The sequence below is a fragment of the Caballeronia sp. NCF2 genome (genome assembly GCF_023631205.1).
In the GTDB taxonomy this organism is placed as follows: Bacteria; Pseudomonadota; Gammaproteobacteria; order Burkholderiales; family Burkholderiaceae; genus Caballeronia; species Caballeronia zhejiangensis.
In genome coordinates this window covers 1-113617 of sequence record NZ_JALQDN010000065.1, presented here as the reverse complement: position 1 = coordinate 113617, position 113617 = coordinate 1, and the positions used below count along the sequence as shown (strand labels likewise).

At 62.9% G+C, this 113617-nt stretch carries 112 protein-coding genes and 4 pseudogenes (1 of these 116 cut by a window edge); 57 read left to right on the top strand and 59 right to left on the bottom strand.

The annotated features are described in order from the left end of the window. Both NCS02_RS26320 and epsC read left to right on the top strand, forming a co-directional pair. On the top strand, positions 1-130 hold the 3' portion of the coding sequence (locus NCS02_RS26320) for a hypothetical protein (protein ID WP_250520056.1). Its footprint begins 173 nt before the window's first position; 130 of the gene's 303 nt are visible here — the last part of the coding sequence; its start codon lies off the left edge, out of view; it ends in the stop codon at positions 128-130. A 75-nt stretch (positions 131-205) separates the two neighbouring features. After that, entirely contained in the window at positions 206-1141 is a 936-nt protein-coding gene (gene epsC / locus NCS02_RS26315) for a serine O-acetyltransferase EpsC (protein ID WP_250523352.1), read from the top strand. 83 nt (positions 1142-1224) lie between these two features. Here the strand turns inward: epsC and NCS02_RS26310 are convergent, their stop codons facing one another. Both NCS02_RS26310 and NCS02_RS26305 read right to left on the bottom strand, forming a co-directional pair. Further along, positions 1225-2427 carry an acyl-CoA dehydrogenase family protein gene (locus tag NCS02_RS26310; protein ID WP_250479204.1) on the bottom strand — a complete coding sequence of 401 codons (1203 nt, stop codon included), beginning with the start codon at positions 2425-2427 and terminating at the stop codon, positions 1225-1227. A 34-nt stretch (positions 2428-2461) separates the two neighbouring features. Then, positions 2462-3037 (bottom strand): peroxidase-related enzyme, encoded by a 576-nt coding sequence (locus NCS02_RS26305; RefSeq protein WP_250520055.1) that lies wholly within the window; start codon positions 3035-3037, stop codon positions 2462-2464. Positions 3038-3246: 209 nt separating this feature from the next. Here NCS02_RS26305 and NCS02_RS26300 point away from each other — a divergent pair, with 209 nt between their 5' ends. Next, complete coding sequence (locus tag NCS02_RS26300) at positions 3247-3888, top strand: peroxidase-related enzyme (RefSeq protein ID WP_175981605.1); 642 nt, start codon at positions 3247-3249, stop codon at positions 3886-3888. A gap of 69 nt (positions 3889-3957) precedes the next feature. On the opposite strand, the gene NCS02_RS26295 is transcribed toward NCS02_RS26300, so the two are convergent. After that, entirely contained in the window at positions 3958-4785 is an 828-nt protein-coding gene (locus tag NCS02_RS26295) for a MetQ/NlpA family lipoprotein (protein WP_008346747.1), read from the bottom strand. A 183-nt stretch (positions 4786-4968) separates the two neighbouring features. Between NCS02_RS26295 and NCS02_RS26290 the strand changes: the two genes are divergently transcribed. Beyond that, positions 4969-6300, top strand: coding sequence for an LLM class flavin-dependent oxidoreductase (locus NCS02_RS26290; RefSeq protein ID WP_250437293.1), 1332 nt, complete (start codon positions 4969-4971; stop codon positions 6298-6300). A gap of 97 nt (positions 6301-6397) precedes the next feature. On the opposite strand, the gene NCS02_RS26285 is transcribed toward NCS02_RS26290, so the two are convergent. Then, positions 6398-7036: an NADPH-dependent FMN reductase gene (locus NCS02_RS26285; RefSeq protein ID WP_033535800.1), complete on the bottom strand. Its 639-nt coding sequence runs from the start codon at positions 7034-7036 to the stop codon at positions 6398-6400. Positions 7037-7284: 248 nt separating this feature from the next. Between NCS02_RS26285 and NCS02_RS26280 the strand changes: the two genes are divergently transcribed. The 8 genes from NCS02_RS26280 to NCS02_RS26245 all read left to right on the top strand — a co-directional run bounded on the left by NCS02_RS26280 (position 7285) and on the right by NCS02_RS26245 (position 16166). Next, positions 7285-7872: a nitroreductase family protein gene (locus tag NCS02_RS26280; RefSeq protein ID WP_008346743.1), complete on the top strand. Its 588-nt coding sequence runs from the start codon at positions 7285-7287 to the stop codon at positions 7870-7872. A 136-nt stretch (positions 7873-8008) separates the two neighbouring features. Further along, positions 8009-8800, top strand: coding sequence for an EAL domain-containing protein (locus NCS02_RS26275; protein ID WP_250479202.1), 792 nt, complete (start codon positions 8009-8011; stop codon positions 8798-8800). A gap of 115 nt (positions 8801-8915) precedes the next feature. Continuing rightward, positions 8916-10415, top strand: a complete 1500-nt coding sequence (locus NCS02_RS26270; RefSeq protein WP_250520054.1) for an ATPase domain-containing protein — start codon at positions 8916-8918, stop codon at positions 10413-10415. Further along, the gene (locus NCS02_RS26265; protein ID WP_250507764.1) at positions 10412-12082 is read left to right on the top strand and encodes an ATP-binding protein; all 1671 of its coding nucleotides are present in this window, start codon (positions 10412-10414) and stop codon (positions 12080-12082) included. The genes NCS02_RS26270 and NCS02_RS26265 overlap by 4 nt, the downstream gene beginning before the upstream one ends. Before the next feature lie 170 nt (positions 12083-12252). Beyond that, positions 12253-13692 carry an ATPase domain-containing protein gene (locus NCS02_RS26260; RefSeq protein ID WP_008346736.1) on the top strand — a complete coding sequence of 480 codons (1440 nt, stop codon included), beginning with the start codon at positions 12253-12255 and terminating at the stop codon, positions 13690-13692. A gap of 13 nt (positions 13693-13705) precedes the next feature. Continuing rightward, positions 13706-14092 carry a response regulator gene (locus NCS02_RS26255; protein WP_250456952.1) on the top strand — a complete coding sequence of 129 codons (387 nt, stop codon included), beginning with the start codon at positions 13706-13708 and terminating at the stop codon, positions 14090-14092. An 81-nt stretch (positions 14093-14173) separates the two neighbouring features. Next, entirely contained in the window at positions 14174-14554 is a 381-nt protein-coding gene (locus NCS02_RS26250) for a response regulator (protein WP_008346733.1), read from the top strand. A 37-nt stretch (positions 14555-14591) separates the two neighbouring features. Beyond that, entirely contained in the window at positions 14592-16166 is a 1575-nt protein-coding gene (locus tag NCS02_RS26245; protein WP_250441470.1) for a sensor histidine kinase, read from the top strand. A gap of 23 nt (positions 16167-16189) precedes the next feature. Here NCS02_RS26245 and NCS02_RS26240 read toward each other — a convergent pair whose 3' ends face one another. From NCS02_RS26240 to NCS02_RS26220, 5 genes are all read right to left on the bottom strand, one after another. After that, a complete protein-coding gene (locus NCS02_RS26240) occupies positions 16190-17332 on the bottom strand; it encodes an amidase (RefSeq protein ID WP_250479199.1) in 1143 nt (380 codons plus the stop codon). Then, positions 17329-17844: a nuclear transport factor 2 family protein gene (locus tag NCS02_RS26235; protein WP_250520053.1), complete on the bottom strand. Its 516-nt coding sequence runs from the start codon at positions 17842-17844 to the stop codon at positions 17329-17331. The genes NCS02_RS26240 and NCS02_RS26235 overlap by 4 nt, the downstream gene beginning before the upstream one ends. A 14-nt stretch (positions 17845-17858) precedes the next feature. Beyond that, positions 17859-18233 (bottom strand): tautomerase family protein, encoded by a 375-nt coding sequence (locus NCS02_RS26230; RefSeq protein ID WP_250479197.1) that lies wholly within the window; start codon positions 18231-18233, stop codon positions 17859-17861. A gap of 79 nt (positions 18234-18312) precedes the next feature. Continuing rightward, positions 18313-18813, bottom strand: coding sequence for an aromatic-ring-hydroxylating dioxygenase subunit beta (locus NCS02_RS26225; RefSeq protein WP_008346726.1), 501 nt, complete (start codon positions 18811-18813; stop codon positions 18313-18315). After that, positions 18810-20093: an aromatic ring-hydroxylating oxygenase subunit alpha gene (locus NCS02_RS26220; protein ID WP_250479196.1), complete on the bottom strand. Its 1284-nt coding sequence runs from the start codon at positions 20091-20093 to the stop codon at positions 18810-18812. Before NCS02_RS26220 ends, NCS02_RS26225 begins: the two co-directional genes overlap by 4 nt. Positions 20094-20261: 168 nt before the next feature. Here NCS02_RS26220 and NCS02_RS26215 point away from each other — a divergent pair, with 168 nt between their 5' ends. After that, a complete protein-coding gene (locus tag NCS02_RS26215) occupies positions 20262-21182 on the top strand; it encodes a LysR family transcriptional regulator (RefSeq protein ID WP_008346723.1) in 921 nt (306 codons plus the stop codon). Between the two features lie 6 nt (positions 21183-21188). Here the strand turns inward: NCS02_RS26215 and NCS02_RS26210 are convergent, their stop codons facing one another. From NCS02_RS26210 to NCS02_RS26180, 7 genes are all read right to left on the bottom strand, one after another. Continuing rightward, positions 21189-22157 carry a PDR/VanB family oxidoreductase gene (locus NCS02_RS26210; RefSeq protein WP_250479195.1) on the bottom strand — a complete coding sequence of 323 codons (969 nt, stop codon included), beginning with the start codon at positions 22155-22157 and terminating at the stop codon, positions 21189-21191. Between the two features lie 94 nt (positions 22158-22251). Then, on the bottom strand, positions 22252-23562 hold the full coding sequence (locus NCS02_RS26205; protein WP_250479194.1) for an MFS transporter: 1311 nt from the start codon (positions 23560-23562) through the stop codon (positions 22252-22254). 129 nt (positions 23563-23691) lie between these two features. Next, complete coding sequence (locus NCS02_RS26200) at positions 23692-24612, bottom strand: LysR family transcriptional regulator (protein ID WP_033535823.1); 921 nt, start codon at positions 24610-24612, stop codon at positions 23692-23694. A gap of 44 nt (positions 24613-24656) precedes the next feature. Next, complete coding sequence (locus NCS02_RS26195; RefSeq protein ID WP_175981623.1) at positions 24657-25331, bottom strand: ethyl tert-butyl ether degradation protein EthD; 675 nt, start codon at positions 25329-25331, stop codon at positions 24657-24659. A gap of 2 nt (positions 25332-25333) precedes the next feature. Then, the gene (locus NCS02_RS26190; protein ID WP_008346713.1) at positions 25334-25852 is read right to left on the bottom strand and encodes a flavin reductase; all 519 of its coding nucleotides are present in this window, start codon (positions 25850-25852) and stop codon (positions 25334-25336) included. Positions 25853-25880: 28 nt separating this feature from the next. After that, positions 25881-27071, bottom strand: coding sequence for an acyl-CoA dehydrogenase family protein (locus NCS02_RS26185; protein ID WP_008346712.1), 1191 nt, complete (start codon positions 27069-27071; stop codon positions 25881-25883). Between the two features lie 32 nt (positions 27072-27103). Beyond that, positions 27104-28456, bottom strand: coding sequence for an MFS transporter (locus NCS02_RS26180; RefSeq protein ID WP_250520092.1), 1353 nt, complete (start codon positions 28454-28456; stop codon positions 27104-27106). Between the two features lie 343 nt (positions 28457-28799). On the opposite strand from NCS02_RS26180, the gene NCS02_RS26175 reads away from it, so the two are divergent. Together NCS02_RS26175 and catA are read left to right on the top strand one after the other, a co-directional pair. Then, positions 28800-30002, top strand: a complete 1203-nt coding sequence (locus tag NCS02_RS26175; RefSeq protein ID WP_008346709.1) for a porin — start codon at positions 28800-28802, stop codon at positions 30000-30002. A gap of 181 nt (positions 30003-30183) precedes the next feature. Further along, positions 30184-31119 carry a catechol 1,2-dioxygenase gene (catA, locus tag NCS02_RS26170; RefSeq protein ID WP_175981631.1) on the top strand — a complete coding sequence of 312 codons (936 nt, stop codon included), beginning with the start codon at positions 30184-30186 and terminating at the stop codon, positions 31117-31119. A gap of 85 nt (positions 31120-31204) precedes the next feature. Here the strand turns inward: catA and NCS02_RS26165 are convergent, their stop codons facing one another. Next, positions 31205-33403: a hybrid sensor histidine kinase/response regulator gene (locus NCS02_RS26165; RefSeq protein WP_250456945.1), complete on the bottom strand. Its 2199-nt coding sequence runs from the start codon at positions 33401-33403 to the stop codon at positions 31205-31207. A 585-nt stretch (positions 33404-33988) separates the two neighbouring features. On the opposite strand from NCS02_RS26165, the gene NCS02_RS26160 reads away from it, so the two are divergent. Then, the gene (locus tag NCS02_RS26160) at positions 33989-34408 is read left to right on the top strand and encodes a hypothetical protein (protein WP_250437280.1); all 420 of its coding nucleotides are present in this window, start codon (positions 33989-33991) and stop codon (positions 34406-34408) included. Here the strand turns inward: NCS02_RS26160 and NCS02_RS26155 are convergent. From NCS02_RS26155 to NCS02_RS26140, 4 genes are all read right to left on the bottom strand, one after another. Further along, the gene (locus tag NCS02_RS26155; protein ID WP_008346702.1) at positions 34397-34594 is read right to left on the bottom strand and encodes a hypothetical protein; all 198 of its coding nucleotides are present in this window, start codon (positions 34592-34594) and stop codon (positions 34397-34399) included. The two genes, NCS02_RS26160 and NCS02_RS26155, sit on opposite strands and share 12 nt — an antisense overlap. Next, positions 34591-34809 (bottom strand): hypothetical protein, encoded by a 219-nt coding sequence (locus tag NCS02_RS26150; RefSeq protein ID WP_250456943.1) that lies wholly within the window; start codon positions 34807-34809, stop codon positions 34591-34593. Before NCS02_RS26150 ends, NCS02_RS26155 begins: the two co-directional genes overlap by 4 nt. 87 nt (positions 34810-34896) lie before the next feature. Beyond that, a complete protein-coding gene (locus NCS02_RS26145) occupies positions 34897-35406 on the bottom strand; it encodes a hypothetical protein (RefSeq protein WP_008346698.1) in 510 nt (169 codons plus the stop codon). Positions 35407-35467: 61 nt separating this feature from the next. After that, a complete protein-coding gene (locus NCS02_RS26140) occupies positions 35468-35974 on the bottom strand; it encodes a ferritin-like domain-containing protein (protein ID WP_008346696.1) in 507 nt (168 codons plus the stop codon). Between the two features lie 373 nt (positions 35975-36347). Here NCS02_RS26140 and NCS02_RS26135 point away from each other — a divergent pair, with 373 nt between their 5' ends. The 3 genes from NCS02_RS26135 (at position 36348) to NCS02_RS26125 (ending at position 38659) form a co-directional block, all read left to right on the top strand. After that, positions 36348-36719 (top strand): CidA/LrgA family protein, encoded by a 372-nt coding sequence (locus NCS02_RS26135; protein ID WP_250479190.1) that lies wholly within the window; start codon positions 36348-36350, stop codon positions 36717-36719. Then, positions 36716-37450, top strand: a complete 735-nt coding sequence (locus NCS02_RS26130) for an LrgB family protein (RefSeq protein ID WP_008346692.1) — start codon at positions 36716-36718, stop codon at positions 37448-37450. Before NCS02_RS26135 ends, NCS02_RS26130 begins: the two co-directional genes overlap by 4 nt. Positions 37451-37552: 102 nt before the next feature. Beyond that, positions 37553-38659: an NADH:flavin oxidoreductase/NADH oxidase gene (locus NCS02_RS26125; protein WP_250479189.1), complete on the top strand. Its 1107-nt coding sequence runs from the start codon at positions 37553-37555 to the stop codon at positions 38657-38659. A gap of 51 nt (positions 38660-38710) precedes the next feature. Here NCS02_RS26125 and NCS02_RS26120 read toward each other — a convergent pair whose 3' ends face one another. The 4 genes from NCS02_RS26120 to NCS02_RS26105 all read right to left on the bottom strand — a co-directional run bounded on the left by NCS02_RS26120 (position 38711) and on the right by NCS02_RS26105 (position 43130). After that, positions 38711-40528 carry an HAD-IIB family hydrolase gene (locus NCS02_RS26120; RefSeq protein ID WP_250479188.1) on the bottom strand — a complete coding sequence of 606 codons (1818 nt, stop codon included), beginning with the start codon at positions 40526-40528 and terminating at the stop codon, positions 38711-38713. After that, positions 40529-41584, bottom strand: coding sequence for a glycosyltransferase family 4 protein (locus NCS02_RS26115; protein WP_250456940.1), 1056 nt, complete (start codon positions 41582-41584; stop codon positions 40529-40531). It lies immediately after the preceding gene. Positions 41585-41624: 40 nt separating this feature from the next. After that, positions 41625-42704, bottom strand: a complete 1080-nt coding sequence (locus NCS02_RS26110; RefSeq protein WP_250520052.1) for a glycosyltransferase family 4 protein — start codon at positions 42702-42704, stop codon at positions 41625-41627. A gap of 138 nt (positions 42705-42842) precedes the next feature. Further along, positions 42843-43130, bottom strand: a complete 288-nt coding sequence (locus NCS02_RS26105; protein ID WP_175981646.1) for a DUF6566 family protein — start codon at positions 43128-43130, stop codon at positions 42843-42845. A 145-nt stretch (positions 43131-43275) separates the two neighbouring features. On the opposite strand from NCS02_RS26105, the gene NCS02_RS26100 reads away from it, so the two are divergent. The 11 genes from NCS02_RS26100 (at position 43276) to NCS02_RS26050 (ending at position 54451) form a co-directional block, all read left to right on the top strand. Next, positions 43276-44118, top strand: a complete 843-nt coding sequence (locus NCS02_RS26100) for a formate/nitrite transporter family protein (protein ID WP_008346682.1) — start codon at positions 43276-43278, stop codon at positions 44116-44118. A gap of 205 nt (positions 44119-44323) precedes the next feature. After that, the gene (atzF, locus tag NCS02_RS26095; RefSeq protein ID WP_250479185.1) at positions 44324-46156 is read left to right on the top strand and encodes an allophanate hydrolase; all 1833 of its coding nucleotides are present in this window, start codon (positions 44324-44326) and stop codon (positions 46154-46156) included. After that, a complete protein-coding gene (locus NCS02_RS26090) occupies positions 46153-47250 on the top strand; it encodes a BMP family ABC transporter substrate-binding protein (RefSeq protein WP_008346678.1) in 1098 nt (365 codons plus the stop codon). The genes atzF and NCS02_RS26090 overlap by 4 nt, the downstream gene beginning before the upstream one ends. Positions 47251-47272: 22 nt before the next feature. After that, positions 47273-48388 carry an ABC transporter permease gene (locus NCS02_RS26085; protein ID WP_250520051.1) on the top strand — a complete coding sequence of 372 codons (1116 nt, stop codon included), beginning with the start codon at positions 47273-47275 and terminating at the stop codon, positions 48386-48388. Continuing rightward, complete coding sequence (locus NCS02_RS26080; RefSeq protein WP_008346674.1) at positions 48381-49307, top strand: ABC transporter permease; 927 nt, start codon at positions 48381-48383, stop codon at positions 49305-49307. The genes NCS02_RS26085 and NCS02_RS26080 overlap by 8 nt, the downstream gene beginning before the upstream one ends. A 25-nt stretch (positions 49308-49332) precedes the next feature. Next, positions 49333-50025 (top strand): biuret amidohydrolase, encoded by a 693-nt coding sequence (biuH, locus tag NCS02_RS26075; protein ID WP_008346673.1) that lies wholly within the window; start codon positions 49333-49335, stop codon positions 50023-50025. A gap of 2 nt (positions 50026-50027) precedes the next feature. Beyond that, the gene (locus tag NCS02_RS26070; protein ID WP_250479183.1) at positions 50028-51623 is read left to right on the top strand and encodes an ABC transporter ATP-binding protein; all 1596 of its coding nucleotides are present in this window, start codon (positions 50028-50030) and stop codon (positions 51621-51623) included. Between the two features lie 14 nt (positions 51624-51637). Further along, positions 51638-52636: a formamidase gene (locus tag NCS02_RS26065; RefSeq protein ID WP_250479182.1), complete on the top strand. Its 999-nt coding sequence runs from the start codon at positions 51638-51640 to the stop codon at positions 52634-52636. A 4-nt stretch (positions 52637-52640) separates the two neighbouring features. Next, complete coding sequence (locus NCS02_RS26060; protein WP_033535797.1) at positions 52641-53300, top strand: cysteine hydrolase family protein; 660 nt, start codon at positions 52641-52643, stop codon at positions 53298-53300. Further along, positions 53300-53698 (top strand): oxalurate catabolism protein HpxZ, encoded by a 399-nt coding sequence (gene hpxZ, locus NCS02_RS26055; protein WP_250441454.1) that lies wholly within the window; start codon positions 53300-53302, stop codon positions 53696-53698. The genes NCS02_RS26060 and hpxZ overlap by 1 nt, the downstream gene beginning before the upstream one ends. Before the next feature lie 57 nt (positions 53699-53755). Beyond that, positions 53756-54451 (top strand): GntR family transcriptional regulator, encoded by a 696-nt coding sequence (locus NCS02_RS26050; RefSeq protein WP_008346667.1) that lies wholly within the window; start codon positions 53756-53758, stop codon positions 54449-54451. Positions 54452-54524: 73 nt separating this feature from the next. On the opposite strand, the gene NCS02_RS26045 is transcribed toward NCS02_RS26050, so the two are convergent. From NCS02_RS26045 to NCS02_RS26030, 4 genes are all read right to left on the bottom strand, one after another. Next, complete coding sequence (locus tag NCS02_RS26045; RefSeq protein ID WP_008346666.1) at positions 54525-55379, bottom strand: YsnF/AvaK domain-containing protein; 855 nt, start codon at positions 55377-55379, stop codon at positions 54525-54527. A gap of 89 nt (positions 55380-55468) precedes the next feature. Then, positions 55469-55930, bottom strand: a complete 462-nt coding sequence (locus NCS02_RS26040; protein WP_250437262.1) for a YsnF/AvaK domain-containing protein — start codon at positions 55928-55930, stop codon at positions 55469-55471. 44 nt (positions 55931-55974) lie between these two features. Beyond that, positions 55975-56703, bottom strand: coding sequence for a YrzE family protein (locus NCS02_RS26035; RefSeq protein ID WP_250523351.1), 729 nt, complete (start codon positions 56701-56703; stop codon positions 55975-55977). Between the two features lie 261 nt (positions 56704-56964). Next, complete coding sequence (locus NCS02_RS26030) at positions 56965-57687, bottom strand: sulfite exporter TauE/SafE family protein (protein ID WP_250479181.1); 723 nt, start codon at positions 57685-57687, stop codon at positions 56965-56967. 221 nt (positions 57688-57908) lie between these two features. Between NCS02_RS26030 and NCS02_RS26025 the strand changes: the two genes are divergently transcribed. After that, positions 57909-59576: a Na/Pi cotransporter family protein gene (locus tag NCS02_RS26025; RefSeq protein ID WP_008346662.1), complete on the top strand. Its 1668-nt coding sequence runs from the start codon at positions 57909-57911 to the stop codon at positions 59574-59576. 6 nt (positions 59577-59582) lie between these two features. Here the strand turns inward: NCS02_RS26025 and NCS02_RS26020 are convergent, their stop codons facing one another. Beyond that, positions 59583-60362: a DeoR/GlpR family DNA-binding transcription regulator gene (locus tag NCS02_RS26020; protein WP_008346661.1), complete on the bottom strand. Its 780-nt coding sequence runs from the start codon at positions 60360-60362 to the stop codon at positions 59583-59585. Positions 60363-60544: 182 nt separating this feature from the next. Here NCS02_RS26020 and NCS02_RS26015 point away from each other — a divergent pair, with 182 nt between their 5' ends. Genes NCS02_RS26015 through NCS02_RS26000 form a run of 4 tightly spaced genes read left to right on the top strand, consistent with a single transcriptional unit; the run spans position 60545 to position 64532 of the window. Then, complete coding sequence (locus tag NCS02_RS26015; RefSeq protein WP_175981664.1) at positions 60545-61663, top strand: ABC transporter substrate-binding protein; 1119 nt, start codon at positions 60545-60547, stop codon at positions 61661-61663. A 16-nt stretch (positions 61664-61679) separates the two neighbouring features. Continuing rightward, positions 61680-62618: an ABC transporter permease gene (locus NCS02_RS26010; protein WP_175981666.1), complete on the top strand. Its 939-nt coding sequence runs from the start codon at positions 61680-61682 to the stop codon at positions 62616-62618. A 32-nt stretch (positions 62619-62650) separates the two neighbouring features. After that, entirely contained in the window at positions 62651-63442 is a 792-nt protein-coding gene (locus tag NCS02_RS26005) for an ABC transporter permease (RefSeq protein ID WP_008346658.1), read from the top strand. A gap of 19 nt (positions 63443-63461) precedes the next feature. After that, entirely contained in the window at positions 63462-64532 is a 1071-nt protein-coding gene (locus tag NCS02_RS26000) for an ABC transporter ATP-binding protein (protein WP_008346656.1), read from the top strand. Positions 64533-64634: 102 nt separating this feature from the next. On the opposite strand, the gene NCS02_RS25995 is transcribed toward NCS02_RS26000, so the two are convergent. The 7 genes from NCS02_RS25995 to NCS02_RS25965 all read right to left on the bottom strand — a co-directional run bounded on the left by NCS02_RS25995 (position 64635) and on the right by NCS02_RS25965 (position 71101). Next, positions 64635-65855: a glycoside hydrolase family 88 protein gene (locus NCS02_RS25995; protein ID WP_250456928.1), complete on the bottom strand. Its 1221-nt coding sequence runs from the start codon at positions 65853-65855 to the stop codon at positions 64635-64637. A 118-nt stretch (positions 65856-65973) separates the two neighbouring features. Further along, positions 65974-66870 carry a helix-turn-helix domain-containing protein gene (locus NCS02_RS25990; RefSeq protein WP_175981668.1) on the bottom strand — a complete coding sequence of 299 codons (897 nt, stop codon included), beginning with the start codon at positions 66868-66870 and terminating at the stop codon, positions 65974-65976. Positions 66871-67004: 134 nt separating this feature from the next. Further along, positions 67005-67478, bottom strand: a complete 474-nt coding sequence (locus NCS02_RS25985) for a MaoC family dehydratase (protein WP_175981670.1) — start codon at positions 67476-67478, stop codon at positions 67005-67007. Beyond that, positions 67475-68668 carry a CaiB/BaiF CoA transferase family protein gene (locus NCS02_RS25980; RefSeq protein WP_250479179.1) on the bottom strand — a complete coding sequence of 398 codons (1194 nt, stop codon included), beginning with the start codon at positions 68666-68668 and terminating at the stop codon, positions 67475-67477. The genes NCS02_RS25985 and NCS02_RS25980 overlap by 4 nt, the downstream gene beginning before the upstream one ends. Positions 68669-68698: 30 nt before the next feature. Continuing rightward, complete coding sequence (locus tag NCS02_RS25975; RefSeq protein ID WP_175981674.1) at positions 68699-69862, bottom strand: acyl-CoA dehydrogenase family protein; 1164 nt, start codon at positions 69860-69862, stop codon at positions 68699-68701. Further along, complete coding sequence (locus tag NCS02_RS25970) at positions 69859-70671, bottom strand: enoyl-CoA hydratase/isomerase family protein (protein WP_250520050.1); 813 nt, start codon at positions 70669-70671, stop codon at positions 69859-69861. The genes NCS02_RS25975 and NCS02_RS25970 overlap by 4 nt, the downstream gene beginning before the upstream one ends. A gap of 4 nt (positions 70672-70675) precedes the next feature. After that, complete coding sequence (locus NCS02_RS25965) at positions 70676-71101, bottom strand: MaoC family dehydratase (protein WP_033535795.1); 426 nt, start codon at positions 71099-71101, stop codon at positions 70676-70678. A gap of 327 nt (positions 71102-71428) precedes the next feature. Between NCS02_RS25965 and NCS02_RS25960 the strand changes: the two genes are divergently transcribed. From NCS02_RS25960 to NCS02_RS25940, 5 genes and pseudogenes are all read left to right on the top strand, one after another. After that, complete coding sequence (locus tag NCS02_RS25960; protein ID WP_008346643.1) at positions 71429-72463, top strand: TRAP transporter substrate-binding protein; 1035 nt, start codon at positions 71429-71431, stop codon at positions 72461-72463. Positions 72464-72516: 53 nt separating this feature from the next. After that, positions 72517-73050 carry a TRAP transporter small permease gene (locus NCS02_RS25955; protein WP_008346641.1) on the top strand — a complete coding sequence of 178 codons (534 nt, stop codon included), beginning with the start codon at positions 72517-72519 and terminating at the stop codon, positions 73048-73050. A 10-nt stretch (positions 73051-73060) separates the two neighbouring features. Next, a complete protein-coding gene (locus NCS02_RS25950) occupies positions 73061-74332 on the top strand; it encodes a TRAP transporter large permease (RefSeq protein WP_008346639.1) in 1272 nt (423 codons plus the stop codon). A gap of 221 nt (positions 74333-74553) precedes the next feature. Next, positions 74554-75534 carry a glycosyltransferase family 2 protein gene (locus NCS02_RS25945; RefSeq protein ID WP_008346637.1) on the top strand — a complete coding sequence of 327 codons (981 nt, stop codon included), beginning with the start codon at positions 74554-74556 and terminating at the stop codon, positions 75532-75534. 248 nt (positions 75535-75782) lie between these two features. Beyond that, positions 75783-76025, top strand: a pseudogene (locus NCS02_RS25940) (helix-turn-helix domain-containing protein); the annotation flags it as partial. Between the two features lie 128 nt (positions 76026-76153). Here NCS02_RS25940 and gspG read toward each other — a convergent pair. From gspG to NCS02_RS25925, 3 genes and pseudogenes are all read right to left on the bottom strand, one after another. Next, positions 76154-76545 (bottom strand): annotated as a pseudogene (gene gspG, locus NCS02_RS25935) (type II secretion system major pseudopilin GspG). Positions 76546-76979: 434 nt separating this feature from the next. Then, on the bottom strand, positions 76980-77459 hold the full coding sequence (locus tag NCS02_RS25930) for a CreA family protein (RefSeq protein WP_250479178.1): 480 nt from the start codon (positions 77457-77459) through the stop codon (positions 76980-76982). 346 nt (positions 77460-77805) lie between these two features. Continuing rightward, positions 77806-78448: pseudogene (locus NCS02_RS25925) on the bottom strand (SNARE-associated domain-containing protein). A 231-nt stretch (positions 78449-78679) separates the two neighbouring features. Between NCS02_RS25925 and NCS02_RS25920 the strand changes: the two are divergent. After that, on the top strand, positions 78680-80971 hold the full coding sequence (locus NCS02_RS25920; RefSeq protein ID WP_250523350.1) for a heavy metal translocating P-type ATPase: 2292 nt from the start codon (positions 78680-78682) through the stop codon (positions 80969-80971). Between the two features lie 293 nt (positions 80972-81264). On the opposite strand, the gene NCS02_RS25915 is transcribed toward NCS02_RS25920, so the two are convergent. The 12 genes from NCS02_RS25915 to NCS02_RS25860 form a co-directional block, all read right to left on the bottom strand. Further along, on the bottom strand, positions 81265-82614 hold the full coding sequence (locus NCS02_RS25915; RefSeq protein ID WP_250523349.1) for an ATP-binding protein: 1350 nt from the start codon (positions 82612-82614) through the stop codon (positions 81265-81267). Next, the gene (locus NCS02_RS25910) at positions 82611-83285 is read right to left on the bottom strand and encodes a winged helix-turn-helix domain-containing protein (protein ID WP_244808395.1); all 675 of its coding nucleotides are present in this window, start codon (positions 83283-83285) and stop codon (positions 82611-82613) included. Before NCS02_RS25910 ends, NCS02_RS25915 begins: the two co-directional genes overlap by 4 nt. 30 nt (positions 83286-83315) lie before the next feature. Next, positions 83316-84035 (bottom strand): cytochrome b/b6 domain-containing protein, encoded by a 720-nt coding sequence (locus NCS02_RS25905; RefSeq protein ID WP_244808396.1) that lies wholly within the window; start codon positions 84033-84035, stop codon positions 83316-83318. Then, a complete protein-coding gene (locus NCS02_RS25900; RefSeq protein ID WP_250523348.1) occupies positions 84007-84495 on the bottom strand; it encodes a diheme cytochrome c in 489 nt (162 codons plus the stop codon). Before NCS02_RS25900 ends, NCS02_RS25905 begins: the two co-directional genes overlap by 29 nt. Before the next feature lie 47 nt (positions 84496-84542). After that, on the bottom strand, positions 84543-84962 hold the full coding sequence (locus NCS02_RS25895; protein ID WP_244808398.1) for a DUF1924 domain-containing protein: 420 nt from the start codon (positions 84960-84962) through the stop codon (positions 84543-84545). A gap of 696 nt (positions 84963-85658) precedes the next feature. After that, positions 85659-86600 carry a CopD family protein gene (locus tag NCS02_RS25890; RefSeq protein ID WP_244808399.1) on the bottom strand — a complete coding sequence of 314 codons (942 nt, stop codon included), beginning with the start codon at positions 86598-86600 and terminating at the stop codon, positions 85659-85661. Continuing rightward, positions 86600-86974 (bottom strand): copper homeostasis periplasmic binding protein CopC, encoded by a 375-nt coding sequence (gene copC / locus NCS02_RS25885; protein ID WP_244808400.1) that lies wholly within the window; start codon positions 86972-86974, stop codon positions 86600-86602. Before copC ends, NCS02_RS25890 begins: the two co-directional genes overlap by 1 nt. A gap of 64 nt (positions 86975-87038) precedes the next feature. Then, a complete protein-coding gene (locus NCS02_RS25880; RefSeq protein WP_244808401.1) occupies positions 87039-87386 on the bottom strand; it encodes a copper-binding protein in 348 nt (115 codons plus the stop codon). 64 nt (positions 87387-87450) lie between these two features. Beyond that, positions 87451-88746, bottom strand: a complete 1296-nt coding sequence (locus NCS02_RS25875; RefSeq protein ID WP_250523360.1) for a multicopper oxidase family protein — start codon at positions 88744-88746, stop codon at positions 87451-87453. Positions 88747-88781: 35 nt separating this feature from the next. Further along, entirely contained in the window at positions 88782-90266 is a 1485-nt protein-coding gene (locus NCS02_RS25870) for a TolC family protein (RefSeq protein ID WP_250523347.1), read from the bottom strand. Next, positions 90263-90556, bottom strand: coding sequence for a hypothetical protein (locus NCS02_RS25865; RefSeq protein ID WP_244808403.1), 294 nt, complete (start codon positions 90554-90556; stop codon positions 90263-90265). The genes NCS02_RS25870 and NCS02_RS25865 overlap by 4 nt, the downstream gene beginning before the upstream one ends. Before the next feature lie 87 nt (positions 90557-90643). After that, positions 90644-91039 (bottom strand): hypothetical protein, encoded by a 396-nt coding sequence (locus NCS02_RS25860; protein ID WP_250523346.1) that lies wholly within the window; start codon positions 91037-91039, stop codon positions 90644-90646. Positions 91040-91186: 147 nt separating this feature from the next. Between NCS02_RS25860 and NCS02_RS25855 the strand changes: the two genes are divergently transcribed. The 3 genes from NCS02_RS25855 to copM all read left to right on the top strand — a co-directional run bounded on the left by NCS02_RS25855 (position 91187) and on the right by copM (position 93380). Further along, positions 91187-91432: a heavy-metal-associated domain-containing protein gene (locus NCS02_RS25855; RefSeq protein WP_244808405.1), complete on the top strand. Its 246-nt coding sequence runs from the start codon at positions 91187-91189 to the stop codon at positions 91430-91432. Between the two features lie 306 nt (positions 91433-91738). Beyond that, a complete protein-coding gene (locus NCS02_RS25850; protein ID WP_250523345.1) occupies positions 91739-92959 on the top strand; it encodes a permease in 1221 nt (406 codons plus the stop codon). Positions 92960-92981: 22 nt separating this feature from the next. After that, positions 92982-93380: a CopM family metallochaperone gene (gene copM, locus NCS02_RS25845; RefSeq protein ID WP_250523359.1), complete on the top strand. Its 399-nt coding sequence runs from the start codon at positions 92982-92984 to the stop codon at positions 93378-93380. 98 nt (positions 93381-93478) lie between these two features. Here the strand turns inward: copM and NCS02_RS25840 are convergent, their stop codons facing one another. The 4 genes from NCS02_RS25840 to NCS02_RS25825 are packed head-to-tail and all read right to left on the bottom strand — an operon-like array spanning position 93479 to position 97115. Beyond that, a complete protein-coding gene (locus NCS02_RS25840; protein WP_250523344.1) occupies positions 93479-95731 on the bottom strand; it encodes a copper-transporting P-type ATPase in 2253 nt (750 codons plus the stop codon). A 20-nt stretch (positions 95732-95751) separates the two neighbouring features. After that, positions 95752-96408, bottom strand: a complete 657-nt coding sequence (locus NCS02_RS25835) for a methyltransferase family protein (protein ID WP_244808408.1) — start codon at positions 96406-96408, stop codon at positions 95752-95754. Next, complete coding sequence (locus NCS02_RS25830) at positions 96392-96658, bottom strand: DUF2933 domain-containing protein (RefSeq protein WP_502800902.1); 267 nt, start codon at positions 96656-96658, stop codon at positions 96392-96394. Before NCS02_RS25830 ends, NCS02_RS25835 begins: the two co-directional genes overlap by 17 nt. A gap of 25 nt (positions 96659-96683) precedes the next feature. Then, positions 96684-97115 carry a hypothetical protein gene (locus tag NCS02_RS25825; protein WP_250523342.1) on the bottom strand — a complete coding sequence of 144 codons (432 nt, stop codon included), beginning with the start codon at positions 97113-97115 and terminating at the stop codon, positions 96684-96686. A 307-nt stretch (positions 97116-97422) separates the two neighbouring features. On the opposite strand from NCS02_RS25825, the pseudogene NCS02_RS25820 reads away from it, so the two are divergent. Together NCS02_RS25820 and NCS02_RS25815 are read left to right on the top strand one after the other, a co-directional pair. Continuing rightward, positions 97423-98085: pseudogene (locus tag NCS02_RS25820) on the top strand (LemA family protein). Then, positions 98082-98393 carry a TPM domain-containing protein gene (locus NCS02_RS25815; RefSeq protein ID WP_502800901.1) on the top strand — a complete coding sequence of 104 codons (312 nt, stop codon included), beginning with the start codon at positions 98082-98084 and terminating at the stop codon, positions 98391-98393. Before NCS02_RS25820 ends, NCS02_RS25815 begins: the two are co-directional and overlap by 4 nt. On the opposite strand, the gene NCS02_RS25810 is transcribed toward NCS02_RS25815, so the two are convergent. The 3 genes from NCS02_RS25810 to NCS02_RS25800 all read right to left on the bottom strand — a co-directional run bounded on the left by NCS02_RS25810 (position 98380) and on the right by NCS02_RS25800 (position 100855). Then, a complete protein-coding gene (locus tag NCS02_RS25810; protein ID WP_244808411.1) occupies positions 98380-99111 on the bottom strand; it encodes an IS6 family transposase in 732 nt (243 codons plus the stop codon). The genes NCS02_RS25815 and NCS02_RS25810 overlap by 14 nt on opposite strands. Positions 99112-99494: 383 nt before the next feature. Then, a complete protein-coding gene (locus NCS02_RS25805) occupies positions 99495-100325 on the bottom strand; it encodes an anti-sigma factor family protein (RefSeq protein WP_244808412.1) in 831 nt (276 codons plus the stop codon). Then, positions 100322-100855: an RNA polymerase sigma factor gene (locus tag NCS02_RS25800; protein ID WP_061159553.1), complete on the bottom strand. Its 534-nt coding sequence runs from the start codon at positions 100853-100855 to the stop codon at positions 100322-100324. Before NCS02_RS25800 ends, NCS02_RS25805 begins: the two co-directional genes overlap by 4 nt. A 167-nt stretch (positions 100856-101022) precedes the next feature. Here NCS02_RS25800 and NCS02_RS25795 point away from each other — a divergent pair, with 167 nt between their 5' ends. The 11 genes from NCS02_RS25795 to NCS02_RS25745 form a co-directional block, all read left to right on the top strand. Then, on the top strand, positions 101023-101256 hold the full coding sequence (locus tag NCS02_RS25795; protein WP_244808413.1) for a hypothetical protein: 234 nt from the start codon (positions 101023-101025) through the stop codon (positions 101254-101256). 152 nt (positions 101257-101408) lie between these two features. Next, on the top strand, positions 101409-101894 hold the full coding sequence (locus NCS02_RS25790) for an Hcp family type VI secretion system effector (protein WP_061159551.1): 486 nt from the start codon (positions 101409-101411) through the stop codon (positions 101892-101894). Positions 101895-101938: 44 nt separating this feature from the next. Further along, entirely contained in the window at positions 101939-102994 is a 1056-nt protein-coding gene (tssA, locus tag NCS02_RS25785; protein WP_250523341.1) for a type VI secretion system protein TssA, read from the top strand. 33 nt (positions 102995-103027) lie between these two features. Then, on the top strand, positions 103028-103555 hold the full coding sequence (gene tssB, locus NCS02_RS25780) for a type VI secretion system contractile sheath small subunit (protein WP_244808415.1): 528 nt from the start codon (positions 103028-103030) through the stop codon (positions 103553-103555). A 4-nt stretch (positions 103556-103559) separates the two neighbouring features. Further along, the gene (tssC, locus tag NCS02_RS25775; protein ID WP_250523340.1) at positions 103560-105062 is read left to right on the top strand and encodes a type VI secretion system contractile sheath large subunit; all 1503 of its coding nucleotides are present in this window, start codon (positions 103560-103562) and stop codon (positions 105060-105062) included. 32 nt (positions 105063-105094) lie between these two features. Beyond that, a complete protein-coding gene (gene tssE / locus NCS02_RS25770) occupies positions 105095-105616 on the top strand; it encodes a type VI secretion system baseplate subunit TssE (RefSeq protein WP_244808417.1) in 522 nt (173 codons plus the stop codon). Then, positions 105613-107508: a type VI secretion system baseplate subunit TssF gene (gene tssF, locus NCS02_RS25765; RefSeq protein WP_244808418.1), complete on the top strand. Its 1896-nt coding sequence runs from the start codon at positions 105613-105615 to the stop codon at positions 107506-107508. The genes tssE and tssF overlap by 4 nt, the downstream gene beginning before the upstream one ends. Then, positions 107493-108527, top strand: a complete 1035-nt coding sequence (tssG, locus tag NCS02_RS25760; protein WP_244808419.1) for a type VI secretion system baseplate subunit TssG — start codon at positions 107493-107495, stop codon at positions 108525-108527. Before tssF ends, tssG begins: the two co-directional genes overlap by 16 nt. Beyond that, positions 108520-111126 (top strand): type VI secretion system ATPase TssH, encoded by a 2607-nt coding sequence (tssH, locus tag NCS02_RS25755; RefSeq protein WP_250523339.1) that lies wholly within the window; start codon positions 108520-108522, stop codon positions 111124-111126. The genes tssG and tssH overlap by 8 nt, the downstream gene beginning before the upstream one ends. A 10-nt stretch (positions 111127-111136) precedes the next feature. After that, on the top strand, positions 111137-111526 hold the full coding sequence (locus tag NCS02_RS25750) for a DUF4280 domain-containing protein (RefSeq protein ID WP_250523338.1): 390 nt from the start codon (positions 111137-111139) through the stop codon (positions 111524-111526). Positions 111527-111541: 15 nt separating this feature from the next. Next, on the top strand, positions 111542-113617 hold a 2076-nt coding region (locus NCS02_RS25745), incomplete at its 3' end, for a type VI secretion system Vgr family protein (protein ID WP_250523337.1).

Genomic DNA, 113617 nt, shown 5'->3' with positions numbered 1-113617 from the left:
CATCGCGTTATTCGCGCAGGCGGGCTACTTCAACATGGGCCATGCGGTCGACATGTTTCAGCCGCCGGTCGAACCGCCGCTGTTTCGCTGCGATGCAGGCGGCGCGTCGACCGCTCGCTCCCATCGATGAGCGCGCGCGACGAATTTACCGCTCGCGCATCGCGCGCCCACGCGAGCTGACCCATTACATAGAAAGGACTGCACTGTGGCTGTATTCGACATCGACGACATCGTCCAATCGCTTCAGACAGTCCGCCAGCAGTGGCGCGAAGCCCAGAAGCGCTCGCTCGAACCGGGCGGGCGCGAGCTTCCCGCACGCGAGGCGCTTGGCGACATCATCGGCGCACTGAAAGGCGCGCTCTTTCCGATGCCGCTCGGACCGCCCGACCTGCGACAGGAAAGCGAAAACTTCTACGTCGGCCACGCGCTCGACTTCGCGCTGCAAGGGCTGCTCGTGCAGGCGAAGCTCGAACTGCAATACAAGGCGCGTCATCTGCCGCGCGACGATCACGCCGTCGAAACGCGCGCGAGCGATGCGATACGCGCGTTCGCGAAAACCCTGCCGCGCATTCGCAGTCTGCTCGACAGCGACATCCTCGCGGCCTATCAGGGCGACCCGGCGGCGGGCAGCGTCGATGAAGTGCTGCTCTGCTATCCCGGCATTCTCGTGATGATTCACCATCGCGTCGCGCACGAGCTCTACCGGCTCGGGTTGCCGCTGCTCGCGCGCATCGTCGCCGAACTCGCGCATGGGGAAACAGGCATCGACATTCATCCGGGCGCGCGCATCGGCTCGGGCTTTTTCATCGATCACGGCACGGGCGTGGTGATCGGCGAGACGGCGGTCATCGGCAATCGCGTGCGCGTCTATCAGGCGGTGACGCTCGGAGCGAAACGCTTTCCGCGCGACGCGGAAGGTCATCTGGAGAAGGGCCTCGCGCGTCATCCGATCGTCGAGGACGATGTGGTCATCTATGCGGGCGCGACGATCCTCGGACGCGTGACGCTCGGACGCGGCGCGGTGATCGGCGGCAACGTATGGCTCACGCACGACGTCGCGCCCGGTGCTTCGGTGACGCAGGCGCTTTCGCAAAGCGGTGAGGAAGGCGCGCGTGCGTCTGCAGTGGAGGTTGCGCGGTAAGCACTGTGATTCGCGAAGCGCAAGCCTGAATGCAGAAGTTCAAGCGCGCAACGCATGGAAGAGTCAACCATGCGCCGCGACGCTCACGCCTGACCGAGCACCCCGAGCCAAGCCTGACCGATGACTTCATGCGCCGCATCCGCGTTCGGCGGATGAAACGCGCCCGCGCGCACATCGCGATACAGCCGTTCCAGCTCGCTATGACGCGACAGCGAAGCCGCGCCTGCGATCTTCAGCGCGAGGTTCACCACGCGCAACGCGCCATCGACGGCATGCTGTTTCGCCGCAAGCAAGTGCGCGATCCACGGTTCGCTTTCGCCATAACCCGTCCACCAGCGCTCGGCCGCGCGCTCGACGAGCGCCTCGATGCTCGCAAGCTCGATGGCCGCCTGCGCGACCGCCTGCTGCGTCAGCGGCTTGTACGCATAAGTCTTGCCGCCGATGGCCGGCGATGCACGCTGCTTCGCCGATTCCACCGCGATGTCGAACGCGCGCTTCGCGATGCCGTAATAGACCGCGCCGAGACCGGGCAGCACCGCGCCGAGAATGCCATCGACGAAAGGATCGTCGGGAATGCCCGCGGGCAGCACGCGGATCACCTTGTCGCGCGGCGCGATGGCGCCTTCGAGCCAGGTATCGTCGCTGCGCGTCGCGCGCAGGCCGAGCGCATCCCAGGTCTGCACCGTGCGATGTCCCGCCGCGTCACGCCGGATGAACGCATGCACGATCTTCGGCGCTTGCGGATCGGAGTCGTCGATGCCATGCACGCCGAGCCAGTCCCATGCGGGCGCGAGCGAGGTGAAGATCTTGCGGCCGTCGAAGCGATAGCCGCCGTCCGGCAACGGCGTCGCCTTCACCGACGACCACGCGAGACCGAGATCGTTGCCCGGCTCGCCATGGCCTGCCGCGAACACCTTGCCCGCGCCCGCTTCTTCGAGAATCCATTGCGCGGACTTGTCGCCGCGCCGATACAGATGCAGCGCCGCGCCGACCCAGTACAGATGCATGTTCAGCGCAAGCGCCGTCGATGGCGCGCGGGCCGCGAGCCGCACCTGCTCGCGCAGCAGTTGCGGCAGCGTGAGGCCGAGTCCGCCGATTTCGATCGGCACCGTGGCGCGCAGGAAACCGGCTTCGTGAAGATCGCGCAGGTCGTCGGAGAAGAAGCGATTCTCGCGGTCATAACCGGCGGCGCGCTGGCCGATCGCATCGAGCAGCGCGTCGGACAGCAGATGCGAGGCATCAACCGGCGCGGGCGACGCGATGACGGGTTCGAGTACGGCGCTCATCGAAACTCTCCTGTGTGCGGATGCGGGATCGGCATTACGCGAGCGCCGAGAAATACTTCTCGTCGGGCACGACGCCGGCCGCGATGAAGATGCGGTTCGTATGGTTGAACCACGACGCGGTTTCGATCGCTTCGATGATATCGGCGTCGTCGAGGCCGAGCGCGCGCAGGCGGTCGAAGTCCTTACGGGTAATCGCGCGCGGCGATGTCGTGATGGTCTCGGCGATTTCGGCGAGCGCCAGTTGCCGCGCGGACAGATCCGCGAGGTGATAGTCGAGCGCAATGCGCCGGGCCTGCACGCGGTCGCCGAGCGCCTCGCCGAGCGCATGCGCGTGATGGATTGCGCACAGCCCGCAGCCGTTCGTGCGCGACACGATCACCGCGATCAGCTCGCGCTCGTCGAGCGGCAGTCGTCCGCCCGTCGCGCTGAAAAGTTTCTCGAAGTACTGCGTGAAGCGGCGCGCGGTATCGGCATTCAGGGACAGCGCCCGAATCCAGTTGTCGCCGCCGTGCTGCTCGACCAGTTGCCGGAGATCGTCGCTCAGCGCATCGTGCGTCGGAACATCGAGCCGTCCGATGACGTGCGTCTCAGTGCTCAGAACTTCTGCCATGTCACATGCCTCGCCTGGAAGGAGTGAAGAGAAGCTGCGGCTCATTATGCGCAGCGATCTTTCGTGCGATCCAATATCGATTTGCGATTTGCAATTCGGCGAGCGCGATGTGTCCAAACACCGATTAGCTTATGAAAAATCAGTCACACCGCTCGTCGGCGAGTGCGTTAATTTGGATGCCCGAACATAGCGCCAGGAGACTCCATACGATGTCCACTCTTGCACCTTCAGATCCGTTCGCCGATCAGCTGAATTCGGATGCCGATGCAATACGCGAACCGGTTTCCCGTTTCGGCTTGCCCGACGAGGCCCGCTTGCCGCCGCACGTCGCGGCGATCCACGCGAAGTTTCGCCGTCAGTATGGCTTCGTGCCCAACTGGCTTGCGGCGCTTTCCGTCAACCCCGATACCGCGTACCGGCTCGTCACGTTCTACGAGCATCTATTCGATCCGCACCGCAGCCATCTCACGGCAGCCGAGCGCGAGTTGATCGCGGTGGTCACGTCGGCCGTGAACGAATGCAGCTATTGCGTTTTCAATCACACGCAGGCGCTGGCGGCCGTCTCGGGCGATACCGTGCGTGCGCAGCGCATCGCGCAGGGCTTTCGCCATGTGCGGCTGTCCGTGAAGGAGGCGGCGCTCGCGGAGATCGCGGAGCGCCTCACGCGCGAGCCGGGCAGCATTCGCGATGAGCATCTGCAATGGCTGCGCTCGATCGGCTTCACGCAGCAGGCGGTGACCGAAGTGCTGGAGATATCGGCGTTCTTCAACTATGCGAACCGGCTGACCATCGCGTTGAATGTGGTGCCGGACGAACAGTTCTTTGCGGGCCGCGATCCGGCGACACTATGAAGCCGGGGCCTGTTTCCTTCCGAAAACAGGCCCCGCGTCCCGATGATCGGCGATGCTTCGCCGTCGCGTTCAATGCTGCGGCGCGTCTTCCCACGCCGGCAACGTCGCCCCGTGATACACGGAAAGAATCGACGACGCGACATTCGCCTGCTGATAGCTCTCGACCAGTGCCTTGACCCACGGCGCCTGCGCATCTTTCGCGTTCACCGCGATGAAGTTGCGATACGGATTGTTCGTCACCTTTTCCTGCGCGATGCGCTCCTGCGGAATCTGGATGCCCGCCTTGATCGCCCAATCGGTATTGACGACGGCGGCGTCGACATCGCCGATCGCGCGGCCGACGATACCCGCGTCCAGTTCCTTGATCTGCACATGCTTCGGGTTGCTCGCAATGTCACGAGCGGTCGGCAGCAGGCCGACGTTCTCGCGCAGCTTGATGACGCCGTTCGCCTGCAGGAGCAGCAGGGCGCGGCCTTCGTTGCTCGGGTCGTTCGGCACGCCGATCGACGCGTTCTGCGGCAGCGCGTCCACCGACTTCACCTTGCGCGAGTAGAGGCCGATCGGCTGCACATAGGTGAAGCCGACCGGCACGATGTCGTAATGGCGCGCCTGGATCTGCGCATCGAGATAAGGCTTGTGCTGGAACGAGTTGGCGTCGAGATCGTGCTGCGCGAGCGCCTCGTTGGGCTGCGTATAGTCGGAGAAGGTCGTGACCTTGACCGTGATGCCGCGCTTCGCGGCGTTGGCCGCGACGGTGCGCCAGACATCCTCGTCCTCGCCGGACATGATGCCGACCCGCACGGTCTGGTTCGCCGCGAACGACGGCTGCGCGCTCACGACGGCGCACGCGAGCAGGACCGGGAACAGGACAGTCTTGAATGAATGCTTGATCTTCACGAATGGACAGGCAGGCTGGTTGAAAGAAGCCGATGCTAGAGGCGCGGCGCGTGCGCGGCAAATAATATCGGGCGCTATGGATATGTCCCGTCGCATGATTTGCAAATGGTCAGCGCGATCGAGCGTGTTTGCGCGAGTTGGAGTAAGTTGACGCGGTTCGCCACTCCTTCATTCATCGACGCGATGCCACAGTCCCGACAACTCCATCTCGGCGCATTCATGCGTCCGGTGAGCCTGCACACCGGCGCGTGGCGCTATCCCGGCGCGTATCCCGATGCGAACTTCAACTTTCGACATCTGAAGCGGTTCGTTCAGACGCTGGAGAAAGCATGCTTCGATGCGTTCTTCATGGCCGATCATCTTGCCGTGCTGAACATGCCGGTCAACGCGCTCAAGCGCAGCCACACGGCGACATCGTTCGAGCCGTTCACGCTGCTGTCCGCGCTCGCTTCGGTGACCGAGCGCATCGGCCTGATCGCTACTGCATCGACGACGTTCGACGAGCCGTATCACATCGCGCGGCGGTTCGCATCGCTCGATCATCTGAGCGAAGGGCGCGCGGGCTGGAATCTCGTCACCACGTCGAACCCGGATGCCGCGCTGAATTTCGGCCGCGACGAACACATGGAGCACGACGAGCGCTATCGGCGCGCGCACGAGTTCTACGATGTCGTTACCGGTCTCTGGGATAGCTGGGCCGACGACGCCTTCGTGCAGGACACGCAACGCGGCCTCTTCTTCGATCCCGCGAAGCTGCACGTGCTCGATCACAAGGGCGAATATCTGTCGGTGCGCGGGCCGCTGAACATCGCGCGGCCGGTGCAGGGCTGGCCGGTCGTGGTGCAGGCGGGATCGTCCGAAGCGGGCAGGCAGCTCGCCGCCGAAACCGCCGATGCCGTCTTCACCGCGCAGCCGAATCTCGCCGCGGGCAAGCGCTTTTATGCCGATGTCAAAGGCCGGATGGAGCGCGCAGGCCGCGCGCGCGAGCATCTGAAGATACTGCCGGGCGCGTTCGTCGTAGTGGGCGACTCGCGTGACGAAGCGCAGGAAAAGCGCGCATTGCTCGACACTTTCGTGCATGACGACAGCGGTTTCGCGTCGCTGTCGATCGCGCTCGGCCACGATGTCTCGTCGTTCGATCCGGACGGCCCGTTGCCCGAGATTCCCGAAACCAACGCGAGCAGAAGTGCGCGCGAACGCGTCATCGACATGGCGCGCGCGGAGGGGCTCACCGTGCGGCAACTGGCGCAGCGTGTCGGCGGCTATTCCGGCTTGCAGATGGTCGGCACCGCGACGGATATCGCCGACGAAATGGAACAGTGGCTCGTCGAGGAAGGCAGCGACGGCTTCAACGTGATGTTCCCGTATCTGCCCGCGGGCCTGGATGATTTCGTCGCCAAGGTGGTGCCGGAGTTGCAGCGGCGCGGCATTTTCCGTCGCGCTTACGAGGGTTCGACACTGCGTGAGCATCTCGGCTTGCCGAGGCCGGCCAACCGTTTCTTCGCGCGCGGCTGATGCGCGCGGCATCGCGCGGAACGTGCGTCGGGATACCAAGCATCGTCCATCGTCGAAGCGCACGGATCGACCGTATGCTTTCGACGTCTTGCCTGCCTCAGCGCTGTGCGAGCGCGACTTCGCGAGTCACTGCATGCCACGCATCCGGCCGGTGCGAAGCGAACGCGAGTGCGAAGTTCGACGCCTGCTGTCCGACGGTAAACAACTGCTCGACGACCTTCGGATCGGAACAATGGTCGGCGCTTTCGAAGCGCGTTTCCAGCGTGTTGACGGCGGCGCCGAAGGGCGTCGGCCAGCCGCGCAGCGCATGCACGATCGAGCGCAGCGAGGTCAGCACCGTGCCCGCCGCCTGCCAGCCATAAGCGGTGACGATGCTGCCGACCGCGCGGCCGTCGAGATAAGGGCGCTCGTCGTTGCGCAGTTCTTCGAGTGTGTCGAGCGCGTTCTTCACGAGCCCGGAGATACCGCCGTGATAACCGGGCGTCGCGATGACGAGCGCATCGGCGTCGCGCACGGCTTCGATCAGTTCGCGCTGGGCGTCGGTGAGATCGCGCGTTTCGGGCGCGTAGTGGGGCAGGCTGTGCAGAAATGCGCCGCCGAACAGGCGCACGCGAGCGCCGGATTCTTCCGCGCCTTTGAGCGCGAAGCCCAGCGCGCGTTCGGTGGACGATGCAGGGCGCGTAGTGCCGCCGATGCCGACCACGAGCGGCCGGCGAATGGGTTCGATACGGGACAAGATAGCAACTCCGGATAAGGCGGAACAGCGCTCAGCGACTATTCAGCGGGCGGCTAAGACTGACCATGATAGTCGCCCGGATCGCCAAGCGGAAAGCACGAATCGAGCTAAGGATATGCGTGTACATGCCCGCGGCGCGGGAAGGCGGCTTATCGTCGGCGCCGATTTAATCAGCACGGGAAGTCATATCGCGTTCGCGCCGCACGGCTTATGCTGGAAGCCCTTTTTTATTTCGATCGCCAGAATCCATGACGCACCGACCCGCACCGACCGATATCGACATTCATCCTTTGCTCGCCGGACGATGGAGTCCGCGCGCCTATGGCGAACAGCCCGTCGCGCACGCCGATGTGCTTGCGCTGCTCGAAGCGGCGCGCTGGGCGCCATCGGCGTATAACGTGCAGCCCTGGCGCTTTCTCGTGTTCGAGAAGACCCGGAACGCTGCCGCATTCGAGGACGCCTTCGCCACGCTGGTTCCGTTCAACCAGACGTGGAACCGGAACGCGCAAGTGCTGATCGCGGTGCTCGCGGATACGCTCAACGCCAAGGGCGAGGTCAATCCGAACGCGAGCTACGATACCGGCGCCGCGGCGCTGGCGCTGCTGCTCGAGGCGCATGCGCGCGGCCTCGCCGCCCATTCGATGAGCGGCTTCGACGCGAAGGCCTTGCGGGACGCGTTCGGCATCGCGGAGCGCTACACGCCGCTCGCCGTGATCTCGGTTGCGCATCATGGCGATGTAGGCGTGCTGTCCGACGCGTTGGCCGAACGGGAGCAAGCGCCGCGCAAGCGGCTGCCGGTGGTCGACATCGCGCAGTTCGGCGGGTGGAAGAACTGAGTAAAGCGGGAGCGCGCCGCGACATGGCGCGCGACTGTGCAGCGCACGGTTTCTCGTCCGGGGTGTAAAGCCCATGTCGATTCGTGTCGATAAAGACTAGTCAAAACGTGCGCCGCGTGCGCGATCCGAAAAATTCATGAAAGATAAGCCAGCCATCCAGCTCGCGCACGGCGATGCGTCGCACAAGTGCACGGGTTGCCGCGTCCCCGATAGCGACGTCATCGATCTGGCCTTCGCGTTCCAGCCTATCGTCGATACGCGCAATGGCGTCGCGTATGCCCATGAGGCGCTGGTGCGCGGCCCGAACGGCGAATCGGCGGGATCGGTGCTCGCGCGGGTCGACGAAGCCAATCGCTACCATTTCGATCAACGCTGCCGCACCGTGGCGATCGAACAGGCCGCGTCGCTCGACATGAGCGGATTCCTGTCGATCAATTTCATGCCGAACGCGGTTTATCAGCCTGAAGCGTGTATCCGCAGCACGTTCGAGGCGGCCGAGAAATTCAAGTTCGCGACCGATCGCATCATCTTCGAGACCGTAGAGGGCGAGAGCGTCATCAGCCGCTCGCATCTGGTCGAGATATTTCGTGCGTACAGACGCTTCGGCTTTCAGACCGCCATCGACGATTTCGGCGCCGGCTACTCCGGGCTCACGCTGCTCGCCGAATTCCAGCCAGATTTCATCAAACTCGACATGGAACTGGTGCGCGGAATCGACACGGATTCGGTGCGGCAGAGCATCGTGCGGGGCGTGTTGTCCATGTGCGGCGATCTCGGCATCCGCGTGATCGCCGAAGGCATCGAAACCCGTGGCGAGCGGGACTTCTTCTTCGCGCAGGGCGTCACGCTGATGCAGGGATATTTCTTCGCGAAGCCCGCGTATCGCTCTCTGCCCGCGCCGACCGAAGACTGGACAGTCCAGTCCTGAGCGCGCGAAATTGCCGTTTCAGCCGTGCTTTTCGCAAAGCAAGCTGACTTGGCGACCAAACTCTTCAAGGCCGAAAAATTGCTAGGAGGTAAAAAACACCACTCAAAGGTCGGTTATGCCAGAGATCGTTCCACTGCCGCTCACGAAGACAGGAATCCCCGAACTCGATGTCGTTCTGCGCGGCGGGCTGCCGACGCATCGGCTGCATCTCGTCGAAGGGGCGCCCGGCACTGGAAAAACCACGATCGGCATGCGCTTCCTCATTGCGGGCGTCGAGAAAGCTGCGAAGTGCCTGTATGTCACCTTTTCGGAGTCGGAGCAGGAGCTTCGAAGCGCCGCAGCCACGCATGGCTGGGACATGTCCGGTATCGATATCTTCGAACTGATACCGGACGAGGCCAACGCATCGCGTCAGCAAACGGTGCTCTTTCCGTCGGAGGTCGAGTTCGACAGGACCATCGAACGGATCATCCGCCGCGTGGAGGAGACAGGCGCCGAGAGGGTCGTCATCGACAGCGTGTCGGAGTTGCACATGCTCGCGCAAAACAAGCTCGCCTACCGGCGGCAGATGCTCGAACTCAAGCGCTTCATGCAGGGAAGGGAGGTCACCGCCATCCTTCTCGACGACCTTCTGAGCGGAGAGGACGGAGAACTTCATAGTTTTGTCCATGGCGTTATCACGCTCCAACTGATCGAGCGCGACTACGGCGCCGCGCGCAGGCGGCTGCGGGTCGCAAAAATGCGCGGCATGAACTTCCAGAGCGGATGGCATGACTACATGCTCGTGCCGGGAGAAGTGCTCGTGTTTCCTAGCCTGATCGCCGACGAACATGCGAGTCTTCCCGGCGGAGCGCCGCTCGAAAGCGGCTTCGCGGACCTCGATCGCATTCTCGGCCACGGACTCGATCGCGGGACGACCACGATGATGATCGGTCCATCGGGTGCGGGAAAATCGTCGATCGCCTTGAGCTATGCGCTGTCGAGCGCGAACAACGGCGAGTTTGCGTCCTACTTCTCGTTCGATGAGACCTACGAGACATTCCTGCGACGCGGCCACAGCCTGGGCCTGAGCGCGGACGAGGCCATGGCGAGCGAGCGATTCTCGTGGCGGCGGATGAACCCGTCGCGTCTCTCGCCGGGCGAATTCGTGTGGGCCGTGCGCCGCGATGTCGAAGACCGCAACGCTCGCGTGGTCGTCATCGATAGCATCAATTCGTATCTGAGCACGATGCCGGAAGAGCGTTCGCTCGTGCTGCATCTGCATGAGTTGCTCACCTATCTGAATCGGCGCGGCGTCGTGACGATCATCGTGCTCGCTCAACAGGGCGTGGTCGGCGATGTCCAGAACCCGATCGACCTCAGTTTCCTCAGCGACACCGTGTTGCTTCTGCGCTTTTTCGAAGCCGCGGGCCGTTTGCGGCGCGCACTTTCGGTCATCAAACAGCGAACGGGCCTGCACGACAACGCGATCCACGAATATCAGCTTTCGTCGATTGGCGTGGAAGTCGGGCCACCGCTCGAAACCTTGCGCGGCATTTTCACCGGCGTTCCGACCTACGAAGGCGCCCGCGAAGACTTGATCGGCGAGGGCGACCAACCGGCTGACGCGTCATGATGCGTGACGAAGCGCCGACGACGGTGCAGGTGCTCGCGCCGGTCGGACAGGATGCGCGGATCATCGTCGAGACGCTGCGCGCCGGCGGCATCGATGCGCTCGAAATCGGCACATTGGCCGATATCTGCAAACAGCTTCGGCAAAACGACGGCATGAGCATCGCGGGGCTGCTGTTGACCGAAGAGTCGCTTTCCGAGCTGGCGCCGTCGGGCGATTTTGCCGACTGCCTCGAAAAACAGCCGCCGTGGTCGGACATTCCTATCTGCATTCTGACGGTGCCGGGCGATCGTCCGAGCACGGTGCAACGCTGGCGTCTCTTCGAAGCGCTCGGCAATGTCACGTTGCTCGCACGCCCGTTGACCGCGGAAGTGCTTCAAAGCGTGGCGCGCGGTCTGATTCGCGCGCGCGCACGGCAGCTTCAGACGAAACGGCATCTCGACGAGCTCAAGGACGCCGCGCAGCTTCTGGAACGGCGGGTCGCCGAGCGCACCGAAGAGCTGATGACGGCCGAAGAAACGCTTCGGCAAGCACAAAAGATGGAGGCGATCGGTCAGCTCACGGGCGGCATCGCGCACGACTTCAACAACCTGCTGCAGGTCATCAACACCAACATGGAGTTGACCAAGCTGCGCATGCGCCAGGGCCGTTTCGCCGACATCGAACGCTTCGTCCAAAGCGCGCACGATGCGACGCAGCGAGCCGGCGCGCTGACGCATCGGCTGCTTGCCTTCGCACGCAGACAAACGCTCGACCCCAAGGCGATCTCGCCGAACCGCCTGATCGACGGCATGCTCGATCTGATAAGGCGCACCTTGGGACCGTCCGTCGAAGTGAATGCGCGGCTCGAAGAAACCCTGCACACGACGTTGAGCGACCCGGTGCAACTGGAGAACGCCGTGCTCAACCTGTGCATCAACGCACGCGACGCCATGCCCGCGGGCGGCACGCTGACGATCCGCACGAACAACGTCTCCTTCAAGGGACGCCTTGCGCGCCTGCACGGTTTGAGCGATGGCGATTACGTCGTGATCGCTGTCGCCGACACGGGATACGGCATGGCAGCGGAAATCATCGACAAGGCGTTCGATCCGTTCTTCACCACGAAGCCCTTGGGGCAGGGCACGGGCCTGGGCTTGTCCATGGTGTACGGATTTTCGCGTCAGTCGGGGGGCAAAGTGTCGATCGAGTCGCAGGTCGGCAAGGGCACGACGGTGAGCATCTATCTGCCGCGACTGACGGATTCGAGACCGGAAGCCGAAGATTTGCCGGCGACGATCGTCCTGCCTGCTGTCGGAAAGCAGCGCACGGTGCTTGTCGTCGATGACGAAGCCGATATTCGCCTGGGCTGCACCGAAGTGCTGAAGGATGCGGGTTTCAATGTCATCGAAGCCAGCGACGGTCCGTCCGGGCTCGACATCCTCAATTCGAACGCGGAGATCGACATCCTGGTTAGCGACATCGGCATGCCGGGCATGAACGGGAAGGAGATGGTGGACCGGGCGCGATTCAGGCGGCCTGCCTTGCCGGTCCTTTTCATGACGGGATATGCGGAGAAATCGGTGTTCGGCAACGGCAGGGTCGAAGAGGGCGCGCACCTGCTGACGAAGCCGTTTGCGATCGAAGAACTCGTGCTGAAAATCAACGACATGATCGACGCAGAAGACTGACGCGCTCGACGTCGAGCCTGCGAGACGGGAACGCCGGAGCGTCGTCTTGCCCTGTCATTTCGAGTACACTGCCGACCTGAAGTGGCGGGATCGGAACCGACAGGTACGGAACGGCGGCGGCAAATGGGTAGCGATGCCCGGCTTGCCACCCAACATAATGGATCGACGCAATGGACAAACTCGCGCGGCTACGCAGCGAAGTTCCGGGACTTGACGATATCTGCGACGGCGGACTGATAGCGGGCTCGTCTTATATCGTGCAGGGACGGCCGGGAGCGGGAAAAACCATCCTCGCCAATCAGATTGCCTTTGCGCAAGCCCGTCAGGGACACAAGGTTCTCTACATCACGCTGCTCGCGGAATCGCACGACCGGCTGTTCCAGTCGCTATCGGCGCTGAGTTTCTACGATGCAAGCCGCCTCGGCAAGGATCTGACTTACCTCAGTCTTTTTCGCACGCTTCGCGAGAAGGGACTCGATGCGCTGGTCGCATTGCTGCGCTCCGAGCTCGCGCGCACGCAGGCCAGCATTCTCGTGCTCGACGGATTGCTCAATGCCCGCGAAAGCAGCGAAACCAATCTGGACATCAAGACCTTCGTCGCGGAATTGCAAGGTCATGCTGCGTTCACCGGTTGCACGGTTCTCTTCCTGACCAGTGCCCGGATCGACGAATCCAGTCCCGAACACACGATGGTCGATGGCGTGCTGCACCTCGAGGAGAACCTGTTCGGGTCGCGCACCGTACGGCACATTCGCGTTGCGAAATCGCGCGGCAGCCGTGCGCTGAGCGGCTTGCATCTCTATGAAATTTCGGAGCGCGGCATCGCCGTATTCCCTCGCCTCGAAGCCGCTCTCGCTCGACCGTCCACGCAAGAGACCGTCGGGTTGACGAAGGTCGCCACGGGTACGGGCGGGCTCGACGAACGGCTCGGCGGCGGTTTGCCTGCCGCCTCGATGTCCGTCGTGGTGGGGCCAGCCGGCAGCGGCAAGACGACCTTCGGAATCGGCTATCTCAACTGCGCGACCGTCGAGCGGCCTGCCGTGCATTTCGGTTTCTATGAAACGCCGGAGCGGCTGTACGCGAAAGCGAAGGCACTGGGTCTCGATCTGCAAACGCTCGTCGAAAAGAAGGCGCTGTGCATGTTGTGGCGCCCGCTCACCGAAAATCTTCTCGACAAGCTCGCCTACGAGCTGCTCGACGCGGTTCGCACGACGCGCGCAGAACGTCTGTTCATCGACGGCCTCGCCGGTTTCGAACGCGCGACCGTCGATCCGCATCGCATGGTCGAATTCTTCGCCGCGTTGAGCAACGAACTGCGCGCGATCGGCGTGACGACGGTGTGCACCTGGGAAACGAAGGAACTGTCGGGGCCGTGGCGCACCAATCCATCGCCGGAAATCCTGTCGCAGATCGACAATGTGATCGAGATGCGCCATCAGGCGGCGGGTGGTCCTTTGCGACGCAGCATCACGGTGCTCAAGGTGCGCGACAGCCTCTTCGATACATCGACCGCGGAAGTGCAGATTTCCGGACTCGGCGATGGGCTGCACGTCACGGGAACGATGTCCACGGCGCGAGGCGCAATGGGCGACGACGCGAGCGGACGATAGCCAGGCTGCGCGCATGGCTAATCTTGTCGTCGTGGACGATGAACCTCTCGTTACCGATTTCCTGAAGTTCCTGCTGCAGGACTTGGGGCACGTCGTGCATGCTGCTTCGAACGGCGCGGACGGGTTGCAGACGATTCAGCGCATCAGACCGTCGCTCGTGGTGACGGATTTCATGATGCCCGTCGGTTCAGGCGTGGACCTTGCGCGAGCGCTCAGCGGCGACGATGACTTCCGGCGGATTCCGATCGTCCTGTGCAGCGCCGCCCCGCACGCGATCGATCCGGCCGATCGGGCGTTGTTCGCGGCAATACTGCAAAAGCCTTATCCGCCGTATCGTCTGATCGAACTGGTGACATTGCATGTTGAAAGAGGCGGCGCCGGATTGCGCGGCCAGCCGTAGTGACGAACAAGCAGGATACTGAGGATTTGACTCAGTCCCGCGCCGGGATTCCAACCGTTTTTGTATGGCTGTGAGCGGTCCATGACGCGTGTCCTTCTCGTTGATGACGAACCTGATCTGCTCGAAGCGTGGAGCTTCGCGCTCGAATATTCCGGCTACGAGGTGGAGCGCGCGCGCGATGGACGAGAGGCCATTGCCGCGATGCAACGCTCGGTGCCCGACCTGCTCATCACAGACCTGATGATGCCCGGCATGGACGGAGAGGCATTGTGCCGGGCCGTTCGCGAGCGGCCGGAATGGGCGGCGATTCCCATCGTGCTGCATACGTCCGCCCATGTGGCTCGGCCAAGCGGCATCGTTCTCTGGAACGCCTTGCTCAGAAAACCGGCCTCGATGGACCAGTTCCTGAAGACCGTTGCCGAACTCACGCAGGGATTTGGACAAGGAGAGGATCGATCGTGACGAAGCGTCCTCTGGCAACATCACCACGGCTCTTCCGATGACCGACTCGACTTCCCGTTCGGCGGAAGCGAGCGCTGTCGGCACGGCCGACCGGGCGATCTTCGACCGCTTGATCGAGCCGTATCTCATGCTCGATCAGGGCCTGAGAGTCGTGTTCGCGAACCGGGCATGGCTTGCGATGTTCGGCGAGACCGAAACGGCTTTGGGGCAATGCGAACATCTGATCCGCGCGCTCGTGGCGAATCTGCACCCGGGTCAGCGACGCCTCTCGCCCGCTTTCAGCCTGGACACGCCGGATCGCGCCGCCACGCACGAACAGCCGTCGCGGTACTGGCAGATTCACGTCTCGCATCTTCCCGCGACCGCCGATGAACCGCCGCTCATCCTGCTGCGCTTCGATGACGTCACGATGCACACGCTGGCGACGCGCACGGAACGGCGAGAGAAAGCGCGACTGCGCTCGCACGCGCGGCTCCGGCAGATTCTTGCGAGAGAAGCCGAGCAGCGCCTGCACGATCATCGCGTTCGGTTCGAACGGGCGTTGGCTTTCGCTGGCGTGGGCGCGTGGGAGCTCGACGTCGGAACGGGCGCGGTGCATTGCAGCGAACAATGCGTCGAAGATCTCGGCTTGCCGGACATCGCCGGGCTGGATCGGCAAAAGCTGTTCATCGAGCAGCCCGATCCGGTTGCGGAGCACTGGCAGGCGCTGCAAGCCAAACGAAGCTTCGAGTGCGAACGATGCATCGATGGAGCGCGTGGCCGGCGCTGGGTCCTGATTCGCGGCACAGGGCAGTTCGCGGACGACGGCACCATGCAGTCGGTGATGGGCTTCACGCTCGACATCACGTCGCGCAAGGAACGTGAGCTCGAGCTGTCCGCGACGGCCGGCGAGGAACGTTCGGGGCGCGAGCGCAGCGAAGCGCTCGCCAAGACAATGGATCATTTCATCGCGGCCGTCAGTCACGAGTTGCGCTCGCCTTTGAACGCGATCGTCTCGTGGGCGGAACTGCTGCAGGTCGTCGCCGATCCTTCACACGTCGCGCGGGCGGGCGAAGCGATCCGCCGCAACGGCCGCCAGCTGTCGCATATGGTCGACGATCTGCTCGATAGCGGCGCGGTCGTTACCGGCAAGCTCTCGGTTCATCTGCAGCCGGTGGATATCGGTGCGCTCGCGCTCAACGTCGTCGAAGACATCCGCAAGACCGCGGAGCACAAGGGCCTGCGATTGCAGACGCCGCACGTCGAGCCGTGCATCGTCATGGCGGATGAAAGCCGCCTCGAGCAAGTCGTCTGGAATCTGCTCACGAACGCGGTGAAATTCACGGACGCGGGCAGCGTGTCCATTTCCGTGAGCACATCGGACGGCCAGGCGGTGCTGACCGTTCAGGACACGGGGCGCGGCATTGCACCCGATGCGCTGCCGGACGTCTTCGACCGCTTTCAGCAGATCGCGCCGCAGTCGAGCGGACGCGTCGGCGGCCTGGGGCTCGGACTGTGGCTCGTCAAGAACATCCTGAGCCTGCACGGCGGAACGGTCGATGTTGCGAGCGCCGGACGCGGGCAGGGCGCGACTTTCACCGTGCGTCTGCCGCTCGACTCGAACTTGCGTTGAGAGGCGCACGGCTCGTCGGCTCGTTACGCATGCGGAGCGAGCATCGCTTCGATGTATGCGGCCACCGCGCACACCGTCTCGTCATCGCCTTTGCGGCCGACAATCTGCAATCCCGCCTTGAGCGACGCCCCTTCAACCGGAACCGGTAACGTAAGCGCCGGATGTCCGCTCAGGTTGAAAGGCCGGATAAGCGACGACATTGCGATCACCGGAGTGCCCGCGCGCGCGGCCTCGATCGTGATCGGCAGCGATGGCATGGTCGGAAGAATGAGGACGTCGGCGTCCGCCAGCACGCGATCGACCTCGTCCGTGAAGTCGCGACGTATGCGCTCGGCTGCATCGAGCTCGGATACCGGCGTGTTCGCGGCGGCGCTCAACCGCGCCAGGATATCCGGGCCAAGCTTTCCGCTGCCGACGAGATGACCGAACGCGCGCCACGTCTCGGCGTTGATGACGGCGAGACCGGCCGTGAACGCATCCTGAATGGATTCGAGCTGCACGGCGCGCGACGCGAGTCCGCTGCGCGCGACCGCGCTCGCCACCGCGTCGCGGATCCGACCTTCGGCTTGCACATCGGGCAACGCGACGCGTATCGCTGTCACGTCGCGGCGCGCACGGCCGCCCTGAAATGACGGATCGATTGCGAGCATTACGTCGATGACCGTGTTCATCTCCCGTGCAAACGGGCCGACACAGTCGAGCGACGTCTGGCGCGGCGCGACACCTTCACGCGACACGCGCCCGAAAGTCGGCTTCAGGCCGATCACGCCGCAGCATGCCGCGGGGCAACGCACGGAGCCGCCGGTATCGGTGCCGAGGGCGGCATCGACGAGCCCGAGCCCCACCGCCGATGCCGAGCCGCTCGACGATCCGCCGGGAATGCGCGCCGGATCTTGGGGATTGACGGGCGTGCCGCTGAAGTCGTTGAGGCCTGTCATGCCGAACGCCAGTTCGTGCATGTTCGCCTTGCCTGTAATGCGCCAGCCCGCATCGAGCAGCCGCTGCACGACTTGCGCGTGGCGCGGTGCGGGCGGCGCATCGGCGAGTGCGCGGCTGGCCGCGGTCGTCGGATAGCCGGCTATGTCGATACTGTCCTTGATCGCGATGGTCGGTGCATCCGCGGCGGCATGCGTCGCGAGATCGAATTGCTGCAAAAAGGCGCTCATGCACGGACTCCTTGCGCGGGGTTGAGTTGCCAGGGCGCGTCGAAAAGGCGTTCGGTGCGGAAGTGGCGAATCAGCCAAACGTCTTCATCGTGAGGCGACGGAGTGAAATCCACATCGAGCCGCGCCGAGATGAGCTCGGCGTTTGCATCGACATATCCGGATGCCTGCAACATGATCCAGCGGCCCTTCGCCGTATCGCCTTGTACTTCGATATGCTCGCTCGTCAGGAAGTGAACGTTGGTCGCGAAGTGCGGCGTGGGCGGCAGGTAGCGTTGCAGCATCGCGACGATAGCGTTCGGCCCCGCCAAGCGGCCGAACTTGTCCGCATACTGTGGACCGATGCCTTCCCACACGGCGTAATCGCTGAAGAGTGCCGTCAGCGATTCCCCTTCGAGCGCGCGTGCCGGCACATCGCAGAGCGCCATGTATCGGGCGATGGTCTTGCGCACCGCGTTCTGCGCTTCGAGCACGCGCAAGCGCTCCTGCAGGCTCTCGATGATTTTGTCCGTCATGGCTTCACGTATTCTTATCGGCCCAAGGCGCGAGCGGTCTTTCCGCCCAGGCCGAAATCGGTATTCGGGATGTCTTTGATCATCACGCGCGTGGACTGCAAGGGCACATTCAGCACGGAAGCGCCGGTCTCCGACAGATGCGCGATCAGCGCTTCTTTCTGCGTCTGCGTGCGGCCAGCAATCAGGATCGCGATGATGACGGGCAATCCCGCCGCGCTGACTTTGCCGCCGAGGCCGCTGTCGGATGCGGGCAACTCCGACAGCAGAATGCGCACGGATTCGGCCGGCGCACCGATCGCGTCGACGGTCGCTTGCGTGAGCCCTTGAATGAGCGATGCCTTGCGTTCGTCGGCGTGACCTTGAGGCAAATAGACTTCGAGTGTTGGCATGAACGTAGCGAATTGGATAGCGCGCGCATCGCTGAAGGCAATGACGGACGACCGACATCGACACGACGCGCGCATGACTTCAAAGCAGAAAGCCGATGGCGCTCAGCGCCTCGGTCGAGTCGATCAGGCGGATCACCTTCTCCGACAGACGCGGCTCGCCGCTCGACATATCGATCTTGTGCGTCAGGTCGGCAGCAAAGATCGTGGACAGACCGCGCTTGTAGGCAATCACGATCTGCGAGGACTTGACCTCGACGAGGTCCGCGCTGTCGCCAGAGAGCGTGAAGCGCGACACCGTGCGTACCGTGCGCGCCGCATCGGAGGCCGACGCCGAAAAGCCGGACGTCATACGCTGCACGCGCAACTCGCGCATGTGATGGTCATCGTATGCGTAGTTGAGCGTGGACGCGTAGTCGGTCGTCCGCGGATCGATCGGCACGACGTAATGGCCTTTCGGGTCCCACATATCCAGCCAGGCGCGATAGTCCCGGCGGTCGAGCAGTTCCGCTTCCCGCCAGATGAATGCGATCGCGCGCGCCAAGGTCTGGTCCGTGAAGAGTGCGTTGCGTTCGTCCATCATGCTTGCTCCATCATCGCGCGCCATTGTCTGTAGGCTTCGCGCATGCCGGTTTCGTCGGTCGAATGCGCGGTCTTCTCACCGTTCGGTGCGGTCGTTTCGCGGTTGAGGCCGCGGTTCACGAGGATAGGTACGTCAGGGCCGGCGTATGAGCCGCGCTGCACGCGCTCCCACGCTTCGGCGTCGTCAGGGCTGCCGAAGCCCAACGGGCCCTGGAAGTGCTCGTGCATGCGCAAGCGCGCGCGATTGGCTTCCTCGGGGCCGCCGTCCATTCCCAGCGCGACATGGCGGATTTCCGTTTCCACCGCGGAAATCGGGCGCAGCACGCGGAAGAACGCCATCGAAAGCGCGAGGTTCGGAAACAGATTGAGGTTGAAGCCGACGCCCATCAGCGAACGCACGATGCGGCGCACTTCTTCGGGCGTGTGTTTCTCTGCGAGTTGCGCGGCGAGTTCATTGAAACGTTCGGGCAGCGGCGCGCCGTCGTCCTGATCGAGATCGACGAATTCCGGCATCAGCACGGCAAGGCTGTGACCATTGTCGAGCGATCGGCAGAACGCCTTGTCGCTCGTCATGAAGCTCGTGATGACGGCGGCCGTTTCATCGTCGATGGACTTCATCCATGACTTATGGACGACGGGAAAGTGATACAGGTCCGTCGTGTTCTCGAGCTGGATCTTCCAGTTGCCCTTGAACCTGAACTTGTGCTCGCCATTCGCCTTGATGGGGTAGCCCGCGCCCTGCTTCATGAAAAGATCGATCCACGGTTTGGCGCCGCCGAGGAAGTCCTCGAGCGGTTCGATCGATTCATCGAAGCTCGCGAAAATCAGCCCTTGATAAACGCCCACGCGCAGCTTCTTGAGCGGCAGATCGCCTTTCTCGCACACGCCTTCATAACCATCGCCGTAGGGCAGGGCGCGCAGCGTGCCGTCGAGCGCATAGGACCAGCTGTGATACGGGCATGTGAAACCCTTGGCGTTGCCCTTGTGCTCTTCGCAGACGGTCGCGCCCCGATGACGGCAACGGTTCTGCAACACGTTCACGGTTCCGGTCTTGTCGCGCACGACGATGACCGGCTGACGGCCGATGGTCGTCGTCACGAAGTCGCCGGGCTTCGGCAACTCGCTGTCATGCGCAACCCACACCCACGTCTTGTAGAAGATGCGTTCGAGTTCGGCCTCGAACAACTCCGGATCGTAGTAAAGCGAAGGCGCAATGCGATCGGACTCCGCGCGCCTGGCGAGCGCGCTGGTGTCGATGGTCTGATAGGTCGGCGTACTCATCGTATTCCTCGGAGAAGTTGAGTGGCTGATCGAACGACTGACGCGAGCTTGGCTGGGCGCTCGGCAAATCCTCTCGTTGACATCAGTCTCGCTTTTCGAGGATCATGCGTCAAATCGATTAAAAACAGGTCGTTCAATCAGTGCGGCCTATATCTCGGACGGCCCGTCATGACATCCATCGACCATATCGATCTGAATCTGCTGCGCGTTTTCCAGGCTATCGTGGAAGAGCGCAGCCTGACGCGCGCAGGCGAGCGTCTCGCGCTCTCTCAACCGGCGGTCAGCTATTCGCTCGGGCGATTACGCACCTTGTTCGACGACGCGCTATTCATCCGCACGCGCACGGGCATGCAGCCCACGCCCGTCGCGCTGGAATTGGCCGAGATCGTCGGGCGCGCGCTCGACACCGTGCGGCAGGCGTTGCGTTACGCCGAGCGTTTCGATCCGGCGACGAGCACGCGTACCTTTCGCCTGTCGCTCTCGGATGCGGGGGAGATGGCGTATCTGCCGGCGATCTGCGCCGCGTTGCACGATGCCGCGCCGCGCGCGAAGCTGGTGGTCGAGCCGTTGCCGGTCGAAGAAATCGAAGAAGCGTTGCGCGCGAGCCGGCTGGATTTCGCGATCGGCAACTTGCCGTCGCTATTGCCGCGCACGCGCCATTGCGTGCTCTTCGAGGAATCGTATGTATGCATGACCCGCAAGCGCGACGATCTGCCCGAAGGCACGAAGCTGAAACTCGCGCAGTTCCTTGCCGCGTCGCACGTTCAGGTTCGCTCGCTCGAACACAGCCATGACGCGCTCGACGATGCGCTGCGCGGACGAGGCGTCGGACGCAATATCGCGCTGGCGTTGCCGCATTTCGTGGCGGTGCCCGGCGTGCTGGCTGCAACGGATCTGTTCGCCACGCTGCCGGAAAAGCTCGCGCATATCCTCAACAGAGGCGAGGCGTTCAACATTTACGCGCTGCCTGTACCGTTGCCGAGAGTGGCCGTGACGATGCACTGGCACGAACACTTTCACGACGACGAAGGCAACGCGTGGATGCGCGCCCTGATGACCGACACCCTCGCGAGCTTCAAGACGATGTGATTTCGCTCAGAGATCGAGCACCAGCACGGGCGAACGGGAACGCGACACGCAGCAGCAAATCACGCTGTTGCTCGCGCGTTCCGCTTTGCTCAAACAGTGATCGCGATGCTCGGGCTCGCCGCTCACGACATCCACCATGCACGTACCGCAAACGCCTTCGCCGCACGAGGTATCGACTTCTATGCCGATGGAGGCGAGCGCATCGACGATCGACGTGCTCTTGTCCACGCGAACCGTTTGTCCGCTGCTTGCGAGTTGCACCTCGAAGCTGTCCAACGAGGCTTCGGCCGTGGCAATCGGCTCGGCTTTGAAGCGCTCCAGATGGATCGCATCCGCGGGCAGGCGAGCTTGCGCCGTCTCGACCACGGCATCCATGAAGGCGCTCGGCCCGCATGTGTAGACATGTGCGTTCGGACCGGCATCGCGGATACATTCGTCGAGCTTGTCGCGCTGCTCGTGCCGCTCGACGCCGAAATGCAGCTTCACGTACGCGTTGAACGGGGCACGCGTCAGCAAGGTCATGAATGCCGCATGCGCCTCGCTGCGCGCGAAGTAATGCAGCGTGAAGCGCGCATTGCTCGCGACGAGCCGATAAGCCATCGACAGCAAGGGCGTGATGCCGATGCCCGCGCCGATCAGAATGTGCTCGCTTGCGGCCGCGTGAAGCTGGAACAGATTGCGCGGCGCGCCGACGGAAAGCTCGGAGCCCACGGTCACTTCCTCGTGAAGCGAGCGTGAACCGCCGCGCGATTGCGCTTCCTTCTTGACCGCGAAGATCTGCGTCCGGAGACATGCCGGATCGCCGCAGAGCGAGTATTGACGCGTGACACCCGAGGGGCCGGTCACATCGATATGCGCGCCGGGCTCATAGGGTTCGAAGGGCGCGCCGTCGATTCGCGAGACGCTGAACGAGCGCACGCCGTGCGCTTCCTCGCGCAACGCGTCGACTCGGACTTTCACGGTTTGAGCTTGCATGATCGCCTTCCTTTCGATGTGTTTCCCACAACCATGCATCGATCTTAGAGCCGCACGCCGAATAAGAAAAATAGGCTAAAAATCGTGTATCGCATCAATGTGACTGATGACGCGTTTCGTGCGTGAAGCGCAGCGTGACGACCGTCACGAGACTGAGCGCGATGAGAAACACCGCGACGGGCCAGGACGCGTGATAGTGCGAAAGCAACGCGGTCGCGAGGAGCGGCGACAGACCGCCAGCGAAAATCGAAGCCACTTCATGCCCGAGCGCAACGCCCGAGTAGCGCACTTCCGTGCTGAACAATTCGCCGACGAGCGCAGGCAAGGTGCCGATCATCGCGCCGTGACAGACGGCCGTGCCAAGCACCAGCGCAAGCCAGATGAGCGGTGTCGAATGCGTGTCCAGCAGCCAGAAGAACGGGAAGGCCATCGCCGCGAGCGATGCGGCGCCGATCATATACACGGGCTTGCGTCCGATGCGATCGGAGAGCTTGCCCCACAGCAGCATCGCGATCATTTCGACGACCATCGCGAGCATGACGCCGGTGAGCATCGTCGAATTCGGAATGCCGATGAACTTGCCGTACACCAGCGAAAACGCGAGAAAGATGTACGCGCCGCCGTTCTCCGCGACGCGCAGGCCGATCGCCATCAGTATTTCCTTCGGATGACGCTTGATCGCTTCGAGCACCGGCATATGCGACGTCTTGCCCGCTTCTTCCGCGTTCTCGAAGTCGCGACTCTCAGGCAGGCTATGACGAATGTAGACGCCGAGCGCGAAGATCACGATGCTCGCGAGAAACGGCAGGCGCCATCCCCACGAGATGAACTGATCGTGCGGCAAGGCCTGCACCGCGAGAAACGCCGCCGAGGAAAGAACGAAACCGCCGCCGACGCCGAGCTGACTCCACGCCGCGTAATAGCCGCGCCTTTCAGGCGGCGCGTTCTCGCTGATCATCAGCACGCCGCCGCCCCATTCGCCGCCGGACGCGATGCCTTGCAGCAGGCGAAGTGCGACGAGCGCAACAGGCGCCCACAGACCGACGTGATCGTAAGTCGGCAACAGGCCGATGCCGAACGTCGCGAAGCCCATGATGAGCAATGTCCAGACGAGCGACGCGCGCCGTCCATAACGGTCGCCTATATGGCCGAACACGATACCGCCGAGCGGCCGTGCGACGAAGCCCATCGCGAATGCCGCGAACGCGCCGAGCGTGCCGATCAGCGGGTCCGCATTGGCCGGAAAAAACAAACTGCCGAACACGAGTGCGGCCGCCGTTCCGTACACGAAGAAGTCGTACCACTCCATCGCGTTGCCCGCGACGGACGCAATGACGATACGTCTGAGCGTGCGATCCGGCATTGCCGCGCTGGTTTCGGCGGTCGAGGTATGAACTGTTGCCATGTCTGCTCGCATTGAATGAGAAGGGCTGCAGCCTCCTTGAGGCTTCGCATGACAAACAGTGTCGTGGCGACACTCACCCCGGTCAAATTCGCCGAAAAGAACGCGTGATATCAGCCCAGCAAATGAGCGTCACGCGTCGGGCTGGCGAAACATCGAATGGATCGTATTGCGCAGCCACGCTACGCCCGGATCGCTCGTGAATTGCGTGTGCGAGTGCACCTGAATCTCGATGGGCGGCAGCGCAAAAGGCAATGGCAGAATGCGAAAGGCCTTACTACGATTGAAGCGCAGCGCGATGCTCTTGGGGAAGAGCACGGCAAGGTCCGTGTTCATCACGATTTCGGGCGCCACGACGAAATGCGGCAGCCGGACCGCGACATCGCGCTTGAAATTCAGCTCGTCGAGCCATTGCTCGACCATGCGATGGCCCGTCGCGTTGGTGCTCGCGTAGACGTAGCGCAAGGCGGTCAGGTCGTCGCGTGTCGGCCGCGACTTGCGTAACGGATGATTGGCGCGCACGACGCATACATGCTCGTCGACGAATAGCGTCTCGCTCACGCATCCCGCGTCGAGACCCGGCACATAGCCGAGCGCAAGATCGATTTCTCCGGCGCGCATGGCGCTGCTTACGGATTCCACCGGAACATTGACCGCTTCGATTCGAATGCCGCGCGCCTCGCGGTCGAGCAGCGCGACGAGCGGCGGCAGAAAAAAGAATTCCGACATGTCCGACATCGAAATGCGAAACACGCGCCGGGCGGTCGCGGGATCGAAGCTGGCGAGTTGCTGGACCGCCTCGTTGATGATCGACAACGCCTGCGCGAGCGGCGGATACAGCCGATGCGCGGCATCGGTCGGCACCATGCCGGCGGGCGTGCGCACGAAAAGCGGATCACCGAAGATCGTGCGCAAGCGCCGTAGCGCATGACTGACCGCGGGCTGCGTCAGTTCGAGACGTTCGCCGGCGGCGGTCAGGCTGCGCAAATCCCAGATGGCGAGGAACACGCGCAGCAGATTGAGATCGGCGATACCGGAGTTGAGCTTCGTCATACACGGTTGACTCACGAACGAGCGCTGGTCGCGCCATGCGGCCATCAATGTGTGGCGAGATTACCGTATGTGCTGTGCATTGCAAAATGCGGCGTGGCTCCGCGATAGGGCGGCAAGGTATGGAAATCGCGCCGCATCGATTCGCGCACCGGCGAGGCGAGTGCGTCGGCGAGCGCGGACGCATCGTCGAAGACGACCTTGTTGCGCTGCATCGCATTCGCGCGCGTGCAAGGCAGGCCGATGGTGCAATCGATGCGCGTGTAGATCTCCAGCTCGCGCAATCGCGGCAAGGTGGACATCAACGGCGCGTGATGCCGCAGGTAATGCGCGAGCCATGTGTCGAAGTCCTCGGCCGGCCCTTCGTACGCGACGAGATAGGTGCAGCGCTGAATGCGCGCTTGGGTGGATGGCGCGTGCGAGGCCAGCGCGCGCACGGCCATGACTTGCTGCATGAAGCGCCCGGCGATCAAAGGTTCTCGAAGCGCGCGATGGATCGGGCCATCGAGTCTCGCGGCAGCTTCGAGCGCGGCGAGTTCATCGAAATACAGTTGAAGCACGCACGATGGCGCATCGGCCGCGGGCGGAATGCGCGGATCGACGTGTTGCGCCATCGGCTCGTGCACGACCAGACTGCGTAAGCCGTCGATGCGCTGCAATGGCGCAATATCGACCAGCGGGCGCTGCCCGCCCGCATCGATCAGAAACAGGCAGATTTGCATACTTACGCCGCCTCGCAGGAAGCAGCCGCGCGCGCGAGCCGATGAAACTGCCGGCCGAAGTACACAAGCCCATCGCCGTCTTCGCGCGAGCCGATGTGTTCTACCTGTACGAAAAGCACTGAATGCGAACCGACCTGCTTGCTGTCGACGATACGGCCTTCGAGACTCGCGATTGCATCGTCGAGCACGGGAAGTTGCAATGCGCCAGGCCGCGAACCGCAGCGCGCAAAGCGTTCGTCCATCGAGCCTCCGTCCATGCCCGCGAACGCGCGCGCCAGTTCCTGCGCGTGCGCGCCCAGCACGTTGATGCACGCCCGGCCGTTAGCGAGCAACACATCGTGAACGTAACTCGACTGATTGATGCAGACGAGCATCGTGGGTGGCGTATCGGTCACGGAGCACACGGCGCTTGCCGTGATACCGCAGCGTCCGTGCGGGCCGTCGGTGGTAATGACGTTGACGGCGGCGCCGAGCGAGGCCATCGCGTTGCGAAACTGTGTGCGCGCTTGATCGTGTGTCATGGCAGATGTCCTTTCAGGATTCGCGGGTTCAGGGATACGGCGTAACGGGCGGAATGCCGACGAAGATCGCGCCCGATGCGTCGTAATTGCCTTCGCCGAGAAAGGCGTGTTGCGTGACGACGATCGAATCGCGTACCAGACGCTGCATCCGGTTCTCGCGATAGATCGCGCCGATGCCCGCCATCTTGTACGCCTGCATCACGATATCGGCGCAGGTGTGGGCCGCGTGCGTCGCCGACAGACGCAGCAAGTTTGCTTCGGCAGGCAACACCGGGTCGCCCGCGAGCACCGTGCGCCACGATGCTTCCGCGCACTCGAAGAAGAACGCCCGCGCGCTGCGCAGTTGTGCTTCCGCCTGCGCGAGCCCGGAACGATAGTAGGCGCGATCGGCGAGACGCGGCGCACCGGTCGTGGTTTTCGTCACGCCGGACATCCCCGCCAGCAGGTCGAGCGCCGCGCGCGCCAGGCCGATGTTCACTGCCGCATGCACCTGCGCCTGATACGCGACGGCGGGATACCGGTACAGCGGTTCATCGATCAGCGGCGTGCCGCCGCGCACGAAGGTCCATTGTTCCTCGACGTATTTGTCCTTCAGGCGCAGATCATGGCTGCCCGTGCCCTGCATGCCGACCACGTTCCAGTTATCGACGATCTCCACTTCGCTCGCCGGGAAAACCGCAGTAAAAGGCTTGCCGGCGTTCTTGTCGTCGGTGCCGGCCGGCGCCCCGCCGATTCCCACGCCGATCCAGTCCGCGCCCTTGCAGCCGCTCGCAAAGCGCCACTGTCCCGACACGAGGAATCCGCCGGGCGCGCGCTCGGCCTTTTGCAGCGGATACAAGCCGCCCGCGAAGACCTGATCGGGACCGGCCGCATAGATTCGCGCCTGGGTCTCCACAGGCAGTGAAGCCAGGTACGTGTTCGCGGAGCCGAACGCCGCGACCCAGGCGGCCGATCCGTCCGCGATCGCGATACGTTCGAGCATCTCGAGGAAGCGCGCGGGCGGCAGCGCATCGCCGCCGAAACGTTTGGGCGTGCTCGCGCGGAAAATCCCCGCGCGCTTCATCTTGCCGACCATATCGCGCGGCACGTGGGACAGGGCGTCGAACTCGTCGCGGCGGCGCTCGACTTCCTCGATCAGCGTATCGAGGTGCAGCGGTCCGGCGTACTCGGGATAGTCGTTTTGCGAATCGATGATGGCTTCGCTTCGAAGGGCTTGCATAGGTGATACCTCTCGGTCGATGTGTGTCGATGTCATTCGGGCTGACGGAGTGCAGCGGCGCGCATCGCTTTGGGATACGTCTCGCGTGCGAGCAGCGTGGCGACAACGGTGATCAGGCCCAGTACGCCCAGATAAATGGCGACCGGCACGGCGCTGTGATAGTGGGCGAGCAACGCGGTGGCGATCATCGGCGAGAGGCCGCCGCCGAGTACGGAAGAGACTTCCCGGCCAATGCCGAGTCCCGAGAAACGCAGGTGCACCGGCAACATCTCGCTGATGAACGCGGGCTGCGCGCCTTCGAGAATGCCGAGCGTGATGCTGTTCGCGAGGACGAGCGCCGCAACCACCTTCCAGTACTCGCCCGAGCCGAGCAGCGCGAAGTACGGCCACGCGACCAGTACGATGGCGATTGCGCCGGCGAGATACACCGGCTTGCGTCCGACCTTGTCGGTCACCCAGCCGAAGAAGAGCGAAACGGGGATCATCAGCAGCATTGAAATGCACAGGCCGCTCAGAACCCAACTCGACTTGATGCCCAGAAACTGCCCGTAGGCGATCGAAAATGCGAAGAAGAGGTAGGACGCCGCGCCCTCGCCGAAGCGCAGGCCGAACACGGTCAGCACTTCGCGCGGACATTGGCGCAGCACTTCGATGACAGGCATCCGGCTTTCGTGGCGCGTCGCCTTGACTTCGGCGAATGCGGCACTTTCTCCGACGGAGCGGCGCATCCACAAGCCGAGAAGAACGAGTGCGGCGCTCGCGAGAAACGGAAGGCGCCATCCCCAACTCTGGAAGTCGCCCGCCGGCAAGTTCTGCACCAGCAGGAACGCACCGGTGGACAGGACGAAGCCGAGTGCCGCGCCACACGGGCTCCACGCCGCGAGCGCGCCGCGCTTCGATTGCGGCGCGTTCTCGTGGATCAGCAGGATACTGCCGCTCCATTCGCCGCCGGCGGCCAGTCCCTGAAGAATGCGCAACAGAACGAGCATCGCGGGCGCCGCAATGCCGACCTGCTGATAGGTCGGCAAAACGCCCATCAGGACCGTGGCCGTGCCCATCGTGAGAAGGGTCAGCATCATCACGACCTTGCGGCCGTAACGGTCGCCGATATGTCCGCATAGCACGCCGCCGATGGGTCGCGCGATGAAGCCGACCGTGAAGCCGCCGAATGCGGCGATGGTGCCCGTGAGCGGATCGGTGCCGACCGGAAAGAACAGCTTGCCGAAGACGAGCGCGGCGGCGGTGCCGTACAGAAAGAAGTCATACCACTCGAGGATCTGGCCGAGCACTGCCGTCGTGACTGCACGGCGCACGTTGCTTGGGCGACGAGCCGATCGGGTTTGAGCGAGCGCGCTCAGGTCGGAATTCAGAGCTTCAGGGTTCATGGTTGGGGAAGACATGAGGTGATGGTTCCCGCTTCCCTGATGCTCAAGAAGCGGTGCGAGTCGTATCGATGCGATGCGATGGGCCCACGATATGAGCCTCGATAATCGCGGTCAAATTCGAGACAAAAATGCGCGACATGAATCTGGTGCATGTGCCGTTGCATGTCGTACGGAATAGCCCTTGCCTCGCATGACATATCGATCGCGCTTATCGCCGGTCATGCTTTTGGCTTATTTGCCGCGTGAAACGAGCGGCCGCAGACTGCGTGGCGCATCGCATTCATCACCGCAATGAGCCTTCATTGCGTCAATCAACAGAACGACTCGCATGGAACACGCACGTATGAAACTCGCCTTGGGAACTTCTCTGGCGCTGCTTGCAGTTGCAGGCACGGCGCACGCACAAAGCGCGGTGACGCTGTACGGCATCGTCGACGATGGCTTCAACTGGACATCGAACGCCGGCGGCCACAATCTCTACAACCTGTCGAGCGGCGTCATGCAGGCCAGCCGCTGGGGATTGAGGGGCAGGGAAGAGCTTGGCGGCGGGCTTGCTGCGCTGTTCGTACTCGAGAACGGCTTCGACCTGAATAACGGCTCGCTTGCGCAGAAGAACCGCGGCAGCACGCAAGGTCTGATGTTCGGCCGGCAGGCGTACGTGGGCTTGTCGAGTGCTTACGGCACCGTGTTGCTCGGGCGGCAATACGATTCGGTCGTGGATTATGTGGGCCCGTTCGAGTCCGGTACCCAGTGGGCGGGATATATCGGCGCGCATCCAGGCGATCTGGATAACCTCAACAACGCGTATCGCGTGAACAACGCGATCAAGTTCGTCAGTAAGGCTTACTACGGCGTTACCTTCGGCGGCGTCTACAGTCTGGGCGGCGTCGCGGGTGCGGTCTCGCGCAACCAATTGTGGTCGCTCGGTGCGGGCTATGCGAACGGCCCGCTGACGTTGGGCGTCGGTTACCTGAACGCGCGCAATCCGAACGTCGGCTTCTTCGGCGACAACGGCGCAAGCACGCCGCCCGCTGCGAGCGCGAACTTCATCTCTTCGCCCGTCTATAGCGGCTATGCATCGGCTCGTACCTATCAGGTGGTCGCGGCGGGCGCTGCTTATGCATTCGGCGCGGCCACGGTAGGTGCAACGTATTCCAACGTGCAGTTCAAGAACCTCGGCGATACCGCGAACTCCGGTCCCAATCCGCGCGGCTATTCCGGCAATGCGAACTTCAATAACGTCGAAGTCAACTTCAGGTATCAGCTCACGCCGGCGCTCCTGCTCGGCGCGGCATTCGACTACACGAAGGGCGGCGACGTCGATTCGGCCACCGGCAACAATCCCGGCGCCAAGTATTACCAAGGCGCGCTCGGCGCCGATTACTTCCTGTCTAAGCGCACCGATGTCTATCTGATCGGCGTGTACCAGAAGGCATCCGGCATCGATTCCACCGGCACAGCGGCGGTTGCGGCGATCAACAACCTCACGCCGTCGACGAGCGATCGTCAAAGCACGGTCCGCGTGGGCATCCGCCACAAGTTTTGAAGCCAGCCGACATTCGCGCCGGGATGTCATCCATTTCACGGATGGCATCAACCACATTTGATCTATTTGACGGATATGCGGGTGCGGCCTAATTTGTCGTCGAGACGAAGCGTGAGTCCGCGCGTCGTACCGCGGAACGGAAGACCTGTGTCGTACCCCCCATACCTATGGAGACAACATCGTGAGCGTCAAAGTATTCGATACGAAGGAAGTTCAGGGCCTGCTTTCGGCCGCCGCCAATCTCGGCAGCGATAACGGCAATGCACGTGCGAAGCAGATCACGCATCGGCTGCTAAGCGACCTGTTCAAGGCCATCGACGACCTCGATATGACGCCCGATGAAATCTGGGCAGGCGTGAACTACTTCAACCGGCTCGGTCGCGACGGGGAAGCGGCCTTGCTCGCGGCGGGTCTCGGTCTCGAGAAGTTTCTCGACATTCGCATGGATGCGCAGGACCGTCACGCGGACATTCACGGCGGCACACCGCGTACCATCGAAGGTCCGCTGTATGTGGCGGGCGCACCGTTGCGCGATGGTGTGGCGAAGATCGACCTCAATCCGGACGATGACGCCGGGCCGCTTGTCATTCGCGGCACCGTAACCGGTCCCGACGGCAAGCCTGTCGCGGATGCCGTCGTGGAGTGCTGGCATGCAAACTCGAAAGGCTTCTACTCGCATTTCGATCCGACCGGCGCACAGAGTGACTTCAACTTGCGTGGCGCGGTGAGAACAGGACAAGACGGCAAGTACGAGTTCCGCACGCTCATGCCCGTAGGCTATGGATGCCCGCCTCACGGTTCGACGCAAGAATTGCTGAACGCGCTTGCACGGCATGGCAATCGTCCTGCACACGTTCATTTCTTCGTGACGAGCGATAACTTCCGCAAGCTGACCACGCAGATCAACATCGAGGGCGATCCGCTCATTTGGGATGACTTCGCGTATGCCACGCGCGAGGAATTGATTCCTCATGTCGTCGAAAAGAAGGGCGGCTTTGCGCTCGGTCTAAAGGCGGACGCTTACAAGGAAATTCAGTTCGATATCGCGCTGACTCGCCTCGTCGAAGGCAAGGACAATCAGCTTGTCAGTCGTCAGCGCACGGCGGTGACGGCTTAAGTCGGCGAAGCGGATGACTCCGCTTCCATTTGCTGCGGCAGCGACGATGTTCATCGCGTTGGCGGCGATGGGCGAGAGTGACGAATCACCTGATCGCGGGTGCTACGCTCTGCAGCAAAGCCTGAAGGTCGTCGATGTTGAAGGGCTTGGAAAGAATCGTTACACCGGCGTTTTTTGCTCGTTCGAACTCATCGGCATAGCCGGTCATCAGCGCAATAGCCTGCTTCGGCCATTTCCGCCGCACTTTTTCCGCAACATCGATTCCGTTGTTGAGCCCAGGCATTTGAATGTCGGAGAGAATGAGATCGAACTTCGCGCCGTCCTCCAGCAGACCTAGCGCTGCATCTCCGGTGAGTTCGTGTCGGGATTGCCAGCCGAACACCTCCAGTACGGCCGAAAGTCCCGCGGCCACTTCCTCGTTGTCTTCGACCAGCAAAATGGAACCCTTGGTCGCCTCCGTCACCGTGACGGGTGGTGAGGGAGACACGGTCGTCGCTTTGGCTTTGGCTTCGGCCTGCCCGGAGCCACGGGGAAGAATGAGCGACACGGTCGTTCCTTTACCTTCCTCGCTCTCGATGCGTGCTGTTCCGCGCGCCTGCTCGCACATTGCGATGACCTGCGCAAGGCCGAGCCCCGTGCCAGCGTTCGCGGCTTTGGTCGTAAAAAGCGGCTCGAATGCGCGTTGCATCACTGATGCCGGCATGCCGACGCCGGTATCGGAACAAGCGATGACAACATAGTCACCGGGCTTCAGGCTTCCTTTCGAAGTATCGAGCGTGATGTTCCTGGTGCGAATGGTAAAGTCGCCGCCGCCGGGCATTGCATCCCTGGCATTCACCGCAAGGTTTATCAGCGCCGATTGAAGTTCGGTTTGGTCAACGTAGATTGGCCAGATTTCGTCAGAAGACCTGATGTGAAAGCGGATGCGCTCATTGAGCGACATCTGAATCAGAGAGGCTTCCCGTTCGAGCCAATCTTTGACATCCACGAACTCCTCACGCAGCGGCTGCTTGCGAGCGACGCTGAGTAGCCGCCTTGCCAGGACCTCCGCCGAAGCGGAAGCCCGTTCCACTGCGATGACTTCTTTCTCCAGTCCGTTGAAGTGCTTGCGACGGGCCAGTTCCATGTTCGCCTTGACCACCATGAGGAGATTGTTGAAGTCATGCGCGACGTTTGCCACGAGATTGCCGAGTGCGCCCATACGCTTCATCTGACGGCTTGTTGCTTCCGCGGAAACGCGCATCCCGAACTCGGCTTTCCATCTGTCCCACGCCGTTCGTTCACGTTTCAGACGGCTCAAACTGAACACGACCAGAAACCAGATGCCTACGCATGGAACCAGCGTCGCGATGGCGATAAGACCGTCGTGTCGCAACCATCTGTATGTAACCGTCGAGACAGGGATTCCGGAGGTCACGTAAAGCGGGTATGAGCCGACCTCTCGATACACCAGGAGCTTCTCGACGCCGTCGAGCGTCGAGAAACCCCTGAGACGTCCGCTTTGCCGATTAGCCTGAATAGCTTCCAGCAAGGGTTGACTGCTTGTCGGTGCGCGTCGCGCTTTTGGCTCGGGAAATCGAACGAGCGTAGTACCGTCGCTTCGGAAAAGCCCGACCGTCAAAGCCCGGTCATGTGCGGTCAGCCGGTCGTAGAACGACGAGAAATAATCGCGTCGAAGGGATATGGCCAAGACACCGAGATACTGGCCACTCGAGTCGTATCGAGGGAACGTCACATCGAAAACGTCCCGAGCCGGGTCGGATATTTGTTCGGGCCGCAGCATGCCAACTGCCGCAGAAGCGGCATGGCGTGCAGACCAGATATCCGAGCGGTCTCCAATCGATTGAAGGCCGACCGGATAGGTGCTGCTGCTGGCAAGCAAATTTCCTTTCCGGCCAAAGACAGCAATCGAGAAAACCGATGGCACCCGCTCGGCGGTTTGCCTCAGAAAGCGATGAACAGATTGCTGTCGCGCGCGAAGTGGGACATCCCCGTCGTCACCGAGAAAGGCCATTATTCGAAGCGATACCTCCTGATTCACGTCGAGGACTTTTACGGCCTGCTCCTCGGCAACTCGCGAGAGTCTGTCGATTCCTTCAGTCGAATCCGCGATTCTGGTTTGAAAACCGAAATAACCGTACGTGGCGAGAAAAAGCAATGGTGTGATGATTGATGCTGCAAGCACGGCGAGCAGCATGCGCCGGGTCACGCCAAAGTCGCGTGGCGGAACGGGGATATCGAGCGCAGTGCTGTCCGGGACAGATGTTTCCTGATGGGCAATCATGGGACTTCGGGGCGGGGCGCGAAGGCGAAGTCTATTCAGATGTTCGTACGACGTCAAACTTACCGTTGGCGCGGCGGTCGTCGACGTGTTTAAGGGCCGGATAGATACGGCGTCATGGAATCTTTTTTTGCTCGCACGATTTTCTTGAAGCCGTGCGTCTGTGTTTGGCGAGCGTTCGTATTGACTGATACGTCGCTAGATTTGTGGCCGACGCCGTAAAACTTACTTGAATCTGAACAAGATTGGAGAACTCCCATGCTTCACCAACTCGATGTCCGTAGAACCCTTGCGTTGTCGGTTTCCATCGCGACGTTGTTAGCTGCAAGCTCGGCAGTTGCAGGTGGAAATGGCAACGGTGGAAATGGCAGCGGCGGATCTCACGGTGCCGCCACGTCGGGCATGACGTATCACAGTGAGCCGGTATCGAGCCCTTGGAATCGAGTTCCGGGGGACATGCCGAGAGAGGTAAATTCGACGGATGCCAAAGCGCGCTCGACGTCGGCGGGTACGCCCGATATGTCGATGGCACCGGGAGAATAGGGTATCGGGTAATCGACTGGAAGCGGGCGGCGACGTTCTCGCGATGTGAATGTTTCGGATGCCGATTCAATTGCGCAGCAATCGACGACTTACCCGCACCGCATCCGACCGACGGCGAAGCCGGTCAACCCCGGCGCGGGCGAAGCCGATCTGGCAATGCGCGGCGCGACGCCGCCTCGCCAGTCGTACCTGTTCGCTTACTGGCTCGCACCCGCGGGTGCGTCGCTGGCGGCGGTCGCCGGGAAGCTGGCGGCAGCCGGCGCGGATGACCCTGCGCTGTCGCTTGCCGCGGTGCCTCCGCCGCTCGTATTGCGGTTGCAGCCCGACGTCAAGCAGACGGACGCCGTCACTGCGGCGATCAACATGGCCCTGATCGTGATGGTTCGGTTCATGGCGTGCTCCTCATGGACTTATCGAGTCAAATGGCGCTGCGTTCGACCGGCAGCGCCGATGTCAGTCGGGTGACTTCAGGCGGTCGCCTTCGCTTTGCGTGCCCGGCGGTGTTCCCGGCTTGGTAGCGGGACCGGCGTCCGGCGCGCGATCCTCGTTGGGGCCGCGCGGCGCCGGCTCCTTCGGGTTCGCCGGGATGTTCTCGGTGTGTCCCGGCACCGGCTGCCCTTCGATATGCTGCGGCGTCTGTTCGTCGGTCATGATTGCCTCGTCGATGCCTGATGGTTGTCCGGCTTGGGATCGGGTTCCGCCGTGGTATCGGTGCCGCTCTTGCCATTGCTGCGGTTGGTGATCTCGCCGGTTTCGTCGAGGACGTCGTCGAGATCGTCGTCGGCATCCTCGTCGGGAGCCGACAACCATTGAAGCAGCGGCAGACGCGCTGTGTACTGCGATGCAGGCATGAAGAAGTGGGTCATCGTGATCGCTCGATTGGCTGAAGGTAGTGAGATCGAGCAAGCGTTATTCCATCAGCGTGACGAGCGCATGCATTGCCGACTCCGCACTCAGGCGCCGTTGCCATCGCTTCGCGCTGCGCCGCGCATCTCGTCCGCCGGACGCGGAAAGCCCGTGCGGTCAAGATAAAGCTGGGCGTAATGCTCCGAGCGTTCGCTGCGCTGCCGCGCCCGGTCATCGGACAGCGAAGTCACCGCGCGCGCATCGAGCGCGGTGACGCCCGCGACGTTGAGCAAGGCGCCGAGCGCACGCGTGTGCGCGCCTTGCCGGCGTTCGCGTGGCGCCGTCGCCACGGTCATCAGATCGAGCGCGTCGCCGCCGATGCGCGCCATCAGATACGGAGACGGATCGCGCGACGAAAGTATGCCGATGCCGCAGGCAATCTCTCTCAGCCCATACAGCCTGACGAGGCCAGGGCTGACGCGCAGGCCGGACATGCGTGCGACGGTACGGGGCGCAAGCAGTTGGGCGGTTCCCAATGCGAGACTGAAGAATGCGAGTCCACGGGCAAGCGAGTGGCCCTTCGCTTGCTGGTTGTCGGTCGCGGGATACTGGCTCATGGTGTGTTCCGGCTAGGTATGACGACTGGATGAACGAACATGTCGAAGCCTTCTGCAAGGCTTATTTCTTCGCTTCCTGACCGGATGCCGAGCGGTCGAGATATTCGGTCGAGATGGAAGGGATGTGTTCGAGCAGCCATTGCGCCATTGCCTGCTCCTGAGGCAGGATCCGTTCGCACGCGGCCCGGGTTTCGGCATCGCCGCAGCGCGTCGCTGCCGCAATCAGCGAGGTGTAGGACGCGATCTCCATGTTCTCGAACACATAGCTCATGATGGCGCCTTTCACGACTTCGTCGGTCATCGTCATGCCGCCCGCCGCTTGCGCGAAGGCCATCATCTTGGCGGCAAGATCCTTGACCGTCGATGTGCTGCCGCCGAGCCGCTCGATGCACGCGGCGACGATCTTCTGCTGGTCCAGCGTTTCTTCCAGATGCTGATCGATACGCGCCTTCAGTTGCGGATAGTGCTCGAGGCGCCCGGACTGCGCGCGCAGCATTTGCTCGGCTTGCTGTTCCATCGCGTGCGCGTCGCGAAGCCAGTCGAGCAGGTGTTCGGTCGGTTGAGCCATGGTGTCTCCCGGATCGATGTGAACGGATGAGCGAAGCAATCGCGCTTCGCGCTGCCCGATGACTCGCAATCGTCATGCCGCGCATGTTCGTGGCATGACGACGAATAGTTAGGATGCCCTTCGTACTGTTGCGACATGAAAATAAAGCGCGATACTTCAAGCGCGCCTTGAATGGCGCGTTATCTTCCGTGGCTTCAGCCCGCCGTTTTCAGGCGGGCCTTTTTTTTGCACAAAGTCGCACCGAGCGGGGCAGATGGATCGACCAGCCCGTGCCCGATGTGCGGGCGAGTCACGCGCTTCCCGAGCATCTCGGGTACGCTTCGTCCGCTGCCGAAAGAAGGCATGAACATCGCACGCACCAGGAGTTTTTCCCATGCTCGCCGCAATTGCTACATTGCTCGTTTTCCAGTGTCTCGGAGAAGGGCTTTCCTATCTCTTCAGCCTGCCGGTGCCCGGCCCGGTCATCGGCATGCTTCTGCTCGCCGGATACTGCGCATTGCGTCCGGCCGCCGCGGCCACGCTCGAACCCACGGCGCTCGAACTGCTCCGGCACCTGTCTCTGCTGTTCGTGCCGGCGGGCGTCGGCATCATGGTTTCGGCGCATGCGCTGCGCGGCGACGTGCTTGCCGTCGTGTTCTCCGTTGCAGTCAGTACCACACTCGCGGTCGCCGTCACCGCGCTCGTCATGCGTGCGATGCTGCGCGGCCGCCGCCGCGTCGCCCATGAACACGGAGACCGCACATGATCCCGGTGCCGCACTTCGGAGCGATCTGGGTCTATCTGGCGGCCACGCCGCTGCTCGGCCTTACCATCACGCTGCTCGCGTACCTCATCGCGCAGCGCATCTACGCGGCGTGCCGCTTCAATCCGCTCGCCAATCCGGTGCTGATTTCGGTGGCCATCGTCGTCGTGGTGCTCAAGACGAGCGGCACGGCCTACGAAACGTATTTCGACGGCGCGCAGTTCGTGCATTTTCTGCTCGGGCCGGCCACGGTCGCGCTGGCGTTGCCGCTTTATCGGCAGTGGGCGAATCTGAAGCGGCTCGCGTGGCCGATTCTCGTGAGTCTCGCCGCCGGCTCGCTGACCGCGATCGTATCCGCCGTGTCCGTGGCGGCCTTGCTCGGGGCGTCGCGTCAGTCGATTGCATCGCTCGCGCCGAAGTCCGCGACGACGCCCATCGCGATGGCCGTGGCGAAGGAGATCGGCGGCGTGCCTTCGCTGACGGCGGTGCTCGTCATCACGACGGGCGTGTTCGGCGCCGTCACCGCGCGGGGTATCCTCAATGTGCTGCGCGTTTCCGACGTCGAGGCGCGCGGCTTCGCGCTCGGCGTGGCGTCGCATGGCATCGGCACGGCGCGCGCCTTTCAGGTCAGCGAAGAGATGGGCGCGTTCGCCGGCCTCGGCATGGGGCTGAACGGCGTGTTTACCGCGTTCGTCGTGCCCGTTCTGCTGCCTGTGTTGTCGAAGCTGCTGTGATGTCCGCGCGCCCGGCTTGAATGTCGCACGGAATAGCCATTGCTGGCGACGACGGCATGGGTCGCGCCCCTCGCGACGTAACAACCGCCAAGGAACCTGTCCATGTCACAGCCTGCACTGTTCCAACCTGCGCGCTTGCGCAATCTGGCCCTCGCCAATCGCATCGTGATCGCGCCGATGTGCCAGTACTCCGCCGAAGACGGCTGCATGAACGACTGGCATCTGATTCACCTCGGTCAGCTCGCGCTGTCCGGCGCGGCCTTGCTCACCATCGAAGCAACGGCCGTGCTGCCGGAGGGACGCATCACATATGCGGATGTCGGTCTCTGGAACGACGAAACCGAAGCGGCGCTGAAGCGCACGCTCGACGGCATCCGGCGATGGTCGGACATGCCGGTCGCGATCCAGTTGAGTCACGCGGGACGCAAGGCATCGACCGATGTGCCGTGGGAAGGCGGCGCCCAAATTTCAGCCGATCACGCGCATGGCTGGCAGACCGAAGCGCCTTCGAGCGTCGCCTATGAGGACGGCGAAGCGCCGCCGGTCGCGCTCGATGCGGCCGGACTCGCGCGCATCCGCGATGCGTTCACGGCGGCCGCCACGCGCGCGGCGCGTCTCGGCATCGATCTCATTCAGATCCACGCGGCGCATGGCTACTTGCTGCATCAGTTCTTGTCGCCGTTGTCGAACCGGCGCGACGATGAATACGGCGGTTCGCTCGAGAATCGCATGCGTTTTCCGCTCGAAGTGTTCGACGCCGTGCGCGCCGCATTTCCCGCCGAGCGGCCGGTGACGATCCGCGTGTCCGGCACCGATTGGGTCGACGGCGGCTGGGACATCGAGCAGACCGTCGCATTCGCCAAAGCGCTCGAAGCGCGCGGCTGCGATGCCGTTCACGTATCGAGCGGCGGGCTTCATCCGGCGCAGAAGATTCCGGTCGGGCCGAGCTATCAGGTGCCGCTCGCGCGCGCCGTGAAGCAGGCGGTCGGGATGCCGGTCATCGCGGTCGGGCTGATCACGGGCATCGAACAGGCGGAGGCCATCGTCGGAACCGGCGATGCCGACATGATCGCGCTCGCGCGCACGGCCCTGTACGACCCGCGCTGGCCTTGGCACGCCGCGGCGGAGCTGGGCGCACAGGTGCGCGCGCCGAAGCAGTATCTGCGCTCGCAGCCGCATCAGTACCGGCATCTCTTCGAAGAAGACTGATCGTGCGATGCGGTCGCGCGCTCGAAGGGAGCGACGCTTGCAAGCCGGTTCTCATGGCGGCGTTCGTTCGCCGCCCTTCGCGCCAGGCGCGAGCACGTTCGGCAACACCGGATTCTCGGGCTGCGTATAGCGCACCTGCACGAGACGGGTGATCGCAGCGAGGCTCTCCTCGGCGGAATCCCGATGTTCGCGCTCGACGGCGGCGGTTTCGTCGGCGAGTTCGGCGTCGCCGATTACATCGCGGAACCACGTCGAATAGTCGCCGCGCCGCAGATGAAAGAGCCATGTGTCTTCATCGACGCCATCGGCCAGTTCGAGGAAAAGCGTGAGGTTGTGCGCGCGCAGCTTGAGCCGATTCTCCGGCCCGCGAAAGTAGAAACTGCGCTCGGGGATAAGCATGCCCGCCGCATATTTGCGCACATGACGGCGACGCTGCGTTTTGGCCGGCTCCACGCGAACGATGCGCGGATCGCCCCAGGCGTCGCCGCTGAGCGGCTCGCGCCGCCAGACGAGCGCCTGACCGACTTCGGGCGCGCCCGATAGCCGGCGCGGCATCGCGATGCCCGCGGCGCGCGCGAACTCCTCGAGCGCTTCCCAGGCGCCGGGACCTGCGCCGATGAACACGTTGACGCGTTCGAGCACGCGCTGCGAGATCGCGTTCGGATGCACCGTCGCGAAGATGGCCGGGCCGAGTTGCTCCGGCAGGGTTTCGTCGGCGGCGTTCGCGGCGTTCGGGAAAAGCTGATGCGCCTCGTCGAACAATATCCAGTGCGGCCGCCCGTTGAGCGCGCGCGTCGATTGCACCTCGGCGAGCAGTTCGGCGCAGTACGAAGGCCGCTCGGCGAACGCAACGTGCATCAGATTCGCGACGACAGGCTGGCGCGGCTGGCGCAGCAACTTCATGATGTCGTCGCCTTTGGGCGCATGCTCCGCATTGCCGATGGCGAGCGTCTTTTCGAGGTTGTCGAAATCGCCTTCCGGATCGAGCGCGCAGAACTGATATCCCGCCGCGCACAGACGCTCCATGAGTCCGGTCAACAAGGTCGACTTGCCGCCGCCCGACTGCCCGGCGAGCAGCGCGACGGTGCCTTGCTGTTCGAGCGTTTCGGCGGTGTCTTCATCGTCACCATCGCCGCCATCGCCGCTTACGGTGCGATGCCCGATCAGCAGGTTGTGCCGCGCGTCGCATCGGCTCAGGTGTGCGAGGTCGTCGGCCAGAATCTTATCGATGAGTTCCGCGACGCCCGCCCCGGCGACGCCTTCGAGACAGATATCCGCGTGCGCCTTCAGCACATCGAGCGCGTTGCCGACCGCGGCGCCGAACTCGCACGCGTCCAGCAGCGGATGATCGTTCTGCGCATCGCCGACGCCCACGGCATTGCGCGGCGAGAGCGCCATCGCATCGAGGGCGGCATCGAGCCCCGTCGCCTTGCTGATGCCGGGCGCGAGAATCATCACCGCGTCGCCGTTGAACACGACGTGCAGATCGAGGCCGAGTTCGCGGATCGCTTCGTGCGCCTGTTCGTCGTACGGGCGCGATGTGGCGACGAGCGTCTCGCTCACGCTCAGGTGCTTTACGCCGCGTTGCCGCATCGCTTCGACGAACGCGGCGGGCGGCGGCGGCGCGAGAAGCGTGCGTTCGCGCGTCGCCGGGTGATAGAGCACGCCGCCGTTCTCCGCGACCACATACGAAAACCGGTCGATGCCGTCGCACAGACTCAGCAGATCGTCGAGTTCGCGGCCGGTCACGAGCACCATATGGCGGCCGGATTCGCGCAGCCGGTCGACGGCGCGCCACGTCGCTTCATCGACGCGGCCATGCTGCGCCAGCGTGCCGTCGTAATCGCTTGCAAGCACCATGCAGCGCATTCAAACCTCCGTCAATGTGAGCCGCGCGGTGCGCTCGCGCACGAGCCGCTCGTAGACCTCGACATAAGCACGCGCCATGCGCTCCGCCGTGAAAAACTGCTCGAAGCGCGCGCGGCATGCGCGCCGGTCGATCTCCGGCAATCGCGCGACGGCTTCGACCGCCTCGTCCTCGTCACGCACGATGAACCCGCTCACGCCATGCTCGATGATCTCCGGCACCGAACCGCGCCCGAACGCGATGACCGGCGTGCCGCACGCGAGCGCTTCGATCATCGCGATGCCGAAGGGCTCCGGCCAGGCGATCGGAAAGAGCATCGCGCGGGCATGGCCGAGCAGTCCGCGCTTGCCGTGATCGTCGAGTTCGCCGACGAATTCGACGTGCGGCGCCTCGATGAGCGGTTCGACATCGCGAATGAAGTAGGGGCGATCCGCTTCGTCGATCTTCGCCGCGATCCTGAGCGGCACGTTCGCCCGCCGCGCGATGCGGATGGCCGCGTCCGGTCCCTTCGATGGCGCGATACGTCCGACGAACGCGAGATGCTGTTCCGCCCGCGCCTGAAACGGCAGCAACGCCGCGGGCATGCCGTGATGCACGGTCGCGGTCCAGCCGGCCCACGGCATCGGCTCGCGCTGCGCATCGGAGATGGACACGAGCGGCACATCGGCGAAACGCCGGTAAAGCGCGTCGAGGCCGGGCACGTCGAGCCGCCAGTGAAGCGTCGTAACGTGCGCGGCATCGAGCCGGCGCGCGTACGGAAAGCTCATATAGTCCGTATGAAAATGCACGATGTCGAAATCGCCGGACGCGCGCACGACGTCCTCGAGCATCGCGAAGTGGAAGGCTTGCGGATCGGCGGTGTCTTCGAGCAGTCTCACGGCGCAGTCCGAACTCGCGACGAGCTTCGCGCGTGTGCGCGAGTCGGCGCTTGCAAAGAGCGTGACGTCGTGTCCCATCTTCACGAGTTCTTCCGTGAGCCAGGACACGACGCGCTCTATGCCGCCGTAACGTCGCGGCGGCACGCTCTCATAAAGAGTGGAAACCTGGGCGATGCGCATGGCCAATTACGCGAGTGAATGCAACCGGGAACGGCAATCGTCATGCCTGCATCGGGTCGCCGGGTGCCCATTCCTCGCCGCCTCGCGCTGGATCCGCGAGCAGCGTGCGATAAATCGCGAGGTAATCGCGCGTCATGCGCTCGGCGCTGAAGCGCCGCTCGAAGCTGCGCCGGCAATCGTTGCGACGAATGGTGCCGAGTTTCCGCACTGCACGCACGGCCTGTTCGACATCGTCGACGATGAAACCCGTCACGCCATGCTCGACGATCTCCGGCACCGCACCGCGCCGGAAAGCGATCGCGGGCGTGCCGGAAGCCATCGCCTCGATGAGCACGAGGCCGAAGGGCTCCTCCCAGCCGATCGGAAACATCAACGCACGCGCGTGGGAGAAGAGTTCGAGGCGCGTCTCGCCGCCCACTTCGCCGAGATATTCGACGAACGATTGCGAGGCCTCCAGCATCGGATATATCTCTTCCCTGAACCACGCGCGTTCGCCGGGATGCACGGCCGCGGCGATCTTGAGCGGCAGCCCCGCGCGCCGCGCGATCTCGACGGCGCGCTCGATTCCCTTCTCGGGCATCATGCGGCCCACGAAAAGCAGATAGTCGCCGCCGTTCGGAGAGAAGCGCATGGCATCGAGCGGCAGGCCATGATGCACGGTGCCGATCCAGTTGGCGTGCGGTGTGTCCTTGCGCTGGCTGTCCGAGATGGAAACGAGCGGCGCATCGGGATAAGCCTCGTAGAGCGGACCGTGATCGGGCACGAGCAGGCGGCCGTGCACGGTCGTAAGCGACGGACACGACATATACCGCTGCAATGGCAGATGAAACGGCTCGCCGTGGAAGTGGACGAGGTCGAACTGCGCGGAGCGGCGCACGACGGCGTCGAGCTGACGCAGATGATGGCTCGTCGTATCCCACACGCGTTCGTCACGCCAGAGTCCCACCGGATGTGTCGCGCGAAGGCGCGCCTGGGTCTTCGAGTCGCCCGCAGCGAACAATGTGACGTCGTGACCCCACGCGACGAGTTGTTCCGTCAGCGCCGAAACGACGCGTTCGGTCGCGCCATAGGCTTTGGGGGGAACGCTTTCATAGAGCGGTGCAACTTGTGCGATCTTCATTTTGCGGTCCTTGCGGGCCGTTCGCTGCAAGCCCGATTGCTTGCGGATGACGGATAAGCTCGCCGAGCAATCGAAGGGCCACACGCGCGACGATCGCGGGTCGCGCTCGAAGCAGGCACGTCGCCGCCGCGATTCAGATCATTTGTCCTGGACGCCGGGCTTCGCCGGATGGCCGATTGCGCCGCCGGTGTGCTGATTGTCGTGGCCGGCGAGATATCGATCGATCAGCCGGCGCGCCTGTTCGACGCCGCCGCGCAGCGCTTCCGCGCTCGTCAGCCAGTTGGGTTCGACCGTCTCGACTTGAGGCAGAGCCACCGGCCGTCCGTTGCGGGTGACGCGCAGCTCGGGTGTCCAGTCGCCGGTTGGCGTTTGTTTCGTCGATACCTCGACGTCGTAGCCGCCAAGGGAAAAGGTCTCGGTTTTCATCGTCGGTCTTGTAGCGGTTGGATCGGTTGTTTCGGGTGAACGAGGTCGCAGCAGCAGGCCCTATGCCCGACAGGCATCGAATCTGCTGTAAGCACGCATCGCATCGTGCACGACGCACGCAGCAGCGGCCTCAGGAGAAGAGTCAATGTCCGAATCGCAAGCAGGCGCCGAGTCGCCCCACCTCGACCACGATCAGCGCGAGCAAGCCGCGGATCATTCGACGCCGCATGCGCTCGTCATCCACGAAATCGTGCGCGAAGAGGGCGAAACCGCGATGGAGCGCACGGCCTCGGCGCTCATATGGTCCGGGCTCGCGGCGGGTCTTTCGATGGGTTTCTCCTTTCTCGTTCAGGCGATCTTGCAAAGCGAGCTGCCTGCATCCAAATCGCAGCATCTGATTGCAAGCCTGGGATATACGATCGGCTTCGTGTTCGTCATCCTCGGGCGTCAGCAGCTTTTCACCGAGAGCACGCTGACAGCGGTGCTGCCCGTGCTCACGCGGCGTGACTTGCGCACAGTGGGTAAAACGCTGCGCCTATGGTCGATCGTGTTGTTGTCCAATCTCGTCGGAACGGCCGTATTCGCCGCGCTTCTGCAGTTCAAGGACGTGTTCGATCCCGACGTCAACGCGGCGCTCGCGGAGGTCGCGCGTGCGCCTTTCAGCGCCGGCTTCGGCGTCACACTGGTACGCGCCGTCTTCGCCGGCTGGCTGATCGCGCTGATGGTCTGGCTCTTGCCGAGCGCGCGGTCCGCGCGCCTGCTCACCATCCTGCTCGTGACTTACACCGTCGGCGTGAGCAAGCTGACGCACGTCATCGCCAGTTCGGCCGAGGCCGCGTATGCCGTGATGACGCACGCCGCGAGCATCGGCGATTACTTCGGCGTGTTCCTGCTGCCGACGCTTCTCGGGAACATGATCGGCGGGATATCGATGGTCGCGATCGTCAACCATGCGGCCATCGCGCCGGAAATCGGCGACACGCAGTAGCGCGGACTCTGTCGGCCCGGAGCCGTGGACCGCTGCACCGTCAGCGGGATTTATCGCACACGGCTGGGTCATTGCTGAACCGGCGTGGATCACGCCCGGTCGCCGCAAGTCGCGACGCTGATGCCAAATCGTTGATTTAACGGCGGAATCTGTCACTGGCACGGACAGTGCATTGTGCGTTCAACTTGTATTCAAGATTGAACTCATGAACGCGACCGCATCTGCCGACGATCACGCACCGCTCACCGTTCGCGCACTTCTCGATGCGTACGCGCGCGGCGATACCGACCCGCAGCGAATCGCCGTAGCGACGCTTGCTCGCATCGAAGCGAGTGATCGCCCGGAAGCATGGACGCTCGTCGTTCCGGCAGCGGATCTGCAAACGACGGCAGCGTCGCTTGCACGCGAGCTCGCCGAAGCCGGACCCGCGATCTTCGAGCGCAAGCCTTTATTCGGCGTGCCGTTCGCAGTGAAGGACAACATCGACATTGCGGGCTTGCCGACGACCGCCGCATGTCCGGCGTTCGCCTATACGCCCGGCGAAACGGCGTTCGCCGTGCAGCGCTTAATCGATGCGGGCGCGATGCTCATCGGCAAGACGAATCTCGATCAGTTCGCGACCGGGCTCGTCGGCACGCGCTCGCCGCATGGCGCCGTGCGACACGTTAGTCATCCGGAATATGTGTCGGGCGGATCGAGTTCCGGTTCGGCGGTGACGGTGGCGCAGGGCATCGTCGCGTTTTCGCTCGGCACCGATACCGCCGGTTCGGGCCGCGTGCCGGCGGGTTTCAACGGCATCGTCGGATTGAAGCCGTCGCTGGGGCTCGTCAGCAAGCGCGGGGTCGTGCCCGCGTGCAAGAGTCTCGATACGCTATCGATCTTCGCGCACGACGTCGCCGATGCCTGGATCGTGCTGCAGCAGATGGCCACTTTCGATGCGCTCGACGGTTATTCGCGCCGTGTCGCAGCGCTCGGCTTGCTGCCGGATGCGCCGCGCGTCGCAATTCCCGACACGCTGGAATTCTTCGGCGACACGCACGCGGCCGACGCCTTCGCGGCGACGCTGGATCGTCTGCAACTCGAACCCGCGACGTTTCCCTTCGCGCCGATGCAACGCGCGGCCGCGTTGCTGTACGACGGTCCGTGGGTCGCGGAACGCCGCGCGGCGCTGGGCGATTTCTTCGTCACGAACCGCGATGACATCGATCCGACCGTAGCGAAAGTGATCGGCAAGGCCGACGCATTCTCCGCCGCCGACGCATTCAACGCGCAATACGAACTCACGCTGCTGAAGCGTGAGGCGGAAGCGTTGTTCGAAACGTTCGACATCCTGATCGTTCCCACGACGCCGACGCATCCGACCATCGCGCAAGTGCAGGCGAACCCGGTCGAAGTGAACAGCCGTCTCGGCGTCTATACGAACTTCGTCAATCTGCTCGACCTGTGCGCGCTCGCCGTGCCGGGACCGCCGCGCGCCGACGGCTTGCCCGCGGGCATCACGCTCATCGGGCCAGCGGGCGCGGATCGGAGACTCGCGGCATTGGGCGCGAAGATTCAGGCACTTTCCGATGCCAGCATCGATCCGCTGCCGATCCAGGAGCCAAGCATCGAGCTCGCCGTAGTCGGCGCACATCTGCGCGGCATGCCGCTCGAATGGCAGATGAAGCAGGCGGGCGCGCGGTTCATCGAAGAAACGATGACGTCGCCGCACTACACGCTCTACGCATTAGCCGATACGCAGCCGCCGAAGCCCGGACTCGTGCGCACCGAGAACGAGGGTGCCGCGATCGCCATCGAGATATGGGAGATGCCTATGCGGACCTTCGGCGCATTCGTCGCGGCGATTCCCGCGCCGCTCGGTATCGGCACGGTCACGACCGCCGATGGCCGCATCGTCAAAGGCTTCATCTGCGAACCGGCCGCCGTCGCGCCGGACAGCGGCGCACGCGACATCACTTCCTTCGGCGGCTGGCGCGCGTATCGGCACAGCCTCGTCTCTTCATCCAGCGATCAACTCAAACAGGAAGCTACATCATGACCAATCGCCGCCAGTTCATCCAAGGCGCGGGCGCGCTCGCGCTCGGCAGCGCGCTGCCCTTCGATCTCGCCTTCGGCGCAAGCAATCTCACCGTCGGCGTGATCTATGTCGGCGCGAAGGGCGATTACGGCTATAACCAGGCGCAGGCTCAGGCCGCCGCGATCATCAAGAAGATGCCGGGCGTGAAGGTGGTCGAGGAAGAGAACGTGCCCGAGACCGTGGCCGTGCAAAAGACGATGGAAGCGATGATCGAACAGGACGGCGCGACGCTCATCTTCGCGACTTCGTTCGGCTATTTCGATCCGCACGTGCTGAAGATGGCCGCGAAGTATCCGAAGGTCCGCTTCGCGCATTGCGGCGGTTTGTGGAAGCAGGGCAATCCGCCGAATATCGCGAGCTACTTCGGCTATATCGATGAATGTCAGTACCTCAACGGCGTCGTCGCGGGACACGTGAGCAAGAGCAAGAAGCTCGGTTTCGTCGCCGCCAAGCCGATTCCACAAGTGCTGCGCAATATCAATGCATTCACGCTCGGCGCGCAATCGGTGGATCCGTCTATCACCACGCACGTCATCTTCACCGGCGACTGGTCGATGCCGGTCAAGGAAGCCGAAGCGGCCAACAGTCTCGTCGATCAGGGATGCGATGTGCTGACCTGTCACGTCGACGGTCCGAAGGTCGTCATCGAAACGGCGGAGAAGCGCGGCGCGATGAGTTGCGGCTATCACGCGAGTCAGGCCGCGCTTGCGCCGAAGGGTTATCTGACGGGCGCGGAATGGGACTGGGCGACGCCTTTCAAGGAACTCGTCACGGATGCGCAGACCAGCAAGCCGCAGCCCAACATTCTGCGCGGCGGCCTGAAGGAAGGCTTCGTGAAGATGTCGCCCTACGGCGCGAAAGTCACGGCCGATGCGAAGTCCAATGCCGACGCCATCAAGACGAAGATGGCCGCGGGCGATTACGTGATCTTCAAAGGCCCGATGAAGGACAACAAGGGCGGCAGTGCCATCGCATCGGGCACGGCTTACGCGCAGACGGATATCAAGCTGGAAAGCATGAACTATCTCGTCGCGGGCGTCGTCGGGCAGATCTGATTCATTCCTTCGCGGAGCCGGCATGCGTTCCTATCCTCTGTTACCGCGCGTGGCGCTGGGCGCGTTGCCCGCTTTGCCGACGTTGTGCGCGCTCATCGGCACGCTGGTGCTGTTCTCGCTATTCCTGCTCGTGCAGGGCCAGCCCGCCGACGATGCGCTCGTGCTGATCGCGCAAGGCGCATTCGGCTCGTCGTTCGCGTGGCAGAGCACGTTGCTGCGCGCCGCGCCGCTGATGTTCACCGCGTTGTGCGTCGCGCTGCCTGCGCAGGTCGGGCTGATCGTGATCGGTGGCGAAGGCGCGCTCGCGCTCGGCGGACTCGCATCGGCGGTCGTGGCGACGGTCGTGCCTGCCGCGATGCCGTGGTTCGTCGTCGCTCCGTTGATGGCGCTCGCCGGCATGATCGCGGGCGGGGTGTGGATCGGCGCGGTCGGCGCAATGCGGCAACTGCGCGGCGTCAACGAGACGATCAGCAGTCTGTTGATGTCGTATATCGCGATTGCATTGTTCAAGCATCTCGTCGAGGGACCGTTGCGCGATCCCGCGAGTCTCAACAAGCCTTCGACGCCGCCCGTTCCCGATGCCTTCTCGATCGGTTCGTTGCCGGGTCTCGATGTGCATTGGGGCTTGTTCTGGGGGGCGCTCGCGTGCGTCGCGGCATGGGTCTTCGTGCGCCACAGCACCAAAGGCTTCGCGATGCGCATCGCGGGCGGCAACAACCATGCGGCGAAGCTCGTCGGGCTGCCGGTGAACAAGCTCGCGATCGCGGCCTGCGCGATGGGCGGCGCGGCGGCCGGTCTCGCGGGCATGTTCGAAGTCGCGGCGGTGCAGGGCAGCGCGAACGCATCGCTGCTGGCGGGTTACGGCTATGCGGGGATTCTCGTGGCGTTCGCGGCGCGTCAGAACCCGTTGGCGATCATTCTGTGCGCGGTGCTCGTCGGCGGTATCGAAGCGAGCGGTTCGCTTCTGCAACGCCGCCTGGGTCTGCCCGATGCCACCACGCTCGTCCTGCAAGGTCTGCTCTTTGCCAACCTGCTCGCGTGGGAAGCGATGGGCGGTCGTCTCGCGGCCTGGCGCATCAGGCTGCAGGCAATGACCGTCGCGCGCTCGTCGGTTCGACTGGAGGGCACTCATGTTTGATGCACATTCACCCGTCGCGGTGCTGCTGCTGTCGTTGTTCGCGGGCGCCATCCGCGTGAGCACGCCTTATTTGTTCGTGAGCATCGGCGAATGTCTGACGGAGAAGGGCGGGCGCGTCAATCTCGGCCTCGAAGGCATTCTCGTATCCGGTGCGATGACCGGTTATGCGGCCGCGTATCTGTCCGGCTCGCCGTGGCTCGGCGTGCTCGCGGCCGGCTGCGCGGGGTTGCTGCTCGGCTGCCTGCACGGTCTCGTGTGCTCGTTGCCGCGCGTGTCGGACATCGCGTTCGGCATCGCGCTGATGCTGGTCGGCACCGGCCTCGCGTTCTATCTCGGCAAGCCGTTCATCGAGCCGCAAGCGCCGATGTTGTCATCGATCGATCTCGGTGCTTGGGCTTCGTCGCCGCAGTTGCATAACGCGTTGCATGTCAATCCGCTCTTCATCATCGGCGTCGCGCTGGCGTTCGCGTTGCAATGGGGCTTGCGACATACGCGTTGGGGCATGGCTTTGCGTCTCGTCGGCGAGAACGCGGAAAGCGCCCGCGCGATGGGTTATCCGATCACGCGCGTTCGCATTCTCGCGACGACGGTCGGCGGCTTCTTCGCGGGCGTAGGCGGCGCGTATCTGTCGCTGGTGTATCCGGGAAGCTGGAACGAAGGCTTGTCGAGCGGACAAGGCCTGATGGCCGTCGCGCTCGTCATCTTCGCGCGCTGGCAGCCGTTGCGATGCCTGTGGGCCGCGCTGATCTTCGGCGCAGCGGGCGCGCTCGGACCCGCGTTGCAGGCCATCGGCGTGACGAGCGGTTACTACCTTTTCAATGCGGCGCCTTACGTCCTCACCCTCGTCATCATGATCGTCAATTGCCGTCCCGACCGCACGCTCGCGGGTGCGCCCGGCGAACTGAGTCTCACGCGTTGAACCCTATTTTCATGGAGTCGAACACATGAGCCGCTTCATCGAAGCACGTCCCTATCCGTGGCCCTACGACGGCAATCTGCGGCCGGAGAACACCGCGCTCGTCATCATCGACATGCAGACGGACTTTTGCGGCATCGGCGGCTATGTCGACAAGATGGGCTATGACCTGTCGATGACGCGCGCGCCCATCGAACCGATCAGGAACGTGCTCACGCTGATGCGCGAGCAAGGCTTCACGATCATTCATACGCGCGAAGGGCACCGGCCCGATCTGTCGGATTTGCCCGCCAACAAGCGATGGAGAAGCCGTCGCGCGGGCACGAACGGCATCGGCATCGGCGATGAAGGACCCTGCGGCAAGATACTCGTGCGCGGCGAACCGGGCTGGGAAATCATCGATGAACTGAAGCCGATCGAAGGCGAGATCGTCATCGACAAGCCAGGCAAAGGCTCGTTCTGCGCAACGGACCTCGAAATGGTATTGCGCACGCGCGGCATCGTGAATCTGGTGCTCACGGGCATCACGACCGATGTCTGCGTTCACACGACGATGCGCGAAGCGAACGATCGCGGCTTCGAATGCACCATTCTCGCGGATTGTTGCGGCGCGACCGATCAGGGCAATCACGACGCCGCGCTCAACATGGTGCTGATGCAGGGCGGCGTATTCGGCACGGTGTCGGATTCGAAGGCTTTGCTCGCGACGCTGGGACGCTGACCATGAACGCACCGACCAAAGCGATGAGCGTGGAAGTGCTCGGCGCGACGAAGCGTTTCGGCGCTTTCACCGCGCTCGACGACGTGACGCTCAAAGTGCGCGCGGGCACCGTGCATGCGCTGCTCGGCGAAAACGGCGCGGGCAAGAGTACGCTCGTGAAAGGGCTCGTCGGTTATGGCGTGCTCGATCACGGCGAGATCATCGCGGATGCGCGGCAGGTGAGAATCGCGTCGCCGCGCGATGCACAGGCGCTCGGCATCGGCATGGTGTATCAGCATTTCACGCTGGCGGCGGGCTTGTCGGTCGAAGAGAATTTGCTGCTCGCGCGCGGGCGATTGCCGTGGAAGATCGACTGGCCGAAGGAACGTGCCGCGCTCGATGCATTTATGCGTTCGATGCCTTTTCGTCTGCCTCTCGATGCGCCCGTCGCCGGTCTCGCCGCAGGAGAAAAGCAGAAGCTCGAGATTCTGAAACAGCTTTATTTGCAGCAGCGTTTCCTCATTCTCGATGAACCCACGTCCGTGCTCACGCCGCAGGAAGCAGACGAAGTGCTCGGCCTGATGCGCGATCTCGCCACGCGCGGCGAGCTGACCGTGTTGATGATCACGCACAAGTTCCGTGAAGTGATGGCGTATGCCGACGACGTCACGGTGTTACGCAAGGGCAAGCTCGTCGGGACGAGCGCGGTCGCGGATACGAGCCGCGACAAGCTCGCCGCGTGGATGATGGGCGGTGAATCCGCGAAGCAGGACGATCCCGAACTCGCCGGAATGCAGCCCGAACGCAAGCCGCTCGATGCGGCTTCGCCCGTGCGTCTCGCGCTGTCCAGTCTCAACGTCGTCGATGATCGTGGACATCGGGCGGTGCGCGATGTTTCGCTCAGCGTGAAGTCGGGCGAGATACTCGGCATCGCGGGCGTATCGGGCAACGGGCAGAAGGAACTGATCGAAGCGCTCGTCGGCCAGCGCCGCGTGCAAAGCGGTGAAATGCGCATGCATGGCGAGCCATACCGCGCGACGCGTGAAGAGATGACGCGGTTGCGCGTATTTGCGCTCCCCGAAGAACCGCTGCGCAATGCGTGCGTCGCGAACATGAGCATCGCGGACAACCTCGCCTTGCGCGACTTCGACCGTGCGCCGATGAAGCGTCACGGCTGGCGTCTCGATCGCCGTGCGATGCGCGAACGCGCCGAACGTCTCATCGCCGAATTCAACGTCAAACCGCCGGTGCCGGCGCGCGCCATCGGCACGTTGTCGGGCGGCAACGTGCAGCGCGCCGTGCTCGCGCGCGAGCTCGGGCAAGCGGTGGATGTGCTGATCGTCGCGAATCCCGTATTCGGACTCGACTTCGCATCGGTCGCCGACATCCACGCGCGCATTCTCGCCGCACGCGATGCAGGCGCCGCAGTGCTGCTCGTCAGCGAAGACCTCGATGAACTGCTGGAACTGGCGGATCGCATCGCGGTGATCGCGGAAGGGCGGCTGGTACACGAAACGGCTGCGAGCGGCGCGGATCGCGTCGCGTTGGGAAGACACATGGCGGGTCATGTCGAAAGCGCCACGCGCGCTGCGTCAGAGCCGCTCGCCGTTCACGCATAAAGGAGCAAGGAAGAATGAGTTCGAGCGGTCTCGGTGGATTGAACAAGTCGCCGCAAGGCATCGTCGTGGGTCTCGTGCAGTTGCAGAATCCGGCTGTCGCCACCCCGGAGCAACTGGCCGCGCAGACACGGCGCATCGTCGAACTGATCGGCAAGGCGCGCCGCAACAATCCGGTGATGGATCTGGTCGTGTTTCCCGAATACATGCTGCACGGCCTGTCGATGGATACGAACGATGCCATCATGTGCTCGCTCGACGGTCCCGAAGTGGCCGCGTTCAAGGCGGCGTGCATCGAGCATCGCATCTGGGGATGCTTCTCCATCATGGAGCGCAATCCAGGCGGCAATCCCTATAACAGCGGGATCATCATCGACGATCGGGGCGAGGTGCGACTCTACTATCGCAAGATGCATCCGTGGGTGCCGGTCGAGCCGTGGGAGCCGGGCAATCTCGGCGTGCCGGTGTGCATCGGGCCGAAGGGCGCGAAGCTCTCGCTCATCATCTGTCATGACGGCATGTTTCCGGAGATGGCGCGCGAAGCCGCTTACAAGGGCGCGGAAATCATCTTGCGCACGGCGGGCTATACCGCGCCCATTCGCCATGCCTGGCAAATCACCAATCAGTCGAACGCATTCCAGAATCTCGCGCAGACCGCGAGCGTGTGTCTGTGCGGCAGCGACGGCACGTTCGACTCGATGGGCGAAGGCATGTTCTGCGATTTCGACGGCAGGGTGTTGGTCGATGGCAGTCATCGCCCAGATGAGATCATCACCTGTGAAATGCGCCCCGATCTCGTGCGCGAAGCCCGCATTCACTGGGGCGTCGAAAACAACATCTATCAGTTCGGACATCGCGGCTATGTCGCCGTGAAGGGCGGCGCGCAGGATTGTCCGTACACGTTCATGCAGGACATGGTGCGTGGCGAATATCGTCTGCCGTGGGAGGACGAAGTCGTCGTGAAAGACGGGACGTCATGCGGTTTTTCGAAACCCGAACGCCGATACGAGGGCTGACGCCATGCCTACCCTGACCCGCGCCCGGCCGTCTCCGTTCACGTTCGATGTAGCGCATACGGCGTTGATCGTCATCGACATGCAGCGCGACTTCGTGGAGCCGGGCGGCTTCGGCGAAGCGCTCGGCAACGATGTGTCGCTGCTGACGTCGATCGTGCCGACCGTCGCGCAACTGATCGAACATGCGCGCGATCGCGGCTGGCTCGTCGTGCATACGCGCGAATCGCACGCGCCCGATCTCTCCGATTGTCCGGATGCGAAGCGGCTGCGCGGCGCGCCACGAGCGCGCATCGGCGATATGGGACCGATGGGCCGCATTCTCGTTCGCGGCGAACCGGGCAACGCCATCGTCGATGCGGTCGCGCCCATTACGGGCGAGATCGTCATCGACAAGCCCGGCAAAGGCGCCTTTTACGCAACGCGCCTCGGCGAAGAGCTCGCGCGATGCGGCATCACGCATCTCGTGTTCGCAGGCGTCACGACCGAAGTATGCGTGCAGACGAGCATGCGCGAAGCGAACGATCGCGGCTACGAATGCGTGCTGATAGAAGACGCGACGGCGAGCTACATACCGTCGTTCAAGACTGCGACCATCGAGATGATTCGCTCGCAGGGCGGCATCGTCGGATGGACGGCCACGCTCGCCGATGTGCTGGAGAATTGATGGAACTGAATCGTCCGGAAACGGTGGCTGAAGTCGAGCGCGCGTTCATCGCCTATGAGAAGGCGCTCGTCGATAACGATGTGGCTACCATGAACGCGCTCTTCTGGCACGCGCCGGAAACGGTACGATACGGCATCGCCGAAGTGCAGCATGGCGGCGATGAAATTCGCCGCTGGCGCGAGACGTGCGCGCCGGTGCCGCGTTCGCGGCGTTTGCATCGAACGGTGGTGACGACTTTCGGTACGGATTACGCTTCGGTCAGCACCGAGTTCACGAGCGATGCCACGCCTTTGCTCGGACGTCAGATGCAGACGTGGGCGCGCATCGGCCATGCATCGAATGCGTTCGCGGGGTGGACCATCGTCGCGGCGCACGTGAGCCTGATCGAAACGCCCTGAAGAGGCATTACACGGAGACATCGAATCAACTCGCCCAAACTCACGGAGCGCAGTGCCGTGCGCGCCATTCAGAGCGCCAATCCGCTTGCCGAGCAGGTTTATCAGCAGTTGAAGCAGGACATCTTCAGCTTTCGCCTGTTTCCCGGCGACCGCTTCTCGGAGACCGACATCGCGCAATACTACGGGGTGTCGCGTACGCCGATGCGCGACGCGCTGTTCCGCCTGCTGCGCGAAGGCTATCTCGAAGTCGGTTTCAGGCGTGGCTGGAAGGTGTCGGAGATCAACTTCGCGCAGCTCGATCAGTTGTATGACTTGCGGATCGTGCTGGAGACCGCATCGCTCGACAAACTCGCGAGCAGCGCGCCACCGCATCCGGAAGTGGATGCGCTCAAGTCGGTGTGGTGCGTTTCGCCCGATGCGCAGGAAAGCGATCCCGTCGCGATGTTTCGCCTGGACGAGGACTTTCACCGCGGACTCGTGCGCGCAAGCGGCAACGGCGAGATGCTGCGCGTGCATAACGAAGTGACGGAGCGCATCCGCATCGTGCGGCGGCTGGATTTCTTGAAGCCGCATCGCACTAGCGCAACTTACGACGAGCACGCGAAAATGCTGCGCTTCATCGATCGCGGCAAGTGCGGCGAAGCGGCGATGCTGCTGCGCGCGCATATCACGCAAAGCAAGCTGGAAGTGCGCAAGATCACCGTTTCCATGCTGACGGAAGCGCGCGACCGCAAGCTGCCTTTCGTCGACTGAGCGAACGGGAATGTAGCGGACGCAGACGTGCGGAATCAGCCGCTCCGCAGGGAGCGGCCGTTCTCACTACGCGTTACAGCGGCGTCTTTTTCGCCGGCGGAACCGCGCCGTCGGCTACGTCCCGGTTGCCCGCCGTCCGCTCGACTTCCACTTCGGTACCGCGCACCGTGTCGTGAATGGTTTCGGTGCGGTTCGTTTCTTCCTTGCCGACGACCACTTCCTCGACCACGCGCGCCGTCTTCGCCACGACGGGCTGCTCGGCCGTTTCCCTGATCTCGACGAAGCCTTCCTTCAGATCCGCCACCGTCGCCGGACGATCCACCGGCCGACGCTCGATGTTCGCGTGTTCTTCACGCAGATTCACCGATTCGCTCACCGGCGTTTCGGTCACCCGCGAATAGACGCGCACGCCGCCCGTCTGCACTTCGCGCTTGCCGACTTCGACGGATTCCTTCACGACGGGAAAGGCCTGCCGTTCAGCGGCGATCTCATCGGCCGTATAAGCCGGCGCATTGCGGTCATAGCCGCTATAGCCCGTGCTGCGCCATTGCTCGACGCGCGTGTCGATGTCGATGGCGCCGGCTGCATAGAGCGCGTCGCGCACGCGTTCGATCGACGATTCGTCGATCACATCCACCGTCAACAGCGCGCCGCCGCGACGGACCGCTTCGTGATAGTGGCCGATTTCCTCGGGCTGATCGTGATCGCCGAACAGGTTCTTGAAGAAGTGCTCGATGCGCGCCATCGCGCCTTCGTGATGCTCGCCGGCGGGACGGTCGGTGGCATCGCCGGACACGGACGTGGACGCGCTCATATCGTTCGCATGCACGTTCATATTCGTGCGGGCGACGCCTTCCGTTTCGAGGCGCGTCTGAGCAAGTTCCGCGTCCTGAAGCGTATTGAATACACCGATGATGGTCTGGCTCATTGCATTATCTCCGTGAGAGTGATTCGGGTATCGAGAGGTGCGCCGGTCCATATGCGCAACGGCCGTTCCCGCCTCGGGTGCGGGTGAATCTAGCCGGCATCCGGATCGGGCTTCCACTTGCCGCTCGTGCCTTCGCGGCGTTCGACCACCAATTCTTCGGAGTTCAGAAGAACCTGGTGGACGACGTCCTGTTGCGTCTCTCGTGTCGTCACATGCACCTCTTCTTTCAACGTGAGCTGCATGCGAACGACTGGCACGTATTCGTACACAGGAATGATGAGCGTGTCGCCTTCGCGACGCGGCTCGGCACGTTCCTCGACCGGACGATTCACGGCCACGCGCCTGACTTCCACCTTTTCGGCGCTCAGGCGCATGCTGACCGGCTGCATCTCTTCATGCACCACCTTGCGAACGCGCACGGCGCCGGTCTCCGTCCGCTTCACGTCGACGGACAATTCCTCCTGCACGGCGGAAAGCCGGAGCGCGTCGGACGTGCCGGACGAGTCCGCGTTCGTCGCGTTCGGGGTCGTGGGCTTGTCATCGGCGCTCATCGGCGTCTCCGTTGAAGCGTGGTCAGGTCGTCGGCCGGGCGCGCTCAAAGGCGGGCGCCTGCCTGCACGGTGCGATTGCGAGGGGCCGCGTTCTTGCGATCCAGCGCGGAGCCGCCGCCTTCCTCGACCGGCGGCTGATGACGAAAGCCCGCGCCGCCCGAAACGATCGCGATGATCGCGCCGACGACGAGCGCCGCGAACGAGAACCAGCTTGCGCGAGCGACGCCACGCGCGGCGGTGTCGGCGGCCTGGCGCGCGTTCTGTTCGGCATCCGGAGAGGATGCAGCCGACGCCGCCGATGCCATCGCCGCCTGCACTTGCTGCTTCGCGGAGTCGATGAGCTGATTGTTCCCGCCCGCCTGATTCGCGGCGGTCGCGCCGGCTTGTGCGCCGACTTGCGCGGTGGTTGCGACGATGCTGCCGGCCGTGCTCACCGCGCCCGTAATCAGCGAGGTCATGCCGAACACGACGAGCAGCGTCATCACCGCCCATGACAGCAGACCGTGGAGCCATCCGAGGACGGGCGCGCAGCGTCCGGCGTAATAGGAGCCGACGAAAACCGCGAGCACGGTCGTGACGAATACCCATACGCCCGAGCCGAAACCGAAGCCGTGCAACGTATCGGGCTTCGACAACGGCGACAGGAGCGATGCGCCGATCGCCGTGCCGAGCACGCTCATGATGAGATAGACGATCATCGAAAGGATGACGCCCGCAATGATCGAACCCCACGACAGGCGCGGCAGGCCTTCTTGAGTAGTAAGCAGTTTCATGATGTCTCCAGGAAGAGTTGCGGCGTCGATGCGCGCGGCACTGATGCGCAAGCGCTGTGCCGCGCGCAAGTTTTGAATCGGCGCGTGAATGCGAGTGATTCAGACGCCGTCTGATCGATGGATCCGCCTGCTCGGGGCGTCACTTCGCGGCGGGAGGGAAGCGTGCGTCAGTGGAGCAGAGCACGAGAGACGTATGACTTGCGGGAATGCGATGGGATTTGCATCGGGCGCAGGCGCTGGTTCACCGCGACGCACTTCACTTCAGCGGACTGCGGCCCATAGCAATGACACACCCGACGACACCATCAGCGCATCGACGATGAACCGGAAGGTGTTAGCGGACATGCGCGCGACGATCCCGCGCGCGCAAAACGTGCCTGCCATGATCGCCGCGCCGGTAATCAACCCTTGAGCGACCACCTGAGCGGGCAGGGCGCCGAACTGCTGAAAGGCCGCGACTTTCGCTCCGTAGACGATCAGCGAACCGGTAGCTTCGGTCGCGAGAAACGCGCCCTTCACAAGGCCGTAGTTCATGAAAACCGGCACGGTGATCGGTCCGGTCGAAACGACGATGCCCGTCAGGAAGCCGACCGGTGCGCCAATCAGCGCGAGCTGGAAGAGCGAAAGGCGCATGGCCCGGCGGGCGAGCCATCGGCGCGTGGGCACCATCGCGATAAAGAAGAGACCAAGCGCGAGCTCGACCGCGTGCGGCGGGAGCGCAAGCAGCGTGTGAACCCCTAATATCGCGCCGGGCGCGGCTGTCGCGCCATAGGCAATGGAAGCTTTCCAGTCGATCTCGCGCCACCAGGACAGGACCTTGCCGAGATTGCCCATTATCGCGGCGATGGCCATGATCGGAACGGCCTGCTGCGGGCCGTAGATGGGCACGAGCACGGGCATCAACAGCATCGACGAGCCGGTGCCGATCACGCCGCTCAAAACACCCGCCATCCAACCCACGCTCAATACGATCAGGTATCCCATCGAGGTCTCCATGCGCCAGCGCCGATTCTAGCTGCGGACGCGAAACCCGCGAGACGCTGGTTTCAAGCGGATGCGCGAGTTGCGGCATGCACGCAACGCCGCATTGCATGGAAGATTGACTTCACTCAATTGCCGTGGGAACTGTGTAACACTATTGTCACAATCCAATTTTCGACAGCCTGGCGTCAGCGTCACGTCCATTCAAAGGAAATCGATTCGCCGTGCTGGTTCTTCTCAATCTGCTCTCTGGCGTCGCCCTCCTGGTTTGGGGCTCACATATCGTCCGCACCGGCATTCTCCGCGTGCTCGGCGCCGATCTCCGCGCCATTCTGGGCCGTAGCACCGGCAGCAAGACGCGCGCATTTCTGGCCGGCATCGGCGTGACGAGCCTCGTGCAGAGTAGCAACGCCACAGCCGTCATCATTACATCGTTCGCCGCGCAGGGACTAGTGCCGCTCGCGGCCGGGCTAACGGTTCTGCTCGGCGCGGATGTCGGCACCGCGTTGATGGCGCGAGTGCTGACGCTCGACCTGTCATGGCTTTCGCCGATCCTGATCCTGTTCGGCGTGCCGCTTTTCCTGACCCGCAAGCAGACGCGGGCGGGGCAGGTGGGCCGAACCATCATCGGACTCGGATTGATTCTGCTGGCGCTGCATCTCATCGTCGAAGCGGCTCAGCCGATGATGCAGGGCGCCGGCGTCAGGGTCATGTTCGGCGCGCTCACAGGCGACACGATGCTCGACGCGCTCGTGGGCGCGGGCTTCGCGATGCTCTCGTATTCGAGCCTCGCCGCAGTCCTGTTGACGGCGACACTGGCGTCGTCGGGCGTCATCTCGCTGAAGGTCGCCTTGTGCCTCGTCGTCGGCGCGAATCTGGGCAGCGGGCTCCTGGCGCTCTTGAACGCGCTGCCGCAGAACGCGGCAGCACGGCGTCTTTCCGCTGGCAGCTTCGCATTCAAACTGGCCGGCGCGATCATCATTCTGCCTTTCGCATCGCTGCTCGCACGCGGATTGCCGGTTCTGATCGCCAATCCGCGCGAAGCCGTAGTCGGTTTCCATGTTATCTACAACACCGTGCGCTGCTGCGCGTGTCTCGCCCTCGTCGAACGGGTCGCTGCGATCAGCCGGCGTTTGCTGCCGGATCGCACGGTCGCGACCGGCGAGTTGCGCCCGCTGTACCTGGATCCGGCAGGCCTCGTGACGCCGAGCCTCGCGCTGGCGAATGCTTCGCGTGAAGTGCTTCGCATCGGCGACATCGTGCGCGTCATGCTCGATAACGTCGCCGATCTGCTGAGACGCAACGATCTCGCCGTCGCCCGCGAAACCATGCGCATGGACGACGACGTCGACCAGCTCTACGCGGAAGTGAAAAGCTATCTGACGCTGATCTCCCGCGAGCAGCTCGACGAGGCGGAAAGCCGTCGCTGGACGGACATCATTTCGCTGACGATCAATCTCGAGCATGCGGGAGACATCATCGAGCGAATCGTCAGTGATATCGAAGAGAAGAAAATCTCGCAACGGCTCGCGTTCTCGGAACAGGGCCTGGGCGAACTCGACGATCTGCATGCGCGGCTCATCAGTAACCTGCGGCTCGGATTGTCGGTGTTTCTCAACAACGATCTGCGATGCGCCGAGCAGTTGCTGGCCGAGAAGGAACGCTTTCGCGATCTGGAGCGCGCCTACTCGCACAAGCATCTGGACCGGCTGGCGGGACAAAGCTCGCGCAGCGTGGAAACCAGCGCGCTGCACCTGGATCTCATCGGCAATATGAAACGGCTGAACTCGCTCTTCTGTTCGACGGCGTATCCCGTGCTCGATGCGGCGGGCGCGCTGCATGACACGCGTCTGCGCAAGCGCTCGCTCGACACGCTGCACGTCAAGGAATGACGCAGCTCACGCAAGCACCAGGTCGCCCACTGTCTTCTTGAGCGCGCGCAAATCCGCGGCCTCGCCGGACTTGCGATCGGTCACGAGAACGTCGATGTCGCGAGGCGCGCAAAACGTGATGCGGCTGCGCTGGCCGATCTTGCTGTGATCGGCGAGGATCGCGACGCGGTCCGCATTCTCGACCATCGCCCGGGCAATCTCGGCTTCTGCACGATCGAAGTTGCTCGCCCCGTGCCGCTGATCGATGCCGACAGGCGAGAGCATCGCCAGATCGGCGCGGTATCGCCGGATGTCGAGCACGGTCGTCGCGCCCGTCGTGGCCGCCGCGCGCTCGCTGAGCATGCCGCCGAGCAGGATGACCTCGTTCATCGCGCGCACGCGCTCATGCGGTCCCGATGTGCCGCGCAACCGCAGCGCGACATCGACCGAATTCGTGACGATGGTGAGATTGGCGAGCTTCGCAAGCTCGTCCGCGAGGATGGCGGTCGTGGTTCCGGCATCGACGAATACGGTTTGCCCGGCGTGAACGATGCCGATTGCCGCCCGCGCGATGGCCGACTTCGCGCGCACGTTCGCGCGGGCGCGTTCGGCGATGGGCGCCTCGTCGCTCGACGGGACGGCGCCGCCATGCACGCGCCGTAGCGCACCCGCCTGCTCCAGATCGAGCAAGTCGCGGCGCACCGTTTCGCGCGACACGGAAAGCTCCGCCATGATCCTCTCGTTCGAGACACGGCCGAGCATCGACAGGAGCGCGCGTATGCGCTGATGACGGTCTTTCTGCCACATAGGGAATGCTCGATGGTGGAAGCAACAATGAGAATTGCGCTGGCACGCTGTTGTTCAGCTTACATCCGTCATAAGCGAAAGTTGTACTTTTTTGGCAGCTTGCAAATTTGAGGATTTGAAACTAGCCTGCATCAGCAATCGGCGGTTCTCTTCAACGCACTACCTTCCTTTCGGGAACAGCGATGACGATGAAGCGTATCTGGGCGGGCCGTCTTCTTTCGATCTCCACGGCAGCGGGACTCGCGGCGGGCGGCATCGACGCCGCATCGGCCGCGCCATCCGAGGCGCTCGTGGCCGCCGCGAAGCAGGAAGGGCAGTTGACCACGATCGCGTTGCCGCACGACTGGTGCGGATACGGCGCGCTGATCGACACGTTCCAGAAGAAGTACGGCATCCACGTCAACGAGCTGAATCCGGATGCGGGCTCGGGCGACGAGATCGAAGCGATCAAGGCCAACAAGGGCAACAAGGGTCCGCAAGCGCCGGATGTGATCGATGTCGGCCTGTCGTTCGGTCCGTCCGCGAAGAAGGAAGGCTTGTTGCAGCCTTACAAGGTGTCGACGTGGGATTCGATCCCGGCTGCGTCGAAGGATGCGGAAGGCTACTGGTACGGCGACTACTACGGCGTGCTCGCGTTCGAAGTCAACGCGGACATGATCGACAAGCCGCCGTCCGATTGGGGCGATCTGCTCAAATCCGACTATCGCAACGCGGTCTCGCTCGCGGGCGACCCGCGTTCGGCCAATCAGGCGATTCAGGCTGTCCATGCGGCGGGCCTTTCGCAGACGAAGGGTGACGCGTCGAAGGCCGACCAGGCGGGCCTCAAGTTCTTCGCCGATTTGAACAAGAGCGGCAACTTCGTGCCGGTGATCGGCAAGGCCGCGTCGCTCGCGCAGGGGACGACGCCGATCATCGTGCGTTGGGATTACAATGCGCTTGCCGATCGCGACACGCTCAAAGGCAATCCGAAAGTGCAGGTGATCGTGCCGAAGACGGGTGTCGTCGCGGGCGTCTATGTGCAGGCGATCAGCGCCTACGCACCGCATCCGAACGCCGCGAAATTGTGGATGGAATTCCTTTACTCCGACGAAGGGCAACTCGGCTGGCTGGCCGGATACTGCCATCCGATGCGCTATAACGAGCTGGTCGCGCAGAAGAAAGTGCCGCAGGCGCTGCTTGCCAAACTGCCGCCGGCATCGGCTTACAGCAACGCCGTGTTCCCGACGCTCGAACAGCAAAACGCCACGAAGGACGCCGTCACCAAAGGCTGGGATCAGGTCGTCGGCGCGAACGTGAAGTAGCCGCGAGTTCGCCGGAATGAGCGCATCTCCGCAGCCAGGCGCTTCGGGCCCGGATCTGCTGACGCCGGCCGCGCCCGCGCCGCAGTCCGGCCCCGCCCGCGCGAGCCGCGGCGCGGGCTGGCTCACGTATGCGGGCGTCGCGCCATTCTTTGCGTTCGCGCTGCTGTTTCTGTTGTTGCCCACCGCCTTTCTGATGATCGGCGCGTTTCAGGATGCGCAGGGACGCTTCACGCTGGCGAATCTTCGCGAACTGTTTCAGCCCGCCGTGCTCGATGCCTACTGGATCAGCGTGAAGGTGAGCGTGGCATCCGCCGCCGGCGGGACGCTGTTCGGCGCGTTGCTCGCCTGGGCAGCGGTGCATGGCCGGCTGCCGGCGTGGATCCGTCCGACGCTCATGACGTTCTCGGGCGTCGCGTCCAACTTCGCGGGCGTGCCGCTCGCGTTCGCATTCATCTGCACGTTGGGACGCGTGGGCCTCGTCACGGTGCTGGCGCGCAAATACCTCGGCGTCAATCTGTATTCCACCGGCTTCAGCATCCTCAGCTTCGTCGGGCTGACCATTACCTACCTGTACTTCCAGATTCCGTTGATGGTCCTCATCATCACGCCCGCGCTCGACGGTCTCAAACGCGAGTGGCGCGAAGCGTGCGACTGTCTCGGCGGCACGGCCGCGCAGTACTGGCGATACGTCGGTTTGCCGGTTCTGTGGCCGAGCGTGCTCGGCGCGGCGCTGCTGCTCTTCGCCAACGCGTTCGGCGCAGTGGCCACGGCGTATGCGCTGACGGGCAGCTCGCTCAACATCGTGCCGATTCTGCTGTATGCGCAGATTCGCGGCGACGTGCTGCATAACCAGAACCTCGGCTATGCGCTCGCGCTCGGCATGATCGTGGTCACCGGCTTGTCGAACGGCGGCTACATCTGGTTGCGCGCGAGGGCCGAAAGGGGACGCGCATGAAGACGCACATGAAGACGCGCATGAAGACGCGCATGAAGACGCAATCGCGCGCGGGCGCCTGGATCGCGATGATCGTCGGCACGATGTATTTTGTGATTCCGCTCGCCGCCACCTTCGAATTCAGCCTGCGGATGCGCCGCGACGCTTACAGCTTCGACGCGTATCGCGTCGTTCTCGGCGATCCGCGTTTTCAGGCTTCGTTCGGCTACTCGGTGCTCATGGGCCTGCTCACCATCGTGATCGGCGTGCTGCTCGTCGTGCCGACCGCGTACTGGGTGCAATTGCGTCTGCCGAAGCTGCGGCCCGTCGTAGAGTTCATCACTTTGCTGCCGCTCGTGATACCGGCCATCGTGATCGTGTTCGGTTATCTGCGCATCTATAACAGCAGTTCCATCCTGCCGCTCACCAGCAACGAGCGCGCGACCGATCTGCTGCTCGTCTTCGGCTACGTCACGCTGTCGTTACCGTACATGTACCGCGCCGTCGATGCGGGCATGCGCGCCGTCGACGTCCGCTCGCTGACCGAAGCCGCCGAATGTCTCGGCGCCGGCTGGACGACGATCCTTTTCCGCGTGATCTTTCCCAACGTGCGCTCGGGCATTCTGTCCGGCGCGTTCCTGACGTTCGCCGTCGTGATCGGCGAATTCACGATCGCGAGCCTGCTGGACCGTCCGGCGTTCGGACCTTATCTGCAACTGATCGGCGCGAATCGCGCATACGAGCCCTCGGCGCTGGCGATCATCGCGTTCGTCGTCACATGGGCATCGATGGGCCTGATCCAGGTGTTCGGATCGGCGCGCGCACTGGCCGGCCATAAAACCTGAGCCGACGAGGCCGCGACTTATGCCATTTCTCGAAATCGACGATCTTCACAAAACGTTCGGGCCGAACGTCGCGCTGCATCGGTTCGACATGACGATCGAGCAGGGCGAATTCATCACGTTTCTCGGTCCGTCGGGTTGCGGCAAGACGACGGTGCTGCGCATGATCGCCGGATTCGAAACGCCCACGCGCGGCACGATCCGTCTGAATGGACGCAACGTCACGCACATGCGTACGCGCGACCGCGCCGTCGGCATGGTGTTTCAGGCCTATGCGCTTTTCCCGAACATGACGGTGGCGCAGAACATCGGCTTCGCGTTGAAGGTCGCGAAGCGTTCGCAGAAGGAGATCGACGCGCGCGTCGCCGAGATGCTCGAACTCATCAAGCTGCCGCAACTCGCCGCGCGTTATCCGTGGCAATTGTCGGGCGGACAGCAACAGCGCGTGGCGCTGGCGCGCGCGCTCGCGAGCAAGCCGCAGGTGCTGTTGCTCGACGAACCGCTGTCCGCGCTCGACGCGAAAATCCGCGTGTCATTACGCGAGGACATTCGGGCGCTGCAGCGCGAGCTCGGCATTACATCGATTTTCGTCACGCACGATCAGGAAGAGGCGTTGTCGATCTCCGACCGCATCGTCGTGATGAACGACGGGCGCGTGGAACAGATCGGCTCGCCGCTCGACATCTACAATTTTCCGCGCACGCGCTTCGTCGCATCGTTCGTCGGGACGCTGAACATTCTCGCCGGGCGCGTGATCGATCCCGGAAGCGGGCGCATCGCGGTCGATGGTCAGGAGCTCGTGACGTCGCGCCCACTGCCGCCGGATGATGCCGGCAAGGAACGATTGCTGGCGCTGCGCCCCGAAGCGATCATCCTGGAGCCGCCGTCGAACGGACGGAATTCGCTCGCGGCCACCGTCGAGCAGATCAGCTTTCTCGGCGCCGTGGTGCGCATTCGTGCGCGGGTCAGCAACGCGGTCGTATCGCTCGATGTCTTCAACGATCCCAACAGGACCCTGCCGGAGCGCGGGCAGCCGGTAGCGCTCGGGTTTTCTCACGACAACCTTCTCGTGCTCGATGAAAATGCGCGCTAGCTTTGCAATGCGAGGAGCAGTTGCCCACGCAGATCGGTAATCCGGCGCGCGCGGGTTATCGATTGCGCGCGCCGCGTTGCCGGCGATGGCTTCGTGAGACCCTCAGGCGAGCGCAATGCGCGTGTCGTCGAGCGGGCGCAGCTTGCCGGGATGCACGGCGCGGCATAGCGCCTCGACGAAGTAGAAGTCGCCGAACATGGTCGCACCGTCGACGCCGATATTGTGCGGCTTCGAGTAACACGAGTTATGCAGCAGCCCGTGCTGACCGTCGCGTGTGAATTCGTCGCGGCAGAGCGCTTCGAGCATCGCGAGGCCGTGGCCTTGCCATTTGCCCGCAGCGTGCGCATCGGGATGCACGCGTGCCATCTCCAGCAACGCCGACGCCACCACGGCGGCGGCGGCCGTGTCCTTGATCTCGGCGTCGCGGCCGGTCGCATCGAAGTCCCACGGCGGCACCTGACGCCCTTCGAGGCGGCGCAGGTAGTAATCGGCGAGACGCTCGGCGAGGTCCAGATAGCCGCGCTTGCCGGTTTCCCGCGCGGAGTTCACATATCCGTAGATCGCCCAGGCCTGGCCGCGGCTCCATGCGGATTCGTCGAACGCGCCCTGGAACGTGTAGCCGCGTTTGCGCGCGCCGCTCTCCACGTCGTATTCGACGGCGTGATAGGTCGAGTCGTCGGCGCGCACGAAGGCGCGCGCGGTCATCTCGGCGTGCGCGTCCGCGGCGTGCCGGTAGCTGCCGTCGTCGGCGTGATTGGCGGCCCAGTAGAGCAGCGACAGATTGGCCATCGTGTCGATCGCGGAGGCGCTGCGGCCGCGCGGATCGGAGATCGGCCCCCAGGACGCGAGATAGGCGCCGCCGCGCGTGGTCACGAGCCGGGCGCGCAGCTTGTCCGCGGCTTCGAGCGCGATATCGGCGAACCACGCGTCGCCGGTGATGTGATGCCCCGGCACCGCGCTGCTATCGAAGATAAAGCCGATGTCATGCGTGTTCGGATCCTGCGCGCGCTGGCGCACGAGCAGCATGCGGGCACGCGCCCATTCGAGAAAGCGCGCCTCGCCGGTGTGCAGATACGAACTCAGCAGCAAGCCGACCCAGAAGCCGCAGAACCAGTTGCCGTGGCTCCATGCGTCGCCGTCGTAGCCCGCAGAGAGCGACGCGGGCAGACGCACCCATTGACCATCGGGACCGGTGACTTGCGGGAATTCGACGCCGAAGGTCAGCTCGTCGGAAGCGACCTTCTGCGCGGTTTTATCGAGTGTTTCGCGAAACAGCTTTGCCTGGTTCTCGCTGAGTGACAGCGGGTTCATTGCGTTCGACACGGCGTCTCCTTGAGTTCGTCATTCGCAGGACGATTCTAAGAAGCGCCTGCGCGAGCGCGTTAGGATGAAACGCATGAACTGTTGGACATTTCCGCATCGAAGCGGCACATGACGACGCTCAGATGTGCAGCTTGTCGAGGCTGCGCCGATAGTCGATCGGCGAGCGGCCCGTGTGCTTGCGAAAGCATCGGCTGAAGTAGGCAGGATCGTCGAACGAGAGCATCGCGGCGATCTCCGCGACATTCACTTCGGAGTGCAGCAGCAGCCGTTTGGCCTCCAGCATCACGCGCTCGCGGATCAGCTTGGGCGCGGTGCTGCCGAGCGCCTGACGCGTCGCCTCGTTGAGCGCGCGCTCCGTGACGTTGAGCAGGCGCGCGTAATCGGCCGCCTCGTTGACCGAGCGAAAATGCTTCTCCAGCAGACTCTTGAAGCGGCGCGACAGCAGCACGCTGCGCGTCGCGGCGGCATCTCGCATGGCGGCGGCGTCGCACATGCGCGCGACCTTGATCAGGAAAACGTGCAAGTAGGCCCAGATCGCGTCGGTGTAGCCGACCTGTTCCTCCTGATACTCATGGCGAATGCCGTCCATCACGCGCGCCAGTTCGCGCACCTGCGCGTCGCTCAGATTGACGCACGGCGCGAGCTGCTCGAAGTTGTAGACGGGCACTTCGGTTTCGGTATGGCGGTTCTGCACGCGGAACGCGAAAAACTCCGACGAAAAGCTGAGCGAATAGCCGAGCGTGTCGGCCGAAAGATCCAGATCGTGAATCTGTCCCGGCGCCATGAAGTAGAGCGTGTTGGGACGCACGTCGTAGCGCACCGAATCGATCACATGCGAGCCGCTGCCCGCGAGCACCCACATCATGTGATAGAAGTCGTGCCGATGCGGATAGACCAGCGTCGACTTGAGCGCCTCGATCGGCGCGAGATGAAAGTCCGGCGTCTTGACGTGTGCGCCGTATTCGTAGTCCTCGATCCGGATCACCGGAACGTGACAGCAACATGCGGTATCCAACTGTCTCCTCCGTCGGCGGCGAGTGTCTTCGCGCCCGCCTGCATGCCCGCGCGGCGCGGGCGACTGCACGAGTGTAGCCGTGCCCGCGCCCGCCGGCTAACTGGCATTTACACCATGCGGCCCGCGCGGCGATGTCACGCCGCCGCGCTGCGCGCCATCAGCGCATGGTCGAAGCGCAGTTCCTTCAGCGCGGAAAGTCCGCTCAGCACGACGTGCCCTTGTTGATTGCGCACGGTCGTGTCCATCACGAGAATGTGTTTCGCGGGCTTCTTTTCGACGACGCATACGCCGATCGTCACCGTATCGCCGATATACACCGGCCCCAGAAAACGCAGCTCCTGTCCGACATACACGAAGCCTGGCCCTGTCAGTTCGGTGTGCGCCGCCGACACCAGCGCGGCCGTCAACAGGCCATGCACGACGCGCCGTCCGAACGGCGAGCATTCGGCGAAGGCGTGCTGCATGTGCAGCGGGTTCAGATCGCCGGACAGGTGCCCGAACGCGTCCACTTCGGCCTCGGTGACCGTGTGCACGTTCACCTGCGTACGGCCGATCTCGACGTCGTCGAAGCGCAAGAGCGCCGGCCAGTTGTTCGGTTGTGCGCTCATGCTTCTCTCCTCGATGTCAATGCGATGCCGCGTTCGACATAGCCGTCGATTTCCTGCGGCGTGTAGCCCAGTTCCGCGAGCACTTCGCGGGTATGTTGTCCCTGTTTCGGCGGATGCCGCCGCAAGGGCGGCGCCGCGCCGTCGTAGCGCACAGGATGCGCGAGCACGCGCACCGGTCCCGCTTCCTTGTGATCGAACGACAGGATCATTTCGTTGTGCGCGACTTGCGGGTCCTGCTCCACCTGCTCGTAGTCGTTGACGGGCGCGAACCAGATATCGTGTTCCTCGAAGGTGCGCATCCAGTCCTCGGTCGTGCGCGTTTTCAGCGTGTCATAGACAAGGCGATTGATCTCGTCGCGCCTTCGCACGTTGTCCTTCGGATGCGTGAATTCGGCGAGCGCGGGACACGACAGCGCATTCGCGAGCTTCTGCGTCGGCGTGAGCGACATCGCGATATAACCGTCACGCGTCCGGTACACGCCATACGGCGCGGGATGAAAACGGCTGCCCATCGGCGGATGCGTGCGTGCCCACAACGGCCCCTTGTTCATGTAATACGTGAACGGCTCGATTTGCAGATCGAGCGCGGCGTTGAGCAGATTGCTCTCGATGCGCGTGCCGGCGCCCGTGCGCTCGCGCGCCTGCAACGCGGCCACCACGCCGAATGCGGCGAGTACGGCCGCATGCTGATCGACGATGGCGGAACCGACCGGCGTGGGCGGCGATTCGGCATCGCCGGACAGCATGGTCAGTCCGCTCATCGCCTGCAAGAGCAGATCCTGGCCCGGACGTTTCAGATAAGGCCCGGACGAACCGTAGCCGGTACACGAGCAATACACGAGACGCGGATTGACTTCGTGCACCTGCGCGTAGCCGAAGCCCATCTTGTCGAGCACGCCGGGACGATAGTTCTCGACGAGCACGTCGGCTTCGCGTATCAGACGCCACACGATCTCGCGCGCGGCTTCGTCGCGCAGATCGAGCGAGATGCTGCGCTGATTGCGGTTGCCGAGCAGAAAGAACACGCTCACGCCTTCGATGAACGCGTCCGCGCCGGTCCAGCTACGTTCGAACGCGCCGCCGGGCGGTTCGATCTTGATGACATCCGCGCCGACATCGGCGAGCATCTGCACGGCGGCGGGGCCTTGCAGGAAATGCGTGAAACTCAGCACCTTGATGCCTTCCAGCATGAACATTCTCCTCTCGGTTTCAGCGCGCGATCACGCGAGCAGCGTGCGCGCGATGATCATGCGTTGTATTTCCGACGTGCCTTCGACGATCTCCAGCACCTTCGCATCGCCGAATGCGCGCGCGACGGGAAACTCGGCCATGACGCCGTAGCCGCCGTGAATCTGCAATGCCTGATGCGCGGCTTTCATCGCGTGCTCGGTGGCGAACAGCTTGGCTTGCGACGCCTGCACATCGAAGGGCGCGCCGGCATCTTTCGACGCGGCGGCGTCGTAGAGCATCAGACGCGCGGCGTGCGCATCGGCCGCCATGTCGGCGATCTTGAATTGCAGCGCCTGGAACTCGGCGATCGCGCGTCCGAACGCGCGGCGCTCCTTCATGTACGCGACCGAGCGATCCAGCGAGCCCTGCAGGATGCCGAGCGCGAGCGCGCCGATCAGAATGCGCCCCGTGCTGATCTGCGCGAGCGTCTGACGCAAGCCCGCGCCGCGTTCGCCCAGCAGTTGATCGGCGGGAATCGCGCATTGCTCGAAGAACAGTTCGTGCGTGATCGATGCGCGCCAGCCGATCTTGCGCAGCTTTCTGCCCTTGCCATAGCCGGGCGTTCCTTGCGGCACGATGAAGTTGGAGATCTCCTTGCGGCCGTCGGGTCGCGTGCCGGTGACAGCCGCGATCACGGTCGGCCCGCCGATCTCCGTACCCGAATTGCTGATGAACGTCTTCGCACCGTCGATGATCCAGCGTTCGCCGTCGAAGACCGCGCGCGTGCCGATATTCGCCGCATCGGAACCGGCGTCGGGCTCGGACAATCCGATCGCGCCGATCTGCGTGCCGTCGAGAATGGGGCGCAAGAAACGCGCTTTCTGCTGCGGCGTGCCGTAGTTGTTCAACAGGCTCGCGACGGTCGAGTTCGCCATGAGCGCATTGGCGACGGCGCAGTCCACGCGCGCGAGTTCTTCGAGCACGATCACGAACGACAGCCAGTCGCCGCCACCGCCGCCGAATTCGTCGGGATACGGCAAGCCCGTGAAGCCGAGTTCGCCGGCCTGCCGCCAGATCGCGTAGGGAAACGCTTCCTGCTCCCAGAGCGTCTCCGATTGCGGTGCGATTTCCTTCTCGGCGAAACGGCGCACGGCCTCGCGCATCATCGTGTGCTCTTCGCCGAGCCAGTGAGGTTGATTGAAGGTTGTCGTCATGGCGTGACCGGTGCGGTGTCGGCTCGCGCGGCGCGGCGTGCGCGTTTGCGTTCCACGAAGTGGCCCAGGCCCGCGCGCGCGCCTTCGCTCGAAAAATTCACCGCGTATTGCGCGGCCTCGAAGTCGAGTCCGGCGGACAAGGGCATGTCGCTCGCGCGATTCAGCGCGCGCTTCGCCATCTCGGCCGCGAACGGATCGTAGGAGGCGAGGGTGTCGGCCAGCGCGCGCACGGCGTCGAACAGTTTCGCGGGCGCGGCGATTTCGTGGATGAAGCCGAACGCCTCGCATTCGCGCGCGGAAAAGCGCCTGCCGCTCATCACGAAGCGTTTCGCGCACGCGAGCCCCATCTTGGCGACGGCGAGTTGCGTGCCGCCCCAGCCGGGCATGGTGTTCAGGGTGATCTCGGGAAATGCGAAGCTCGCCTCGCTCGATGCCACGATGAAGTCGCACGCGAGCGCCAGTTCGAAGCCGCCGCCGAGCGCGTAGCCGTTGACCATCGCGATGGTCGGCTTCGCGCTTTCATGCAGACGCAACAGCGCGCGCTGTCCGGCCACCATGTCGCGATAAGCAGAGACGCCGTCGAGCGACACGAGCCGCTCGATGTCGTTGCCCGCGGCGAACGCCTTTGCGCCGCTGCCGGTGAGCGCGATCACGCGCGTCGCGTCGTCGGCGAGCGCATCGGCGATTTCGGCTTCGAGCGCCGCGAGCATGTCGGGCGTGAACGCGTTGAGCTTGTCGGCGCGATTGAGCGTCAGGAGGCGCAGCGCGCCATGCTGCGACGCGAGAACGGGAAGCGTGTCGTTCGTCATGGCGTCACAGCACTTTCAGATAGGTCTTGCCCGATGCCACGACCACGCCGTCCTGGCGCGTCACGTCGGCGGCGAAGATGCACACGTTGCGCTCTTCATCCTTTTCTTCGAGCGTGAGACGCGCGCTCACCGTGTCGCCGATGAACACCGGCGCGTTAAAGGTGATGTCGTAGCGATACGATACGGCGCCGGGGCTCGGCGCTTTCGCCGCCATGTATCCCATCACCGTGGAAAGGAAGCCGACCGACAGGCAGCCCTGCGCGATGCGCTTTTCGAAGCGCGTGCCCTTCGCGTATTCCTCGTTGAGATGCACGGCGTAGAAATCGCCGACGATGCCGGCAAAGCCGTAGATATCGTATTCGGAGACGGTCTTGGCGAAATCGGCGGTGTCGCCGATTGCATAGCAATCCATATGAGGGCGTTTGGCCATGTCGATGTTTCTTCTCGGATGAGTTGGGGTTAACGCTGAACGATGCGTGCTGATGTTGCATCGCCGGCTTGGAAGTCACTTTAAAGACGCGTTACAGGCAACCGGTAGGACGGTTCGCGCGATCTTTTGGACTTTTTTGCATCGGACCCGGCGATGCGAAAGGGCAGCGTAAAAAAGTCCAAGAAATTCGACGACTGGTCCTAACGCACCCTCGCCGCGATCACAAATACTTGCGTCAACCCGCCGGCTCCGCATTCGCACCGGGCACTCGCACCGAACGATGCGGCGCACTCGCCGGGCGGTATCCATATCGAGCAAGGAGACAACATGAGTTCGCTTTTCAGAGCGCAGAGCATGCTGCGCATGGCGATGAGCGCGGCGCTCGCCGCGATGTGCGTGGCGGCGTCGTCTGGCGCGAGCGCGCAGGACAAGGTCGTGATGAAGCTCGGTCACACGCTGGCGCCGGACAATCACTATCAGTTGACCGCGCAGGTCTTCGCGAAGGAAGTCGCCGCCCGCACGCACGGTCACATCGAGATTCAACTGTTCCCGCAATCGCAGCTCGGCGGCGAAGTGCAGATGACGCAGGCGCTGCGCACCGGCACGCAGGAGTTGATGATCTCCGCGCAGGCGCCGATCGACAACACGATCAAGCAATGGCAGATCTTCGATATGCCGTATCTCTTCTCCAGCATGGACGAGGCGAACGGCGTGCTGCAAGGCCCGGTCGGGCGTAAGTATCTCGACATGATGAAGCCGGTGAACATGATCGGCCTGACGTGGCTCGCGGTCGGCGAACGCAACCTGTTCACGACCAAACGTCCGGTCACGTCGCTCGCGGACATGAAGGACCTCAAGGTGCGCGTGATGCAAAGCCCCGGCTATATCGCGGGCTACAAGGCACTCGGCGCGAATCCGACGCCGCTCGCCTACAACCAGTTGTTTCTCGCGCTGTCGCAAGGTCTCGTCGATGGCGCCGATACTTCGCCCGAGCAGTTCGTTCAGGACAAATTCTCCGACGTCGCCAAGCACTTCTACGTGACGCATGTGAACTATCTGCCGGTCGTGCTGGCGATGAGCAAGAGCGCGTGGGACAAGCTTTCGCCCGCCGATCAGAAGGCGTTCCAGGACTCGGCGAAGATCGCGGCGGACTTCGATCTCAAGGAGTACAAGCGCGAATACGACGCCGCGATCGCCGCGATGAAAGCGAAGGGCATTCAGGTCACGACGGTCGATACCGCGCCGTGGGCGCAAGCGACCAAGACCGCGCGCGACGAACTGATCGGCAAGATTCCGGACGGCCCGGCGCTGTATCAGGAGATCAATTCGGCCAAGCAGGCGCCGGCGGTCGCATCGAAATGACGGATGCGAACGACGGCCACCGCACAACCCAGGCACCACGGGAGGCGACACGCATGGAAAAGCTCGCGCGCGGCTTGATGTTCGTTGACGGCATCGTGCTGAAGATCAATCTGTTCGTCTGTAGCTGCCTTTTGCTCGGGGCGGTGATCGTCGCGGGGCTCGGGGTGATCTTCCGCTTCGTGCTGCACGATTCGCTGTCGTGGTCCGACGAAGTGTCGGCGTATCTGTTCGTGTGGCTGACGTGCCTCGGCGCCGCGGCCGGCGTGAAGCTGCGCGCGCATCCGGAAGTGCGCGTGCTGGCCGATCGCGTGCCGGCTGCGTTCGCGCCGCTGCTCAAGGACTTCACCGACTGCGCGATCCTTGCGCTCGGCGCGGTGTTCGTCCTGTACGGCACGGACATGCTCGCGCTGATGGGCACCGAAACCGCCGCGTCGATTCCGATCTCGATGGTCTATCCGTATCTCTCGATTCCGGTGTGCGGCGCGCTGCTCGCGTTTCATTCGCTGGTGCGGATCGCCGTCTCGCATCTTGCGCCGCAGACGCAGACCGACGCCACGCTCGTCGAGGGCGTGTCCGAACATCTCTAGGAAAAACATCATGTGGGCAATCGCATTTGGAGCAGGGCTGCTCGGGCTCGGCGTGCCGGTGGCCATCTGCATCGGCATTGCGGCGACGCTCGCGCTGTCGATCAACGGCACGTCGCTGCTCGTGATTCCGCAGCAGCTTTTTTCGAACCTCAACAACGTCGGCCTGCTCGCCATTCCGTTCTTCATGCTGACGGGCGCGATCATGGATTCGGGCGGCGTGTCGAAGCGCATCATCGAATTTTCGCAGGCACTGGTGGGCTTCATGCGCGGCGGCATCGGCCAGGTGACGATCGTTGCGAGCATGTTCTTCGCGGACCTTTCCGGCTCGGCGACGGCCGACACGGCAGCCATCGGCTCGGTGATGATTCCCGGCATGGTGAAGAAGGGCTATAACCGCGCGTTCGCGGTGGCGTTGCAATCGGCGGCGGGCTCGCTCGGGCTGCTCTCGCCCGTGTCGATGAGCATGCTCGTCTATGCCTATACGGCCAACGTGTCGGTCGGCACGATGTTCATCGCCGGTATCATTCCGATGCTGCTGGTGGTCGCGTCGTTCATGATCGTCAATTACGTGACCGCGGTGAAGAAGGGCTACAGCGCCGTCGAGCCGTTCGATGGGCGCAAGCTGTGGACGACCTTCCGCGAAGCGTTCTGGGCGCTGCTCACGCCGGTCATCATTCTGGGCGGCATCCTCGGCGGCATCTTCACGCCGGTGGAGGCGGGCGTGGTCGCGGCCGTCTATGTGACGCTGGTGAGCGCGTTTATCTTTCGGACGCTGAAGCTCTCGCATTTCAAGGACATTCTGGTGCGAACTTCAGTGAACACCACGCGTGTCTCGTTCCTGCTCGGGCTCGCGTTCGTGCTTGGGCGCTATCTGATCGAAGCGCAGATTCCGCTGCACGTCGCGAATAGTTTTCTCGCGATCACCACGAGCGCGATCGTGCTGCTGATCCTCATCAACCTGTTTCTCATCGCCGCGCATACCGTGCTCGAAACGATCTCGAGCATTGCCGTCGTGATTCCGGTGTTCCTGCCGCTCGTCGTGCAGATGCACATCGATCCGGTCGTGTTCGGCGTGATCGTGCTGATCAACTCGGCCATCGGCATCAATCTGCCGCCGATAGGTTTCTGTCTCTTCACGGCGGCTTCGATCGGCGGCGTGTCGGTAGAGAAGGCGACACGCGCGATTCTTCCCTTTATCTTCGCGCTGGTGATCGACCTGCTGCTGATCATCTTCTTCCCGCATATCCCGCAGTTTTTGCCGCATTTGCTGGGGGCGAAGTAAGCGGGCATTTGCCCTTCATCGGATAAGAAGGGCGAGAAAGCGCCCTTTTTCACATCATGCGCGCGCGTGGTGCAGGCGGCTTCTCGGCACGTGAGACGTTCAAGCCTCCGATCTGTCTTCGCCCAAAGCCGCACATCCACGCCGTTCATCGGGTAAACTCCTGTGGCACTAGTCGTTTTCCTGAATAAAGCACTCACGTGCAGTTATAGGGACGAAACTTCATGTCAGAACCGCCGAAAATCAGTGTGCTGGTGCCCGTGTACAAAGTCGAGCCGTATATCGAAGAATGCCTCGACTCACTACTGTCGCAGACTTCCACCGATTTCGAAATCATCGCCGTCGACGACAGCAGTCCTGACCGCTCCGGGGAAATGACCTTACGCATCCTCGAACAGCAAAGCAGAATTCGCTGGAAGTTCATCAAAAATGCTGAAAACAAGGGGCTCGCAGAGACTCGCAGGATTGCGGCACTCGCCGCGAGCGGCGAATATGTGCTCTGCGTGGACAGCGATGATCACGTTCATCACGATCTCATACGCCGGGTCGCCGAAGAAGCGGAGAAGCTCAATGCGGATATCGTAATTTTTGCCGCCGAGAATATTAGCCCGGACGGCAAGATCAATTATCGCGTCGAAGCCGGCGATACCGTCATGAGCGGTGTTGAAGCCGTAGAGAAAATTCTCGACTTGACGTTGCAGGCGTACTGCTTCAACAAGTTAGTACGCCGCTCGATCTTCCTCGCGATCGAGCATCCGACGGGGCTGATCTACGAGGATATTTGTGTTTCGGTCCAGACGCTCGGTAAAGCCAGCGTCGTTCGTCTCATGCCCGATACCTTGTATTCGTACATGTATCGCGAATCGGGCATCTCGACACGATTCAATCCGAAGATCATTGACATCTTTGCGATCATGGATCGGGTAGAGAAGAGCACGGCGTCCATGCCGATAAGAAATTACCGGAAGCTTTTCTTCAGGCTGAAATATGTCTATGGCTTTCGGACCATCGCGTTTCAGGCAGCGATCAAGGCGCCGACGTATCGGTCAGCCGAGCCTATTCTGGATAGCGTCGCGCAGAGGCTTCGTCTCAGGCACTTGCTCGGCATGGTTTCGGACCATCGGCCGAAGCTGTCGCTGGTCATGGCGATGCTGAAGATTCATCCGTGGATCTTCTATCGTTTCGTGCGACGATTCGGGCACTAGGCGGCGGATCGATCTCGCAGGGCCGTGCGAGCGTCGCTGCTCATCCCGGTTTTCTTCATGGCGCCTCGGCGGTGTGTGCGGCAGCTTTCGTCTGCCGCCTTTCTAACCGACTTTACATAAGCTTTACTAACAATGTTCCGAGTGTCACGGCAAAGTTGTAATGTCGTACTTGAGCAAAGTACAGATGTCGCACCGCAGGTATTTCGAGGGCAAGCTGGACTGGTTTTCGCACGCTGCGGAGGCCAGCCATGAGCGAGATCGAGACGATCACCATGACCATGCGCGAAGTCGATCGGCTGAAGGTCGTCGAAGCCGTCGTCGATGGACGGCTGATGACCTGGCGTGCCGCCGAGAGGCTGGGCATGAGTCGGCGGCAGGTCGAGCGCCTGGCCAATCGCTATCGAGCCGAGGGTGACGCGGGGCTGATTTCGAAGCGCCGCCACCGCCCAAGCAATCACCAGTTGCCCGATGACACGATCTGCCGCGCGTTGGCAAGCCGCGTTCGAGGTGCCGCGAACGGTTCATTGATGCGGTTCAGCTGTACAAGGAAATCCAGCCGACTCACCATCCGCCATTTCCACAGTCGTTCCGGCCGAATTTCGGCTTCGCATTGCTAAGGCTACTCCCAGGAGCCGACGTCGGAATCGTTGCCTTCGCCACCTGCTTTGGTGTCCGCTCCATAGCTGAACACGTCGATTTCGCCGTGCACGCCCGGATTCAGATACTGATACTGGCCGCCCCACGGATCGTTTGGCAGGTGCTCCAGATAGCCGCCGTCCCTCCAGTTGTTCGGCACCGGATCGGTTGATGGCTTTTTGATCAGCGAGCGCAACCCCTGCCCCTGCGTCGGATACCGGCCGTTATCCAGGCGATACAGCTTGAGCGCCTGAGCGCCTGCATGATGGTACCGATCTCTTGGTGCGCGGCGACGCGGCGCGCCTCGTCCGGACGGCTCATGACCTTCGGCACGATCAGTGCGGCGAGAATGCCAAGAATCGCGATCACGACCATGATTTCGACCAGCGTGAAGCCGCCATGACTGCGCACTTTGAACAGCTGCTTCTTGTTTTGCAGCGTTGCTTCCACATCTGCTTGGCCAAGTTTCTATTTAAATTAAGAGGATGTGTAGGGAGCGATATCTGTATTGGCGCGTCCGCTTACTTACCACCGAGAACCTTTAGCTGCTCGAGTGGGCATTCGGGAACCGCCCAGTCTAGCAATTCTCTGTCGCGGATGGCAGGAACGCGGTCGAGCGGGGTTGGCGCGCAACAGGGGTGCCCCGTGCGAAAACAGACCGGGCGGAATGTTGACGGAGAGAACGGGCCCTCCACGGAGAAGGGGCCGACGCGATGTTCGCCGGAACATACAGGCGCGCTCGTGTGATCGAAGTGCAGCCGAGACCTGGGCGCATTCCTCGGCAACGTGAACGAATGGATGGCCATCTCTTATTCCGCGGTTTGCCGGCCGCGTATAGGCAATCGGATCACGTCAACATGACCAGGCAGGTCCCCTGCGAGTTCACTTTCCGTGTAACTGAAATACAGCACCGTTAGCCTGCTCGGATCGAGAATCCGGAATACGTGAACGACCCTGAAGATTGGATCCACGGACTCGTCGAACACCTGCGCCTGTTTGGGGACCTGGTTTGGCATCGTCAGCTTGCCTACTTGATGACACGAAGCCTGCGCGTCAGGCGTACGCGTCGGCGGAGAGTTTCCACCCAGGGCATTTTCGTCGTGTGATCTTGAAACGTAGCAGGCGACGCCCTTCAAAAGGGGATCGTTATAAGCGGAGATGTCGATTTGACCACCGTAGCGGTGTGAATGCGTCGAGATTCTCGCCAATTGCTCGCCATGAGCGAGCGAGGACAGGAAAATGGCAAGTGCGGTTGCCACATTCGAAACAAAGACAAGGCTGCGTGCCATGACACATCTCCTGAAATTGTTCTGGTGGCGAAGACGAAGTCCCGTGGACGGTCGTACTTGGTGTTTCAGCCAGCCTATGACCGCGCGCATGTCGAGATTTGATGCACGTCAACGTATGGCCGACTAAACGGCATCGGGTTGCAATCAATTGGCGCCCCATCGAGCGACTTACGCCGACACTCAGTTTCGCGTTGCATGATGTCGCAGCCGCTCGTTGCATCTTTGAGTATTCTTGATCTTGTCCGCCACCGAAGAATGCTCGGTTTGCACAGAGGGTTAGGTGGCGATCCATCTCGGTGCTTCGAGGGGTAACGCTATGAACAATCGACGCCTTGTATCGATGTGCTCAATCTTTCGTGGTCCGCCCGTGCTCAGCGACAGGCGCACGGCTGACAGGGCGTCGCCACCTTAGCTTGCGTTGCTCAATCAGGCATCTTGCAGTCAAACTTCATAAGCAAGTACACGAGAGTGAGCAGGGTCAACCGGGTAATGATGAAGTAGCCACTCAGATATCCGCCTTCGAACTCGGACTCCGGATCGACGAACGCGGAAGCGAACCGTCCAAGATGAGCCCAGACTGAATAGCTGATCGCACGGCCGACAAAGAAAGCGACGCCGATGACTCGGAGTGGCAACCCCGACAGGCCATATGCGATGAACAGGTAGTTGGAAGGAAGCGGACCCAGGGCATATAAGAAGAAGGCGCCAACTGTCAGCTTTCTGCGCTTCTTTAGCCACACTTCAACCGCATCAATGTTTTCCCGGTCGGATTCGCGCATCAGCCGTCCTCGCACCAGGGAGCGCGAAGACCTGGCCAGCACCAGCCGTCCAATGGTTGCTGCGCTTGCGGCAACGATGGCAAATACGAATGGATTGCCCTTGGAATAATTGAACCCGACCCAGGACATGGCCATCCATGTGGGCGGCGCGAACGCAGGCACGAGATTGAGCAGCAGTACGACAACGAACAGCGTTGCCAGCGTCGACATGGCACCCCCGCCGATTGACATTCTTTCTAGCTTGCTCGTGCGACGGGACGCCAGGATTGACACGGATCAATCAGGTCGCAGCAAGGATCCCATCCGGTGGAGAGGGATAGTTGATGCTGATCAAGCAAATGTAAGGGATGCGTCCATACACTTTGACCCTGCTCGCGGTTCAAATTGAGCCGCAGAGGACTCGTCCCGCGTCGGATCTCGACTCATTTCTATCAACCCGTCATGTCACGCCTGTTAGACTCAGCCGATTTTGCACTGCTGCTGATCTCGGCGGTAAGCCTGATTGCAGGCTTACCGTTCGTCATGTCCGGCAACGGCGCAGTCGCGCACGCCCTCTGGACAGCTGGAACCTTGCCCGTCCTGCTCGCGCTATTGGTATCCGTTGTGAAGGCGCTGCGGCGGCGAGAAGCGGGCGTCGATGTGCTGGCTCTGCTTGCGATCGGGTTCGCTCTGGGTCTCAGCGAATTTCTGACGGCCGCGGTGATTGCCTTGATGGTCGCGAGTGGACGGGCGCTCGAACAATATGCAGAGCAGCGGGCGCGTCGGGAAATGACCGCGCTCTTGAGTCGCGCTCCGCGTCAGGCCAATCGATTCGAAGCCGGAGAGTGGCGCCGCGTTGAATTGGACACCGTGCGTCCAGGCGATCCTCTGCTCGTTCGAAATGGCGAGTTCGTTCCCGTCGACGGCTCGCTGGTAGGCCACGCGCAACTCGACGAATCCACGCTCACCGGCGAGTCCGTCATCCGACAGCGATCGCCGGGCGAAACGGTGAGTAGTGGTGTCGTCAACGTGGGAGCCGCGTTCGAGATGATCGCTGCTGCGAGCGCCGGAGACAGCACGTTTGCCGGGATCGTCCGCATGGTGGAGTCCGCTCAGCATGAACGGAGTCCAGCAACGCGTCTTGCCGACCGTTTTGCGCTGCTGTTCGTGCTCGCTGCACTGGTGCTTGCGGGAGGAAGCTGGCTCGCAACCGGCGACCTGGTTCGGGCTCTCGCAGTACTTGTCGTCGCCACGCCTTGCCCGCTGATTCTTGCGGTCCCCGTGGCCGTCGTCTCCGGCATGTCGCGTTGCGCCAGACGTGGGGTGCTGATCAAAGGCGGTGGGGCACTGGAGAGGCTGGCGCGCGCTAGCGTACTGTTCTTCGACAAGACAGGAACGCTGACAGGCGGATACGCACGCCTCGTCTCGATAGAAACCGCCCCGGGCGCTTCACCGGAGACTGTGTTGCGGTTCGCTGCGTCTCTCAGTCAGGCCTCTGCCCACGTCATCTCGGAATCGGTAGCCACGGCCGCGCGCGAGCGTAATCTTGTTCTTGCGGCACCCCGCCAGGTCGTTGAGCAGCCCGGCGCCGGCGTGCAGGGCGAAGTGGAAGGACATACAGTCGCCATCGGTTCGTTTGCTTTTGTGTCGTCGCTGGCAACGCCAGCCCCGTGGAGCGCAGCGTTCCTTCAGCGCGTGGCGTACGAGGGCGCTTCCGCAGTATTTGTCGGCGTGGACGGCGCCATGATGGGCGCCCTCCAGATGGCGGATCAGATCCGCCTGGAGACCCCCCGCGCACTGCGGCTGTTGCGACGGGAAGGCATCGGACGCTTCGTCATGCTCACGGGGGACCGTCGCGACGTTGCCGAGACCGTGGGCGCCATGCTCGGCGTGACCGAAGTGATGCCAGAGCAGACACCGTCAGACAAGCTCGAGGCGATTCGGGCAGCGCGTCGGGGAGGGACGGTCATCATGATCGGCGATGGCATCAACGACGCCCCCGCGCTCGCGGCCGCCGATGTCGGCGTTGCGATGGGTGCACGGGGAGCCGCGGCATCGTCAGAAGCAGCCGACGTCGTCTTGCTGGTCGATCGGCTGGACAGGCTTGTCGAGGGTGTGCGAGTGGCGCGCCAGACGAGGCGAATCGCTTTGCAGAGCGTGATGGCGGGGATGGCGCTTTCGTTTGCAGCAATGGCTGTCGCCGCCTTCGGATTTTTGCCGCCTCTGCTGGGCGCGATACTCCAGGAGATCATCGATATCGCCGTCATTGCAAACGCGCTGCGAGTCTTGCGAATACGATCGACGGAAACTGTCGGCTCCCTTTCCCATAGTGATGCGGATCACCTCAAAACCGAGCACCTCGAGCTCGGTCCGGTGATGGACCGAATTAGGGAACTCGCGGACAAGCTGCCGCGTATGCCAGTTACATCGGTTGCGGGAGCGCTCGCGATTTTGAACGAGATGCTCGAAGGTCAGCTTGTGCCGCATGAGCGGCGCGACGACCTGGAGGTGTATCCGGGCGTGGCACGTCTTGTCGGCGGAGAGGACCCGTTGGCGGCAATGAGCGCCACGCACCGCGAGATTTTTCGAATTACCCGGTTGCTCCGGCAAATGACGGAGAACGTGCCACCCCAGGGACCCGATGCCGCTGGAATGAGCGAGTTCCAGCGTCTACTGTATGGACTCGATGCAATCGTGCGCCTGCATTGCGCGCAAGAAGATGAATTGTTTCACTCGTTAGAGGAAGGACTTTGAAGAAAAATCGCCCAACCAATCGTATCAAGCCGCGTTCGCCTGAAGTAGCACGGAAGCGGGGCGTAGTACGCACGACCGGCTACGGCAACGCTGCCGGGTATGCTCCGCGCTATCTCACGCTTTCGAAGCGTGCCTGTGACGAACAGTTGAGCGTTGAGGAGCCGCGCTGCGTCATCGAGACGTAGCGGCTCGGTTGCTTGATGAAGGCGAACTCCTGCGTCGGTCCGGGTTAGGATCGACGGTGATCGCTCGAAGTAGGTGTAATCGGCGTGCAGGCGCTATGGCGTTTCGGATCAGATGCCGACCGCGTCCCACTTGACCTCGACTTCGAGCCCCCCGAGATCGCGGGATCGACGCACGTTGACCGCCGCTGCGTGAAGGTCCACGATTCGCTGCACGATCGACCAGCCCAGGCCGCTGCCGCTTTCGGCCGTGCCCGACACGCGGAAGAAGCGGTCCCCCAGTCTCGACCGATCCGCATCTGCGAGCCCCGGGCCGCTGTCTTCGACTGACAGCACGGCTCGGTCTTGGTTCGTGTCAGTCTTGATTCGCACCGATGCGCCAGGCGGGCTGTAGCGGATGGCATTGTCCACGAGATTGCGCACCAGAGCGGCGAGCAACGTTTCGTCGCCTGAGACATGGCAATCCTTCGCACCGTCGAATTCTAATGACTGCCGCTTGCCGAGGGACCTCGGCGCTAGTTCCGCGACCACCCGTTGCGCGAGCGCGCTGAGATCGACGGTCGTCAGCTCGAGTGTCGCTCCAGACTCGAGTCGCGATAGAACCAACAACTGGTCCACGAGACGTGTCGCACGGTCACACCCTTCTAGAGTAGCGTGCAACGCGTGTTGGCGAAGCGTGTCATCCGTTTCGGCCAGCGCGACCTGGGCCTGCGTTCGAACCGCCGCGATCGGCGTGCGCAACTCGTGGGCTGCATCCGCGGTAAAACGGCGCTCAGCCTCCCATACAGTCTGAATGCGGACGAACAACTGATTGAGCGCATCGAGTACTGGGGAGATTTCGGCGGGCGTTTGCGGCATTACGACAGGCGCAAGATCATCGGGGCCACGCAGGGCGATCGTACGACCCAGTCGTTTGAGGGGTGCTACGCCTTGCCGCACCGCCCACCCAGTTGCAATTCCGAAAAGCGGCAGGGCAAGGGCCATCGGCCAGAGCGTGCCGCGCAATACGGCGAGCAGTATCGCGGTGCGGGAATCGACACGCTCACCGACGTACACGCGGGTGTCTTCTCGCAGCACGCGCATTGAAAACACGCGCCAAGCTTCCCCATTAATCTGCACAGTCGCGAAACCTTTATCAATGTGACGATCCCCAGGGATCATGGGCTCGGTCGGTGCGTTGGCAGACCGGACCACCGCTTGCCCGTCATGAAATATCTGAAAAACAACCTTAGGCGCATAGGGGTGGGGCACGCGCGATTCGATGGTGTCATCGTCGTCGATCGACTGAGTTTGCTGGATGACTAGTAGCGCTGCGGCTTGAGCGAGATGACTGTCGAGCAGTTCATCAAGTTCTTTACGTGCGTCGCGCCAGATGAACAGCGCGGTAATCAGCCAGACGCCGACCACGACGCCGATCACCAGGACCAGCAGACGGCCTTGTAGTGAACGCGGCAGAATCATCGCGTGGCGGAGTCCTCGAGCATCAAAACGTAGCCGACGCCACGAACTGTCTTGATCAGGTCGCTGCCGAGCTTGGTACGAAGGCGATGAATGTGCACTTCCACTGCGTTGCTTTCCACCTCCTGTCCCCAACCGTAAATGGCTTGCTCGAGTTGCTCACGGGACAGCACACGGCCCGCGTTCAGCATGAGGGTCTGCAACAGATCGAATTCGCGCGAGGAAAGCGTTACCGGCTCCTCATTCTTGTAGACGCATCGCGTCGCGGGTTCGAGGGCGACGTTTTGAACGCGCAGGGCTTCCTGCGACACTCCGTGCGCGCGACGTACCAGTGCCCGTAGCCGAGCCGCAAGTTCCTGCAAGTCAATGGGCTTGACGACGTAATCGTCGGCGCCGATGTCCAGTCCACGGACACGGTCAGGAACGGTGTCGCGTGCAGTCAGCACGAGTACCGGCAAGGTCACGCCAGCGCGACGCACCGACGATAGTACTTCAATCCCATCCTTGCGCGGCAGCCCGAGATCAAGGACGGCCGCCGCGTACACATCGTTACGCAACTCCGTCTCGGCAGCGGCGCCGTCACGTACCCAGTCGACCTGGAATCCTACCTGTCGCAGGCCGGCACGAACGCCATCGCCTAGCAAGGGATCGTCTTCGATAAGCAGTATCCGCATTTTACGAAATCGTTTTGTCAGTCACCGCTGTCATTCGGACAACCTTTGCTGCCCGGCAGCGACATCATGTCCGAACAAAGGCAACATGGGTGCACCGTGCCATTGCCACCACCAGAACGCGAGCACGGCTATCAGCATCAGCGCGGCAACACTTCGCCATGCATGTCGAACGCCTTCGTCGGGTTGCCCGGATTTGTGCCCGCTGACCATCGCGCCGATGAGGTTTTCCCGATGGAGCCAGCTACTCACGACGACACCCGCGATGTGTACCCCAACCAGCGCTAGCATCAGATTGGCCACGCCTTCGTGCACTTCACCCAGCCACGTTCCGCCCGCATCGTTATAGGTCGCCCAACCGGTGATGGTCAATACGCATGCCAAAGCTAGCATGGCGACGATGACGACGGCGCCTGCCGGGTTGTGGCCGACATGACGTTGTGGGCGGCCACGCAAGAGATCAAGGACATACTGCCACGCGCGGGCGGGTCCGCGAACGAAGCTCGAGAAACGGGCGTACTTCGTTCCGATCAGTCCCCACCCTAGCCGAAAGATCACGAGACCGCCCGCCGTATAACCTAGCGTGACGTGGACGAGCCGCCAATGCTCGCTTTCCGCCGTCAGCCATGCACCGGCAAAGCAGGCTGCGAACAGCCAGTGAAACAGGCGTACGGGCGCATCCCAGACCAGAATACGGCTGTCCTCTGCGTCCGCCGCGGCGTTGTTATCGCGGAATCTGGATGAAGTGTTCATTGAAATTTCCTTGGTCTGCATGGGTATGGCACGCGGCGCAGTTCGATGCGCTCCTGACTGCTGGACGTTTCCATACAGCCGCGGATACCTCTGCGTGTTCCTGTCGAAACCACGTCGACCGGGTAATGCGTTCTTCGGGCGGTGACGCGGGCGCGCCTGCGTCTCCCGATGAATTCGCAGCAAGCCACGTCGAGATTTGTTTGACGGAGTCAGCGTCAAGCGAGGCATCGGTGCCGAAATGGTGGGACATATTGCTCAGAATGCGTTGCCACGATCCTGCGGACAACATACCCGGCGGGTAGGCGATATGGCACGACGCGCATTCCTGCCGATACTTCGGCAGGAGGTTGACCTGGTTACGCGTCTCATCAACATCGGCCGTCACGCTGGAAGCCGCCAGTGACGCGAGCAGAGCGCCAACCCAAACTCCTACAGAACGGGGCACGAGATTGAATGGCATCGGAAACGGTCCTGTCAGGAAGAGGTTCGTTCGAGGAGAGAAGTCGCTTACGGCCTCAGCGTCAGCAGCCACGCCAGCAGATCTGCCTTTTCGGATGAGGTGCACTCCCGTCCGACCACGTCGTTGCAATTGCGACGAAACCATTTCTCGGTTTTCGCTGCGTCGGTGAATCGCTCCGGGTTGAACGCAGGAGCGAGGGGAGTGATTGCCTTGCCCGTGGCCGCATGCTTGCCCGTCCGTGTGGGAATTGCGCCGTGGCACGTGGCGCAAGTCCACTCATGACCATGCGAAGAATTAAAGAAGAGCTGCCCCCGCGAAGGGAGTGGCGCTGCACCGTCCGACTGCGCCTGGTAGGAACTAAGAAGTTCAGAAGGGGCAGCAGCGTTGGCTGTGGCCATTGCAGTAGCGGTCGAAATCAGCAAGAGAGCTGCGCGCAAACGCCGCAACGAAAGAAGCGATCTGCTCATGAGATCCTCCAGTGGATATTGACCATGTTGTGCGGCCTTCCTTACCGGAGTCTTAAGCGCCGTTTCCTCGATGATGCCCCTGCCGGTCCGTTGTCACGGCGGATGTTCTACGCCCTGTCCGGTAACCGGCTACTTCGGGCAGTAGAGGAGGAGTAGGCGTCGCGGTGCGAAGCTCGCGCCGCTGGACCGTAAAGTTGCCCGTCGATACGTCGTCGAATTTGACGTCGCTTGGAGGACGTACTGGCAGCTCATGGCAGCGGCAATCGGCGATTCACCGGGCGCGCTCGCTTCTCATCACCACGGATTTGCGCTGGGGCCACTGACATTGGGGTCGGCTCCAGAGCCCGAAAGCCGGGCTACTGTCACACGGAGAAGTCGCTTGGATGACCGCTCCACTTTGATACCTGCCTTTGGATCCGTGACAACGCGGCGTGGGCTATGGGTGGTGAAGACTCGTTCGACGGGCGAAATGCCGACGTTTTTACCGCGCCGCGTCGCGAATGACAGCAATGCGGCGAGCTGCAGCCGCGCCGCGGACGAACGGCGAGCGTCGGCTTTGGCCGAAGTCCGTGCGTGAGCCACCCGTCAGGGCTCGGCCAATTACAGCCATCCGCCGTCTTCAGCGTGCGGTCACTCGAGCGGCTCCCTCACGCACCTAAACGGACATTCTCTTCGCATGTCCGAGGAGGTATGCGCTTAGGACGTTCCCGGGAGAGGACTGGACCCAAGAACTGCAGCGGCGCCAACCACGCCAGCGAGCACGACGGATTCGACTCGCAGAACAGCCGCAAAACGTTTCAGCGGTCGACCAGTGGCATCTGCACCTGCTTCCTTAAACGACGCAAGCATTCGCGGCATCTCAACGAACCGGTTATGTGCGCCAAGCGCGGCGGCAATGAGCACGAGGGCGAGCTTGAGCAACAGTACTTGCCCGTACGTCGACGTCACTAAGCTCTCAGACGTGTTCACCCCGCGCCATCCGTTGTAAGCACCGGTGATGAACAGGACGACCAGCGCGAGCGTGGCCGCGTCAGACAGCGACCGGACGAACGCTGAACTGTTCGCACGCTCCGCAACTGGAGCACTGAACATGCGTGGCAGAACGACAAAGGTTGTCACGAGGACGAGCCCGACCCAGACGCTGATGGAAAGCAAATGGAACCAGTCGACCCACACGGGCACGCTGAGTGCGCCAGCATCGACGGGATGGCCCGCATGGCTACGCGACAAAGCAACACTTGCGAGCGCGAGCCAAAGGACCCGCTTAAAGCGTATCGGACGTCCCGACTGCGCAAGCGACAGAATGGTCACGACAAGCATGGAACCCGCGCCTGCGAGCCATGCGTGACCAAAGCCGGTCTCTACGAGCATTGAGCGGACAGCGGGACCCGCTTCCGCGAGTGTTGAGTCGCTCATCAGCGCGCAATGAATCCAGAATGCGCTAGCGCTGGAGAAAAGCACAGCAAACGACGCGATGCGCAAGGTGAGGAGCAGGTGCCAACTGAGCCGGGTCTGCCATCGCGATGTGCGGCGAGACAACCATGCATCACTCAGCAACGCGCCTACGACAATCGCGAAGCTGATGTTTTGAAGCGCCACAAACGCCAGCCGCAAAACGCCGAGGAAACCGTCGTTCATCACTTCACCGCAAACGTGTAAGTGCCCTTTGTCTTGTGGGCATCATGCGTCATAACGGCCCACTGCACGGTGTAAGAGCCAGGAGCCAGCTTCGGAACTGCAATCGTCATCACTCGCGGATTCGATGAGTCGACCTTTGCTTTCTCATTGGTCGCAGGGGACCCGGATGCATCGACGACTTTTATCGTGCTGAACGTGGACTCGAGGTCCTCGTTGAACGTCAGGCGAAGCGACTCTGGCGAGCCATCGATTGTGCTGCCGGCCGTCGGTGTCGCGCTTTCAAGCTTGCCGTGGGCAAATGCGAGTGCGGGCGATAGCACAAGAGCAGTGATTGTCGCTGCCCGAACAAAAAGCGTGTACGTGTGGGTATTCACGATTGTTATCTCCCGGGATTGATTCGCGCGTTCGACAGCTATATCGTCGGCGCCCCATTCAGGTTCACTGCTTCTGCAGCTTCGTCACAGTGAGAGCGCCGTTGACTTCTTCTGCGACGAAATCAATCTTGTCGCCGACCTTCACTTGCGACAACATGGCCGGGTCACTTACCTTGAACACCATCGTCATCGCTTCCATGTCGAGATTTTCGAGCGGCCCGTGTTTGATGGTCAGCTTGCCGGCGGCGGTGTCCACTTTCTTCACTTCGCCATGCGACATGCTGTTCTTTGCGTCCCCGCCGGCTTGCGCGCCGCTTGCCATATTTGTGCCGGCCGTGTCGCCGGCCGCGTGGGCGGTCCCGGAAATTGCCACGGCACATCCCATCACAATCGAAACAATCGCGTTCTTCATCACGTTCTCTCCCAACGTTGAAATTACAAATATCGGCCGGAGTCGTCTCTGGCCTTTCGCCAAGTCAGGTACCCGGCAACTCACCGGTGTACTCGTAAGCCACGGTTCCCTTCGGATGCTTGAACCAGCCCGGGTCGCGATAGTCATTGCGACCGAGTCCTTCACGCACCTTGACGACGGTGAACATGCCGCCCATCTCCAGCGCGCCGAAGGGCCCCGTGCCCGTCATCATCGGAAGCGTGTTTTCCGGCAGCGGCATTTCCATCTCACCCATCGCTCCCCCAGAACTACCCATCGCCATGTAGTCCGGCACGAGCTTGTTGATGCGCTTCGCGAGGTCTTTCTGCGGCACGCCAATTAGGTTTGGCACCTGATGTCCCATCGCATTCATCGTGTGATGCGATTTGTGGCAGTGAAACGCCCAGTCGCCGGGCCGGTTTGCCGTGAACTCGATGGCGCGCATCTGACCGACCGCGACGTCGGCGGTGACTTCCGGCCAGCGCGCGGAGGGCGGAATCCATCCTCCGTCGGTTCCTGCGACCTCGAAGCTGTACCCATGCAAATGAATCGGGTGATTGGTCATCGTCAGGTTGCCGAAGCGGATGCGAACACGGTCGCCGGCGCGCACGGGTAGCGAGTCGATGCCCGGAAAGACCCGCGAATTCCACGTCCACATGTTGAAGTCCGTCATTTCGTTGACGCGGGGTGTGAAGCTGCCCGGGTCGATGTCGTACGCGGACATCAGAAACACGAAGTCGCGGTCCACCGGCATGACGCTGCGGTCCTTCGGATGGACGATGAACGTGCCCATCATTCCCATAGCCATCTGCACCATCTCGTCAGCATGTGGGTGATACATGAAGGTGCCGTGCTTCTCGAGCTGGAATTCGTAGACGAACGTCTTGCCCGGCGGGATGTGTGGTTGAGTCAAGCCCCCGACGCCGTCCATCCCCGAAGGCACCAGCATCCCGTGCCAATGGACGGTGGTGTGTTCCGGGAGTTTGTTGGTGACAAAGATGCGGACCTTGTCGCCTTCCACCGCTTCGATGGTCGGACCGGGTGCCTGGCCGTTGTAACCCCAAAGATTCGCTTTCATGCCGGGCGCCATCTCGCGGACCACAGGCTCGGCAATCAAGTGGAACTCCTTCCACCCGTTCTTCATCCGCCACGGCAGTGACCAGCCGTTCAATGTCGCGACGGGCGTATATGGGCGACCATTGGGTGGGACCAGAGGTGGCTGTGTGGCAGTCTGTTCCATGATGGGCGCCTCTGGAAGTGAGGCTGCGCCCGCCTTGCTGACCAACGCCGCGCCGAGGAGCGCAGCACCCGAGCCGCCGATAAAGCTTCGACGTGAAACCATGTTCATTCACCTTCTGAATTCGTCGGCAACGCCGGTTAGGTCGCGGGAGCGGGCGACGGCGCATCCTGCCCTGCTGCCTGAGGGCCCCGAGGTGTTTGCGACGCAGTTGGAGATGTAGTCGCTTCGCCTTGGGATGGGCTTGCAGCCGGTGGCGAGGCGAGAGGTGGGAGTCGTCCACCGAGCGACTGCTGCAGGTCCGTCTCCGCAGCCCAATAGTCTTTCAGGGCGTCGATGTATCCATTGACGGCCGCGACTTGGTCGCGTGAATCAGCAAGCAGCTCGAACACGCTCGTGAGCATGCCGTTGTAACGCAGCAGCATTTCATCCGAGATGGTCTTGCGCAGAGGGACGACCTCATCACGATAATGCTTCGCAACGTCGTAGCTCGTCACATAACCGGCGTACGACTCGCGTACCTCGGAACGTGCCTCAATCGCCGTCTGGGCGAGCCGGTTCGCCGACTGCATATAGATGGCTTCGGCGCGTGCGACCTTCGCGCTACCCCAATCGAAGATGGGAATCTCGACACTGATTTCGTACCCCTGCTCGCGCCCCTTGTCCGTCTCGAAGTTGTTGAGATAGCCGACATCGAGCGCATTGATGAAGCGTGTCGCCTTGCTGAGCCCCAAGGAGGTCGCGACACTTTGTGTCCGCAGTTTCGCCGCCTGAATGTCCAGGCGATTCTGCATCGCAAAGCGTTCGAGCTCGTCCAGTTGGGGCCGGTCCTTCGGCAGGTCGGGCAGTCGGTCCGGCAACCTGTACTGAGTCCCCGAGCCCCACAGTCCCATCGTGCGGGTGAGCTTTTCGCGGGCCATGATTGACTGCTGCCGGGCTTTTGCTAACTGCGCGACCGACTCCGCGTAGAAAACTTGCTCGCGCGCGTAATCGAGCCTGCTGAAATTGCCGGCCTGACGCATGCGCAAGGCAAGCTCCGCGCCAGCCTCGGCCGAGTCCTTGACCTGGGCAGCGTAAAGGGCTGCCTGCTCCGCAGCGACCGCGTTCACATAGGCTCGGCGAGCGTCAGCGGCCACGGCGAGCATCGCGTTGGCCGTCTCGAGCTTCGTCTGTTCGAAGCGGCGGCTCTCGATGCGCGTCGCCACGGGAAGCGTGAGAATTCCCAATACGCCCATCGAGAACGTCCGGCTGATTCCAAAACCGTCGCTCCAGTGCGTGCGGCTGAACGTAAATCCCGGATTGGGCAGGCGACCCGCCTGCACGAGGTCAGCCTCGGAAATGCCGAGCTCCCCGTATGAAGCCTGGAGTCCCCGGTTGTTGAGCAGCGCGACCTGGACGGCATCGTCCATGCCGAGCGGCTTCGACAGCAGTTCCTGGGTGCGCTTGAATGCGGCGTCGCGGTCTTCGTCGGTCTTGATGTAGACCGCATCCTTGCCAAGGCGCTCGGACGCGGTCGTCGACACGGTGTTGAATCCACCGTCCTTTGAAAACGTCGTGCAGCCGGCCAAAAGTACCGTAGCAATGGCTAAGGATGCCACGCGGTTGGGGGCGAAGTTCCGAATCATTTCGACTCGCTCCCGTGTTCGTGACCGTTCTTTCCTGCTGGTGTCGCAACTGGTTGCTGGCCGCGCTTGATGGTTGTCGTGCCACGACTGGGCGCAACAGCACGGTTCAACTGTTGCCAGCTCGGTGCGTCGCCGTCCTGCCAGGATTTGTATCCGTCGAACGCAGAGTGCGCGGCAGCGGACGGAACCGATGCTCCGGCATCAGTCGGGTCGGGCACGACTACTGTGGCGTGAGCGAGCAACGGCAACACTGCGCTTGCGCCCAAGAGCGCCGCAGATATTGTTCGCATGAATTTTTCTCGTCGTTAATCATCCGGCGCCCGTGAAAGACGCCAGAAGCACTTGCTGGTCGCAGCGAATGGCCGCGAGTGAGCGGATTAGACGAGAATGGAGCGGGGAGGACGTTCGATGCCGTCGGTCAGGAACAACACGACACCGGCATCGGGAGGCAGTGGGACGGAGAAATGAATCAGGTCACTCATAGCGGAAACCGTAGGCACTACGGGTAGCGCTGCACCGACACAGCAGGACGCGCAAGTCAGACAGGCATGAACATGGTGGCCGCCGTTGTGTTGATGACCATCGTGGTCATTGCTGTCGGCCACAGCCGTATGCCCGTCCGCTGCACCAGATTGATGGAAGTGATGGGGGGTCGATGCTTCGTCATCGGCCGCCTCCGACGGCGCACAAATCATCGAGACGGCCGCAAACGACTGAACCGGAAGGCTCAGCATAAGCAGCAGGACGAGAATGAGTTTGCGCCAATAAGACATGGGTGCGAAGTCTAGCACGGGGTGCCGAGCCGTGTAACCGCGCGAAGGTGTCAGTGTGTAACCCGACCTGCTGCGGTGTGCGAACTCGACTCAACGGTTCGACTTTCGCGTCTGCTGGCCCCGCTTAATCCTCTTGACCTTCCCAGCATGGGAAAGTTCATGCTACGGAGAATCGCAGATGATGGAGGCGAAAATGAATTCAGAGTACCGGACATGTCGTGCGGCGGATGTGCAAGCGTAATCACCAAAGCGGTGGCAAAACTCGACCCTGCGGCAAAAGTACAAATCGATGTCGCAGCAAAGACGGTGCAGGTTGAGTCGTCGTCGAATCAGGACGACATCGCCTCTGCCATTGCGCAGGCCCGCTTCCATCCAATCGTCATTGCTCCATAAGCCGCGAACACGGGCGGCGCGGTCCCAGTGCAGAGGCTCGCTGCGGGCGAAAAATGGGTGGGCATGACGGGTGCTGGCTACGTCGCTGCTATCGATTGGCGCCTGTAGAACCAGTCATACCGACAAGGATGCACGCCATTTTCGCTCGACTGCTGAGGGAACTTTGCGCGCGACTAATTGCGCGGACGCTATCGTCAGCATGTTAGACGAAGGACACACGGGCGACCGTGGGCACCGGTTTGCTGAACGTCACCTCGCCGGCCCCTTCTTCGCAGTCGAGCCCCACCGTCATAAACGGAGTCCGGGATGAACATTCTCAGCGCACTTTGTCACGCCCTGTGGGTGTCTTTCACCATGTTATGGCAGATATTCTGGGGACTCAGCCTGGGCTTTTTGTTTTCTGCCTTAATTGAAGTGACGGTTTCGAAGGCAGAAATGTCGGAGCTGCTACCAGACCATTCCTTGCGTTCGCTGACCCGGGCGAGTCTCTTCGGCGCGGCGTCCTCATCTTGCTCGTACGCCGCTGTCGCCATGGCGCGCTCTATGATTAGGAAGGGGGCCGACTTCACAGCAACGATGGCATTTCAGTTCGCCGCGACCAACCTGGTTCTCGAGCTAGGCGTGCTGATGTGGGTGCTAATTGCCTGGCAGTTTGCCGCCGCTGAGTTCGTCGGTGGCGCCATCATGATTTGCGTGCTCGTTCTGCTCTTTAGGCTCTTTCTGCGTGACTCACTGAAAAAGCAGGCCATCGACCAAGCAAACAAAGGTATTGCAGGCAGTATGGAAGGGCATGCCGCCATGTCGATGGATGAACAGAACGGGACGTGGAAGGAGCGGCTTACGTCGAAGGATGGCTGGAAGACTATTAGCCATAGTTATGTGATGAACTGGGCCATGCTATGGCGGGACATCGGCGTCGGACTACTCGTTGCCGGAGCCATAGCCGCGTGGGTGCCGGACAGCTTCTGGCAGAAGTTCTTCATGGTGAATCATCCAACGGTCGCCATGATTTGGGGCGCTTTCATCGGCCCGCTCATTGCGGTTGCCTCATTCACCTGTTCGGTCGGAAACGTACCGTTGGCCGCCGTTCTATGGAAGGGAGGAATCAGCTTCGGAGGCGTCGCCTCGTTCATATTCGGCGACCTCATCATCCTTCCCATCCTGCACATCTATAGAAAATACTACGGTGGGAGAATGACCGCGTTCATGGCCGTGACCTTTTATGTTGCAATGGTCGTGGCTGCGCTTATCGTGGAGATGGTGTTTCAGCTAGCGGGCTGGGTTCCGCGCGAGCATCATACTGCCGTGGTCGACGCCGCGATTTCATTCAACTACACGACGATACTGAACATCATTTTCGGCGTCATCTTCGCAATATTGACTGTTGTTTTTTTCAAGACCGGTGGCCCCGAAATGATGCGGATGATGGAACGCGACGAACATGACCACCACGGTGACGGACATGAAGCAAGCTCCCACCGGCATCGTGCGGAGTCACCCGGCCACGGCTCCCATCAGCAAAATTGATTTTTCAACACGGGAGAACGATATGCAAACGCGAGCTTCAGTCCGGACGGCGGTGCGATGCGCAGCCTTAGCGCTCGGTCTCCCAATCGGTCCGGCAATCGCCCAGCAGGGGGCGTCTATGCCGGCCATGAGCATGACAAGTTCCGCTGACGCTAAGTTATCAAGTTCCACCGACGCGTTCAAACGAGCCGACCAGAAGATGATGCAGCAAATGCAGGCACGGGCCTACACCGGTAACGCCGATAAAGACTTTGTTGCCCACATGATTCCCCATCACCAAGGGGCGATTGGCATGGCCGAGGTAGAGCTGAAGTACGGAAAGGACCCAGAAATGAAAAAGTTGGCGCGCAGTATCGTGAAGGCTCAGAAGGAAGAAATCGCACTGATGAAGCGATGGCAGGCAAAGAATAGTCAAAAGTAGGTCGAGCAGCCTGCATCAAGAACGATGCAGGTGACTGCCGAGAAGGCGTCACGGATGAAATCGTACGCGCTAAGCGTAGAGTGCATGCTTCGATTGGCTTATATTCGTGTCCCCCGCAGCCGCAGAGCGTTTCCAATTACAGAGACCGAGCTCAGGGCCATAGCGGCGCTTGCGATGATTGGACTGAGTAGAATGCCGAGCCACGGATAAAGCACGCCCGCCGCGACCGGGATGCCTACCGCGTTGTAGGCGAATGCGAAGAACAGGTTCTCGCGGATATTCTTCATCGTCGCCATGCTCAACGAGCGAGCTCGAGCGATGCCCCGCAGGTCGCCCTTGACGAGTACGACGCGTGCACTGTTCATCGCCACGTCGGTGCCAGTTCCCATCGCAATGCCCACATTTGCCTGAGCGAGCGCGGGCGCATCGTTCACGCCGTCGCCTGCCATGGCCACGATGTGCCCCGACTGTTGCAGTTCCTGAACATGTTTGTATTTGTCTTCAGGCAAGACGCCAGCCTTCACGGCATCGAGCGCCAGCGACTTCGCGACCGCGCGAGCCGTGACCTCGTTGTCGCCAGTGAGCATCACAATCCGGACGCCGGAATCCTGCAACTGCCGCACCGCCTCCGGTGTCGTACCTTTGACGGGGTCGGCGACGCCGATATAACCCGATAGCTCGCCGTCTATCGCGAGATACATGACGGTCTGCCCGGCTTCGCGCAAACGTTCAGTTTCATGCTCCACCGGCCGGCAATCAATACCCAAGTCAGCCATCAATCGAGCGTTACCCAATGACGCTCCATATCCGCCGATTTTTCCGGTCACACCTTTTCCAGGTACAGAGTCGAAGGCTTCGACCTCAGATGCCGCTGCGCCGGTTTCTTTCGCGTAGGCAGTGATTGCCTGCGCGAGCGGATGCTCGCTGGCCCCCTCCAAACTCGCTGCGTAACCGACTATCATCGACTCTTGCGTCGCTTTCAGCGCAACCGCCTTCTGAACGCGTGGTTTGCCCTCGGTCAGCGTGCCCGTCTTGTCGACAACAACGGTGTCGACCTTTTCCATCAATTCAAGCGCCTCTGCGTCCTTGATGAGCACCCCGTCCTGGGCGCCACGACCAACGCCGACAATGATGGACACGGGTGTGGCAAGCCCGAGAGCGCACGGACAGGCAATGATGAGCACGCTGATAGCGACGACGAGAGCGTTAGCCAGAGCCGGTGAAGGCCCGGCGACGGCCCAGACAAGGAATGCGGCGGCCGCTATTCCAATAACCGCGAGCACGAACCAGCCCGCCACCTGGTCCGCTAGCTTCTGGATAGGCGCCCGCGAACGCCCTGCGTCTGCGACCATCTGCACAATCCGCGCGAGCAATGTTTCGGCGCCGACCTTCTCCGTGCGCATCAGGAAGCTGCCCGTCTGATTTACCGTCGCCCCAGTCACCTTGCTTCCCGGGACCTTTTCCGCAGGAATTGATTCGCCCGTAATCATCGATTCGTCGACGCTCGAACGACCGTCCGTCACGACACCATCGACTGGAATTTTCGAACCGGGCTTGACGCGCAAGATGTCGCCGACGGCAACCGCTTCGAGGGGAATAGTCTCCTCGGCACCGTCGGCTCGGATACGTACCGCCGTGTGCGGAGCGAGTTGCAGCAGGTCACGTATGGCGCTCGACGTGCGTGAGCGTGCGCGAAGTTCGAGCACCTGTCCGAGCAGAACCAGCGTTACGATGACAGCAGCAGCCTCGAAATAAAGCGGTAGCTCCTGTCCACTTCGAAACGCTTGCGGCAACGCATCCGGGAAAAACAGCGCGAAAACGCTGAACACGTAAGCCGCAGCAACGCCCAGCGCGATGAGGCTGAACATGTTCAGCTGCCACGTGGTGAACGACTTCCATCCTCGCTCGAAGAAGGGCCATCCGCCCCACAGCACAACCGGTGTTGCCAGCAACGCCTGGACGCATTGGGACCACGATGCGGTCATCCAGTGTGGGACGCGAGTAAACAAGCCGTTCATTGCTGAGTCGATGTCGAAGGGCAGAAACATTCTGCCCATCGTCATAAAGAGAAGCGGAACCGACAGAACAAGCCCGACCCAGAAACGGCGGGTCATCGACTCGAGTTCAACGTTTCGCTCTTGCGTGCCGGTCGGCGTTATCGGCTCAAGGGCCATCCCGCAGATGGGGCACGCGCCGGGCGCAGCCGCGCGGATTTGCGGATGCATCGGGCACGTGTAGATGACGCCGGTCTCTGGAGGCGGGGACTGCTCGTCGACGACGACGTGCTGATGGCCGGCGTTCCCGTTAGTCCGTTGCGTGTTCGCGTGAACGTGCGCGTGTGATGCGGGCATAGTGTGAGTCCACCCTCAGCTCAATGAGCTTTGACTGTCTCGTCGCTTGACAGTCGCGGGATAAAGCGCGGCGTGTGAGCTGCATACTCTCGCCAGGCTTGCCCGAAGCGAGCTTCCGAATCCTTTTCCTCCTGAATCGCGAGCCGCACGTACATGAACACCAGGACAGGAAACATCACAAGCGTGACAAGCGTCGGCCACTGAAGCAGAAACCCGAACATGATGACCACAAAGGCAACGTACTGCGGGTGCCGAATTTTCGCGTAGGGTCCCGTAGCGGCAAGTTGTCCGACGCGTTGTGCTTGGTAAAGGACGTGCCACGCTGTCGACAGCAGATAAAACCCGCCAAATATCAAGACGATGCTCAATATGTGAGGAACCCCAAAATGCGGGTCGCCATGCCGGCCGGTCATCATCCACCAGATGTGTCCCGAGTCGTGCGAGAACAGGTTTGTTCGCGGATAGTGCGTCTGCAGCCATCCTGAGAGCAGATAGATGGTGAGCGGGAACCCATACATCTCCGCGAATAGTGCGACAACGAACGCGGAGAAGCCGCCGAATGTGCGCCAATCGCGTCTCGTTGCTGGCTTGAAGAAACTGAACGCGAAGATGATGAACACCAGCGAGTTGATGACTACGAGACTCCACAGTCCGTAGCCGTTACCGATGCTGCTCATGGCTGTCCCCTGCTTCGGGTGTGTTTGCATTCCTCACGGAACCGCCATTTCCGTGAGCGTGACCATGACCGTGGTGCATGAAAAGATGCATCAGTGGGCACGAAAGCAGTAGGAGGTATGGCAGCACACCAAGAAAATGCGCCCGGTGCTCAGAAAAGAGCAGGAACAAGGCGACAGCCGCGAAGGCCAGTAGGCCAATAGCGGAGCGTGATTTCCAGAAGGGGCGCGAGCTGCGCTGAACGTCATTCATCGTCATCCCCAATCGCGAAGTGAGATTACTTGCTCGACGGGGGATTCTGCGCAGACTGGCGGTCCATCATCGCCTGCATCATCATCTGCATCATGTCGAGCCGCTTCTCCATCATTTCGTGCGTCTGGACTGACATCGGCATCCCGTTGGAATCCCGCCTCATCATGTCCATCATGTGCATGCCCTTCTGCATGGACTTCATCTGCTCGTCCATCAGTGCGGCGCGCTCCTCGGGCGTCGTCGCAGCCATCATCTTCTCGTGCATCGCCTGCATCTGTTTCATCTGCTCGTCAACACTCGCGAGCTTTTTACTCTTCGCGGACGATGCGCTTGCCGCCGCCGGGTGATGCGCTTTGTGATCTGCCGCGTCGGTTGTCGCTGGAGAGCCAGCCGCACTTGCGAGCTGCATGGTGAAGGTCATCGCTGTGACAAGCGCGGGCTTTTTCAGACGATTCATCGACGCTCTCCATGGAGACAATTCCGGACCGGACGACTTCAAACAGCCGTCTCCAATTTACCGCCGGAGACGCAATGTCTATTGATTTGGCTCAACCAAAAACGAAAGCGCCGAAGACACTCGCTGTCCGTGATAACCGTGCTCGAGTTGTATTTCTCAGTACATGCGGACTGGAGGCGCACTTCTACCAAGTTGATTTGGGTCAATCAACTATTTGCGCGCCTCCGTTCGATGGAGCTGTGCAAAATGCGCTGCATCCATGGGCGCGGCATGCAGGGAAATCGTCGAACGAAAAGGGGAAACCCCTATGCCTGACAGCCAGCGATTCTCCGACGGTAAGCGACGCCTCGCGCAGGCGTTCTTGACACCCGTTTTCGCGACGCTAATTCTGGGGCTGTCGGGATGTGGCTATAACGCCATCCAAACTGAAGACGAGCAGGTGAAAGCGAGCTGGTCTGAGGTCCTAAACCAGTATTAACGTCGTGCAGACTTGGTACCCAATCTGGTCAACACGGTGAAGGGATACGCTAACCAGGAAAAGGAAGTCCTGGTTAGAGTGACGGAAGCTCGCTCAAAGGTTGGCTCGATTCAAGCGACCCCGGAAATGCTGTCTGACCCACAAGCATTCGCACGATTTGAGTCGGCGCAGGGTCAACTCACCTCGTCCCTGTCTCGCCTGCTGGTGGTGTCCGAGAACTACCCGCAACTGAAATCGGACGCGAACTTCCGGGACTTGCAGGCGCAGCTCGAAGGAACTGAGAATCGAATCGCCGTGGCACGCAACCGATACATCAAGTCGGTTCAGCAGTACAACTCAAGTGTACGGTCGTTTCTAAACAACCTGACGGCCAAAGCTTTTGGTTATCAGGAAAAGCCGAATTTCTCTGTAGCGAACGAAGGAGAAATCGCAAAGCCGCCGCGTGTCGATTTTGGTGCAGCGCCTTCGTCTTCCAGCGGAGTCAACAATTGAAGGCCTTTGGTGCGCTTCTCGTACTCGTCATTGCAGCACTGAGTTTTGCCGGGCTGGGTGCGTATGCCGACGTATCGGTGCCGCCGCTGACGGCGCGGGTTATCGATGAAACGGGGACGCTGACGGGTGAGCAGCGGTCGTCGCTTGAGCGAACCTTGAAAGACTTCGAGGCCAGCAAGGGAACTCAAATCTCCGTACTCATCGTCCCCACGACGCAGCCCGAGACAATTGAGCAGGGTTTTGTCAAGTTGACTCAGAAACGTCCATACGGTTCGAAAAGGGTAGCTTTACTAATCAAATACCACTGACCTTCGATTCTGAGATCGTCCATTGATGCCAGGCTGCCAAGCGCTGCTTCAATTCCGCTCGGTGACGACCCGCATTCATCCGATGTCGAGGCAATGCGAAGTGCTGTCGGATCGGACCGAAGCACGAGAGAAACGCCTGAGTCAGGATCGGGTCGCGAAAGCCGCGCATGTGACGCTCGCGACCGCGCGTGGGTTGATGACTGTTCTCTGCCCGGTTGTTCAGGCGCGCGGCCGCTTTCACGAATACATGCTTGACGTGCGCCAACCCCGGTATCTCCGCTTTGGCTGACGGGTAGCTGCGGAGCTGATCGGTTACGATCTTGCTTGGGGCCGAGTGGCCGCGCAGCACGCGCTGGAAGAAACGCTTCGCCGCAGCCTTGTCGCGGCGCTTTTGCAGCAGCACGTCCAGTTCCGTGCCATGCTCGTCGACCGCACGCCAGAGCACGTATGGCTCGCCACGCAGGCTCACGAACATCTCATCCAGATGCCAGGTTGAACCCGTCTTGCCGCGCGCGGCTTTCGCACGACGGGCAAAGCAAGACCCAAACCGTTCGCACCACTGGCGGATCGTCTCATACGTGACGCTTACCCCGCGCTCTAGCAACAACTCCTCGATGTCGCGCAAGCTGAGGTGGAAGCGCATGTACCAACGCACCGCGCAACTGATGATCGACGCCGGGAAACGAAAACCGTGAAACGGTGATTTGCTCTTCTTCATGCTGGCATTCTATCCGGTCGTCTGTTCAACCTGGCAAAACCGTTTCATTGAATACCAAATAGGGTGCTTTTTCAATGACGCAATGGACTAGCACGGTGTCGCCCATACCCTCAAAGCCGTTGCCCTCAGGCCGGACTGCGAAAATGCGATGCGCTCGTCGAGGCCTGGGCGACAAGACCCGACGAAGAGGAATATCATCCGCAATCGTTAGAGCAACGGCAGCTAGCAGGATGAACGAGCAAGAAGAAGGGGCAAAGTCGGCGCAGCGCAGCAAGGAGTCGGCCAAGAGCGAACACTGAACGCGTCCGTTGCCAATGCCGTCGTGAAGGGCGCACGGCCGGGTTCGACCGGGGCCCTGCGGCACGTACGTATAGACGATTCCCCTAACTGTCGCGCGAGCCGTCCGCGCGGTCGCTGTACAGCGGCGCAATCTTCCCGTTGGCGATGCCGTTGCCGACGGCCTGTAGATCGAGCGACGGCGACTTGGCAAGCAGCACGTAAGCGAGCCGGTTCGTGCGCCACGTGACCGTCTTCATTTCGCCGACCTGACCGGTACGCACCGGCGCGTCGCTCTCGTTTTCTTCGATCACGCACAGGGCCACCGGATCGCCGCGCTCCGGCAGATACACCATCTGAATGAGCGGGCGGTCATGGTAATTCAGGCGCTGCACGCGCTTGAACTTGAGCCCGACCTGACGCAGATCCGGAACCGCGATCGGCATGCCGTCACGCTGATGGATATCGGCCAGAACCTGCTCCGTGCTGGCCTTGTCTTCCCGCAGATTGGCGACCGTGTCGCGTCCGTAGAGCACCTGATAGTCCGCCACGCTCTGCACCCACGGATCGGCGCCGCGCTTCAACGGATTGAAGCCGCCGAGATAGCCGGTGAGCACGCCCGAGCAGATCGCGCCCGCGACGAAGGCCGCGGCCGCCCATTGCATCGGAAAACGGCGTGAGCCGCGCGACGCCTTGCGCTCCTGCGTTGTGCTGACGCTCACCAGTTCCTCGATGCGGCGCGTGAGGCTTTCCGGCACGGGCGGCACCGTTTGCCGGTCGTACGCGGCGCGATACGGCAGCACCGACGCCTGCAGCGCCGCTGCGCGCGCCGCCAGTTCGTCGGAGTGGGCGATCGCCGCTTCGATTTCCGCGCGCTGTTCCGGCGAAAGCTCGCCGTCGACGTACGACATCAGCAGCGAATCATCGACATTCATCATAAGGATTCCCCTTTCCTAACTGCCGCCGGCGCCTGCACGCTGAATTTTTGACCGATCGTCAGCCGCGCGCGCGACAGCCGGCTCATGACCGTGCCGATCGGCACGTCGAGCACCTCGGCCGCCTCGCGATAGCTCAGGCCCTCGATCGCCACCAGCACCATCACGACGCGCTGCGCTTCGGGCAGCGCCTCGACCGCGTCGATCACCTGGCGATGCAGCATATCCAGTTCCGGATTGCGCGCCGACGGATCGGCGAACGATTCGATTTCCTCGTCCTGCCAGTCCATGCTGCCGCGGCTGCGAATCGAACGGGCGCGCAGTTCGTTCATCCAGGTCGAATGCACGATCGAAAAAAGCCAGCTCAACGTCGATGTCCCCGGCTGCAACTGACTGCGCCGCTCCAGCGCCCGCACGCAGGCGCGCTGCACCAGATCCTCGGCGTCGTGCTGATTCTGCGTCAGCCTCAAAGCGAACCGCCATAGCCGCGGCAACAGCGTCGGCAAGACGGTCGGCAGATCGTCGTCGTTCATCGGGGCAGCTCCTGTGATGGGCGCGCTCATGATTGACAACACTCCAGACGCCGATCTATTCCGTAAATTTTTCGATTTTTTTTCGGAATAAGCGGACGGGGGCGGCTGTTTTCGGGTCACGGATCGCGCAACGGCGCGCACTCGAACCACCGAATAGGAGACAGATCATGGAGACCCTCCTCGACCGGGCCCGGCAGGCAGGCATGGCGGTCATGCTGGACGCGTGCATCGGACGCGAACGTTTTCATAGCATAGCCGGTTCGACGGCAACGCTCGAACGATTTGCGCAGCTTTGCGAAGCGCCGGCGGTCAGCCGCGACACGCTCGAAAGCTGGGCGGCGCTGTGCGAGCGCGGCGCCGTGATAGCCGTGGCGGTGGCGATCCGCCGTGCGCTCGCCTGAATAAGTGGCGTTTCGAACGCGCGGAAGCATCGATTTAGATTAGGCATCCGAATCAATGCGGGCTGAATCAAGCTCGCGAACCAAGCTTCGCGATCCAATGGCGACGCGAATTTTGCCTGTGCCGCAAGGCGCATTTTTCTCTGGAGACTGACATGGCTGTGGATATGTTTCTCAAGCTGGGCGATATCAAGGGTGAATCTCTGGCGGTGGGTCACACCGAAGAGATCGAAGTGTTGAGCTGGTCGTGGGGGTGCGCGCAGACGGGCACCACGCACACCGGCACGGGCGGCGGCACCGGAACCGCGGCGGTGCAGGACCTCACGATCAGCAAGTATGTCGATAAAAGCTCGCCGACGATCGTGCAGTCGTGCTGCCAGGGCGTGCACATGCCTGAGGCCGTGCTCACGCTGCGCAAGGCGGGCGGCACCGATCCGGTCGAGTATCTGAAGATCACGCTCAAGGAAGTGCTCATCAGCAGCCACTCGGTGGGCTCGGGCGGCGGGGATCAGGTTGCCGAGAGCGTCACGCTCAACTTCGCGCAATTCAACATGGAGTATCAGCCGCAGGACAACACCGGCGCGAAGAAGGGCGGCGTGGTGACGGGCAAGTGGAACATCCCGAAGAACAAGTCGGAATGAGCCGTCGCTTGACAGACTAACCCACGCCTCATACGGACCTCACCATGAATCGCGCAGATATCGCAGGCTGGCTCGCCGACCTCACGCCGGATCTTCCGTGCGGCGAGGACGAAGAGTACAGCGCCGATTTCCGGTCGCTGGAAGAGGCGCTCGCCGGCAAGCCCGACGCCCAGTACGGCGGCACCGTGATCGCCGCCACGCCGCCCGACTGGACGCTCGCCCACGCACTCTCGATGACCCTGCTCGAACGCACGCGCGATCTGCGCGTCGCGGTGCACTACACGCGTTCGAGCACGGTTCGCGAGGGTTTCATCGGACTGGCGCGCGGCCTTGCGCTGATCGAAGGGCTGCTCGATCGGCACTGGGGCGGCGTGCATCCGCAGCTCGATCCCAGCGATGGCGACGATCCGACCGCGCGGGTCAACGCGCTGTCGGCGCTCGTCGACGATGCGGGACTCGCCGGCGATCTGCGCGACGTGCCCTTCGTCGCGCCGCGCGGCCAGCGTGGTTTCGCGCTGCGCGAGCTCGATGTGATGTCGGGCGAAGCGCCGCTTGCCGAAGGCGACGAGATGCCGACGCTCGCCGCCATCGATGGAGCGTTCGCGCAAGCCGGTATCGACGAAGCGCGGGCGATGGGCGCGGCGCTCTCATCGGCGCGGTCGTCGCTCGCGAACATCGAGAGCACGCTGACGGCTCGGGTGGGGCCGTCGCGCGCGCTCGATTTCGGGCCGCTCGCCCGGCCGCTCGGACGCATCGGGGAGTTCGTCGCGGCACGGGTCGACGTGCTGGACCCGGATACGGGGAGAAGGGGAAGTGTGATGGAGACCAGCAGCAGTGAAGAGGGCGCGGGCTCCGGTCCGGCGGCGCAGCACGCCGCCGTGGCCGGACCCACCACGCCCCGGCGCATCGCGAGCGCACGCGACGTGGGCGACGCGCTCGACGCGATCTGCGCGTACTACGCCGAATGCGAGCCGTCGAGCCCGTTGCCGGTGTTGCTGCAACGCGCGCGCAGGTTGGTCGGCAAGAGCTTCATCGAAATCATCGAGGACGTCGCGCCGGATGGCGCACATCAATTCAGGCATCTGGGCGGCGTCGTCTGACCGGTCCCGGACACAAGCACAGGAGTGGACATCGTGGCAAAAGAAAGCAGTCAGAAATTCATCGCGCGCAATCGTGCGCCGCGCGTGCAGATCGAATACGACGTCGAGGTTTATGGCTCGGAAAAGAAGGTCAACTTGCCCTTCGTGATGGGCGTGCTCGCGGATTTGTCGGGCCAGCCCGCCGAGCCGCTCGCGCCCGCCACCGAGCGCAAGTTTCTGGAGATCGACGTCGACAACTTCGACGAACGCCTCAAGTCGATGAAGCCGCGCGTCGCGGTGCAGGTGCCCAACACGCTGACGGGCGACGGCAATGTCGCGGTCGATCTGACCTTCGAGAGCATGGACGACTTCACGCCCGCCGCGATCGCCCGCAAGGTCGAGCCGCTGCGGCAACTGCTCGAAGCGCGCACGCAACTGGCGAACCTGCTGACTTACATGGACGGCAAGACCGGTGCCGAAGCGCTGATCGCCCGGCTGCTGGAAGAGCCCGCGTTGATGAAGGCGCTCGCCGCCCAGCCGCGCGCAAACGACGACGCCGACAAACCCGTGACCGGAGCATGACGCGATGAACGATCTCAGCATCCAGCAACAGCGCAGCCCTACCATCATCGACGCGGCGCCCGAACTCGACGACTTCTCCACGCTCTTGCAAAAGGAATTCAAGCCGAAGTCCGAGCGTGCCCGCGACGCTGTGGAGAACGCGGTGCGCACGCTAGCCGAGCAGGCCTTGCGCGACACCGGCGTGACTTCCGGCGATGTCCTCGCGACTATCGAAGCGCTCATCGCGCAGATCGATCGGACGCTCACCGGGCAGATCAACCTGATCCTGCACAGCGAGCCGTTCCAGAAAGTCGAGAGCGCATGGCGCGGCCTGCATTACCTCGTGAACAACACGGAAACCGACGAGTCGCTCAAGATCCGCGTGCTGAACATCTCGAAACCGGAACTGCACAAGACGCTGAAGAAGTATCGCGGCGTCGCGTGGGATCAGAGCCCGCTTTTCAAGAAGCTCTACGAGGAAGAGTACGGCCAGTTCGGCGGCGAGCCTTACGGCGCGCTGGTCGCGGATTACTACTTCGATCACAGCGGCCCGGATGTGGACCTGCTCACGCAGATCGCGAAGATCGCGGCGGCGGCGCATGCGCCGTTCATCGCGGGCGCGGACCCGGCGGCGCTCTTGATGGAATCGTGGCAGGAACTCGCCAATCCGCGCGATCTGACCAAGATCTTCCAGACGCCCGAGCACGCCGCGTGGCGCTCGCTGCGCGATTCGGAGGACTCGCGCTATATCGGCCTTGCGATGCCGCGTTTTCTCGCGCGCGCACCGTACGGCGCGAAGTGCGATCCGGTCGAGGCGTTCGACTTCGAGGAAGACACCGCTGGCGCGAACAGCAGCAAGTACGCGTGGGCGAACGCATCGTATGCGATGGCCGCGAACATCACGCGCTCGTTCAATACGTTCGGCTGGTGCTCGCGCATTCGCGGCGTCGAGTCGGGCGGGGCGGTCGAAGGATTGCCGGTGCATGCGTTCCCGACGGATGACGGCGGCGTCGACATGAAGTGTCCGACCGAGATCGCGATCAGCGACCGGCGCGAGGCCGAACTCGCGAAGAACGGCTTCATGCCGCTCGTGCACAAGAAGAACTCGGACTTCGCGGCATTCATCGGCGCGCAATCGCTGCACAAGCCGGCCGAGTACGAAGACCCCGACGCCACCGCCAACGCGAATCTCGCCGCGCGCCTGCCGTATCTGTTCGCGTGCTGCCGCTTTGCGCATTACCTGAAGTGCATCGTGCGCGACAAGCTCGGCTCGTTCAAGGAACGCGACGACATGGAGCGCTGGCTGCAGAACTGGATTCTTCAATACGTCGATGGCGATCCCACGCACTCTTCCGACGACACCAAGGCGCGCAAGCCGCTCGCCGATGCGCAGGTCATCGTGGAGGAAGTGGCGGGCAATCCGGGCTACTACACGTCGAAGTTCTTCCTGCGCCCGCACTACCAGCTCGAAGGTCTGACGGTGTCGCTGCGGCTCGTGTCGAAGCTGCCGACGGCGAAAGCCGCGTGATCCTCGATCATTCCGTGCACAAAGGAACCGCCATGTCCGAACCTTCCGCCCGCGACCGCCTGCAGCCTTCGCTGCTGGACCGTCTGACCGATTTCGAACCGCACGCGCGCCATGAATCCCGCGAGCGTCGCGTGATGTCGGCGCGTGCGCTGCGCGAGAGCGTGCAACGCGACATCGGCTGGCTGCTCAACGCGAGCTGTCTCGGCAATGGTGCGGACGTGGCGAACCTGCCGCATGTCGCGACGTCGGTGCTCAATTTCGGCCTGCCGGATCTCGCGGGCCGTGACGTCGCCGCGCTCGCATCAGGGGCGCTGGAGCGCATGATTCGCGACGCGCTGTGGGCGTTCGAGCCGCGACTCGCACGCGAATCGGTGCGCGTGACGGCGATCGACGACGCGAAGCGCACGCGAGGCGGCCACGTGATCTGCTTCGAGATCGAGGCGGACATGTGGTCGCAGCCGTATCCCGAGCGCCTGTTCCTGCGCACGGAACTCGATCTCGAAGCGGGCGATGTGCGCGTCTGCGACGCTCGGGCCGTGGAGCAACCGGCATGAATCCCGCGTTCCTTAGGTACTACAGCCAGGAGCTGCAGCACGTCCGCGAGATGGGCGGTGAATTCGCAGCCGCGTTTCCGAAGATCGCGGGACGGCTCGCGCTCGATGGCGTCGAATGCGCGGACCCGTATGTCGAGCGGCTGCTGGAAGGCTTCAGCTTTCTCGCCGCGCGCGTGCAGATGAAGCTCGACGCCGAGTTCCCGCGTTTCACGCAGCATCTGCTGGAGCTGGCGTATCCGCACTATCTCGCGCCGACGCCGTCGATGACGGTCGTGCAGCTTCAAGCCGATCACGCGAATCCGCAACTCGCGGCGAGCGCCGATGGCATCGTCGTGCCGCGTCATACCGCGCTGCGCGGCATGCTCGACAAATCCGCGTCGACGCGCTGCGAATTTCGCACCGCGCATGCGGTCACGTTGTGGCCTGTGGAGATCGCGCAGGCGAAGTTCTTCACGCATGCGGGCTCGCTGAACGCGTCGTCGCCTGCGCTGCCCGCAAGCGTGAAGGCGGGATTGCGCCTGCGGTTGCGCGCGACCGGCGCGCTCGGCTTCGAGCGCCTTTCGCTCGACCGACTCGCGCTCTATCTGCGCGGCCCGGATGGCTTGCCGGCGAAGCTGCACGAACGGCTGCTCGCGCATTGCGTCGGCGTCGCGGTGATCCAGCCGGGCAACGACGCAGGCGCGGCGGCCACCGTCGCCGTGTTGCCGAAAACCGCGCTGCGGCCGCTCGGTTTCGCCGATGACGAGGCACTTCTGCCGGTCGGCCGGCAATCGTTCGATGGTTATCGGCTGCTGCAGGAGTATTTCGCCTTCGCGCCGCGCTTCATGTTCGTCGAAGTGACCGGATTGCGCGACGCGCTGCGTCACTGCCGCGGGCGGGAAGCGGAGATCGTGATCCTGCTCGATCAGGCGGACGCGTCGCTCGAACGCGCCGTCGATGCGTCGAACTTCGCGCTCGACTGCACGCCCGCCATCAACCTGTTTCGCCGCCGTACCGACCGCGTCGCGCTCTCGGAGACGGAGTTCGAATATCACGTTGTCGTCGACCGCACGCGTCCGATGGACTACGAGATCCATCAGATCGACGAAGTCACCGGTTACGGCGCGGGCGCCGATGCGCGGAAGCAGTATCGGCCGCTCCACTGCGCGAAGGATCTCGACATGCCGGGCGAGGGCGGCGCGTTCTATCAACTGCGGCGCGAGTCGCGGCGCGCGTCGGTGCGGCAGTTGCAGAACGGCGCGCGCAGCAGCTACCTCGGCAGCGAAGCCTTCATCGCGCTGGTCGATGCGTCGAGCGCGCCCGAAAGCGGCGACGTGCGTCAGCTCGGCATCAGCGCGTGGTGCACGAACCGCGATCTGCCGCTTTCGATGCCGGTCGGCGCGGGATCGACCGATTTCACGCTCGAGACGGAAGCGCCCGTCACCGCCGTGCGCTGCGTCGCGGGCCCGAGCCGGCCGCTGCCTTCGTTCGCGGAAGGGCCGTCGGCGTGGCGGCTGCTCGATCATCTTTCGCTCAATTACGCGTCGCTCGTCGATACGGACGAGCAGGAAGGCGCCCGCGCGCTGCGCGAACTGCTCGCGCTCTACTGTCCCGCCGACGATGCCGCCGCGCACCGGCAGGTCGAAGGCTTGCGCTCGGTGTCGTGCGCGCCGGTCGTGCGGCGGCTGCCGTCGCCGGGGCCGATCGTCTACGGGCGCGGCCTCGCGATCACCCTGCACTTCGATGACGCCGCATTCGAAGGCGGGAGCGCGTTCCTGCTCGGCGCGGTGCTCGCGCAGTTTTTCGCGCAGTACGTGTCGATCAACTCGTTCACCGAGACCCAGGTCGCGACGCTCACGCGCGGTCCGGTGATGCACTGGCTAGCGAGGACCGGACGATGCGCGACGCTCTGACCATCGACGGCGTGCTCGCGCGCGACGCCCGCCGCTTCGACTTCTTCCAGGCGCTGCGGCTGATCGAGCGGGCGCATGGCGAGCGTCCGCGCCTCGGCCGGTCGCTGTCCGCGCGCGACGACGCCGTGCGGCTCTCGCAAGACCCGGAGCTGATCTTTCACGCGACGACGCTCGGCGATTACATGCCGGGCGAGCACGGCAAGCCGGGGCGGCTGGCGGTCAATTTCCTCGGCCTGCTCGGACCGAACGGCCCGCTGCCGACGCATCTGACCGCCTACGTGCGCGAGCGCGTGCGTAACGCGAACGATCCGACGCTCGCACGTTTTCTCGATGTGTTCCATCACCGGATGCTGTCGCTGTTCTACCGCGCATGGGCGGATGCTCAGCCGGTCGTGAGCGCCGACCGTCCGCGCGACGATCGCTTCGCGGCTTACGTCGGCAGCCTGTTCGGTCTGGGCGCGCCCGCGCTCGCCGATCGCGACGCCGTGCCCGACTCCGCCAAGCGCCATTTCGCGGGCGTGCTCGCCGCGCCGACGCGCCATGCCGACGGGCTGCGGCTGATTCTCGCGCGCTTCTTCGGCGTGAACGCGTCGATCGAACCGTGGCGCGGCCACTGGATCGCGCTGCCGGACGACGCGCACACACGCCTCGGCGGCGCGCGGCTCGGCGTATCGACGGTCGTCGGCACGCGGGTCTGGGATTGCCAGCACAAGTTTCGCATCGCGATCGGGCCGCTCGGCTATGTCGACTTCATGCGTTTCCTGCCGGGCGGCACCAGCCTCACGAAGCTCGCCGACTGGGTCCGCAACTACGTGCGCGATCCGCTCGACTGGGACGTGGCGCTGCATCTGAAGCGCGAGGACGTGCCGCCGCTGCGTCTGCAAGGGAATGCGAAAAGCGGCGCGCGTCTGGGCCGGAACACCTGGCTCACGAGCGGCGCGCCGGTCCATGACAACCATCGGGTCGTGATCGCCGGGCACGCGAAAACGAGCCATCGCAAGGAGACTCTTCATGACTGAAATCAGCCGCATGGCCTTGTTCGGCAAGCTCGATCCGCTTGCCTATCGCGCGATCGAAAACGGCGCCGCCTTTTGCAAGCTGCGCGGCAATCCGTATGTCGAACTGGCGCACTGGATGCATCAGATCCTGCTCGCGGCGGATTCGGATGTGCGTCGCCTCGTGCGGCACTTCGAGTTGGACGAGGCCGCGCTCGAACGCGATCTGACCGCCGCCCTCGACCGGCTGCCGCGCGGCGCGACGTCCGTCTCCGATATCTCCGCGCAAGTCGACGAAGCCGTCGAGCGCGGCTGGGTCTTCGGCTCGCTCATGTTCAACGCCGGGAAGGTACGCACCGGCCATCTCGTGATCGGCATGTTGCGCACGCCGAATCTGCGCAACGCGCTTTACGCGCTTTCACGCCAGTTCGAGAAGATCAGCTTCGACGCGCTGTCCGCCCGCTTCGACGCGCTGCTCGACGGCTCGCCGGAAGCGCAGTCTGCGCCCGCCGCGGAACCCGCCGCGCCGCTCGCACGGAACGACGCGCTCGCCCGCTACACCGTCGATCTGACCGCCGAGGCGCGCGAAGGCAAGCTCGACGCAATCGTCGGGCGCGACATGGAGATTCGCCAGGTCATCGACATTCTCATGCGGCGCAGGCAGAACAACCCGATCCTCACGGGCGAGGCGGGCGTCGGCAAGACGGCGGTGGTGGAAGGCTTCGCGCAGCGCGTCGTCGCCGGCGACGTGCCGCCCGCGTTGCGCGACGCGGTCGTGCGAACGCTCGACATCGGGCTGCTCCAGGCGGGCGCGAGCGTGAAGGGCGAATTCGAGAACCGGCTGAAGCAGGTGATCGAAGCGGTGCAGGCGTCGGACAAGCCGGTGATTCTTTTCATCGACGAGGCGCATACGCTCGTCGGCGCGGGCGGCGCGGCCGGCACCGGCGATGCCGCCAACCTGCTCAAGCCCGCGCTTGCACGCGGCACGCTGCGCACCATCGCGGCGACGACGTGGGTCGAATACAAGAAGCACATCGAGAAGGACCCGGCGCTCACGCGGCGCTTTCAGGCGGTCAAGGTGCCCGAGCCTTCCGAAACCAACGCGATCGCGATGATGCGCGGCCTCGTGCGCAAGATGGAGCGGCATCACGGCGTGCAGGTGCTCGACGAGGCGCTGGAGGCGGCGGTGAAGCTGTCGCATCGTTTCATTCCCGCGCGCCAGTTGCCCGACAAGGCCGTGAGCCTGCTCGATACCGCCTGCGCGCGCGTCGCGGTGAGTCAGCAGGCGCTGCCGCCCGCCATCGACGATGCGAAGCGTCGCATCGAGACGTGGACGACGGAAAGCGAGATCGTGGCGCGCGAAGCGGCGCTCGGCATCGACACCGAAGAACGCGCCGCCGATGTCGCCGCGCGGCTCGACGTCGAGCACATCCGCCTTGCCGATCTGACCGCGCGCTGGGAAGCGGAGCGCGCGCTGGTCCAGCGCATTCTCGAGGCGCGCCGGGTTGTCGAAGAGGGCGGCGAGTCCGTCGCGCTTGCGGACCTCAAGGCCCTGACCGACGAACTCGCGCAACGTCAGGGCGAAGCGCCGCTGATTTTGCCGGGCGTGGATGCACACGCGGTGGCGTCGGTGGTGCAGGACTGGACCGGCATTCCCGTCGGCCGCATGGTGCGCGAGGAAGCCGCCAGCGTGCTCGATCTGGCCGCGACGCTGAATCGCCGCATCGTCGGACAGGATCACGCGATGCACATGATCGCGCGCCGCGTACAGACCGCGCGCGCCGGCCTGGACGATCCCTGCAAGCCGGTCGGCGTGTTCATGCTGGCGGGCACCTCGGGCGTCGGCAAGACGGAAACCGCGCTCGCGCTCGCCGAGGCGCTGTACGGCGGCGAGGACAACGTCGTCACCGTGAACATGAGCGAATACCAGGAAGCGCACACTGTTTCGCTCCTGAAGGGCGCGCCGCCGGGATACGTCGGTTATGGCGAAGGCGGCGTGCTCACCGAGGCGGTGCGTCGTCGTCCTTATAGCGTCGTGCTGCTCGACGAATTCGAGAAGGCGCATCCGGACGTGCACAAGCTCTTCTTCCAGGTTTTCGACAAAGGCCGCATGGAAGACGGCGAAGGCCGCGAGATCGACTTCAGCAACACGCTGATCTTGCTCACGACGAACGTCGGCACCGAACTCATCACGCGGATGTGCGGCGCTGGGCATGAGGCGTCGTCTCCGGTGCCGTCGCCGGAAGACATCGCGCGGGCGCTGCGGGAGCCGCTGCTCGAAGCGTTCGCGCCCGCGCTGCTCGGGCGCGTCGCCGTGATTCCGTACTACCCGCTTGACGAAGCGATGCTCGATGCGGTGATCCGCCTGCAACTCGCGCGCATCGGGCGGCGTATCGGCGAGCGGCATCGCGTGAGCTTCGTATACGACGACGCGGTCGTCGGCCAGATCGCGCGACGCTGCACGGAACGCGCGAGCGGGGGCCGCATGATCGACGCAATTCTGACCAACACCGTGCTGCCGCGCGTGAGCGCGGAATTCCTGAGCCGTCTCGTCGATGGCCGCAGCGTCGCAAAAGTCGAAGTCGGCGTATCCGACGGCGACTTCACCTATTCGTTCGATTGAGGAGAAAGCCATGCCGCAACAAGTCGTCATGGGCGCGATGCTGCAATGCTCCTTCGGCATGACGCCGTCCGCGCTCGTCGTGCTGCCCCTCAACCGCGTGCGCTGCGAAGGGTCGATTGCCGCGAACATCATGGACCACGAGCCGCTCGTGAACATCATGCCGTTCGGCATGTGCACCTCGCAGGCGAATCCGCAAGTCGCCGCGGCCACCGCCGCCGCCCTCGGCACGCCGACGCCGATGCCCTGCGTGCCCGCGACGCTGACGCCGTGGGTGCCCGGTGCGGTCACGGTGCTGCTCGGCAACCAGCCGTCGCTCGACAGCGTGTCGAAGTGCGTGTGCAACTGGGGCGGCGTGGTGACGATCGCCGATCCGGCGACATGCGCAACGCAAATTCCCTGAATGACGAGGCCGCCGATGATGCTCACCGACACCGATCGCATCGCGCAGACGACCTGCGCGCTCGGCAAGAACGCGCTCGTGCTGTATCGCATGCGCGGACGCGAGGAGCTGGGACGTCTCGCGCAATGGGATCTCGAACTGCTCGCGGACCGCTCGAATCTCGACATCGCGAGGATGCTCGGCAGCGACTTCTCGCTGTCGCTTGCGATTCCTTCCGGCGGCACGCGCGAGTACAACGGCATCGTCACCGCGTTCGAGTTGGCGCGGCCCGCGAGCACGCAGCCCAATCTCCCGGCGATGTATCGCGCGACAGTGCGCCCGCGTATGTGGCTGCTCACGCGCGCGTCGCACTGCCGGTTCTTTCACCAGATGACCGTGCCCGCGATCATCGGCAGCGTGCTTGCGGACTATCACATCGACTTCGAGAACAAGTGCTCGGCGGCGTATCCGAGTCTTGAACACTGCGCGCAGTATCGCGAGACGGATTTCGATTTCGTGAGCCGGATCGCCGAGCGCGAAGGCATTTACTACTACGTCGAGCATCGGGGCGGCAAGCATCGGCTGATCCTCACGGATTCGTCGCAGGTGCATGCCCCGACGCCGCATTGCAATGCGCTGCCGTTTCGCGCGCAGACCGGCGCGCCGCATGAGCACGAATGGCTGTACGCATGGTCGGCGGGCGGCGAAGTGGCGACGGGTATCGTCGAGATTAACGACTACGACTTCGAGAAGCCGTCGCAATCGGCGCAACAGGGTCTCGTCGCGCGCGCGCATCGCGCGAAGCGTTTCGATGAAGCCGTCTACGCGATGCAGGAGCACGCGCCCGGCTACAAGCGCCACGAAGACGCCGAGCGTCTTGCGCGCGCGCACGTCGAGGCGCATCAGGCGGCCAATGTCTTCGTGAGCGCGCGCACGACCGCGCGCGCCATCTGGCCCGGCGGGACCGTGCAGTTGAGCGACCATCCGCTCGCGCAGCACAACGGCGAATATCTCGTCGTATCGGCTGAGTATGAAGTCAATTCGGATGACTATCTTTCGACTTTCGATGCGCGCAACCGTCCGCCGGTTTTCGATTGCGCTTTCAAGGCGTTGCCGCGCGACGCCGGATTTCGCGCCGCGCGCAGCACGCCGCGTGCGTGCGTCGCCGGGCCGCAAACGGCGGTGGTCGTCGGGCCGAAAGGCGCGGAGATCCATACCGACAAATACGGCCGCATCAAGGTGCAGTTCCATTGGGAGCAGCTCGAACCGGAAGCGGCGCGCGAATCGTTGCAACGCTGCTGGGTGCGCGTCGCGCAGCCGTGGGCCGGCAAGGGCTACGGGGTGTTCTTCCTGCCGCGCATCGGACAGGAGGTGCTCGTGCATTTCATCGAAGGCGATCCGGATCAGCCGCTCGTGATCGGCAGCGTCTACAACGCCGCGCAGACGACGCCCTACGAACTGCCCGCGAAGATGGCGCGCACGACGCTCAGGAGCAATTCGACGAAAGGCGGCAACGGTTTCAACGAAATGCGTTTCGACGATACGAAGCATGCCGAGCAACTGTTCTTTCACGCCGAGCGCGATCTGGAAACCTGGGTCAAGCATGACGCGCTCACGCGCGTCGGCAACGAGCGCCATGTAATCGTCGAGCAGGACGACTTCGCGCGCTGCGGCGGCAATCGTAGCGACGCCGTGCAGGGCGACCAGCGCACGCGCATCGGCGGCAAGTTTTCCGTCGATGTCGGCGGCGATACACAACACAAAAGCGGGGCGAATATTTCGGTGGGGGCGGGTGTTAACGTCGATGTGAAGGGCGGGGCCAACGTCACCATCGAGGCAGGCGTGACGCTCACGCTCAAGGCGGGCGGCAACACCATCGTGCTCGGGCCGTCCGGTATCGCGATCGATGCGGCCGGGCCGGTGTCGATCGACGGCGTGGTCGTGCAGATCAACTGCGGCGGCGGAGGTGGCGGCGCGGGGGGGGGGGGCGGCCCCCCCCCCCCCCCCCCCCCCCCCCCCCCCCCCCCCCCCCCCCCCGGCCGAGGCGACTGGGCGGATGCCGTCACCAATGCACAGCTTGGCGTGCCGGTTGGCACGCGCGTCGGCACCGGT

Coding starts and splice junctions, on each gene's coding strand:
- NCS02_RS26310 (WP_250479204.1), bottom strand. CDS start 2,427: ATGAGCGCCGTACTCGAACCCGTCATCGCGTCGCCCGCGCCGGTTGAT.
- NCS02_RS26305 (WP_250520055.1), bottom strand. CDS start 3,037: ATGGCAGAAGTTCTGAGCACTGAGACGCACGTCATCGGACGGCTCGAT.
- NCS02_RS26300 (WP_175981605.1), top strand. CDS start 3,247: ATGTCCACTCTTGCACCTTCAGATCCGTTCGCCGATCAGCTGAATTCG.
- NCS02_RS26290 (WP_250437293.1), top strand. CDS start 4,969: ATGCCACAGTCCCGACAACTCCATCTCGGCGCATTCATGCGTCCGGTG.
- NCS02_RS26280 (WP_008346743.1), top strand. CDS start 7,285: ATGACGCACCGACCCGCACCGACCGATATCGACATTCATCCTTTGCTC.
- NCS02_RS26275 (WP_250479202.1), top strand. CDS start 8,009: ATGAAAGATAAGCCAGCCATCCAGCTCGCGCACGGCGATGCGTCGCAC.
- NCS02_RS26270 (WP_250520054.1), top strand. CDS start 8,916: ATGCCAGAGATCGTTCCACTGCCGCTCACGAAGACAGGAATCCCCGAA.
- NCS02_RS26265 (WP_250507764.1), top strand. CDS start 10,412: ATGATGCGTGACGAAGCGCCGACGACGGTGCAGGTGCTCGCGCCGGTC.
- NCS02_RS26260 (WP_008346736.1), top strand. CDS start 12,253: ATGGACAAACTCGCGCGGCTACGCAGCGAAGTTCCGGGACTTGACGAT.
- NCS02_RS26255 (WP_250456952.1), top strand. CDS start 13,706: ATGGCTAATCTTGTCGTCGTGGACGATGAACCTCTCGTTACCGATTTC.
- NCS02_RS26250 (WP_008346733.1), top strand. CDS start 14,174: ATGACGCGTGTCCTTCTCGTTGATGACGAACCTGATCTGCTCGAAGCG.
- NCS02_RS26245 (WP_250441470.1), top strand. CDS start 14,592: ATGACCGACTCGACTTCCCGTTCGGCGGAAGCGAGCGCTGTCGGCACG.
- NCS02_RS26240 (WP_250479199.1), bottom strand. CDS start 17,332: ATGAGCGCCTTTTTGCAGCAATTCGATCTCGCGACGCATGCCGCCGCG.
- NCS02_RS26235 (WP_250520053.1), bottom strand. CDS start 17,844: ATGACGGACAAAATCATCGAGAGCCTGCAGGAGCGCTTGCGCGTGCTC.
- NCS02_RS26230 (WP_250479197.1), bottom strand. CDS start 18,233: ATGCCAACACTCGAAGTCTATTTGCCTCAAGGTCACGCCGACGAACGC.
- NCS02_RS26225 (WP_008346726.1), bottom strand. CDS start 18,813: ATGATGGACGAACGCAACGCACTCTTCACGGACCAGACCTTGGCGCGC.
- NCS02_RS26220 (WP_250479196.1), bottom strand. CDS start 20,093: ATGAGTACGCCGACCTATCAGACCATCGACACCAGCGCGCTCGCCAGG.
- NCS02_RS26215 (WP_008346723.1), top strand. CDS start 20,262: ATGACATCCATCGACCATATCGATCTGAATCTGCTGCGCGTTTTCCAG.
- NCS02_RS26210 (WP_250479195.1), bottom strand. CDS start 22,157: ATGCAAGCTCAAACCGTGAAAGTCCGAGTCGACGCGTTGCGCGAGGAA.
- NCS02_RS26205 (WP_250479194.1), bottom strand. CDS start 23,562: ATGGCAACAGTTCATACCTCGACCGCCGAAACCAGCGCGGCAATGCCG.
- NCS02_RS26200 (WP_033535823.1), bottom strand. CDS start 24,612: ATGACGAAGCTCAACTCCGGTATCGCCGATCTCAATCTGCTGCGCGTG.
- NCS02_RS26195 (WP_175981623.1), bottom strand. CDS start 25,331: ATGCAAATCTGCCTGTTTCTGATCGATGCGGGCGGGCAGCGCCCGCTG.
- NCS02_RS26190 (WP_008346713.1), bottom strand. CDS start 25,852: ATGACACACGATCAAGCGCGCACACAGTTTCGCAACGCGATGGCCTCG.
- NCS02_RS26185 (WP_008346712.1), bottom strand. CDS start 27,071: ATGCAAGCCCTTCGAAGCGAAGCCATCATCGATTCGCAAAACGACTAT.
- NCS02_RS26180 (WP_250520092.1), bottom strand. CDS start 28,456: ATGAACCCTGAAGCTCTGAATTCCGACCTGAGCGCGCTCGCTCAAACC.
- NCS02_RS26175 (WP_008346709.1), top strand. CDS start 28,800: ATGAAACTCGCCTTGGGAACTTCTCTGGCGCTGCTTGCAGTTGCAGGC.
- NCS02_RS26165 (WP_250456945.1), bottom strand. CDS start 33,403: ATGATTGCCCATCAGGAAACATCTGTCCCGGACAGCACTGCGCTCGAT.
- NCS02_RS26155 (WP_008346702.1), bottom strand. CDS start 34,594: ATGACCGACGAACAGACGCCGCAGCATATCGAAGGGCAGCCGGTGCCG.
- NCS02_RS26150 (WP_250456943.1), bottom strand. CDS start 34,809: ATGACCCACTTCTTCATGCCTGCATCGCAGTACACAGCGCGTCTGCCG.
- NCS02_RS26145 (WP_008346698.1), bottom strand. CDS start 35,406: ATGAGCCAGTATCCCGCGACCGACAACCAGCAAGCGAAGGGCCACTCG.
- NCS02_RS26140 (WP_008346696.1), bottom strand. CDS start 35,974: ATGGCTCAACCGACCGAACACCTGCTCGACTGGCTTCGCGACGCGCAC.
- NCS02_RS26135 (WP_250479190.1), top strand. CDS start 36,348: ATGCTCGCCGCAATTGCTACATTGCTCGTTTTCCAGTGTCTCGGAGAA.
- NCS02_RS26130 (WP_008346692.1), top strand. CDS start 36,716: ATGATCCCGGTGCCGCACTTCGGAGCGATCTGGGTCTATCTGGCGGCC.
- NCS02_RS26125 (WP_250479189.1), top strand. CDS start 37,553: ATGTCACAGCCTGCACTGTTCCAACCTGCGCGCTTGCGCAATCTGGCC.
- NCS02_RS26120 (WP_250479188.1), bottom strand. CDS start 40,528: ATGCGCTGCATGGTGCTTGCAAGCGATTACGACGGCACGCTGGCGCAG.
- NCS02_RS26115 (WP_250456940.1), bottom strand. CDS start 41,584: ATGCGCATCGCCCAGGTTTCCACTCTTTATGAGAGCGTGCCGCCGCGA.
- NCS02_RS26110 (WP_250520052.1), bottom strand. CDS start 42,704: ATGAAGATCGCACAAGTTGCACCGCTCTATGAAAGCGTTCCCCCCAAA.
- NCS02_RS26105 (WP_175981646.1), bottom strand. CDS start 43,130: ATGAAAACCGAGACCTTTTCCCTTGGCGGCTACGACGTCGAGGTATCG.
- NCS02_RS26100 (WP_008346682.1), top strand. CDS start 43,276: ATGTCCGAATCGCAAGCAGGCGCCGAGTCGCCCCACCTCGACCACGAT.
- atzF (WP_250479185.1), top strand. CDS start 44,324: ATGAACGCGACCGCATCTGCCGACGATCACGCACCGCTCACCGTTCGC.
- NCS02_RS26090 (WP_008346678.1), top strand. CDS start 46,153: ATGACCAATCGCCGCCAGTTCATCCAAGGCGCGGGCGCGCTCGCGCTC.
- NCS02_RS26085 (WP_250520051.1), top strand. CDS start 47,273: ATGCGTTCCTATCCTCTGTTACCGCGCGTGGCGCTGGGCGCGTTGCCC.
- NCS02_RS26080 (WP_008346674.1), top strand. CDS start 48,381: ATGTTTGATGCACATTCACCCGTCGCGGTGCTGCTGCTGTCGTTGTTC.
- biuH (WP_008346673.1), top strand. CDS start 49,333: ATGAGCCGCTTCATCGAAGCACGTCCCTATCCGTGGCCCTACGACGGC.
- NCS02_RS26070 (WP_250479183.1), top strand. CDS start 50,028: ATGAACGCACCGACCAAAGCGATGAGCGTGGAAGTGCTCGGCGCGACG.
- NCS02_RS26065 (WP_250479182.1), top strand. CDS start 51,638: ATGAGTTCGAGCGGTCTCGGTGGATTGAACAAGTCGCCGCAAGGCATC.
- NCS02_RS26060 (WP_033535797.1), top strand. CDS start 52,641: ATGCCTACCCTGACCCGCGCCCGGCCGTCTCCGTTCACGTTCGATGTA.
- hpxZ (WP_250441454.1), top strand. CDS start 53,300: ATGGAACTGAATCGTCCGGAAACGGTGGCTGAAGTCGAGCGCGCGTTC.
- NCS02_RS26045 (WP_008346666.1), bottom strand. CDS start 55,379: ATGAGCCAGACCATCATCGGTGTATTCAATACGCTTCAGGACGCGGAA.
- NCS02_RS26040 (WP_250437262.1), bottom strand. CDS start 55,930: ATGAGCGCCGATGACAAGCCCACGACCCCGAACGCGACGAACGCGGAC.
- NCS02_RS26035 (WP_250523351.1), bottom strand. CDS start 56,703: ATGAAACTGCTTACTACTCAAGAAGGCCTGCCGCGCCTGTCGTGGGGT.
- NCS02_RS26030 (WP_250479181.1), bottom strand. CDS start 57,687: ATGGGATACCTGATCGTATTGAGCGTGGGTTGGATGGCGGGTGTTTTG.
- NCS02_RS26020 (WP_008346661.1), bottom strand. CDS start 60,362: ATGTGGCAGAAAGACCGTCATCAGCGCATACGCGCGCTCCTGTCGATG.
- NCS02_RS26015 (WP_175981664.1), top strand. CDS start 60,545: ATGACGATGAAGCGTATCTGGGCGGGCCGTCTTCTTTCGATCTCCACG.
- NCS02_RS26010 (WP_175981666.1), top strand. CDS start 61,680: ATGAGCGCATCTCCGCAGCCAGGCGCTTCGGGCCCGGATCTGCTGACG.
- NCS02_RS26005 (WP_008346658.1), top strand. CDS start 62,651: ATGAAGACGCAATCGCGCGCGGGCGCCTGGATCGCGATGATCGTCGGC.
- NCS02_RS26000 (WP_008346656.1), top strand. CDS start 63,462: ATGCCATTTCTCGAAATCGACGATCTTCACAAAACGTTCGGGCCGAAC.
- NCS02_RS25985 (WP_175981670.1), bottom strand. CDS start 67,478: ATGAGCGCACAACCGAACAACTGGCCGGCGCTCTTGCGCTTCGACGAC.
- NCS02_RS25980 (WP_250479179.1), bottom strand. CDS start 68,668: ATGCTGGAAGGCATCAAGGTGCTGAGTTTCACGCATTTCCTGCAAGGC.
- NCS02_RS25975 (WP_175981674.1), bottom strand. CDS start 69,862: ATGACGACAACCTTCAATCAACCTCACTGGCTCGGCGAAGAGCACACG.
- NCS02_RS25970 (WP_250520050.1), bottom strand. CDS start 70,671: ATGACGAACGACACGCTTCCCGTTCTCGCGTCGCAGCATGGCGCGCTG.
- NCS02_RS25965 (WP_033535795.1), bottom strand. CDS start 71,101: ATGGCCAAACGCCCTCATATGGATTGCTATGCAATCGGCGACACCGCC.
- NCS02_RS25960 (WP_008346643.1), top strand. CDS start 71,429: ATGAGTTCGCTTTTCAGAGCGCAGAGCATGCTGCGCATGGCGATGAGC.
- NCS02_RS25955 (WP_008346641.1), top strand. CDS start 72,517: ATGGAAAAGCTCGCGCGCGGCTTGATGTTCGTTGACGGCATCGTGCTG.
- NCS02_RS25950 (WP_008346639.1), top strand. CDS start 73,061: ATGTGGGCAATCGCATTTGGAGCAGGGCTGCTCGGGCTCGGCGTGCCG.
- NCS02_RS25945 (WP_008346637.1), top strand. CDS start 74,554: ATGTCAGAACCGCCGAAAATCAGTGTGCTGGTGCCCGTGTACAAAGTC.
- NCS02_RS25930 (WP_250479178.1), bottom strand. CDS start 77,459: ATGGCACGCAGCCTTGTCTTTGTTTCGAATGTGGCAACCGCACTTGCC.
- NCS02_RS25920 (WP_250523350.1), top strand. CDS start 78,680: ATGTCACGCCTGTTAGACTCAGCCGATTTTGCACTGCTGCTGATCTCG.
- NCS02_RS25915 (WP_250523349.1), bottom strand. CDS start 82,614: ATGATTCTGCCGCGTTCACTACAAGGCCGTCTGCTGGTCCTGGTGATC.
- NCS02_RS25910 (WP_244808395.1), bottom strand. CDS start 83,285: ATGCGGATACTGCTTATCGAAGACGATCCCTTGCTAGGCGATGGCGTT.
- NCS02_RS25905 (WP_244808396.1), bottom strand. CDS start 84,035: ATGAACACTTCATCCAGATTCCGCGATAACAACGCCGCGGCGGACGCA.
- NCS02_RS25900 (WP_250523348.1), bottom strand. CDS start 84,495: ATGCCATTCAATCTCGTGCCCCGTTCTGTAGGAGTTTGGGTTGGCGCT.
- NCS02_RS25895 (WP_244808398.1), bottom strand. CDS start 84,962: ATGAGCAGATCGCTTCTTTCGTTGCGGCGTTTGCGCGCAGCTCTCTTG.
- NCS02_RS25890 (WP_244808399.1), bottom strand. CDS start 86,600: ATGAACGACGGTTTCCTCGGCGTTTTGCGGCTGGCGTTTGTGGCGCTT.
- NCS02_RS25880 (WP_244808401.1), bottom strand. CDS start 87,386: ATGAAGAACGCGATTGTTTCGATTGTGATGGGATGTGCCGTGGCAATT.
- NCS02_RS25875 (WP_250523360.1), bottom strand. CDS start 88,746: ATGGTTTCACGTCGAAGCTTTATCGGCGGCTCGGGTGCTGCGCTCCTC.
- NCS02_RS25870 (WP_250523347.1), bottom strand. CDS start 90,266: ATGATTCGGAACTTCGCCCCCAACCGCGTGGCATCCTTAGCCATTGCT.
- NCS02_RS25865 (WP_244808403.1), bottom strand. CDS start 90,556: ATGCGAACAATATCTGCGGCGCTCTTGGGCGCAAGCGCAGTGTTGCCG.
- NCS02_RS25860 (WP_250523346.1), bottom strand. CDS start 91,039: ATGTCTTATTGGCGCAAACTCATTCTCGTCCTGCTGCTTATGCTGAGC.
- NCS02_RS25855 (WP_244808405.1), top strand. CDS start 91,187: ATGGGAAAGTTCATGCTACGGAGAATCGCAGATGATGGAGGCGAAAAT.
- NCS02_RS25850 (WP_250523345.1), top strand. CDS start 91,739: ATGAACATTCTCAGCGCACTTTGTCACGCCCTGTGGGTGTCTTTCACC.
- copM (WP_250523359.1), top strand. CDS start 92,982: ATGCAAACGCGAGCTTCAGTCCGGACGGCGGTGCGATGCGCAGCCTTA.
- NCS02_RS25840 (WP_250523344.1), bottom strand. CDS start 95,731: ATGCCCGCATCACACGCGCACGTTCACGCGAACACGCAACGGACTAAC.
- NCS02_RS25835 (WP_244808408.1), bottom strand. CDS start 96,408: ATGAGCAGCATCGGTAACGGCTACGGACTGTGGAGTCTCGTAGTCATC.
- NCS02_RS25830 (WP_502800902.1), bottom strand. CDS start 96,658: ATGAATGACGTTCAGCGCAGCTCGCGCCCCTTCTGGAAATCACGCTCC.
- NCS02_RS25825 (WP_250523342.1), bottom strand. CDS start 97,115: ATGAATCGTCTGAAAAAGCCCGCGCTTGTCACAGCGATGACCTTCACC.
- NCS02_RS25810 (WP_244808411.1), bottom strand. CDS start 99,111: ATGAAGAAGAGCAAATCACCGTTTCACGGTTTTCGTTTCCCGGCGTCG.
- NCS02_RS25805 (WP_244808412.1), bottom strand. CDS start 100,325: ATGATGAATGTCGATGATTCGCTGCTGATGTCGTACGTCGACGGCGAG.
- NCS02_RS25800 (WP_061159553.1), bottom strand. CDS start 100,855: ATGAACGACGACGATCTGCCGACCGTCTTGCCGACGCTGTTGCCGCGG.
- NCS02_RS25795 (WP_244808413.1), top strand. CDS start 101,023: ATGGAGACCCTCCTCGACCGGGCCCGGCAGGCAGGCATGGCGGTCATG.
- NCS02_RS25790 (WP_061159551.1), top strand. CDS start 101,409: ATGGCTGTGGATATGTTTCTCAAGCTGGGCGATATCAAGGGTGAATCT.
- tssA (WP_250523341.1), top strand. CDS start 101,939: ATGAATCGCGCAGATATCGCAGGCTGGCTCGCCGACCTCACGCCGGAT.
- tssC (WP_250523340.1), top strand. CDS start 103,560: ATGAACGATCTCAGCATCCAGCAACAGCGCAGCCCTACCATCATCGAC.
- tssE (WP_244808417.1), top strand. CDS start 105,095: ATGTCCGAACCTTCCGCCCGCGACCGCCTGCAGCCTTCGCTGCTGGAC.
- tssF (WP_244808418.1), top strand. CDS start 105,613: ATGAATCCCGCGTTCCTTAGGTACTACAGCCAGGAGCTGCAGCACGTC.
- tssG (WP_244808419.1), top strand. CDS start 107,493: ATGCGCGACGCTCTGACCATCGACGGCGTGCTCGCGCGCGACGCCCGC.
- tssH (WP_250523339.1), top strand. CDS start 108,520: ATGACTGAAATCAGCCGCATGGCCTTGTTCGGCAAGCTCGATCCGCTT.
- NCS02_RS25750 (WP_250523338.1), top strand. CDS start 111,137: ATGCCGCAACAAGTCGTCATGGGCGCGATGCTGCAATGCTCCTTCGGC.